This is a genomic window from Ornithinibacillus xuwenensis (assembly GCF_039614845.1).
Taxonomy (GTDB): Bacteria; Bacillota; Bacilli; order Bacillales; family Amphibacillaceae; genus Ornithinibacillus; species Ornithinibacillus xuwenensis.
In genome coordinates, this window is record NZ_JBDIML010000006.1 from 114,641 (window position 1) to 221,096 (window position 106,456).

The 106,456-nt window shown below is 36.5% G+C and carries 105 protein-coding genes and 3 riboswitches (1 of these 108 only partly in view); of the genes, 87 read left to right on the top strand and 18 right to left on the bottom strand.

The window, feature by feature from the left end:
- A protein-coding gene (locus ABC228_RS15780) for an acyl-CoA dehydrogenase family protein (protein WP_345826136.1) crosses the window boundary here: on the top strand, positions 1 to 429 show its end. The gene continues 1,233 nt to the left of window position 1, outside the view; only the last 429 of its 1,662 coding nucleotides appear in the window; its start codon lies beyond the left edge, outside the window; it ends in the stop codon at positions 427 to 429.
- Positions 430 to 481: 52 nt separating this feature from the next.
- On the opposite strand, the gene ABC228_RS15785 is transcribed toward ABC228_RS15780, so the two are convergent.
- Positions 482 to 1,483, bottom strand: a complete 1,002-nt coding sequence (locus tag ABC228_RS15785; RefSeq protein ID WP_345826137.1) for a tetratricopeptide repeat protein — start codon at positions 1,481 to 1,483, stop codon at positions 482 to 484.
- 342 nt (positions 1,484 to 1,825) lie between these two features.
- On the opposite strand from ABC228_RS15785, the gene ABC228_RS15790 reads away from it, so the two are divergent.
- Positions 1,826 to 3,322: a peptide MFS transporter gene (locus ABC228_RS15790; RefSeq protein ID WP_345826138.1), complete on the top strand. Its 1,497-nt coding sequence runs from the start codon at positions 1,826 to 1,828 to the stop codon at positions 3,320 to 3,322.
- 507 nt (positions 3,323 to 3,829) lie between these two features.
- Positions 3,830 to 5,371, top strand: coding sequence for an alpha-amylase family glycosyl hydrolase (locus tag ABC228_RS15795; RefSeq protein WP_345826139.1), 1,542 nt, complete (start codon positions 3,830 to 3,832; stop codon positions 5,369 to 5,371).
- A 64-nt stretch (positions 5,372 to 5,435) separates the two neighbouring features.
- On the opposite strand, the gene ABC228_RS15800 is transcribed toward ABC228_RS15795, so the two are convergent.
- On the bottom strand, positions 5,436 to 7,214 hold the full coding sequence (locus ABC228_RS15800) for a glycoside hydrolase family 13 protein (protein WP_345826140.1): 1,779 nt from the start codon (positions 7,212 to 7,214) through the stop codon (positions 5,436 to 5,438).
- Positions 7,215 to 7,479: 265 nt separating this feature from the next.
- Here ABC228_RS15800 and ABC228_RS15805 point away from each other — a divergent pair, with 265 nt between their 5' ends.
- The 8 genes from ABC228_RS15805 (at position 7,480) to ABC228_RS15840 (ending at position 19,424) form a co-directional block, all read left to right on the top strand.
- On the top strand, positions 7,480 to 8,766 hold the full coding sequence (locus ABC228_RS15805) for a sugar ABC transporter substrate-binding protein (RefSeq protein WP_345826141.1): 1,287 nt from the start codon (positions 7,480 to 7,482) through the stop codon (positions 8,764 to 8,766).
- 119 nt (positions 8,767 to 8,885) lie between these two features.
- Positions 8,886 to 10,184 (top strand): sugar ABC transporter permease, encoded by a 1,299-nt coding sequence (locus ABC228_RS15810; protein ID WP_345826142.1) that lies wholly within the window; start codon positions 8,886 to 8,888, stop codon positions 10,182 to 10,184.
- 5 nt (positions 10,185 to 10,189) lie between these two features.
- Positions 10,190 to 11,032: a sugar ABC transporter permease gene (locus ABC228_RS15815; RefSeq protein ID WP_345826244.1), complete on the top strand. Its 843-nt coding sequence runs from the start codon at positions 10,190 to 10,192 to the stop codon at positions 11,030 to 11,032.
- Between the two features lie 118 nt (positions 11,033 to 11,150).
- Positions 11,151 to 12,806: a glycoside hydrolase family 13 protein gene (locus tag ABC228_RS15820; RefSeq protein WP_345826143.1), complete on the top strand. Its 1,656-nt coding sequence runs from the start codon at positions 11,151 to 11,153 to the stop codon at positions 12,804 to 12,806.
- A gap of 83 nt (positions 12,807 to 12,889) precedes the next feature.
- On the top strand, positions 12,890 to 15,235 hold the full coding sequence (locus tag ABC228_RS15825) for a glycoside hydrolase family 31 protein (RefSeq protein ID WP_345826144.1): 2,346 nt from the start codon (positions 12,890 to 12,892) through the stop codon (positions 15,233 to 15,235).
- Between the two features lie 24 nt (positions 15,236 to 15,259).
- The gene (locus tag ABC228_RS15830) at positions 15,260 to 16,279 is read left to right on the top strand and encodes a LacI family DNA-binding transcriptional regulator (protein WP_345826145.1); all 1,020 of its coding nucleotides are present in this window, start codon (positions 15,260 to 15,262) and stop codon (positions 16,277 to 16,279) included.
- A gap of 817 nt (positions 16,280 to 17,096) precedes the next feature.
- Positions 17,097 to 18,245, top strand: coding sequence for an exo-beta-N-acetylmuramidase NamZ family protein (locus tag ABC228_RS15835; protein WP_345826146.1), 1,149 nt, complete (start codon positions 17,097 to 17,099; stop codon positions 18,243 to 18,245).
- Positions 18,246 to 18,422: 177 nt separating this feature from the next.
- Entirely contained in the window at positions 18,423 to 19,424 is a 1,002-nt protein-coding gene (locus tag ABC228_RS15840) for an N-acetylglucosamine kinase (protein ID WP_345826147.1), read from the top strand.
- 95 nt (positions 19,425 to 19,519) lie between these two features.
- On the opposite strand, the gene ABC228_RS15845 is transcribed toward ABC228_RS15840, so the two are convergent.
- Complete coding sequence (locus ABC228_RS15845) at positions 19,520 to 21,088, bottom strand: SpoIID/LytB domain-containing protein (RefSeq protein ID WP_345826148.1); 1,569 nt, start codon at positions 21,086 to 21,088, stop codon at positions 19,520 to 19,522.
- Between the two features lie 365 nt (positions 21,089 to 21,453).
- Between ABC228_RS15845 and ABC228_RS15850 the strand changes: the two genes are divergently transcribed.
- The 15 genes from ABC228_RS15850 (at position 21,454) to ABC228_RS15920 (ending at position 35,260) form a co-directional block, all read left to right on the top strand.
- Positions 21,454 to 22,170, top strand: coding sequence for a PIG-L deacetylase family protein (locus ABC228_RS15850; protein WP_345826150.1), 717 nt, complete (start codon positions 21,454 to 21,456; stop codon positions 22,168 to 22,170).
- A gap of 20 nt (positions 22,171 to 22,190) precedes the next feature.
- Complete coding sequence (gene nagZ, locus ABC228_RS15855) at positions 22,191 to 23,792, top strand: beta-N-acetylhexosaminidase (protein ID WP_345826151.1); 1,602 nt, start codon at positions 22,191 to 22,193, stop codon at positions 23,790 to 23,792.
- A gap of 5 nt (positions 23,793 to 23,797) precedes the next feature.
- Positions 23,798 to 25,003, top strand: a complete 1,206-nt coding sequence (locus ABC228_RS15860; protein ID WP_345826152.1) for an anhydro-N-acetylmuramic acid kinase — start codon at positions 23,798 to 23,800, stop codon at positions 25,001 to 25,003.
- A gap of 53 nt (positions 25,004 to 25,056) precedes the next feature.
- Positions 25,057 to 26,406 (top strand): ABC transporter substrate-binding protein, encoded by a 1,350-nt coding sequence (locus tag ABC228_RS15865; protein WP_345826153.1) that lies wholly within the window; start codon positions 25,057 to 25,059, stop codon positions 26,404 to 26,406.
- 94 nt (positions 26,407 to 26,500) lie between these two features.
- Positions 26,501 to 27,433, top strand: a complete 933-nt coding sequence (locus tag ABC228_RS15870) for a carbohydrate ABC transporter permease (RefSeq protein WP_345826154.1) — start codon at positions 26,501 to 26,503, stop codon at positions 27,431 to 27,433.
- A gap of 11 nt (positions 27,434 to 27,444) precedes the next feature.
- Complete coding sequence (locus tag ABC228_RS15875; protein ID WP_345826155.1) at positions 27,445 to 28,410, top strand: carbohydrate ABC transporter permease; 966 nt, start codon at positions 27,445 to 27,447, stop codon at positions 28,408 to 28,410.
- A 164-nt stretch (positions 28,411 to 28,574) separates the two neighbouring features.
- Entirely contained in the window at positions 28,575 to 29,480 is a 906-nt protein-coding gene (murQ, locus tag ABC228_RS15880; protein WP_345826156.1) for an N-acetylmuramic acid 6-phosphate etherase, read from the top strand.
- Positions 29,481 to 29,494: 14 nt separating this feature from the next.
- Complete coding sequence (locus tag ABC228_RS15885) at positions 29,495 to 30,451, top strand: GNAT family N-acetyltransferase (RefSeq protein WP_345826158.1); 957 nt, start codon at positions 29,495 to 29,497, stop codon at positions 30,449 to 30,451.
- Positions 30,452 to 30,467: 16 nt separating this feature from the next.
- Positions 30,468 to 31,346, top strand: coding sequence for a MurR/RpiR family transcriptional regulator (locus tag ABC228_RS15890; RefSeq protein ID WP_345826159.1), 879 nt, complete (start codon positions 30,468 to 30,470; stop codon positions 31,344 to 31,346).
- A 70-nt stretch (positions 31,347 to 31,416) separates the two neighbouring features.
- Positions 31,417 to 32,370: a GNAT family N-acetyltransferase gene (locus ABC228_RS15895; protein ID WP_345826160.1), complete on the top strand. Its 954-nt coding sequence runs from the start codon at positions 31,417 to 31,419 to the stop codon at positions 32,368 to 32,370.
- Positions 32,371 to 32,372: 2 nt separating this feature from the next.
- Complete coding sequence (locus tag ABC228_RS15900) at positions 32,373 to 33,419, top strand: serine hydrolase domain-containing protein (RefSeq protein WP_345826161.1); 1,047 nt, start codon at positions 32,373 to 32,375, stop codon at positions 33,417 to 33,419.
- A 19-nt stretch (positions 33,420 to 33,438) separates the two neighbouring features.
- Positions 33,439 to 33,888 (top strand): hypothetical protein, encoded by a 450-nt coding sequence (locus ABC228_RS15905; RefSeq protein WP_345826162.1) that lies wholly within the window; start codon positions 33,439 to 33,441, stop codon positions 33,886 to 33,888.
- A gap of 28 nt (positions 33,889 to 33,916) precedes the next feature.
- Positions 33,917 to 34,474, top strand: a complete 558-nt coding sequence (locus ABC228_RS15910; RefSeq protein WP_345826163.1) for a ribonuclease FAU-1 family protein — start codon at positions 33,917 to 33,919, stop codon at positions 34,472 to 34,474.
- A gap of 73 nt (positions 34,475 to 34,547) precedes the next feature.
- Positions 34,548 to 35,045, top strand: coding sequence for a YhfM domain-containing protein (locus ABC228_RS15915; RefSeq protein WP_345826164.1), 498 nt, complete (start codon positions 34,548 to 34,550; stop codon positions 35,043 to 35,045).
- A 35-nt stretch (positions 35,046 to 35,080) separates the two neighbouring features.
- Positions 35,081 to 35,260 (top strand): hypothetical protein, encoded by a 180-nt coding sequence (locus ABC228_RS15920; protein WP_345826165.1) that lies wholly within the window; start codon positions 35,081 to 35,083, stop codon positions 35,258 to 35,260.
- A 42-nt stretch (positions 35,261 to 35,302) separates the two neighbouring features.
- On the opposite strand, the gene ABC228_RS15925 is transcribed toward ABC228_RS15920, so the two are convergent.
- Complete coding sequence (locus ABC228_RS15925; RefSeq protein WP_345826166.1) at positions 35,303 to 36,115, bottom strand: alpha/beta fold hydrolase; 813 nt, start codon at positions 36,113 to 36,115, stop codon at positions 35,303 to 35,305.
- A 234-nt stretch (positions 36,116 to 36,349) separates the two neighbouring features.
- Here ABC228_RS15925 and ABC228_RS15930 point away from each other — a divergent pair, with 234 nt between their 5' ends.
- The 15 genes from ABC228_RS15930 (at position 36,350) to ABC228_RS16000 (ending at position 52,565) form a co-directional block, all read left to right on the top strand.
- Complete coding sequence (locus tag ABC228_RS15930; protein WP_345826167.1) at positions 36,350 to 37,972, top strand: zinc ribbon domain-containing protein; 1,623 nt, start codon at positions 36,350 to 36,352, stop codon at positions 37,970 to 37,972.
- A gap of 519 nt (positions 37,973 to 38,491) precedes the next feature.
- Positions 38,492 to 39,553, top strand: a complete 1,062-nt coding sequence (locus tag ABC228_RS15935; RefSeq protein ID WP_345826245.1) for an ABC transporter ATP-binding protein — start codon at positions 38,492 to 38,494, stop codon at positions 39,551 to 39,553.
- A 36-nt stretch (positions 39,554 to 39,589) separates the two neighbouring features.
- Positions 39,590 to 40,660, top strand: coding sequence for an ABC transporter substrate-binding protein (locus ABC228_RS15940; protein WP_345826168.1), 1,071 nt, complete (start codon positions 39,590 to 39,592; stop codon positions 40,658 to 40,660).
- Positions 40,661 to 40,735: 75 nt separating this feature from the next.
- Complete coding sequence (locus tag ABC228_RS15945; RefSeq protein ID WP_345826169.1) at positions 40,736 to 41,530, top strand: ABC transporter permease; 795 nt, start codon at positions 40,736 to 40,738, stop codon at positions 41,528 to 41,530.
- Entirely contained in the window at positions 41,527 to 42,378 is an 852-nt protein-coding gene (locus tag ABC228_RS15950; protein ID WP_345826170.1) for an ABC transporter permease, read from the top strand. The genes ABC228_RS15945 and ABC228_RS15950 overlap by 4 nt, the downstream gene beginning before the upstream one ends.
- A 193-nt stretch (positions 42,379 to 42,571) precedes the next feature.
- A riboswitch (cyclic di-GMP riboswitch) is annotated at positions 42,572 to 42,656 on the top strand.
- A gap of 161 nt (positions 42,657 to 42,817) precedes the next feature.
- Complete coding sequence (locus ABC228_RS15955; RefSeq protein ID WP_345826171.1) at positions 42,818 to 43,363, top strand: PilZ domain-containing protein; 546 nt, start codon at positions 42,818 to 42,820, stop codon at positions 43,361 to 43,363.
- Positions 43,364 to 43,708: 345 nt separating this feature from the next.
- Entirely contained in the window at positions 43,709 to 44,593 is an 885-nt protein-coding gene (gene hag, locus ABC228_RS15960; RefSeq protein WP_345826172.1) for a flagellin Hag, read from the top strand.
- A 232-nt stretch (positions 44,594 to 44,825) separates the two neighbouring features.
- Entirely contained in the window at positions 44,826 to 45,434 is a 609-nt protein-coding gene (locus ABC228_RS15965; RefSeq protein ID WP_345826173.1) for a hypothetical protein, read from the top strand.
- Complete coding sequence (locus tag ABC228_RS15970; RefSeq protein ID WP_345826174.1) at positions 45,424 to 47,244, top strand: motility associated factor glycosyltransferase family protein; 1,821 nt, start codon at positions 45,424 to 45,426, stop codon at positions 47,242 to 47,244. The genes ABC228_RS15965 and ABC228_RS15970 overlap by 11 nt, the downstream gene beginning before the upstream one ends.
- A gap of 54 nt (positions 47,245 to 47,298) precedes the next feature.
- Positions 47,299 to 48,258, top strand: a complete 960-nt coding sequence (locus ABC228_RS15975) for a Gfo/Idh/MocA family oxidoreductase (RefSeq protein ID WP_345826175.1) — start codon at positions 47,299 to 47,301, stop codon at positions 48,256 to 48,258.
- Positions 48,258 to 49,205, top strand: a complete 948-nt coding sequence (locus tag ABC228_RS15980) for a Gfo/Idh/MocA family protein (protein WP_345826176.1) — start codon at positions 48,258 to 48,260, stop codon at positions 49,203 to 49,205. Before ABC228_RS15975 ends, ABC228_RS15980 begins: the two co-directional genes overlap by 1 nt.
- Positions 49,206 to 50,084 (top strand): SGNH/GDSL hydrolase family protein, encoded by an 879-nt coding sequence (locus ABC228_RS15985; RefSeq protein ID WP_345826177.1) that lies wholly within the window; start codon positions 49,206 to 49,208, stop codon positions 50,082 to 50,084.
- 51 nt (positions 50,085 to 50,135) lie between these two features.
- The gene (locus ABC228_RS15990) at positions 50,136 to 51,047 is read left to right on the top strand and encodes a Gfo/Idh/MocA family protein (RefSeq protein WP_345826178.1); all 912 of its coding nucleotides are present in this window, start codon (positions 50,136 to 50,138) and stop codon (positions 51,045 to 51,047) included.
- Positions 51,040 to 51,744 carry an acylneuraminate cytidylyltransferase family protein gene (locus tag ABC228_RS15995; protein WP_345826179.1) on the top strand — a complete coding sequence of 235 codons (705 nt, stop codon included), beginning with the start codon at positions 51,040 to 51,042 and terminating at the stop codon, positions 51,742 to 51,744. The genes ABC228_RS15990 and ABC228_RS15995 overlap by 8 nt, the downstream gene beginning before the upstream one ends.
- Positions 51,744 to 52,565, top strand: coding sequence for an SDR family oxidoreductase (locus ABC228_RS16000; RefSeq protein ID WP_345826180.1), 822 nt, complete (start codon positions 51,744 to 51,746; stop codon positions 52,563 to 52,565). Before ABC228_RS15995 ends, ABC228_RS16000 begins: the two co-directional genes overlap by 1 nt.
- Positions 52,566 to 52,657: 92 nt before the next feature.
- Here ABC228_RS16000 and ABC228_RS16005 read toward each other — a convergent pair whose 3' ends face one another.
- Genes ABC228_RS16005 through ABC228_RS16045 form a run of 9 tightly spaced genes read right to left on the bottom strand, consistent with a single transcriptional unit; the run spans position 52,658 to position 61,284 of the window.
- The gene (locus ABC228_RS16005) at positions 52,658 to 53,509 is read right to left on the bottom strand and encodes a 3-hydroxyacyl-CoA dehydrogenase NAD-binding domain-containing protein (protein ID WP_345826181.1); all 852 of its coding nucleotides are present in this window, start codon (positions 53,507 to 53,509) and stop codon (positions 52,658 to 52,660) included.
- A gap of 34 nt (positions 53,510 to 53,543) precedes the next feature.
- Complete coding sequence (locus ABC228_RS16010) at positions 53,544 to 54,212, bottom strand: PIG-L deacetylase family protein (protein ID WP_345826182.1); 669 nt, start codon at positions 54,210 to 54,212, stop codon at positions 53,544 to 53,546.
- Positions 54,213 to 54,253: 41 nt separating this feature from the next.
- Entirely contained in the window at positions 54,254 to 55,414 is a 1,161-nt protein-coding gene (gene neuC / locus ABC228_RS16015; protein WP_345826183.1) for a UDP-N-acetylglucosamine 2-epimerase, read from the bottom strand.
- On the bottom strand, positions 55,404 to 56,372 hold the full coding sequence (locus ABC228_RS16020; RefSeq protein ID WP_345826184.1) for a GNAT family N-acetyltransferase: 969 nt from the start codon (positions 56,370 to 56,372) through the stop codon (positions 55,404 to 55,406). The genes neuC and ABC228_RS16020 overlap by 11 nt, the downstream gene beginning before the upstream one ends.
- 49 nt (positions 56,373 to 56,421) lie before the next feature.
- On the bottom strand, positions 56,422 to 57,420 hold the full coding sequence (neuB, locus tag ABC228_RS16025; RefSeq protein WP_345826185.1) for an N-acetylneuraminate synthase: 999 nt from the start codon (positions 57,418 to 57,420) through the stop codon (positions 56,422 to 56,424).
- Positions 57,417 to 58,058 (bottom strand): acetyltransferase, encoded by a 642-nt coding sequence (locus tag ABC228_RS16030; RefSeq protein ID WP_345826186.1) that lies wholly within the window; start codon positions 58,056 to 58,058, stop codon positions 57,417 to 57,419. Before ABC228_RS16030 ends, neuB begins: the two co-directional genes overlap by 4 nt.
- Entirely contained in the window at positions 58,059 to 59,111 is a 1,053-nt protein-coding gene (locus ABC228_RS16035) for a nucleotidyltransferase family protein (RefSeq protein ID WP_345826187.1), read from the bottom strand. It lies immediately after the preceding gene.
- Between the two features lie 17 nt (positions 59,112 to 59,128).
- Positions 59,129 to 60,289 (bottom strand): LegC family aminotransferase, encoded by a 1,161-nt coding sequence (locus tag ABC228_RS16040; RefSeq protein WP_345826188.1) that lies wholly within the window; start codon positions 60,287 to 60,289, stop codon positions 59,129 to 59,131.
- A 14-nt stretch (positions 60,290 to 60,303) separates the two neighbouring features.
- A complete protein-coding gene (locus ABC228_RS16045) occupies positions 60,304 to 61,284 on the bottom strand; it encodes an NAD-dependent 4,6-dehydratase LegB (RefSeq protein ID WP_345826189.1) in 981 nt (326 codons plus the stop codon).
- Between the two features lie 186 nt (positions 61,285 to 61,470).
- Here ABC228_RS16045 and ABC228_RS16050 point away from each other — a divergent pair, with 186 nt between their 5' ends.
- From ABC228_RS16050 to ABC228_RS16130, 17 genes are all read left to right on the top strand, one after another.
- Complete coding sequence (locus tag ABC228_RS16050) at positions 61,471 to 63,270, top strand: flagellinolysin (protein ID WP_345826190.1); 1,800 nt, start codon at positions 61,471 to 61,473, stop codon at positions 63,268 to 63,270.
- 326 nt (positions 63,271 to 63,596) lie between these two features.
- The gene (gene motA, locus ABC228_RS16055; RefSeq protein WP_345826191.1) at positions 63,597 to 64,391 is read left to right on the top strand and encodes a flagellar motor stator protein MotA; all 795 of its coding nucleotides are present in this window, start codon (positions 63,597 to 63,599) and stop codon (positions 64,389 to 64,391) included.
- Positions 64,378 to 65,190: a flagellar motor protein MotB gene (gene motB, locus ABC228_RS16060; protein WP_345826192.1), complete on the top strand. Its 813-nt coding sequence runs from the start codon at positions 64,378 to 64,380 to the stop codon at positions 65,188 to 65,190. The genes motA and motB overlap by 14 nt, the downstream gene beginning before the upstream one ends.
- A gap of 80 nt (positions 65,191 to 65,270) precedes the next feature.
- Positions 65,271 to 66,962: a methyl-accepting chemotaxis protein gene (locus tag ABC228_RS16065; protein WP_345826193.1), complete on the top strand. Its 1,692-nt coding sequence runs from the start codon at positions 65,271 to 65,273 to the stop codon at positions 66,960 to 66,962.
- Between the two features lie 143 nt (positions 66,963 to 67,105).
- Positions 67,106 to 67,189, top strand: a riboswitch (cyclic di-GMP riboswitch).
- 145 nt (positions 67,190 to 67,334) lie between these two features.
- The gene (locus ABC228_RS16070; RefSeq protein WP_345826194.1) at positions 67,335 to 67,970 is read left to right on the top strand and encodes a response regulator transcription factor; all 636 of its coding nucleotides are present in this window, start codon (positions 67,335 to 67,337) and stop codon (positions 67,968 to 67,970) included.
- Between the two features lie 170 nt (positions 67,971 to 68,140).
- Positions 68,141 to 68,644 (top strand): ferritin family protein, encoded by a 504-nt coding sequence (locus tag ABC228_RS16075; protein WP_345826195.1) that lies wholly within the window; start codon positions 68,141 to 68,143, stop codon positions 68,642 to 68,644.
- A 281-nt stretch (positions 68,645 to 68,925) separates the two neighbouring features.
- Positions 68,926 to 70,128: a CynX/NimT family MFS transporter gene (locus ABC228_RS16080; RefSeq protein ID WP_345826196.1), complete on the top strand. Its 1,203-nt coding sequence runs from the start codon at positions 68,926 to 68,928 to the stop codon at positions 70,126 to 70,128.
- Positions 70,129 to 70,144: 16 nt separating this feature from the next.
- Positions 70,145 to 70,864, top strand: a complete 720-nt coding sequence (gene pxpB / locus ABC228_RS16085) for a 5-oxoprolinase subunit PxpB (RefSeq protein ID WP_345826197.1) — start codon at positions 70,145 to 70,147, stop codon at positions 70,862 to 70,864.
- 17 nt (positions 70,865 to 70,881) lie between these two features.
- Positions 70,882 to 71,655, top strand: coding sequence for a LamB/YcsF family protein (locus ABC228_RS16090; protein ID WP_345826198.1), 774 nt, complete (start codon positions 70,882 to 70,884; stop codon positions 71,653 to 71,655).
- 7 nt (positions 71,656 to 71,662) lie between these two features.
- Positions 71,663 to 72,607, top strand: coding sequence for a 5-oxoprolinase subunit C family protein (locus ABC228_RS16095; protein ID WP_345826199.1), 945 nt, complete (start codon positions 71,663 to 71,665; stop codon positions 72,605 to 72,607).
- 13 nt (positions 72,608 to 72,620) lie between these two features.
- Positions 72,621 to 73,217: a pyroglutamyl-peptidase I gene (locus ABC228_RS16100; protein ID WP_345826200.1), complete on the top strand. Its 597-nt coding sequence runs from the start codon at positions 72,621 to 72,623 to the stop codon at positions 73,215 to 73,217.
- A gap of 142 nt (positions 73,218 to 73,359) precedes the next feature.
- Entirely contained in the window at positions 73,360 to 74,547 is a 1,188-nt protein-coding gene (locus ABC228_RS16105; protein WP_345826201.1) for an MDR family MFS transporter, read from the top strand.
- Positions 74,548 to 74,559: 12 nt separating this feature from the next.
- Positions 74,560 to 75,309: a Cof-type HAD-IIB family hydrolase gene (locus ABC228_RS16110; RefSeq protein ID WP_345826202.1), complete on the top strand. Its 750-nt coding sequence runs from the start codon at positions 74,560 to 74,562 to the stop codon at positions 75,307 to 75,309.
- 148 nt (positions 75,310 to 75,457) lie between these two features.
- Positions 75,458 to 75,640, top strand: coding sequence for a cold-shock protein (locus ABC228_RS16115; RefSeq protein WP_345826203.1), 183 nt, complete (start codon positions 75,458 to 75,460; stop codon positions 75,638 to 75,640).
- A 183-nt stretch (positions 75,641 to 75,823) separates the two neighbouring features.
- The gene (locus tag ABC228_RS16120) at positions 75,824 to 76,873 is read left to right on the top strand and encodes a hypothetical protein (protein ID WP_345826204.1); all 1,050 of its coding nucleotides are present in this window, start codon (positions 75,824 to 75,826) and stop codon (positions 76,871 to 76,873) included.
- A gap of 161 nt (positions 76,874 to 77,034) precedes the next feature.
- Positions 77,035 to 77,472, top strand: coding sequence for an IDEAL domain-containing protein (locus ABC228_RS16125; RefSeq protein WP_345826205.1), 438 nt, complete (start codon positions 77,035 to 77,037; stop codon positions 77,470 to 77,472).
- 149 nt (positions 77,473 to 77,621) lie between these two features.
- Complete coding sequence (locus ABC228_RS16130; protein WP_345826206.1) at positions 77,622 to 78,056, top strand: IDEAL domain-containing protein; 435 nt, start codon at positions 77,622 to 77,624, stop codon at positions 78,054 to 78,056.
- Positions 78,057 to 78,155: 99 nt separating this feature from the next.
- On the opposite strand, the gene ABC228_RS16135 is transcribed toward ABC228_RS16130, so the two are convergent.
- The 3 genes from ABC228_RS16135 to ABC228_RS16145 form a co-directional block, all read right to left on the bottom strand.
- Positions 78,156 to 80,174 (bottom strand): penicillin-binding transpeptidase domain-containing protein, encoded by a 2,019-nt coding sequence (locus ABC228_RS16135; protein WP_345826207.1) that lies wholly within the window; start codon positions 80,172 to 80,174, stop codon positions 78,156 to 78,158.
- A gap of 103 nt (positions 80,175 to 80,277) precedes the next feature.
- Positions 80,278 to 81,225, bottom strand: coding sequence for an LCP family glycopolymer transferase (locus ABC228_RS16140; protein ID WP_345826208.1), 948 nt, complete (start codon positions 81,223 to 81,225; stop codon positions 80,278 to 80,280).
- A 97-nt stretch (positions 81,226 to 81,322) separates the two neighbouring features.
- Positions 81,323 to 81,928, bottom strand: coding sequence for a class D sortase (locus ABC228_RS16145; RefSeq protein WP_345826209.1), 606 nt, complete (start codon positions 81,926 to 81,928; stop codon positions 81,323 to 81,325).
- 436 nt (positions 81,929 to 82,364) lie between these two features.
- Between ABC228_RS16145 and ABC228_RS16150 the strand changes: the two genes are divergently transcribed.
- The 8 genes from ABC228_RS16150 (at position 82,365) to ABC228_RS16185 (ending at position 86,771) form a co-directional block, all read left to right on the top strand.
- Positions 82,365 to 82,991: a TasA family protein gene (locus ABC228_RS16150; RefSeq protein WP_345826210.1), complete on the top strand. Its 627-nt coding sequence runs from the start codon at positions 82,365 to 82,367 to the stop codon at positions 82,989 to 82,991.
- A 133-nt stretch (positions 82,992 to 83,124) separates the two neighbouring features.
- Positions 83,125 to 83,928, top strand: coding sequence for an amyloid fiber anchoring/assembly protein TapA (gene tapA / locus ABC228_RS16155; protein WP_345826211.1), 804 nt, complete (start codon positions 83,125 to 83,127; stop codon positions 83,926 to 83,928).
- Positions 83,921 to 84,508, top strand: a complete 588-nt coding sequence (sipW, locus tag ABC228_RS16160; protein WP_345826212.1) for a signal peptidase I SipW — start codon at positions 83,921 to 83,923, stop codon at positions 84,506 to 84,508. The genes tapA and sipW overlap by 8 nt, the downstream gene beginning before the upstream one ends.
- A gap of 40 nt (positions 84,509 to 84,548) precedes the next feature.
- A complete protein-coding gene (locus ABC228_RS16165) occupies positions 84,549 to 85,235 on the top strand; it encodes a TasA family protein (protein ID WP_345826213.1) in 687 nt (228 codons plus the stop codon).
- Between the two features lie 97 nt (positions 85,236 to 85,332).
- A riboswitch (cyclic di-GMP riboswitch) is annotated at positions 85,333 to 85,418 on the top strand.
- Between the two features lie 23 nt (positions 85,419 to 85,441).
- Positions 85,442 to 85,570 carry an anti-repressor SinI family protein gene (locus tag ABC228_RS16170; protein WP_345826214.1) on the top strand — a complete coding sequence of 43 codons (129 nt, stop codon included), beginning with the start codon at positions 85,442 to 85,444 and terminating at the stop codon, positions 85,568 to 85,570.
- A gap of 80 nt (positions 85,571 to 85,650) precedes the next feature.
- The gene (locus ABC228_RS16175) at positions 85,651 to 85,977 is read left to right on the top strand and encodes a helix-turn-helix domain-containing protein (RefSeq protein ID WP_345826215.1); all 327 of its coding nucleotides are present in this window, start codon (positions 85,651 to 85,653) and stop codon (positions 85,975 to 85,977) included.
- 68 nt (positions 85,978 to 86,045) lie between these two features.
- Positions 86,046 to 86,531: a VanZ family protein gene (locus tag ABC228_RS16180; RefSeq protein ID WP_345826216.1), complete on the top strand. Its 486-nt coding sequence runs from the start codon at positions 86,046 to 86,048 to the stop codon at positions 86,529 to 86,531.
- 84 nt (positions 86,532 to 86,615) lie between these two features.
- Positions 86,616 to 86,771 carry a hypothetical protein gene (locus ABC228_RS16185; RefSeq protein WP_345826217.1) on the top strand — a complete coding sequence of 52 codons (156 nt, stop codon included), beginning with the start codon at positions 86,616 to 86,618 and terminating at the stop codon, positions 86,769 to 86,771.
- Positions 86,772 to 87,015: 244 nt separating this feature from the next.
- Here ABC228_RS16185 and ABC228_RS16190 read toward each other — a convergent pair whose 3' ends face one another.
- Positions 87,016 to 87,666: a YigZ family protein gene (locus ABC228_RS16190; RefSeq protein WP_345826218.1), complete on the bottom strand. Its 651-nt coding sequence runs from the start codon at positions 87,664 to 87,666 to the stop codon at positions 87,016 to 87,018.
- 200 nt (positions 87,667 to 87,866) lie between these two features.
- Here ABC228_RS16190 and ABC228_RS16195 point away from each other — a divergent pair, with 200 nt between their 5' ends.
- From ABC228_RS16195 to cccB, 21 genes are all read left to right on the top strand, one after another.
- Positions 87,867 to 89,012, top strand: a complete 1,146-nt coding sequence (locus tag ABC228_RS16195) for a sensor histidine kinase (protein ID WP_345826219.1) — start codon at positions 87,867 to 87,869, stop codon at positions 89,010 to 89,012.
- A gap of 87 nt (positions 89,013 to 89,099) precedes the next feature.
- Positions 89,100 to 89,792: a response regulator gene (locus ABC228_RS16200; RefSeq protein ID WP_345826220.1), complete on the top strand. Its 693-nt coding sequence runs from the start codon at positions 89,100 to 89,102 to the stop codon at positions 89,790 to 89,792.
- A gap of 188 nt (positions 89,793 to 89,980) precedes the next feature.
- Positions 89,981 to 90,823, top strand: a complete 843-nt coding sequence (locus ABC228_RS16205; RefSeq protein WP_345826221.1) for a DegV family protein — start codon at positions 89,981 to 89,983, stop codon at positions 90,821 to 90,823.
- Positions 90,824 to 91,193: 370 nt separating this feature from the next.
- Complete coding sequence (locus tag ABC228_RS16210; RefSeq protein ID WP_345826222.1) at positions 91,194 to 92,330, top strand: ATP-dependent helicase ComFA; 1,137 nt, start codon at positions 91,194 to 91,196, stop codon at positions 92,328 to 92,330.
- Entirely contained in the window at positions 92,327 to 93,007 is a 681-nt protein-coding gene (locus tag ABC228_RS16215; protein ID WP_345826223.1) for a ComF family protein, read from the top strand. Before ABC228_RS16210 ends, ABC228_RS16215 begins: the two co-directional genes overlap by 4 nt.
- A 38-nt stretch (positions 93,008 to 93,045) precedes the next feature.
- Positions 93,046 to 93,468, top strand: a complete 423-nt coding sequence (locus ABC228_RS16220) for a TIGR03826 family flagellar region protein (RefSeq protein ID WP_345826224.1) — start codon at positions 93,046 to 93,048, stop codon at positions 93,466 to 93,468.
- Positions 93,469 to 93,561: 93 nt separating this feature from the next.
- A complete protein-coding gene (flgM, locus tag ABC228_RS16225) occupies positions 93,562 to 93,825 on the top strand; it encodes a flagellar biosynthesis anti-sigma factor FlgM (RefSeq protein WP_345826225.1) in 264 nt (87 codons plus the stop codon).
- A 15-nt stretch (positions 93,826 to 93,840) separates the two neighbouring features.
- The gene (locus ABC228_RS16230) at positions 93,841 to 94,332 is read left to right on the top strand and encodes a flagellar protein FlgN (RefSeq protein WP_345826226.1); all 492 of its coding nucleotides are present in this window, start codon (positions 93,841 to 93,843) and stop codon (positions 94,330 to 94,332) included.
- 35 nt (positions 94,333 to 94,367) lie between these two features.
- Positions 94,368 to 95,873, top strand: coding sequence for a flagellar hook-associated protein FlgK (flgK, locus tag ABC228_RS16235; RefSeq protein ID WP_345826227.1), 1,506 nt, complete (start codon positions 94,368 to 94,370; stop codon positions 95,871 to 95,873).
- Between the two features lie 9 nt (positions 95,874 to 95,882).
- Positions 95,883 to 96,764 (top strand): flagellar hook-associated protein FlgL, encoded by an 882-nt coding sequence (gene flgL / locus ABC228_RS16240; RefSeq protein ID WP_345826228.1) that lies wholly within the window; start codon positions 95,883 to 95,885, stop codon positions 96,762 to 96,764.
- Positions 96,765 to 96,821: 57 nt separating this feature from the next.
- Positions 96,822 to 97,385, top strand: a complete 564-nt coding sequence (locus ABC228_RS16245) for a DUF6470 family protein (protein ID WP_345826229.1) — start codon at positions 96,822 to 96,824, stop codon at positions 97,383 to 97,385.
- 104 nt (positions 97,386 to 97,489) lie between these two features.
- Positions 97,490 to 97,930, top strand: a complete 441-nt coding sequence (fliW, locus tag ABC228_RS16250) for a flagellar assembly protein FliW (RefSeq protein WP_345826230.1) — start codon at positions 97,490 to 97,492, stop codon at positions 97,928 to 97,930.
- Between the two features lie 2 nt (positions 97,931 to 97,932).
- Positions 97,933 to 98,154: a carbon storage regulator CsrA gene (gene csrA, locus ABC228_RS16255; RefSeq protein WP_345826231.1), complete on the top strand. Its 222-nt coding sequence runs from the start codon at positions 97,933 to 97,935 to the stop codon at positions 98,152 to 98,154.
- A 78-nt stretch (positions 98,155 to 98,232) separates the two neighbouring features.
- On the top strand, positions 98,233 to 98,592 hold the full coding sequence (gene flaG, locus ABC228_RS16260; RefSeq protein WP_345826232.1) for a flagellar protein FlaG: 360 nt from the start codon (positions 98,233 to 98,235) through the stop codon (positions 98,590 to 98,592).
- 14 nt (positions 98,593 to 98,606) lie between these two features.
- On the top strand, positions 98,607 to 100,103 hold the full coding sequence (locus ABC228_RS16265; RefSeq protein WP_345826233.1) for a flagellar hook-associated protein 2: 1,497 nt from the start codon (positions 98,607 to 98,609) through the stop codon (positions 100,101 to 100,103).
- A 38-nt stretch (positions 100,104 to 100,141) separates the two neighbouring features.
- Entirely contained in the window at positions 100,142 to 100,543 is a 402-nt protein-coding gene (fliS, locus tag ABC228_RS16270; protein ID WP_345826234.1) for a flagellar export chaperone FliS, read from the top strand.
- The gene (fliT, locus tag ABC228_RS16275) at positions 100,543 to 100,896 is read left to right on the top strand and encodes a flagellar protein FliT (protein WP_345826235.1); all 354 of its coding nucleotides are present in this window, start codon (positions 100,543 to 100,545) and stop codon (positions 100,894 to 100,896) included. The genes fliS and fliT overlap by 1 nt, the downstream gene beginning before the upstream one ends.
- A gap of 244 nt (positions 100,897 to 101,140) precedes the next feature.
- Positions 101,141 to 101,692 (top strand): ribosome hibernation-promoting factor, HPF/YfiA family, encoded by a 552-nt coding sequence (gene hpf / locus ABC228_RS16280; RefSeq protein ID WP_345826236.1) that lies wholly within the window; start codon positions 101,141 to 101,143, stop codon positions 101,690 to 101,692.
- A 302-nt stretch (positions 101,693 to 101,994) separates the two neighbouring features.
- Positions 101,995 to 104,508: a preprotein translocase subunit SecA gene (gene secA / locus ABC228_RS16285; protein ID WP_345826237.1), complete on the top strand. Its 2,514-nt coding sequence runs from the start codon at positions 101,995 to 101,997 to the stop codon at positions 104,506 to 104,508.
- Positions 104,509 to 104,605: 97 nt separating this feature from the next.
- A protein-coding gene (prfB, locus tag ABC228_RS16290; RefSeq protein ID WP_345826238.1) for a peptide chain release factor 2 occupies positions 104,606 to 105,704 on the top strand; the annotation gives its coding sequence in 2 pieces (ribosomal slippage) (positions 104,606 to 104,668 and positions 104,670 to 105,704; 1,098 coding nt in all).
- A gap of 174 nt (positions 105,705 to 105,878) precedes the next feature.
- Positions 105,879 to 106,229: a cytochrome c551 gene (cccB, locus tag ABC228_RS16295; RefSeq protein WP_345826239.1), complete on the top strand. Its 351-nt coding sequence runs from the start codon at positions 105,879 to 105,881 to the stop codon at positions 106,227 to 106,229.
- Positions 106,230 to 106,270: 41 nt separating this feature from the next.
- On the opposite strand, the gene ABC228_RS16300 is transcribed toward cccB, so the two are convergent.
- A partial coding sequence (locus tag ABC228_RS16300; protein WP_345826240.1) for a hypothetical protein occupies positions 106,271 to 106,456 on the bottom strand: 186 nt, incomplete at its 5' end.

The window sequence follows — 106,456 nt, forward strand, 5'->3', positions numbered from 1 at the left end:
CGTGATGCGCAGGTTTTAACAGTATGGGAAGGGACAGCAAATATTCTTGGATTAGAGGTACTTCGCTTACTTCATAAATTCCAAGTTGATCAATTCTTTCTGGAAGAGATGAAGATTCGACTAGGTAAGGTGGCTAATCATTTTGCAAGCGATTTGGTTGTTCTTTTAGATGAAGAAATTACAAGTCTTTATGAGCGAATTCAAGCAGTAATAAAACTATCACCGGATTTACAATCCTATTATGCGAAGAAGATAGCTAAGCAAATGACCATCATATTTGAAAGTATTGTAGCAATGGAGGCTGGTATATCAGGTGATGATAGACAACAAGCAATTGCTACGGTTTACCTGCACTCGACTTGGAAGAAACAGGATTTTGAGGTTGAGCCGGTTGTGTTAAAGAATTTTGACTTAGTTGTTAATGGGTAAAGTAATAATCCCCGCTACAAGTTAAAGCAGTAGCGGGGATTGTGTACAAATCTTATAAGTGCTTTAACCGTTCCTTCGCTTGTTCATCCCCCTTTAATGCCGATTTCTGATACCAGTACTTCGCTTTTTTGAGATTAATAGGTGTACCGATACCATTTTCATAGCAAAGGCCGAGGTTAAATTCTCCATATGGATCATGCTTTTCAGCTGCCATTGTATACCAGTGAATGGCTTCTGTCCCCTCTCCTTTTTCAACGGCTTCATGCCCTAGTCGGTTTGCAGCGAATACATCACCAGAAAGTGCAGATTGAGTAAACCAATATCTTGATTCTTCAGAATCTACTTCTGTCCCAACTCCATTTTCATACATATACCCCAGTGTATACATAGCTTCTGGAACGCCTTTATCAGCAGCCATTTTAAATAGCTCTATTGCATGTTTAGTATTCTTTTCAACATATTCTCCGCGTAAGTACATATCCGCATAATTGTTGAGAGCATCAGGGTGCCCCATACTAGCTGCTTTTTTATAATAATGATAGGTTTTTTCTAAATCACGCTCAACTACAACCCCATCAAAATAATAATTTCCTAGCCAATAATACGCATCTGGATTACCAGCCTGAGCTGCTGCTTTATACCAAGGAAAAGCCCATTCGTCACGCTGAATGGACTTATAAAATTTTCCAAGCTCCAGCTGTGAATCTGATTCTCCTTTCATCGCTTCGGCATAGATTTGAACGACTTCCTTTGCTTCAGCATCGCTAAAATAAATTACGGATGTATCATCCGATGGAGAAATAACCTCTTTGAAAATGGTCTCTGTATCACGAAGTAAAATAGTCTTCCATTTTTTATGAAAGGTAGTAAGTGCGTTTAATTGTATATAGAGGATATGGATATCATCTGGTAATGTAGACTCTTTCACAAATTGATTAAGAATTGTCTGAATAGGCTTTAGAATATCCTTATTTCTCCCAATGTCATCAAATAGTTCGGATGCGTCACCATATCCTTTCTTAGTAAATGCTAGCTTCATTTGTTCAATGTTCATTTTTACCCTTCCTTTTACCGTACCGGTTCATGCCCTGAGTATCTCACAATTCTATCAAAGAATCACGTTTAACAGCATGGTTACGATTAAGTTCCATTCTTGCATGAATATTTCCACCTCGTTTTCCACTATTTTACATATCATGATACCCATCCTGTTGGAGATAATAAGCAATACATCGCTTACATATTGACCATTCGCTATATTATTATTTTTTAGAAGAATTCTATTTTTCCTGAACCCCTTTACGCTTTATAATTTTTGCCTTAGAATATTTTAGTCGACTCGATAAGAGTTTTCAGTTTATTTATGAAATTTAAAAAATCAGGAGGCTTTACATCTATGAATTCACATGATAAGGAGGCCATGTTAAAAACCATTCCACAGAAAGGTTTTTTTGGTCATCCAAAAGGTCTATCAACGCTATTTTTCACTGAGTTCTGGGAACGCTTTTCATACTATGGAATGCGTGCCATTCTATTATTCTATATGTATTATGAAGTGTCCGATGGTGGACTTGGTATTGATCAAACAACTGCTAATTCGATCATGGCGATTTATGGATCGCTTGTATATATGTCTGGTATTATCGGTGGTTGGATTGCTGACCGAATATTAGGTACTGCTAGAACTGTATTCCATGGTGGAGTACTAATTATGGTCGGTCATATCATTTTGGCATTACCACTAGGAGCACCAGGTTTATTTACCTCTATGTTCTTTATTATTCTAGGTACAGGATTACTTAAACCAAACGTTGGTGGAATGGTTGGGGATCTATATAGCATGAAAGACCCTCGCCGTGATTCTGGTTTTAGCATTTATTATATGGGTATTAACATGGGTGCATTTATTGCTCCGTATGTTGTTGGAACACTAGGTGAGGAAGTTGACTTTCATTTAGGATTTGGTGTTGCAGCAATTGGTATGTTTGTAGGATTAGTTGTGTATGTCATCACTCGTAAAAAGTTTCTTGGACTTGCCGGTGCTCATGTGCCAAATCCATTATCTAAACCTGAAAAGGGTCGTATTACGAAGATTATTCTTCTAGTGATTCTATTAATAGGAATTATTGGATGGGCTGGTGTATCTGGTGGTTGGTTAACCGTTGAACGCGTTATCTTTTCCATAAGTATTCTAGGAATTATTATTCCAACTGCGTATTTCATCTTTATGTACCGCAGTCCCAAAACATCAAATGATGAAAAATCTCGTCTGCTTGCTTATATTCCATTGTTTATCGCAGCGATGGTTTTCTGGGCAATCGCAGAACAACAATCAAGTATCCTTGCAACATTCGCCAATGAACGTACTGATTTAACTTTTATGGGAATTGAGTTAAAAGCATCATGGTTCCAATCGCTTAATCCATTATTCATTATTATGTTTGCACCATTATTTGCAGGATTGTGGACAAAATTAGGGGACAAGCAGCCATCTGTTTCACAAAAATTCTCATTCGGACTAATCTTTGCAGGTTTGGCTTTTATCGTAATGATGCTGCCAGCATATCTAAATGGTGGTACCGGTGCATTAGTAAGTCCATTATGGCTCGTGCTATGCTTCTTCCTTATCGTAATGGGTGAATTACTAATATCACCAGTAGGATTGTCTGCATCCACAAAACTTGCACCTGCTGCCTTCGCTGCACAAATGATGAGTTTATGGAACCTATCCAACTCATCTGCACAAGCGATAAATGCACAGGTTGTAAGATTTTATACACCAGATACAGAAATAATGTATTTCGGTGTAATTGGTGGAGTTGCAATCGTATTAGGTATCGTTTTATTCCTCTTTTCACCAAAGCTTAAGAAGTTTATGAGAGGCTTGAACTAAAAAATTTTTTAACTAACTCCTGAATTAGAACTGATTTCTGATTCAGGAGTTTTTTGATGGTGCGGATACAGTGGAACGCTGATATCGGAGGAGATTCGCTGATATACTGAACAATTCGCTGATAAATCAAGAAAACCGCTGATATCCAGACTAGACTTGCTGATAAATCGGAAAGAAGTGAATTACTTAAATGAAGCTCTGTCTGGGGATACCTTGAAGCTAAATTAGGATGTATCGACTGTTGTTAATAAATTTATTTATATTGAAGGTATCCGGCCTCTGATGAAAAAGTAGTATTTCGTTCGCAAGTAAAAATATAACAATAGCTGTTAAAGGATGGGAGCTGTTAGTGCTCTTTCATCCTTTTTCTATTTTATCCTGCATAGAAGTAAATCACGTACGAAAGGAAGTGCTTGCTATGCTATCAACATGAGGAGGGAAGTTATTTAGTACACAAAATGATAAATATAAGATAGAATGATTGGGAATGAAGCAGGGGGGCAGACAATGAGGAAAAAGTTAACCGTTTTCATCCTTGTGTTTTTGTTATGTAATCATATTTCTGTAGCATCAGCAGAAGAAAATAGCAATCATACATGGGAAGATGAAATGATTTATTTTATTATGGTAGACCGTTTTAATAATGGAGACACATCGAATGATTATGAGGTTGATATGAATGACCCTAATGCCTATCATGGTGGAGATTTTCAGGGGATTATGGATAAATTGGATTATATAAAAGAAATGGGCTTTACGGCAATTTGGTTAACACCAATTGTTCAAAATGAACCGGGTGGCTACCATGGCTACTGGACGGAGGATTTCTATAACGTTGAAGAGCATTTTGGTACGTTAGAGGAATTTAAACAACTTGTTGAAGAAGCACATAACCGAGATATTAAAGTCATCTTAGACCTGGTAGTAAATCACACTGGTTACCAGCATCCATGGCTAAACGATCCACAGAAGCAGGATTGGTTTCATGAGGATGAAGCTATTTTGGATTGGGATAATCAAGAAAATGTAGAAACTGGTAGATTAGCTGGATTACCTGATTTAGCACAGGAAAATCCAGAGGTGAGAAATTACTTGCTTGATATGGCTACATGGTGGATCGAAGAAACCGATATAGATGGCTATCGCCTGGATACCGTTAAGCACGTACCTAAAGATTTTTGGGAGGATTTCTCAGCTGAAGTAAAATCCGTTAAGGAGGATTTCTTTTTAATTGGTGAGGTTTGGCATAGTGATCCAACCTATGTTGCTGATTATGCAAATGCAGGTATTGACTCTTTTGTAGATTATCCCTTTTTTAATGATGCTACAAGAATCTTTAGTAGCGCTGATCAACGAATAGGTCGTTACTTGCATGGTGTATGGGAACGAAATAGTTCTTTATATGAAAATCCATACCTCCTAGGAAACTTTATCGATAATCATGATAATAAACGGTTTACTCGTCTAGCAATTGAAAACGAGGAAGATCCTGTAACAAGGTTAAAGTTAGCATTAACGTATATGTATACCGCACCCGGCATTCCAATAGTTTATTATGGAACAGAAATTGCTATGGATGGTGGAGATGATCCAGATAACCGCAGAATGATGGATTTTAAGGATCATGAATTAGTCTCCTATATTTCAAAGCTTGGAAAACTTAGACAGGAGAATCCGTCTTTAACAAAAGGAGATTTTCAATTATTAGTTGATAAAGTAGGCACATCGGTCTTCTTAAGAACTTACGAAAATGAAACGACATTAATTGCGTTTAATAATACAACTGAGGAGCAAAAAATAACGTTAACAGAGGACATGCTTCCGGAAAATAGTCAACTTCATGCAGCCTTTGGGGAAGTGACTATCAAAAAAGGGCAAGATGGTTATGTGCTTACTCTAGAAAAAGAAAGCACGGAAATATATTCCGTATCAGAGGCAAAGGTAGACTCTAAAGTAAGTAATAGCTGGTATTACGTTGTGATTGGACTATGTGTATTATTCATAATAGGATATTTCATCTATTCGTTTAAAAGAAAAAGAGCGAAATAAAGGGTAGTTAAAAAAGGATTAAAGTAGCAGGCTACATGAGCCACTACTTTAATCCTTTCTTCCTTTAAGATGACTTTTCTTGTTCAAATATCCTAAAACCAGTGCCTTGAACTTCTACGCGATTTTCTTCAAAGCTCTTTCTTTGCACAGAAGATTGCTCAATAATCCATTCCGTAATCGATGAATGGCTTGAAAGTATTTTATCCTTATCTAGGGATATCGGATTAGTACCGTTGTTTAGTACAAAAACGATTCTTTTTTCAGCATTATATTTTTCATACACCACATAGTTTTCTTGATCATCTGTATGGATAAAACGGAACTCTGCATGATTTCCGAATACTGGATCCTGGTTTCTAAGTGATATTAGTGTTTTCACAAAATGAAACATTTCTTGATCTTGTTTCTCTATAGCCCATTCCATGCATGCACGGCAGCCGGGATCTTGTCCCCCGTCCATTCCAATTTCGTCGCCATAGTAAATGCATGGTGAACCAATATAGCTTAATTGAAATAGATAGAGCAGCTTAACTCTGTCATGATTACCATTAGCTAATGATAGAATCCGTGGTGTGTCATGGCTATCAAGTAAATTAAACGCAACTTCATTTACGTTTTTCGGATACATATGCTGTACGTCTATAATGGAATCTTGAAAATCCTTGGCTTGGATTTCTTCTTTTGCGAAAAAGTTAATCGCACCATTTGTGAATGGGTAATTCATAACTGCATCAAATTGATCACCCTGTAGCCAAGGCATGGAATCATGCCATATTTCGCCCAATATATAAGCATCAGGCTTAACAGCTTTTACCGTTCTTCTAAAATCTCTCCAGAAGGCATGGTCAACCTCATTCGCTACATCTAAGCGCCAGCCGTCAATATCAAATTCCTCAACCCAGTAACGCGCAACATTCAATAAATATTCCCGTACTTCTGGATTTTCTGTATTTAGCTTTGGCATGGAAGCTACAAATGCAAACGTATCATAGTTCGGTTTAGGTTCGGTTACAACTGGAAATTCCCAAAGATGAAACCAATCACGGTACTTTGAGTGTTCTTGGTTATGTAACACATCCTGAAATGGTTGAAAATAGAAACCACTATGATTAAATACGGCATCCAGCATGACACGAATACCTCGCTTATGACATTCCTGTATCATACGACGGAAGGTTTCCTTATCGCCGAACTGAGGATCTATTTCCATATAATCAATCGTGTCATATTTATGATTCGAGTGTGCCTTAAAAATAGGTGTGAAATAGATTCCACTAATTCCTAAATCAACTAAATAATCCAAATGGTCAATGACACCTTGGAAATCTCCTCCGAAAAAATTACTCGGTGTAGGACTCGTGCTTCCCCATGGTAAGGTGTCTTTCGGATTAATACTCGGATCTCCATTACCAAATCGCTCTGGGAAAATTTGATACCATACTGTATCCTTTACCCATTCTGGAGATTGAAAGACGTCGACAGGATTTAAATACGGAAAGCAAAAGTAATTTGCAATATCGAGAGGCTTCGAAGCAAAGATACCTTTCTCGGTATAATAACAAACCTCCTCATGATCAGCTAAGCGGAAACCGTAGCGCATTCTTCTAAACTCAGGCTTAACAGCAACAAACCAGTAATCATAATGGGAGGTCGAACCTGTTCTTTCCATAGTAATTGTTTCAGTTTGCCAAGTGTCATTTTCCCATTGATAGGGGTCACCATAAATTAGTTCAACGGTTTTTACATCCTTGCTTTTCGTTTGCAAAAGGATATGTAGCGTTTCCTTATCATAAGCATACGCAAAATTATTCTTTGGACGGTGATAGATTGCTTCCTTTAACAAGTTATTCACTCCTTACTTGTACAATCGTTTGCATTAATATTGCACAAATTAACAATTAATTTAAAAGATTTCTTCTCACTAGTATAACAGAAAGTACTATGAATGAAAGCGTTAACTATATTGATTTAACAAAGATTTATTTTTCTATGAAAAGGGTTGCAAAAATATATAATAATTGTATAATAAAGAAGAAATGGTTGTGCAAACGTTTTCCTAAAATATAGTATGCACCCGTTATCATAAATCCTTTTGGGAGGTTAATTAGATGAAAAAATGGTTAGGACTATTAGTTGCTTTAGTACTATTTGTTGTACTTGCGGCTTGTGGACCAGATGAAGCAAAGGAGTCAGATAAAGGCGACTCTAATACAGATAATGGAGAAACTGCAAAAGGTGAAATGCCTGAAAAACCTGAAAGCTTAACAATTTGGGTGAATGCAGAGGAAAAACAAGAGCAAGCAGTAAAACAAATTACAGATAAATACACAGAGGAAACTGGTATTGAAGTTGAACTTGTTCCTATTAATATGCTTGATCAAGTAGAAAAATTAGATGTTGAAGGACCTAATGGTAACGGTCCAGATATTATTTTCCAACCACATGATCGTATCGGTGACCTTGCTTTAAAAGGTTTGGTTGATCCTGTAGATTTAAGTGATGTTGAATCAGAATACACTGACATTGCACTAGATGCAGTAACATATGATGGCCAATACTGGGGTGCGCCAGCAGTAATGGAAACGTATGCATTGTACTACAATAAATCTTTAGTAGATGCTCCAGAAACAATGGAAGACGTTATGGCTGTAGCTGAGGACTTCACGGATGCTAGTCAAGACAAGTATGGCTTCTTAATGGAAGCTGCTAACTTCTACTTTGTATATCCTTTCTTCTCAGGATATGGTGCTTATGTATTTGCTAATGATGGCTCAAACTATGACATTAGTGATGTAGGTCTAGCAAATGAAGGTGCTAAGCAAGGTGGAGAATTAGTTCAATCATGGTTTAACAATGGTTATATCCCACAAGACCTAACTCCGGATATTATGAATGGTTTATTTAAAGAAGGAAAAGTTGCTACGGTACTTAACGGTCCTTGGATGGTTCGTGAATACCAAGAAGCATTAGGTGAGGATTTAGGAGTAGTTCCTCTACCACTACTTGATAATGGTGAGCATCCGAAATCATTTGTAGGTGTGAAATCCTATATGCTTTCTTACTACTCTGAAAACAAAGAGTGGGCAACTGATTTAATGAAATATATTACGAACGCTGAGAATGCGATGGTTTATTATGCAGTAGCTGGGGAAATTCCTCCACGCCAAGATGCAATTGAAAACTCTATCATCGCAGACGATGAAATATATTCTGCATTCGCAGAGCAAACAACTTATGGTGAGCCTATGCCTAACGTTCCTGCTATGCAACAAGTATGGGATCCTATTAATAACGCGTTAAGCTTTATTTCTAAGGGTGAGCCTGTAGATGAGGTAATGGAAGAAGCAGCAGAAACGATCTTAAATAACATTGAGGCTTCTGGTGCTAATCAATAAATGATGATTCTAGTATATGGGGGCTTGTATGCTCCCATATACTATTTATCTTTAAAAGAACCCGTATTGAGCATGAGATGATGGAAGGCTTTTAAGGCATTAATTAGGAGGAAAGAAACATGGCAAACGACCAAAAAGAGAGGAAAACTGGATTGAGCCGTCCTCGAAATATCGCTACACTGCTATCTGTCATGGTTCCAGGTCTAGGGCAAATCTATAATCGTCGATTTTTAAAAGGAATTATTTTACTACTCGTAGCAATTTCCTTTTTGGTAACTACTTGGGACTATTTAGATATCGGTATTTGGGGATTGTTTACATTAGGTACAATTCCGCATGAGCACCATTCCATACAATTATTATTACAAGGACTAATATCTTTAATTGTATTATTCTTTGGAATTGCGATCTATATCTATAACATTCGTGATGCAAGAAAAGATGCAATTGCAAGAGAAGAAGGTAGAATAAATCCAACTTTATTAAAAGGAATGCTAGATTTTTATAATGGTGGATTCCCATATTTTATGATAATACCTGGTTTAATCATGCTAGTATTCATCGTAGTACTTCCATTACTATTTATGCTTTCACTAGCTTTCACCGATTATAACCAATATAATGCGCCACCACGCAATCTCTTAAGCTGGGTAGGCATCGATAACTTTGTAGATTTGCTGAAAATGGATATTTGGAAGGATACATTCTTTAGTGTATTTACCTGGACAATCGTATGGACAGTAGTAGCAACCACTTTACAAATTGTCCTCGGATTTTTCTTAGCTTTGTTAGTAAATGACAAGCGTGTTAAGTTCAAACGAACGATTCGTACGGTGCTTATCTTACCTTGGGCTGTACCGGCGTTTGTTTCAATCTTAATATTCTCCGCATTGTTTAACCCTACTTTTGGTGCGATTAACCGTGATATCTTAAGTCAATTTGAAATTATGATTCCATGGTTGTCAGATCCTTTCTGGGCAAAAGTAGCATTAATAACGATCCAAACTTGGCTAGGTTTTCCATTTGTGTTTGCGTTGTTTACGGGAGTACTCCAAAGTGTACCGGCTGATATGTATGAAGCGGCGGACGTGGATGGTGGATCTCGCTGGCAAAAATTACGACATATTACACTTCCACATGTGCTTTATGCTACAGCACCATTGTTAATCATGCAATACGCTGGGAATTTTAATAACTTTAATATTATTTATCTGTTTAATGAAGGAAATCCGGCCGTCCGGGGTCAAAATGCGGGTGGAACCGATATCCTCATTTCATGGGTTTATAAACTGACATTTGAAACGAATAATTACAACATGGCAGCAGCTATCACCATTATTATGGGTATTATTGTAATGGGATTTGCCTTCTTCCAGTTCAGGAAAACAGCTGCATTTAAAGAGGAGGGACGTTACTAATGGCAATGAAACGCAAAACAAAATCAAAGGTTGAAGTAACGTTCATTTATATCTTTTTCTTGATTATGTTTGTGATTATCGGCTATCCATTATTCTGGGCAATCATGATGAGTATCAATCCTGGTACGAATATGCTAGTAACTGATTTATTCCCAGATAGTCCAACATTAGAACACTATAAATGGTTATTCACGGATCCGAATAGTGACTATTTAGTTTGGTATAAGAATAGTTTATTTGTGGCTGTGCTGAATGCAGTTGGTTCCGTTGTCATTACATCGTTAATTGCGTACGCATTTTCGCGATATAAATTTGTTGGACGTAAATACGGATTATATATGTTCTTATTACTACAGATGTTCCCTGCATTAATGGGAATGGTTGCGTTATATATCTTGTTAAACACAATAGGTTTAACAGATTCCTTATGGGGATTATTAATCATCTATTTAGGTGGACAAATTCCGTTTAATGCATGGCTAGTAAAAGGTTATTTCGATACGATTCCAAAGGAACTAGATGAAGCAGCAAAAATTGATGGTGCAGGTCACCTTCGTATATTTTGGACGATTATGCTTCCGTTAGCGAAGCCTATCTTAGCGGTTGTAGCGTTATTTAATTTCATGGCTCCGTTCATGGACTTCCTGCTTCCGCGTATCGTTCTAACAAGTCCAGAGAATTATACACTGGCACTAGGATTATACAACTTTATCAATGATCAGTTCTCAACAAACTTTACACGATTTGCAGCTGGTGCAATTCTAATAGCATTGCCAATTGCACTTGTATTCTTACTGCTACAGCGTTATCTAATCTCTGGTCTAACATCTGGAGCAACCAAAGGTTAATTGGAGAGGTGTACTAGAGAACAGGAACGATACACCAAAACGATATTTGGCTAGAGTACCTGTTCCTCTGTCCCTTTACCATGCAACAACACGAATATGATTAGCAAGGAGAATTTTCATGAAAAAAATATGGTGGAAGGAAGCAGTGGCTTACCAAGTATATCCTCGCAGTTTTATGGATTCAAACGGGGATGGCATTGGCGATATTCAAGGTGTTATTTCAAAGCTTGATTATCTAAAGGATCTTGGGATCGATGTTATTTGGATAAGTCCAGTCTATAAATCGCCAAATGATGATAATGGCTATGATATAAGCGATTATCAGGATATTATGGATGAATTCGGTTCAATGGAAGACTTTGATATGCTTCTTGCAGAAGTACATCGTCGTGACATGAAATTGATTATGGATTTAGTCATTAATCATACATCAGATGAGCATCCTTGGTTCATTGAATCACGTTCATCCAAAGACAATCCTTATAGGGATTATTATATATGGCATTCTGGAAAAAACGGAAAAGCACCTAATAATTGGGAGTCCATTTTTGGTGGGTCGGCATGGAAGTATGATGAGAAAACGAATGAATATTTCCTTCATGTGTTTTCTACAAAACAACCGGATCTAAACTGGGAAAATTCAGCAGTTCGAAATGATTTATACAGCATGGTTAATTGGTGGCTGGATAAAGGAATTGATGGTTTTCGAGTTGATGCGATTTCCCATATAAAAAAGGTCCCTGGATTACCAGACTTGCCAAACCCTGAAAATCGGAAGTTTGTTCCTTCTTTTGAGGGACATATGAATCGAGAAGGCATTCAAGTTTTCTTAGAGGAGTTAAAGCAAGAGACCTTTGCAAAATATGACATCATGACAGTCGGAGAGGCGAATGGTGTTCGAATCGAGCAAGCAGAGGAATGGGTAGGAGAGAAAAACGGAAAGTTTGATATGATTTTTCAATTCGAGCATTTGGATCTCTGGGGGAAAAACACAGACACCGGCTTAGATATTCATGGATTGAAGAAGACGATGACAAAATGGCAAAAAGGTCTTGAAGGAATCGGGTGGAATGCATTATTCCTAGAGAATCATGACCAGCCTCGCTCCGTCTCAACCTGGGGAAATAGCGAGCACTATCGAGTAGAATCTGCCAAATGCTTGGCTACTATGTATTTCTTAATGCAAGGAACACCATTTATTTATCAGGGCCAGGAAATTGGTATGACAAATGTACAATTTGCTTCTATTGATGATTATGATGATGTTGGTATGAGAAATTATCATGATAGTGAACTTGAAAAAGGAACACCACTAGAAGAAATTATGGAAGTAATTTGGAAGACTGGAAGAGATAATTCTAGGACGCCGATGCAGTGGTCGGAAGAGAAGAATGCAGGGTTCTCAGACGTGAATCCATGGATGAAAGTGAATCCGAATTATCTAGACATTAATGTCGAAAAGGAAATGCAGAATCCGCATTCTATCTATCATTATTATAAAAAGTTAATTCAAATACGAAAAGAACTAGATGTTCTGATATATGGTAGCTATGATATTGTGATGGAGGATCATGATCAAATTTATGCCTATAAACGAACTTTAGGTGAGGAAACCGTGATCATCATTACAAATTTATTTGCGGAGGAAGTCGGGTTAACCTTACCTTCTGAAATAGAAGGCAGTGCAAAGGAATTATTGCTAAGTAATTATGATGACAATGAAGAAAAATTGCTTCAACCATTTGAGGCAAGAGTTTACAAAATAGTCAATTAGATTTTAGGAGGGGACAGAAATTATTTTGTCCCCTTTCCTAAAGGATTAATAGTAAGACCTTGAATCTACAGGAGGTACTTCTGATGCTTGAAGATACAAGCTTTGCAATCCACCCCGGAAAAGAAAAACAATCTGGAGCAGTGAATTACCAGGATATAGGTAAGCTACTAGATTATCGAGTAGAAGATAATACGTTTTGGTTTCGTTGTGAGAACGGGGAAGTTGGAATCCAATTCTATACAGATTCTATTATTCGAATAGTCATGAATCAGGAGGGACAGCCAGAATTAGTTAGTTCAAAAGCAGTAGTGGCTTCCCCAAAAATAATTAACGTAGAAGTTGAAGAAAGCAAAGAGATGCTTGTTATCCAAACAGCTAGTGTACAGCTCACTATCACAAAAGGACCATTTCGTCTATCTATTTTTGATTTACAAGGTAGTGTTATAGTGGCGGAAGGCGAACACGGTATGGCATACCGTGAAAATGGTGAGGTCATTGCTTTTAAGCAAATGCATTCAAACGATCACTTCTATGGATTTGGTGAAAAATCAGGTCACCTGGATAAGCGTGGAGAGAAGTTAGAGATGTGGAATACTGACGTTTACGCACCTCATAATCCAGAAACCAATGCACTATATGAGTCCATTCCTTATTTTATGACGTTACGTGATGGAAAGGCACATGGCATTTTCTTTGATAATACTTTTCGCTCCTGCTTTGATATGAAAACCTCAGAAGAATATTATTCATTTTCAGCAGAAGGTGGTCAGCTGGATTATTATGTCATGGCAGGACCATCTCCCAAGAAGGTATTAGAGCAATATACATACCTTACTGGAAAAATGCCTCTACCACCAAAATGGTCTTTAGGTTATCATCAATCTAGGTACAGTTATGAAACGGAAGGCGAAGTAAGAGAATTAGCGAGGAACTTTATTGAGAAGGATATCCCAATTGATGTGATTCACTTAGATATCCATTATATGAATGGCTATCGTGTTTTTACCTTTGATAAAGAAAGGTTCCCCAATCCTGAAAAGCTCATTACTGATTTGCGTGAAATGGGAATCCGTGTTGTACCAATTGTAGACCCCGGTGTGAAAAAGGATGCCGAATATCCAATTTATCAAGAAGGTGTACGAGAAGATAACTTCTGTACATATATTGAAGGGGATCTGTACTTTGGAGAAGTGTGGCCTGGTATAAGTGCCTTCCCAGACTTTACAGAGGAAAGGGTACGTAAATGGTGGGGAGATAAGCACGAATTTTATACTTCCCTTGGTATCGAAGGAATATGGAATGACATGAATGAACCAGCTGTGTTTAATGAAACCAAAACGATGGATTTAGAAGTTATGCATCGTAATGATGGTAAGCCTACGACACATCGTGAGCTTCATAATGTTTATGGTTTATTAATGGGGAAAGCAACCTATGAAGGAATGAAGAGCAACCTTCAAGGTAAACGTCCATTCCTATTAACTCGTGCTGGCTATGCAGGTGTTCAACGCTATGGATCTGTATGGACAGGGGATAATCGTAGCTTCTGGGAGCATTTACAAATGTCTCTACCAATGGTGATGAATTTAGGAGTATCGGGTGTTGCATTCGCTGGACCGGATGTCGGTGGTTTTGCACACGATACCAATGCAGAGCTCCTAACCCGCTGGACACAGGTTGGTGCATTTACACCATTTTTCAGAAATCACTCTGCAATAGGCTTCCGCTACCAGGAACCTTGGCAATTCGGTGAAAAATACGAAGAAATCATGAAGAAATATATTCAAATGCGATATCAATGGATGCCACAGCTGTATTCATTATTTTACCAAGCAAGTAGGAACGGGTTGCCAGTTATGCGTCCATTACTAATGGAGTATCCTGACGATGCGAAAACCTATAATCTAAATGATCAGTTCATGGTAGGTGATAACGTAATATTGGCACCAATTCTTGTTCCTTCCATTACTGATCGTGCGGTATATCTACCGATGGGTGAATGGGTGGAATATTCAACTGGTGAATCCTATGATGGAGAAAAGGTTCATCTCATTCATGCAGAGCTTGATGAGCTGCCAATCTTTATTCGAAAAGGTTCTGCTATTATGCAGGGTGAGTGGAATTCGAATCAGGACAAGATGACCAAAACACTGTCGATGAAGGTTTATGCAACCACTTCTGATGAAAGCTATCGTTTCACCTTTTATGATGATGATGGTGAAACATTTGCATATGAGCATGGTGAGTTTCTAAGATTAGATTTAGAAATTATTACATCTGCCGATAAAGTAAATGTGAATGTGTTAAATCAAACAGGTAGCTATCTGCCTACCTACAACGAAATAAATGTTGAAGTGATTGGACTTAACGAACATCAGCAGGTAACGATTAATGGTGAAAGCGTTAACGTAATACGTATTCGAAAATAATTAACCTTAGTAGAGGGTGATAATATGGTAACAATTAAAGATGTGGCAAAAGCAAGTGGAGTTTCACCCTCTACTGTTTCGCGTGTCATTGCCAATAATTCAAGAATTAGTGAAGAAACAAAGAAAAAAGTTCGTAAAGCAATGAAGGAATTAGGCTACCATCCAAATATTAATGCTAGAAATCTAGTAGCAAAATCTACAAAAGCAATAGGCGTAATCATGCCTTCATCTGCAGATAAGGCACTGCAAAACCCGTTCTTTCCTGAGATTTTGCGTGGAATTGGTTCGGTAATCCATGATGTTGAATATTCGATGTCATTATCAACAGGTGAAACGGAAGAAGAGATTTTTAGTGAAGTTCAACGAATGGTGTACGGAAGTTACGTTGACGGTGTTATCTTACTTTACTCTCGTATTAATGATAAAGTAACCAACTTCTTAAGAGAACAAGATTTTCCATTTGTCATTGTCGGAAAGCCTTCCGATTTTGAATCTGAAATTACACATGTCGATAATGATAACTTTCGAGCAGGAAAAGAAATTACAAACCACTTAATAGAAATGGGACATAAACGTATAGGCTTTATAGGTGGTTCAAGAGATTTATTTGTGACCCGTGATCGTGAGGATGGCTATGAAGCTGCATTGCAGGAGGCCGGAATTGAAGAATGCGACTCCTATAAAATTCACACAGAATTCTTAAAGGCTGGTGGTAGTGAAGCGGTAGAACATCTACTATCCTTGCAAACACCACCTACTGGATTAGTAGTAAGTGATGATTTAATTAGTTTAGGAATGCTTAGTATGCTAGAAAAATATGGCGTTCGAGTGCCACAGGATGTTTCCATGGTCAGCTTTAATAATGTGTACTTATCAGAAATTACCAGACCAGCATTAACAACAGTTGACATTAATATTTATGAATTAGGCGCACAATCTGCTAAGGCACTTATTGAAAAAGCCATTAATAAACTAGAACCTGCTAAACGCATTATCATTCCTCATCGAATCGTTTATCGAGATTCTGTGAGCAAAGAGGGATAAGGATAGGAGGGGTAATGAGATAGTTACCTTTTCTAATAGATCTGCTACCACAGTGCAAGGCATGAACTGCACCCCAATTGTTAGACACATCTAACAATTGGAGGTGTATTTTTTATGGCTAGATTTACAGCTGAAGAAAAAGACAAGCATGAGTGTGGCTGTCATGCACTTTTTGAGAGCGAAAGAGGGAAAAAACAAGCATGATAGCTGTTCTCATGTACTTTTTGAGAGCGAAAAAGGGAAAAAACAAGCATGATAGCTGTTCTCATGTACCTTTTGAACGATAAAAAGGGCTAAAACAAGCATGATAGCTGCTCTCATGTACTTTTTGAGAACGAAAGAGGGAAAAAACAAGCATGACAAGCGTTCTCATGTACTTTTTGAGAACGAAAGTGGGCTAAACCAAGCATGACAAGCAGTCTCATGCACTTTTTGAATGAGAAAACGTGCTAAAACAAGTACGAGAGCCCTCCTATTCTCCTTATGCACAATAAAATGGAAAGTGAAAAACCATACACACTTCCTAGCGCTTATCTTAGTAAAATGAAAGCCTACCTATAATACAAGTCCTTTATCATGTCAGATGCTTCTCTACATTAATCCTAGTCCTCCCTACTCTAAAAACTGTTTTCCATACAATAGTAAAATATCATTTTAAAAAATATATTTTACTATTGTAATAATATTTAATATACTTGGCATGTGAAAGAAGAAATAATTTTTTGAATATAATACGTATTACGTGAGTTGTGTACATATTACTTCCTTGTTATTACAGCGGTTTCTCATTACTGGAGCAATGGAAGGATGGATGTTTATGAAGCTAGGCCTAGAAGTTTTTTTAGAAAAGCATACGAGACAATATACGGATAAAAAAATAGGATTATTGACGAATCTTACTGGTGTTAATCATGAATTAAAATCCACCATTGATTTGTTTCATGAGCATGAGCATATTTCATTGACCGCTTTATTTGGACCTGAGCATGGAATTCGTGGTGAAGTTCAAGAGGGGAAATTGATAGAATCTACTGTTGATTCTTTCACAGGAGTTCCTGTATATAGCTTATACAACAAGAAGAAGCAACCAAACCATGAAATGTTAGATGAAGTGGATGTTGTTTTTTGTGATTTACAGGATATTGGGTCAAGATATTATACCTTTATTTATTCTTTAGCAAATATGATGAAGATTTGTGGGGAGAAGGAAAAGAAGGTGGTTGTATTAGATCGGCCCAATCCTATTAATGGATTAATGGTGGAGGGAAATATAATTGAAGATGGGTTCCAATCATTTGTTGGACAGTTTCCACTACCAGTTCGTCATGGAATGACTATAGGAGAATTAGCCCTTTTATTTACAAATAAATTTAATATCGATTGTTCATTAGAGGTCATCCCGATGGAAGGGTGGACACGAGATATGTATTTTGAACAGACAAATCTATTATGGGTATCTCCAACACCAAATACGACAACGATGGATATGTGCATTCTGTATCCTGGTACTTGTTTAATAGAAGGAACAAACCTCTCAGAAGGAAGAGGGACTACGAAGCCATTTGAAGTAATTGGGGCACCATTTATTAATGGTAGGAAATTAGCAGATGAAATGAATGCTCTTTCCATTCCTGGTGTATTATTCCGGCCAACAGTATTTATGCCGATGTATCAGAAATACGAGGGAGAGGTTTGTGAAGGCGTTCAAGTTCATGTTACTGATCGAAATGTATTGCAAGCGTTCGAGCTCGGGATTCTATTACTGGAAAAAGTGTATCAATTATACCCAAAGCATATTGAATTTATTAGAGGTGGAAAAGAAAATAGATACTTTATCGACCTGTTAGCAGGTACTGATAAGCTACGGAAGCAAGTGATAGAAGGAAATACGAGAACATTTCGGAATCAATTAACCAAGTATGTTGAACAGTTTAAACAGGTTCGAAATTCTTATTTGCTCTATTAGTATGATACGTGCGAAAAGGAATGTTTTTAAACAGACAGTGCTACCTCCTAGAAATCGTAAAGGAAGCTCTAAATGCACCTTTAGTAAAAAGTGTTTCTACTAAAAGTCTTAGGTATTAAAGGTTACGAAGATTATACAAGAAAGCAGTCAGTAAAAAAACGGTAGTATAGTAGGGTGATGATGAAAAAAATGTGCTATGTTATGGGGATTGATGGTGGTGGTACCAAGACACAAGTAGTATTAGCCGATTTGTACGGAAATGTCATAACTGATCGTGTCTATGGTTCAACGAATCCAAATACAATGACGGAGAAGGAATTATCCGATACATTTCGAATCATGTTTGAGGATATACATAGAGACTTCATAGGTATTGAGAACATTAAGTGTATATTCGCAGGTATATCCGGTGCTGGAAGTCAGGCTTCTAAGCAGCTAATAAAAAAAATAATAAGGGGTCATATTCATTCTCCTACAAAACTACAAATTGAGGCGGATACAGTAAATGCACTTTATTCCGGAACACTTGGTAAGCCAGGAATAGTTCAAATTGCAGGGACAGGTTCCATTACTTTTGGAATTAATGAGAAGCTACAGCAGGATCGAGTAGGAGGATGGGGTTATTTATTAGGGGATGAAGGAAGTGGATTTGATATTGGGCAACAGGGTATAAAAGGAGCACTCAGATGTGAGGATGGTCGAGGTCAGCGAACCATATTAATGGATTATATTTATGCCCATTTTCAGGTGAAATCTGGTCGAGAATTAATTGATAAAATCTATCATTCATCAAGTCCAAAACACCTTATATCTCATGTTTCAAAGCTAGTTTTTCAGGCTGCTATAGAGAATGATGCTGTTGCAAATCGGATTCTTCAACGAACTACAAAGGAATTGGCACACAGTATTCAATCATTATCCGATAAATTATTTCCTGAAGAGGAGCTAATTCAAGTTATATTATGCGGAGGGATATTTACCAATCAATCGCTCATGCTGCAATTGTTAGAAGCGGAATTCAAGCATCGTAAACAGAGGGTAAACCTCATTATTCCAAAAATACCTCCGGCAGCAGGAGCTATCATAGGCGCCTATCTAACGGAAGATATGAAAGAAATCACCCCTAATATTATAGAAAATTTACTAGCGCATTGGAAAAAACGCCATAGGGAAGCATAATGTTCTAACGAATGGAATGTATTTAATAATCATAGGTAAGCAAAAAGGGTGTCTCACATTTGAGACACCCTTTTCACCCCTAAAAAACAACAAGATTAATAGCGTTCTTCTAATTCAATACCAGTATAGTAGTGTTTTAATATTTGGTCATAGCTATAGCCCTGTACGGACAAAGCAACTGCGCCAACTTGGGACATTCCAACTCCATGACCCCAGCCACCGCCTTTGACCTGATAGCCATTCACTTCAGATGTTTCCTCATCGATTATTGGTTCGATAAAGAAGAATGTACTTAACAATACAGCTTGATTGCCAGAGCTATTAATATATTTTAATGCCCAACGAATTCTGTCTTTATATTCATAGAAAACACCATTTTCTGTTACGAATTCTATTTCCAGTGCTCTTCCTGCTTTGGAGCGTTCAAGCACATTTATTTCAAGTACTTCGCCGACATCCTGATTAAAGTAAGTACTTACGACATCACTAATTTCTTCTTTTGTCCATTCAAATTCCCAGCTATAATATCTAGACCAATCAGCCTCTGTCTGGCCATCTTCCATTGTAATGCTTCTTAATGAGAGTGGGTCCTGTTCAACTGGATTATTTGGAACACTTGCTCTTGGGATACCTCTTCGTGCACTTGGAACCCCTCTTAGATACGGAACAGGTGCTGAATCCCATACATCCTCATTATTTGCAGTAAAGCCACCGCTTGTTGAATGGTATACGGCACTGATTAATTCACCATTATAGGTTGCAACAACTCCTGTAGTTTCTTGGACGGCTTGTGTTGAAATTGGATGCTCTGCCTCATACCCGCCATATACTTGATCTGATGTTGTTGGAAGTAAATCATAGCCATCAGCATTTCGTTTTCCTAGACCTGCATAGGCATATGTTCTCGCAGCAACTGCTTGTGCCTTCTGTGCCTCTAATTCTCCATATGGGTTAGGTGGTAGTTCAAGCGGTACGACGCCATATAAGTATTCTTCCATTGGTAATTCATTAATTCCGGCAAGGGTTCCACCACTATTGAAACCAACTTCACCAAAACCGCGATATTGTTTACCGTTAATCATAACCAAACCATTTTCTGAGTGAATTTGCACGGCATTCGGTACGATTACTTCAAAATCATCTGCAACTACTCTTAACTCTGTTTCACCAGAAGTAACTGTAATAACTCGCCAATAGGAATCACTTCCAGCAAACCCCTCGGCAATCATTTGCTGGCGAAAGGCTTCCCGTTCACTCCATCCAGCATTAGCAGGGAACTTGCCGATTAACAATCGCCATCCATCATTGTAAGGTTCAACATATGTTTCATAACCTGCATTTTCAGCTCTGCTTAACCAATCTTGCATATATGGAACACTAGTTGTCCATGCAGTTTGAAGCCGATAGTTTGTTTCAATTGAGGAAGTAGATGACAGTTCAACATATACTTCCCCACCTGTTCCACTATAGAGAGCTTCTCCTGTCTCCTTATCAATAATGGTGAAATCCTCGTAACTTCCTAGACTGATAGATTCAGCCGAGGGAACAACACCAATGCGGATCATTTGGGTATCTGTATCCGCGAAGCTTCGTTCTGTGCTAATAAAAAGCGTTGTTAGAGCCAACAAGCTAATAATGAATAACACAGCTGTTTTCTTTAACATTACCTACACCTCCCATGATATTAAAGCGCTTACAAAAATAATATTCTACAAGCTTCTAATCTATCCTTTTAAAAATTTATAGGTATAATGAACCTTTTTCTAGGAATAGAAGCTGCAGAAATAGGCTGCCTTTGTTCTATATATATGATATAAGTGAAATTTAAGTCCAGTTTTTATAAAAAAATATTGAATTAGTATTTTAATTTTAAATTTTTGTTGTATAATATTAATGATTAAAGTTTTCAGAAAATAAAATATTATTTAGGTGAATAGGTTTAATAATGGGAATAAAATTTTTTTACCCTTTAATGTAAGCGATACCAATAATGTGAAAGTTCGAAAATACTTTGATAGAGGTGTTACTAATGAAGGAAAAGCATCATCTTATGGTTGTAGGGGCACATTGTGGAGATGCAGAAATCCAAGCAGGTGCTATTGCACATAAATACGCCAAAGCGGGTCATGACGTAACATTTTTGCATCTAACTGCTGGTGAAAAAGGAAATCCTGCACATATATCTGTTTCTGATTATCGTCATCAGAAAATAAAGGAATCTGAAAAAGCAGCAAAAATACTGGGTGGTAAAAGCCTTACATTAGATTATAAAGATGCTGAACTTAAGGAGAATGAGGAGACTATAACAGCTGTAGCTAAGTTATTCCGAGAGCTAAAGCCAACAGTAGTTATTACACATTGGATAAATAGTATGCACCCTGACCATGCGCTTTGCCCAAAAATATTGCAGGCAGCATGGTTAAAAGCAGCATTACCTGGTTTTGAAATAGAAGGCTTACCTCCACATTCCCTAACAAGAATGTTTCATAGTGAAAATTGGGAGGATATGGAAGAATATACACCCGATATATTTGTTGATGTGAGTGAGGAATTTGAAACCTATTTAGAAGCGTTATCACAATATTGGTTTATTATGAATTCTACATCGTTTCGCTACTTTGATTACTATAAAGCATTAGGGATGATGAGAGGCTGTTTAACAAGAACTACATATGCCCAAACCTTGAAGTTCCCTGTTGGAACAAACATACGAAAAGGGAATTGTATTCCGGGATTTGACCTTTAATGGGAATTGGAGTGATAACAATGAGAGATGAATTAAAAAAGCAAATTGGTCAATTGATGATAGTTGGATTTAAGGGAAAAAAAGTAACTCCTGAAATAAAGAAATTAATAAGCGAACATCATGTTGGAGGAGTAATTCTCTTTGGACGAAATATTGGAACGACGGAAGAGGTTTTAGCACTTACGACAGAATTACAACAAGTAGCTAAAGATGCTGGACATGAGAAGCCGTTACTAATCTGTATTGATCAGGAAAATGGTGTGGTACGTCGCCTTGGTGAAGGTGCAACGATCTTTCCGGGCTCGATGCTATTAGGGGCTACTGGTAGAAGTGAAAATGCTTATATTACTGGACTATTAACAGGGCGAGAGTTAAAGGCACTAGGCATTAATTGGAACCTGGCTCCAGTATTGGATGTCAACAATAATCCTGAAAATCCTGTCATTGGTGTTCGCTCCTATGGGGAAACACCAGAAATGGTTTCAGCATTTGGAAAACAAGCAGTAAAAGGAATGCAGGATGCTGGTATTATTACCACTTTAAAGCATTTTCCTGGCCATGGTGATACGGATGTTGATTCACACCTTGATTTACCGACGATTGCCCATGATTTGGATCGATTGAAGGAAATTGAGTTAAAGCCGTTTATCGACGTGATTAAACAAGGCGCAGATACCATTATGACTGCACATGTTTATTTTCCAGCAATTGAAAAACATGAGAATGTGCCCGCAACACTTTCTCGTAAGGTCATAACGGAATTACTCCGGGAACAGCTTGGCTTTCATGGTGTTGTTACAACAGATTGCATGGAGATGAATGCGATATCAGAAGGAATTGGGACTGCAGAAGGTGCTGTTGAAGCTTTAAAGGCTGGTGTAGATCTCATAATGGTTTCACACCTCCAATCAAGACAATACGAGACATTAAGCTTACTAGAAAAAGCTGTGCAAGCGGGAGAAATAGCTAAAGAAATCTTACAGGATGCCTATAATCGCGTCATGGAATTAAAGGATAAATATTTATCATGGGAGGATATCCTATTAGATAGAGAAGATATCCCGAAGGAAGTCGGAAGTAAACTGCATGAAGTTGAAGCTTATGAAATCTATAAGCAAGGAACGACTATTGTAAAAAATGAACGAGATTTAATACCACTAGAGGTGAAAGACAATGATCGTATCTTAGTGGTTTATCCAAAAAATAGCTATGCGATGCAAGTAGAGGATAAGCGTTATTCTACTTTTTTCCTTGGAGAAACGGTAAAAAAACTGCACAAAAACACAGAGATAGCAGAATTATCAAATCCTCTTACAGAAAAAGAAGTGGAGTCACTAACTAAAATAGCTGGGAACTTTAAAGCAATTATTATTGGAACGCTTTCAGTGAGGCCAGGTGATGAACAAGTAAACCTAGTGCAAGCATTAAATCAAGTAAACTCTTCGATTATTGTCATCGCTACTAGGAGTCCATATGACATTTCCTACTTACCGGATATTCCAGCATATATTGCAACCTATGAATTTACAGCACCTGCACTTCGGACAGCAGTGGAAGCAATTTTTGGCAACGTGAAGGTAAAAGGAAATTTGCCAGTAACACTTCCGAAAGTGGAGGGATGATTACTATGCATCTCAACCGAGATTTTTGCTACGCTGTTGGAATTATGTCTGGAACCTCCCTAGATGGGATAGATGTCGCTTTGGTCAAGATCTCAGAATCAAACGGTAGCATTCAACTTGATTTAGAGCACTTCGACTCCATACCATATGAGCGTGCGGTTGAACAAGAAATTCTAAAGCTCTGTCAACCAAGTAGCGCAAACATACAGATGATATCCAGTATGAATATGCTTCTGGGCGAACTGTTTGCAAATGCAGCATTAAAGGTCATTCAAGACGCTGGAATTCAAAGGAAAGACATTGCATTCATTAGTTCTCATGGTCAGACCATTTTTCATCAGCCTGATGAGATTGACATTGCTGGATACACAGTCACATCCACGTTACAAATCGGAGATATAAGTATGATAGCGGAGAAAACAGGGATTACAACAGTCGGAGACTTTCGGCCTCGTGATATGGCAGCAGGCGGACAGGGAGCACCACTTGTTCCATATGCGGACTTTCTGTTATTTCAGCGTGAAGGAATTGGTAGCGTGTTAGTCAACATTGGTGGAATATCCAATATGACAGTACTACCGAAGAATGGTGAAGCTTCTCGAGTAATCGCCTATGATACGGGACCGGGAAATATGATCATAGATTACTTTGCTAAACGTATCACGCAAGGAAAACAAGCCTATGATCAGGACGGAGCTTTAGCTGCAGCTGGAAATGTAAATCAAGGGTGGTTAAATGAACTATTACAGGAGCCTTATTATACTAAAAAACCACCTAAATCTACCGGTCGGGAGCTTTTTGGTGAAGCTTATGCTACTAATCTATGGAACCAAGCAGAAGAACATTCGATTAATCTAGCAGATAGAATTGCCACGGTAACAGAATTAACTGCTGTTACCTTGACAAAGGAAATAAAGCGCCATATCACATCTAGTTCAATTAGTGAGGCGTTTATTAGTGGAGGAGGCAGCTATAATCCAACATTAATGAATGCTATAAAAGCTAAATTGCCGAAGGATGTGCAACTACGAAAAATGGAAGATATTGGAATCAGAGCAGATGCTAAAGAGGCAATGGTCTTCGCCTTACTTGGCTATCAGTTTTTGAAGAAAAGACCGAACAACTTTCCATCGGCCACCGGGGCAACTCATGAGGTGATAATGGGAAAAGTAGCATGGGGTAGAGCTGCTAAGGAGGTGAATAGTTTCTAGCATTCATCCATTGATAATACTTATTTGAAAAAATGATTAGGGGGAAGTAACCAATGAAAGGAAAAATGAAGCTAACTTTAATGCTGTTACTTGCATTTGTTTTGCTACTGAGTGCTTGTAAAGATGATTCATCTGGTGAGACAGATGAGGATGGCAACTGGACTGGAACTATTACCATTTGGGATGGTCCACGTTGGGCACAAGAAGGTGACACATCTGGTGAAGATGGAGAAGGAAATAAGTATTTTTGGTTAGAGGGTAAAATAGAGGAATTTGAAAAAGAACATCCTGGTGTGAAAATTGACCTTGTTCAAGTTCCATGGGCAGAATTACCTGATAAGCTTGGGGTTAATATTGCAGGTCAATCTTGGCCAGATATTGCACCAGTAGATATTAGTGGAAGTGCAGTTAGTATAGATCATATTGAGCAAGGTGTTATTGAGCCATTGAGTGATTTCTTTACGGAGGAAGAGCTAGGCGACTTTTATGAAAATGCTTTAGATGCATATACGTTTGATGGAAAGCTATATGGTATTCCAAACTCATTAACCGTACACGCGATGCTGTTAAATCTAGATTTATTTGAAGAAGCTGGGGTTGAACCACCTGCTAACGGTGAATGGACTTGGGATGAATTCGTTGAAACAGCAGAGAAACTAACATTTGATCGAGATGGTGATGGAGAAATTGATGTCTACGGATTTTCTACGTATATCCTACCTGGGTATTATGAAGCTTGGCCATTTTTCTATATGAATGGCGGTCAGCCATTAAGTGATGACCTGTCTGAATTTACATTTAATTCTCCTGAAGCTGTAGAGGCAATTCAAGCTCTAGCGGATCTCAAGCTTGAACAGGAGGTATCACCTGTCTCTATGGGTGGTGCAGACGTAGGTGGTACATTCCAAGCGTGGGCAAGTGAAGAACAACGTACCGTTGCAATGGAGCCGTGGGCAACATGGGCAATAACTTCCGCTCAAACTGCTTACCCAACAAATTTCATGGTTGCGAACTATCCAACTGGTTCATCAGGTGAACCCGTAACAATCGGTGGTGTTGGTGGTTGGACGATGTTTAAGCAAGAAAGCGATGCGAAAAAAGAAGTTGTTGCTGAATTCATGAAGTTCATTTCAGATACGGATGAGCAATTCTTAATGGCGCAGGAGTATGGTATTTTCCCTGCTCGAATCAGTGCTGCAGATCAAAACCCATATGCGGATAATCCAGAAATGGCTCGTGCGCAAGAAATGTCTTCCCAGGTTGCGATGCTTCCACGTCATCCAGAGTGGAAGAAGATTGACGAGATTATTCAACGTGAACTTCAACTTGTCTTCAATGGTGAAAAAACAGCTGAGGAAGCTATGGCTACTGCCAAGCCAGAGGTTGAGGCATTACTAGAGTAGAAGAAAAAGATAGGTAGACTTTGGAATTCCAGAGTCTACCAGCTTTTCTTCATTTTGAATTTACATATGAAATGACAGCAGGGAGGGAAAAATAATGGAATTATCAACTACAGCTATAAAAAATTCGATGAAGAATGCTGGAAAGCGTTTAAAAAGAACTGGCTATTTAATGCGAAAAAATTATGCGGCATACCTCTTTTTACTCCCAAAATTAATTTTATTTACAGTTTTTATTGTCATACCAGTTATTTGGGCTTTCATTTTATCTTTTCAGGAATATCGAGTTATGGACTCCAATATATTTACAGGGCTCGATAATTATAAACAGGTCTTTGAAAGTAAAGCATTTAAGGAAGCTCTCTTGAACACTTCTATTTATACGGTAATAACCGTACCATTTAATGTTATTACAGCATTAATCGCTGCGTCTTTAATCCATTCATTAGGTCGGTTCGCCCAAAGCTTTTTCCGAGCTGCTTTTTATTTGCCGACCGTTACATCCATGGTTATAATCGCGATGGTTTGGCACTGGATGTATAACTACGAGTTTGGATTATTTAATCATGTCATCGGGTGGTTTGGTATGGAGCCGGTTAACTGGTTGGGCCAAACGAATTCAGCATTAGCGGCAATTATTATCATGCAAATGCTAATTCCATTCGGTGTTGGCATAATTTTATATTTAGCTTCGATGAGCTCGATTTCTGAGTCATTATATGAAGCGGCAACGATTGATGGTGCAAATGCTTTTCAGAAATGGGTCCGTATTACCATTCCGATGCTGAAACCATCGACCGTTTATTTAACATTATTAAGTACGATTGGTTCCTTCCAAGTGTTTACCCAGATAATTTTAATGACACGTGGGGGACCTGGGTATGCAACCGAAACCCTCGTGCATTTAATCTATAAAACTGGTTTCCGAGATTTTGAGTTTGGATTAGCAGCAGCGCAGTCTGTCGTGCTATTCTTTATCATCCTAGTTGTTTCTATACTTCAATATAGGGCGTTACGACATGATGAATAGGAGGGAAATACATGAATAAACGCTTTAGTCTTAAAAAATCTATTGTCTACCTTCTACTAATTTCAGCAGCAGTTATTTCCCTCTTGCCATTATACTGGGTGTTTAGTACTTCTGTTCAATTAAGTAGTTATCAAGATGAAGAGCTAAATAACCCAACTTCATATGTTAATGCAAATCCTCCAAAAATGTTCCCAGTTGGGATTACGGAGTATTTTGAGCATTGGGGAAAAGCTAGAGATGCTGAAAAAGCAGGAGATGTAGAATTAGAAGCTTATCACCGTGACATCATGGATCAAATTGTGACCGATATGTTTTCAGGTTTTAAGCGATTGTTTCAGCAAAATAATATGGGAATGTGGTTCATCAATAGTTTATACATTGGTGTGGTCGTCACGATAGGGGTTTTACTATTTGATTCGATGGCAGGATATGTATTAGCCAAGAAAAAATTCCCTGGTCGAAACTTTATCTTCTGGTTAATTATTTCCACGATGATGATTCCATCACAGGTTACGCTTGTACCTATGTTTATTATGGTACGTGATTTAGGGCTAATGGATACACATTGGGCACTTATACTTCCAGACTTATCCATGGTTTTTGGCGTGTTTTTAATGCGACAGTTTATGTTTTCCATTCCAGATGAATTACTTGAAGCAGCAAAGATTGATGGGGCAAGTGAATGGAAGACGTACTGGCGAATTGTACTACCACTGGCAAGACCTGGTCTTGCTGCACTCGGTATCTTTACATTCATGAATGTGTGGAATTCATTCCTATGGCCAATTATTGTATTAAATAGTGCAGAGCTTTATACATTGCCGGTCGGTTTGAAAACATTACAGGATGCAAATCTAGCAGATTTTAAGCTTCTAATGAGTGGTGCAGCCATTGCTGCGATACCAATGATAATCGTATTTATTCTGTTCCAACGTCATTTTGTAAAAGGATTAACCTTAGGAGGCGTAAAGGAATAGTCAACATACTTCTTGTAAGGATATGTGGTGAGAAAAATTACCTTTTTAGAACAACAACCTTTCTGAGAGGATAGCCAATACCAATCATTTACATTCGGGATGGATTCTCTATCAAATGTGTTTATACAGCAACTGAAATGAAGCAAAATAGGGATGGTATAGAAATGAATAATTTATCAGCTTTGGTTACGGAAATGAGAAATAAGCAATCGACGGCGATTGATAACATGACAACCTCAGAAATGTTATCCGTTATTAGTAATGAGGATTTAATGGTTGCCTTAGCAGTTCAGGCTGTTTTACCACAGGTAGAACAGGCAGTAGAGGCAATTTATCAAGCATTGAAAAACGGTGGACGATTATTTTATGTTGGTGCTGGTACTAGTGGTAGACTAGGAATTTTAGATGCAGTGGAATGTCCACCAACCTACAGTACGCCGCCAGACTTAATCCAAGGCGTGATAGCCGGTGGATCGACGGCAATTGAACAGGCGGTTGAAGGTGCAGAGGATAGTGAGGAGCTAGGGGCAAGGGATCTTGAAAAAAGAGGATTAACTGAAATAGATGTTGTAGTAGGAATAGCAGCTAGTGGGCGAACTCCCTATGTTGTCGGGGCATTAAAGTATGCAGGGGAAATTGGTGCAGCGACCATTAGTCTTACTAGCAATAAACATTCAATTATTAGTCAGTTTGCAACTGTGAATATTGAGGTTGAAACAGGACCAGAAGTAATCACAGGTTCTACCAGAATGAAAGCAGCTACTGCCCACAAAATGGTATTAAATATGCTCTCAACTGCATCCATGATTAAGATTGGTAAGGTTTATGAAAATTTGATGGTCGATGTAAAAGTTAGTAATCATAAACTAAAGGAGCGAGCAATTAATATCGTTTCGACTATTACAGATGTAACGTATGAACAAGCAAAGGAAACGTTAGCTCAGACTAACTATGAAGTAAAACCAGCTATCGTTGTGTTAAAGACGGAGGTAACAACAGAAGCTGCAAAAAATGCCTTAGAATTAGCAAATGGATTTGTACGAAAAGCAATAGAAATTGCTTCTAAATAAAGGGGGAGTTTGACATGATTACGTTCCGTACCTATCAATCGGGTGATGAAGAACAAATTATACAGCTCTGGAACAAGTGTCTCCCAATGGACCCAATTACTCCTAATAGGTTTAGAAACTTAATACTGCTCGATGCCAATTTTGACCCAAACGGCTTATGGCTGGCTAATGACAATGAAAAGATTATTGGATGTATGTATGGGGTACGTAGACTTCTCCCGATGATTGGAACAGAATTAGAAGAGGAAAATGCGTGGATTACGTTTTTCTATGTTGAAAAAGAATATCAAGGTCAAGGAATTGCAACACAATTAATGGAATATATGGTAAAATTTTTAACGGAAAATGGTAGAAAGCATATATTCTTTGCTTCTTATGCTCCTAACTATATATTGCCTGGAGTAGATGAGAAAATCTATCCAGATGGTTTTCAATTTCTTCAAAGAATTGGATTTGAAAAGCTGTACTCTCCTGTTGCAATGGATCGAAATTTAATTGACTTCTCCTTAACAGAAGAGATTCTTACGTTAAAAGAGCAGCGTGAGTCGGAAGGGTATACAATATCTATAGCAAAAGATAAAGATTTATATGAAGTTATCCAATTTGCTAATCGTGAATTTAACCCAGACTGGGGAAGAGCGATTCGTGAAGGACTTTTACAGGTTGTTCCCCTGGAAAGAATATTAATTGCCAGACATCATCAAGAATTAGTAGGATTTTGTTTATATGGTGGCTATGAAGGTGTAGCAGAACGCTTTGGTCCGTTTGGTGTTGATCCTAATCAGCAGGGGAAAGGAATTGGCAAATTACTACTACATGAATGTTTATATCAAATGAAAGCAGAAGGACTTCATAATGCTTGGTTTTTATGGACAGGAGAGAAGAGCTCTGCAGGGCATCTATATAGCAAGAGTGGTTTTCAAATAACGCGTAAATTTCATGTGATGAAAAAGGATATTGGAATGAAGTAGAAAGAGAGATGATCGCATGTCCTATATGACTGGAGGATTAACCATGCTAGCGGAAATGCTCCCAACATTACCGCCCTCCGAAAAAAAGATAGCAACCTATATTCTTGAGCACCCAGAAGAGGCGATCAAGCTTACAGCACTTGAACTGGGCAAAAGAAGTGATACCAGTGGAGCAGCAGTAATTCGTCTTTGTAAATCATTAGATTTAAAGGGCTTTCAGGATTTAAAGTTTCGAATTGCTGGGGATCTCCAAAAAACAACGGATGAAGGTTTTCGGGATATTAAACCAAATGAACCATTACAAGCAATTATTGAAAAAATGACCAATAATAGTATCCAAACGATTCGTGAAACGTCAGAGCTACTTAATATTGATGAATTAGAAAAGGCAGTTCAACTACTCTTACATGCCAAAAAAATTCACTTCATTGGTGTAGGTGCTTCTGGAATAATTGCGCAGGATGCCCAACAGAAATTTTTGCGTATTAATAAAACAGTGTACGCTTTTTCAGACATTCATATGGCTGCTACGTTAGTGGCAAATGGTGATGAGGACGATGTCGTTGTTGGTATTTCCTTTTCAGGAGAAACCCAAGAAGTGGCAAAAGTATTGGAGCTTGCGAAGCAGAATAATATGAAGACCATCAGTCTCACAAAATATGGAAGCTCAAAGGTAACGGAACATGCGGATATTCGACTATATACATCAGCAACTAAAGAGCCTACCTTTCGTAGTGGTGCAACTTCTTCCCGAATAGGCCAATTGCAAGTAATTGATATTCTGTTTATGCGGGTTGCAACATTAAGATACGATGAAACGGTTCAGTACATTGATATAACAAGAGATGCAATAGACTTCCTTGCGCAAAATGGCAGGAAAAATAGGAGTAAGTGAGCTAACTCTTCAGGAGTTGGCTTGATTCATTTCATTATAATATATGTTAATTCTTAGTTGAGGTGATTGAATGAATTTGATTCCATTACATTCGAATAGACTAATAGAGCTAGTTGATTTATGGAATAAAGAGCTTAAAAATGTATTTCCAATGCGACAGGAGCTATTTAATCAGAATAGCTTTTTAGATGAGAATATTTGTCATAAAGGCTCCAGATTAGCTATTAATAAAGAAGGAAATGTAATCGGATTCATTACGGTGAAATACTATCAAGAACAGTTAGAGGTAGGTATACCGCGAAGTATTGGTTGGATACAATCGCTCCTAGTTGATTCCAATTATCGCAATAATGGCGTTGGTACTCAGCTACTTCATCATGCAGAGGCAATTTTAAAGGAAAAGAATATAAAGCATGTAATACTTGGAAGAGACCCTTGGCATTACTTTCCTGGGATCCCGTCGTATGATTCGGCTACCTGTAAGTGGTTTGAAAAAAGAGGCTACCATTCCGAGGGTACAGAGCATGATATGATTTGTTCATATGCCAATAGTGAAATAGTTCAATTCCCGAATAAGGAAGATGTTACATTCTCTATCTTACATAAATCGGAAAAAATAGAACTTATTGCGTTCCTTCATCGATGTTTTCCAGGGAGATGGGAATATGAGGCCAGGCATTATTTTCGCAAAGGCGGTACGGGCAGAGAATTTGTTGTACTAAAAAAAGGCAACCAAATTATTGGATTTTGTCGAATTAACGATGAGCAATCGCCATTGATTGCCCAAAATGTTTATTGGTCTCCCTTGTTTGCAGAATCATTAGGTGGAATCGGACCACTTGGAGTAGATGCCAGTCAACGGAAAAATGGATATGGATTGGCTATTGTGCAGGCTGCAATCGCATTTTTACGCAAGCGAGGCATTCAACGGATTGTTATTGATTGGACTGGTTTAGTATCGTTTTACAATAAATTAGGGTATACCATTTGGAAAAGCTATGAATCTTATAAAAAGGAGTTATAACCATGCGTGAAAAAGTACGTGAATTTTTACAGCTTGAAATAGCGTTAAATCATATTCCAGGTGCAATCGTTCATGTATCACATCAAGGTAAAGTAATATTAGAGGAGGTGCTTGGTAATCGAGTTGTATATCCCAATCAGGAACCAATGAAGCCAGATACTGTATTTGACCTTGCCTCTCTTTCAAAGGTTGTCGCAACATTACCTGTCATGCTTAAATTATTGGATGACGGTGAGTTTAGACTTGATGATCGCGTGTCTTTCTTTATTCCTGAATTTGCAGCGAATGGAAAAGAAGCTATTCTTATTAGGCATTTACTTACGCATACCTCAGGTCTCCCTGCTCATAAACCATATTTTATGAATAATTTGCGAACAGAAGAGGTGTTAACAAGCATTTATAACGAAATACCTGAATACCAACCTGGTGAAAAGGTTGTTTATAGTGACCTTGGATTTATTGTTTTATACCAAGTCATTGAAAAGATTACCGGGCAACGATTTGAAGAAGTGGTACAACGGGAAATTTTAGCCCCGTTAGAGATGCATGATACGGGTTTTAATCCTTCCTTTCAAAAAGAACGATTTGCTGTCACGGAGTATAATGAAAAACTACAAGACTATAAAGCTGGCATCGTACATGATGATAATACGGAATCCATGGGTGGGATTAGTGGTCACGCAGGACTTTTCTCGACGATTGACGACTTGCAAAAGTTTTGTGTCATGATTGAAAATAATGGTATGTATCATGGAAAGCGAATCTTATCAGAAGCATCACTCAGACTATCGAGGAAAAATTATACCTCATTTGATGCGGAGTACCGGGGGCTAGGCTGGATGTTAAGAAGTCCGACATATGCATCATGTGGGGATTATTACGCTGAGGAATCCTATGGACACACTGGATTTACTGGTACGAGTATTTGGTTTGACCCAGAGGTTGCTTTGCATGTGATTTTACTTACAAATCGTGTGCATTTTGGAAGAAAGCCACCTATCTTAAGACTTAGACCGAGATTGCATAATATTATTCGTTCTTATTTTTAGATTGATAGAAGGTGATGAGATGGAGTATTGGACATTATTAGAGAATCCAACTGGTTCGACCTATCGCAATTTAATGCAGGTGCTTTGTGAACATTCGGAAGTGTTCTATTTTATTACGAGAAAGGAACTAACATACGATTGGAATACCATGAAGCAATTCACCCCCTATATTATGGAAACATATAAAACTAAAAAATGGGCAAACACCATTACGAAAGGCCCGGCAGCAACGGTATATGTCGTTGAAGCGAATGTAGAGACCTGTTCTTTATTGCAGCATGTTGCTCACTCACTCTATGATTGGGTTGCACCTAATCTCCCGGAGGATTTAACCTTTATGAAAAATAAGTTTGAATGGTTTTCCTGTACGACACATGAAGAATTTGGTGGATTTACCATTCGTTCCGACTATTATCGAAACATACTTGGACAAATCAATGGTCTGAAAGTAATCAAGGAAGATTACTAGAGACATTCAAAAAGTAAGGGGGGTACACATGCTGAAGCGAAAATATGGTGACAGATCGGATTGGAAGCGAATTACCAAACGTAAATATGTACAGTCGTATCTGGATACGACTGACTTTAAGGGATATATCACACTATTACATACAATAAAAGTCAGAGAACCACTTTTTGTAACCTATGGAAATAAACAGGTTTGCATCGTTGATGATGGCTATTTTTGGTTGCAGCAATTTCCCTTTAACAAAAATCACTCGATAACAGCCATGTACGATGCTAATGGCAATATTATTCAATGGTATATTGATATTTGTTCAGAGATAGGGATAGAAAACGGCATCCCTTGGATGGATGATCTATTTTTAGACATTATCGTACTGCCTACAGGTGAAAGCCTTGTATTAGATGCAGATGAGCTTGAACAAGCATTGAACCATGGAACGATTAATCAGACACAGTTTGAATTTGCTTGGAATGAAGCAAATCGCTTAACGGAAATAATCGAGAACAAGGAGTTTAAGCTACTGGAAATGGCGCATGTTCATAAGGAAATATTATTAGGATTAGTAGGCAACTATGAAAAAGGTTAGATAACATAACAGCCATTTCCAAATGGATGTGATAAATCAAGGGATTGTGAATAAAGTTAAGAGGTGAGATGCTATGAAGAGGTTATGTTGGCTTATTCTAATAACCACCCTACTACTTTCACTAAGTGGCTGCCATCATATTAAGCTAGGTAATGTTAAGGAAATTAGTTTATACCACAATGATGAGCACCATTATACGTTTACAAAAGAAAAAAATAAAGATGAAATAAAGGTTTTCATAAATGCTGTTCAGGATGTGAAAAAACAAAGAGGCATAATCGACATGCCTGCAGACTATTATCGTATTATGATAAAAACGGAAGATGATGTAACATATGGCTATTCTGTTTGGACGAATCCAGATTCGTCACTTATACTGGAAAATTCTACTTCAAAATATGCACAGATATCAAACACCCTATCGAAAAAGCTACATCAAGTCGTGACACAATATAATGTAAGTAGTTCATCAAGCTTTAATTTCATATCGGTAGGCATCGCGTTACCAATTTTTATTCTTCTTATTATTTTATTTGATTGTGGCAGTATCAAGAAGGTTAAGCGTAGATAGAAGGATAACAATGTCTAGAAGGGAGTGTGAAAGAGATGTCTAGTATTGGGATATCAGGGGTCTTATTATCGTTACTATTTCTAGTAATTCCAATTGTCCTATTCATTCTGTTATTAATTTGGATATACCAGATAAAATCAAATAGTGATGTGCAATTAAAGCAAAATCAGCGAATAATTGAATTGCTAGAGGAATGGAATAGAAAATCATCATAGTTTCCGGTCCTTTACGTCATTGCCGAAGGACCGGAAACTTCGTTAATTTTCCAGAATGAATTTTTGTAAAAGCGCATTAAATTCTTCATCATGTTCCCAAAACATCATATGCCCTCCAAGGACCTCAACATAGGAGTTTGGTGATAAGATTGTTAAAAATTTTTTTGCTGTGTCTGCCCAGTGCTCTGCAACAATGGTCATGGTAGGAAGGGAATCATAGGCTGTTTTTGCTTCTGAAAGGTAGTCAGCAAACATACCGGATGCAAACAAGTTTCCAGCTACGTAATAGGGAGTTTTCATCGATTGCTCAACTAGCCATATTAACTCCTGATCCGTTAATTCCCGTTGAACCATTACTTGAGTTATATAGCTCGTAATAAATTCTCGCTGACCGTGTGGAGTTCTGAGAGAAGTGTTATATATGCCAGCTATATCATCGAGCTTACCTTCCACCCAATCGACGGAATTTGTTGATAATGACTTCGGTGGCATATCAACTAGAATTAAGGATTTAACATCACGGATTCCATACTGCTTTACGTATTCCCATGCTGTTAGACAGCCAAAGGACCAACCAGCAAGAACAAAATTCGTAATTTGTAGCTGCTCCAATACAGTAGCTAAATCAGAACCATGTGTGACATAATCATTTCCATGAACCGTAATGGTGGACCTCCCGTGACTTCTTGGATCGATTACAATGACTCGGTTCGTCTTTGAAAAATACGCTACTTGTTTTTCAAAGACTTCTGTTGTAAATGTAAAACCAGGAATAAATACTATAGGATCGCCCTCTCCTACGTCCTGGACGAATAGCTCTATTCCAGGATTAACCTCTATATATTTTCCTTTCATTATGAGTCCTCCTCCACATCATTTATATAAAATATATTTTCTTAGAACAGCAATAGAACATTTATCTCTGTTAGGCAAAAGTTAAACTGGCTAATTTCATTCCATTATTTGAAGGAGGTATTTGGCAATGGAACACAATTTTTTCATTATTCGACAAAAATTTTCTCGCAATCTTCTAGATACATAGTATAATGTTACTATATTTGCTAATTTATTTAGAAAGAAGGGGAGAAAGTGAATTACTGTAATCAATGTGGGGAAGAACTAGTTGAGGGTGCAAAATTTTGTAAGCATTGTGGCACACCAGTGGTAGAAAAAGAACAATCACCAGAACTAGAGCAACCTGTCGAACAAGCGTCAAATGTAGAAGGGCAAGAAACTGTTGAGCCAGTTGAAGCTGAAGAGACTACTGTTAAAGAAGAACAAGTTACAGCGGCTCAAGAGGAACCTGTAAATCCAGAACCAGGTACGCAAGAAAAAGGTGGACTTGCTGCTGCATCGAAAAAATCTGGTCAAGGATTTAAGTTATCGAAGCCTGCAATTCTATCAATATCAATAGTAGGAGCACTAATACTTATTTTATTTGTTGGATTTTTTGTAGCTTCTTCAATGGCTTCTCCAAACAAAATTGTTGAGAAATTTGAAGAAGCAATGCATGAAAAAGATACGGATACAGTTGCAGATTTATTATCATCTAAAAGCTTAAGTCTAGAAATCGATAAAAAATCGGTTGAAGGTTTTGTAGAGTATTTCAATGAAAATCCGAGTGAAATGGATTTGTTAATTGATCACCTTAAGGATCAAGTGAAGCAATATAAAGAAAACCCTGACTTCAAAGTAGACGATTGGTATGCAGTTAACTTAGAGAAAGATGGAAAGTTTCTTGTATTTGACAACTATGATATAACGGTTAGTCCTGTATACTTCAATGTATATACAAATTATAATGAAACTGAAATTTATCTTGGTGATGAAGTAGTTGCTACTGCGGATTCGGATGAATATTATAAAGAAATCGGACCATTTTTACCGGGTCTATATTCATTTAAAGCAGTTTACAAATCGGAGTATGTTGAATTAACAAGTGAAGTTGAGAGCACGAACTTTGATCCTGGTTATACACAAGAGGTTGATTTATATCTAGACGGAACGGATGTATTATTCGAATTACCGTACTATGAAAACCTTGAAAATGTGAAGCTTTACCTAAATGGTGAGGATATAGGGGTTAACCTTGTCGAGGATAATGAGGTTGGGCCATTATTAACGGATGGTTCGATGACGTTTGCATATGAAGCAGAGTTTCCGTTTGGTACTGTGAAATCGGAAGAATTACCAATTGATTCTGGATATATGTATGCAGATTTTAAAGCTGGTGACGAATTAAAGCAATCGCTTCAGGATGTCATCGTCCAATTTAATAAAGAATATTTAGCTGCGTTAACTACTGCAGATGGATCACAGCTAACAGTAGCAAATGAAACGGTTATCGATGATGTCGTTTCTGGAGCTGAGGATGATAGAGAATGGGGATATAACTATACTGGGAAATTCATTGGTATTGACTTCTACGACAACTCCTTTGAATTCTTTAATTATGGTGATGCTTGGACTGTAGATGTTGCAACGAATACATTGACTGAAGAAGCAATTTTCTACGATGATGAAGAGGCTCCGGCATTAGAGCCAACAGAAAATGAAATTACGTATGAATTAACATACGATGAAGCTTCTAGTGCATGGTTAGTATCCTATGTGAGCTGGGGAGCTTATTATGATAGTGACAGTGTAACGGAGTATCGTGAAGAAAATCCAGAAACCTATACTAGTAAATGGGCAAACTCACAAAAAGAGTAAGAGTAATACTATTACGCTTGAAACCAATTTGGTTTCAAGCGTTTTTATATATTGAGATGTGCTTGTTTTATTATCAGTATAACTTTTTTGGTAAATGCATTGAACAATCCTACAAAAAATGCTAAAATTTGTTACACAAAAAGATTTTTTGTAGTAAAATAGTATTTGTTAAATTTGCACTGTATATCAGTGATATGCACAAGTTAGCATACATACATTAGTCTTGAAAGGACAGAAAGCCTTTATTTTTATTTGTTATCGTTGTTGAATCAAGTAATACTATATCGTTTTATCTAACAGTACGCACCCAACGGGGGAGGACATCTACATATCGTGAGATCCTTTACCTGGTAGAGAAGGGTGTATTTTTAATGCCTAAAAATATGACTGATTGTCATTCTTTTCATAGAATAGTTATACATCAGAGGGAAAAAGTAAAGGTTATGCAGTCTTAAAAATACATAGTTTACGATAGAGAATTACAACTAGGAATTGGAGGGATGTTAGTTGGGTGTTCAAATGGTGCAATTAGAACATGTGACGAAGGAATTCGATGATACGAATGTTGTGGATGATCTGAATTTAGATATAAAAGCTGGGGAATTTCTAACATTACTAGGTCCATCAGGGTGTGGAAAGACGACTACTCTTCGGATGATTGCGGGCTTTGAAAAACCGACTTCTGGAAAAATCCTATTAAATGGTAATCAAGTCGATGATACAGAGCCATATAAACGTGAAGTGAATACGGTGTTCCAGAGCTACTCTCTCTTTCCGCATATGAATGTTTTTGATAACGTTGCTTTTGGTTTGAAAATGAAAAAAGTTAATAAAGAAGAAATGAAAGAGCGAGTTATACAAGCATTAAAGCTTGTACAGCTTGAGGAATATGGAAATCGCAAGCCAAAACAATTAAGTGGTGGGCAGCAACAGCGTATAGCAATTGCTCGTGCTATTGTTAATAATCCAAAGGTGCTCCTCTTGGATGAACCACTTGGAGCATTAGACTTGAAATTACGTAAGCAAATGCAGCTTGAATTAAAGCATTTACAACAAACATTAAATATTACATTTATATATGTCACACACGATCAGGAAGAAGCACTAACAATGTCTGATCGTATTGTTGTCATGAATAAAGGAAAAATTGAACAAATAGGTTTACCTTATGAAATTTACGAAAAACCTCAAACTCGTTTTGTAGCGGATTTTATTGGCCAGACCAATATTTTAGAAGGTACGGTATCCGTGATAAACGGTGAGGTTGCAATGATGGACATAGGTGGGCAAATCATCGAAATACCTAATAATGGCAGTCTAGTAAAAGATGAGGAAGCTTATATTTCTGTGCGGCCTGAAAAGATGAAAGCTGGAAATACTCCTTTTGATGGCTCAGTAAATCTTAAAGGCAAATTTAAAGAAAAAATATATGTTGGCTCTGTAACAAAAATCGTGATTAGTCTTTCAGATGGAACTGAAATTACGGTTAATGAATCCCATGATAAAATCGAGGCATTAACCAATACTAATGATGTCTATGTTAGTTGGAGCCCTGAAAACTCGGTTATTCTTAAAAAATAACATATAAGATAATGTATAGATTGGAGATGGGAAGGATTGAAAAAGTTTTTTGTATTTGCACTATTAAGTATGATGATTGTATTTCTTGCAGCTTGCGGAAATGACGATAAAGATGCCGATAATGCTGGTGGAGAAAAAGAATTAAGTGATGAGCTTATCGTGTTTAACTGGAGTGAATATATTCCGCAAGAGGTAATTGAAGGCTTTGAAGAAGAATATGGTGTAGATGTTGTTTATTCTACATATAATTCAAACCACGAAATGCTTACGAAAGTACAAAGTGGGACAGTGGCTTATGATCTTGTGTTTCCTTCAGATTATTATGTGAAGCAAATGGTGGAAAACGATTTGTTGCAAGAAATCAATTTTGATAATATTCCTAATTACGAAAATATCGCAAATGCATGGCGAAATATGCCATTTGATCCCGATAATAAATTTTCCGTGCCATTCATGTATGGCTATGACGGAATTGCCTATAACAAAGAATTTATAAAAGAAGCCCCAACTAGCTGGGAAGATTTATGGAATCCTGATTATGCTGGTAAAGTCCTTTTATTAGAAGAATCGAAAGAAGTATCCAATATGGTACAACAGCTATTAGGTAATGATATGAACAATCCAACTGAGGAGCAATTAGAAGAGGGCTTTGAAAAAGTAAAGGAGCTAATACCTAATGTATTAGCATTTGATTCTACGGCCTCAGATCGCCTTGTAAGTGGCGAAACTTGGATTGCACATGCTTATTCTGGTGCAGCAGCAACAGCGTGGTTAGAGAATCCTAATATTGATTTTGTTCTTCCAGAAGAAGGCGGTATTGTTTGGTTAGATGCAATGGTTATTCCGAAAACTGCTAAAAATAAATATACTGCAGAAGTATTTATTAACTATTTACTTCGCCCTGAAGTAAGCAAGCAGCTATCCGAATTTATACCTTATGGAAATCCGAATGAAAAAGCTGTAGAAATCTTGGATGAGAATATTAAAAACAGCCCTGGTATTAACTTCCCTGAAGAAGTGATTAAGCGTGCCGAATGGAACCTACCGCTAGATGCAGATCGTACACAATTGATGAACCGCTTATTCCAGGAATCAAAGGTTGAGTAACATAGAATTGTATAAAGGAGACAATCATTTGAATGTCTCCTTTAATGATGTTTTCTAGTATAAACGGGAAAGTAGGTGGAAAGTTTGAGAGATAGAACGAAGAAGATTTTGTTTTCTTTTTCCCTACTCGTCTTTTTATTTTTTTATATCCCGATATTATTCGTGATTATTTTTTCCTTTAACGATTCAAAGTTGGGTACCGTTTGGACTGGGTTTACGCTGGAATGGTACACCTCAATATTTGAAAATAGTCAGCTGATTGGGGCTACCATAAATAGCCTGTACATCGCAATTATTGCAACGCTTATCTCTACAGTTCTAGGGACATTAGCAGCTTTAGCCTTACATCGATACACTTTTATTGGAAAGAAAGCTGTAGAATTTCTCTTTTATATCCCGGTCGTTATTCCTGATATCGTTGTAGCGGTAGCGCTTCTTGCGATATATGGAATATTAAACATGTCTCTAGGTCTAAATACAGCCATCCCTGGACATGTGGCCATCACTATTTCTTATGTCATGCTAGTTGTATTAGCTAGATTATCATCATTTGACAATGCACTTGAAGAAGCGGCTAGCGATTTGGGAGCAAATGGATGGCAAACCTTCTGGAAGGTTACCTTTCCATTAATTTTTCCAGGTGTTCTAGCAGGAGGATTATTAGCATTTACGATTTCACTTGATGAATTTGTAATTTCATTCTTTACATTAGGACCAGGAGATAATACATTACCTGTCCTTGTGTATTCGATGGTTCGATTGGGTGTATCTCCTGAGGTAAATGTCCTGTCTACCTTTATCATTGTGATTATGGTAATTGCCGTATTGATTATTGGCTTGAGAATGCGTAAGGGAGGAGAAGCTAAATGAGAAGAAGTCTGAAGCAAGCCTATTTACTTTTATCTCCCAGTCTCCTTTGGTTAACGCTATTTTTAGTTGTACCAGTTATCTTTATCGCAGTCATTAGCTTCACCACGAATGGCGATTTTGGTGCCATTATTTATGAGTTTAGTACAGAGGCCTATCAAGCAGCATTTAGTTCCTTGTATGCAAAGGTAATATGGCAGTCCCTGTGGTGGTCATTTATTGCAACAGTTATTTGCTTGTTTATTGCATACCCGTTTGCATACTTTATTGCGAATGCTGGAAAATGGAAGAATTTATTGCTGTTATTGGTAATGGTGCCGTTTTGGACGAACTTATTAGTTCGTCTGTATGCTTGGATTATCCTCATGAATAATAATGGTGTGATTAATAATTTTCTAATGAAAATCGGTTTTATTGACGAGCCACTAGCCTTGATGTATTCTCCAGGTGGCGTCATTATTGGGTTGGTATACGGATTCTTACCATTTATGATTTTACCGATTTATTCATCCATTGAGCAACTCGATAAAACATACCTAGAAGCATCAGAAGACCTTGGAGCGGGACCAATTAAGACATTTTTACATGTAACCTTGCCGTTAACTTTTCCAGGGATTTTGGCAGGATTCATTATCACGTTTGTTCCATCCATTAGCGTATTTGTTGTGACAGACTTGTTTACAGGTGGAAAATTATTGATGGTAGGAAATGTAATTCGGGATGCTTTCTTAGTGGAAATGAACTGGCAGCTCGGTGCAGCACTCTCCTTGCTATTAATGATATTGGTATTACTATCTTTATTAATATTTATGCGTTTTACCAATCGGAAAGATCGTAAGCTATTGGTTTAGCATTAAAAAGTATACAATGACTTACCCTTGAAAAGCATGCTTAGGCATGCTTTTTTTTATGGTTTAATAGGTCAAGGGTAATAGGTCTAAGCATACATAAAGTTAATAATATAATACTTTTTTAGGATAAATGGTGAAAATATGTCGAATTATGGAAATCTTTCTAGTATAATGGCACTAGAACATTCAGGCTTTTCGAAAAAGGCAAACTTATTGAAAGATAAGGACGCAAAGCACAGGGCCTAAAGCAGTAGTGCAATGGCAGCCTAGCTACCGAAGAAAACTGGGACTTTAATGGGGAACCGGTATCTTAGGTTCTCCTCTTTCTTGTATGTTAAAGGGTAATCTACCTCCGCTGTTTGGAGGTATACCAGAATGTATAGTTCCTTTAGGGTGAAATTTCGAAAAACCAATCAGGAAAGGAAGTGGAGTGATTTAGATGGAATATGCGGAATACATTCTTATTGCAGTTGCCTTTATTTTAGTACTCATTTTGGTTACATATTTAATTTATTCTTATAAAAAAGAAGCAGCTGAAGTAAATAAGGAGACCGAAATTCCTAAAACAACTAAAGAAAATCATCATGAAATAGGCTTTCAAGGTCGAAATCTACGTAAAAACTTTAGGGTTCCATTGGACCATGTATCTTGTTTTGTTGAATTTATGGATGTCGATAATGAAGACTTAAATCCAAAGCATTTCAACGCTATATTAAGAAATATTAGTATTGGCGGCGCGAAATTTGTTTGTGAGTATGAATTTCCAATATTGGACGAGCTAAACATTAAATTACGCTTTAGCCTCCGAGAAAGTATCTTCATGGTAAAAGGAAGAATCGTGAGAAAAGAATTATATCCGGAAAGAGATATATTCGGTTATGGGGTACAGTTTACAAACTTGTTTGATGAGGATCGCGAGTTATTGTATCAAATCTTAAATCGTGTTGTGATCGAAAGACGGCGAAACCGGGTTGTAGGAGAGTGATTACGACTAATAGTCTGTGATGTTATAACATAGACTCTATTATTTTTTTGTTGAGAAAAGCCTGATGTTTCAAGGCTTCTACAATTTTCTTCAAATATATTTAAATTTTTTTCTAAAAAAGATTAAACATCTGATAAGTATGCCGATATAAATAGTACATCATCATGATGAATGAAATGTTATGGCCAAACATTTAAAAACTGGAGGTAACACTCCAAGCATTTAGTAGTTTCGATTAGAGACTACATTCAACCTAGATAATAACTCATAGAGTTGTTATAAATGCGAGGCATAAGGATGTGACTCGCAAAATAAAAAAACTACTTACATGGAGGTAAGGAAAACATGATTATCAATCACAATATTTCTGCATTAAACGCACACCGTCAATTAGGTGCTAACACTGGTGCAACTCAAAACTCTTTAGAAAAACTATCTTCTGGTCTTCGTATCAACAAAGCTGGAGATGACGCTGCAGGTCTAGCAATCTCTGAAAAAATGCGTGGACAAATCCGCGGTTTAGAAATGGCTTCTAAAAACGCTCAAGATGGTATTTCTTTAATCCAAACTGCTGAAGGTGCTTTGAATGAAACTCATTCAATCCTTCAACGTATGCGTGAACTTACTGTTCAAGCTGGTAACACTGGTACTCAAGAAACTGAAGATCTTCAAGCTATCCAAAGTGAAATCGATGCTCTAATCGAAGAACTTGGTGGAGAATCAGGATCTAAAGGTATTTCTGACCGTACACAATTCAACGGAAAGACTCTATTAGATGGTTCTTTCGCTTCTGGTAGCGGAAGTCTTACTTTCCAAATTGGTGCTAATACTACTCAACAATTAAGTGTAAACATTGAAAGTATGGCAGCAAAAGATTTAGGTACTTCAGGACTAAAAATCAATGCTATCGATGTAACTGACTTTGAAACAATCTCAGGCGCTGGATCTGGTGGTTTCGATGATCAACTAGCATCAATTGATGAAGCTATCAACCAAGTATCTACTCAACGTTCTGCACTAGGTGCGGTACAAAACCGTCTAGAGCACACTATCAACAACTTAGGTGCTTCTCAAGAAAACCTAACTGCTGCGGAATCTCGTATCCGTGACGTTGATATGGCGAAAGAAATGATGGAATTCACTAAGAATAACATCCTTACTCAAGCTGCTCAAAGCATGTTAGCACAAGCTAACCAACAACCACAAGGTGTTCTACAATTATTACGTTAATCGTAATTAAAATGAAAGCTCTCTTTTAGAGAGCTTTTTTTTGTGGTAACATCCACCATTAGCTGCTACAACTATTTCTCCACTCCAGTACATATATTTTCAAACTTTTATAAAAAATAGTAATAAGGTAATTAGAATATCTTATTGGGATACTCCCTTTATAAATAAGCAAACAAACCGATATAATAGAAGAATACTGTTACAGAATAATGGAAACTATTTGGAGGTAATTATGAATTTACTATATAAAGATGATCAAATAATTTTAGAGAATAATGAAGAGGCAATGACAAAAATCTTTGAAAGAATTAGTGAGATTATTAACAAGCAAGATGTTGTATTTAGTCATTTAGTAATTGATGATGTAGAAGTATATGAAAATCATGAAGCCTATATTATGAGTCATTTAAGTGATATTGATAAGATTGAAATTGTTACGACTAGTACAAGAAGAATGGTATGGGAGACCATGACCTCCATACATGCATACTTAGAAAGAGGAATTCCAACCTTAAAGGAATTAATTACGGAGAGCTATGACAAATATACCGAGAAAACATGGGATGGGATTAATAAATTGGCTGAGTCTATGCAGTTGATCTTACAATTTGTCGAGTTTACAAATAATACAAACGAGTATCCTGCTAATTGGAGTACTATTGAAGAAAGTGTTAAAGCTTGTCAGGAAAGCTTTCGTAAATTAATGGAAGGAATTGAAATGAAAGATACGATACTAATCTCGGATATCCTTAGCTATGAAGTAGTCCCAGCTTATGAGGACCTTTATAAGCAGTTAAGTGTATCGCTTGATGACAAGGAGTTCTTACAAAATGTTAATTGATAATACATTATTCCTACGTGAGAGATTTCCTAGCCTCCGGAAGAAGTATAGTGAGTATGAGGATAGTTTAGATACAGAAAAATTGGAGGTCCTCGACTCCAAATCTGGTGCGAAAACCATTAAATATGATCAAAAGCTGATGGTTCATAGTCTGTATGATCCAATTCGAGAAGCCGAAAGAATTATTGCTTCCCATGAGGATAAAATATCCGCTGATACGCATGTATTCTTTTATGGGGGTGGACTTGGATATCATATTGAGAAGTTCGTAGAAAAGTATCCAAATAATCCGTTTTCTATTTATGAGCCGATACCAGAAATCTTTAAGGTAATGTCCGAGCAGCGAATACTAAGCTCTGTTATGACGAAAAATACGGCTAACGTATATATCGATTATCGTCAAAATGAATCGCTAGAGCTAATGGACGAATTTAGTTCAAGTAATAAAAATATCCATATTATTGTTTTACCTAGCTACGAGAATATTGCGAATCAGCAAGTTCGATTTTTTCAGGAGACTGTAAAAAGTATCATTATTGGCCGTAGAAGTAACCTACGAACAAATGCAAGGTTTCAAAAGCTTTGGGTAATGAACAGTCTATTTAATATAAAAGAGGTGCTAAGTACTCCGAATGTCATGAAGCATGTGGATCACAATGAATTTAAAGACAAACCGGCCTTAATCGTATCTGCAGGTCCTTCATTATCTCAGGATATCGAATATATCAAATATATTAAGGAAAATAATTTGGCGTATATCTTCTCTGCGGGATCAGCAATTAATAGCTTAGTCGCCCATGATATACTACCAGATGTCATTTGTACGTATGATCCACTTCAGACTAATGACAAGGTTTTTAAAGATTTAATTGATAAGAATATCAGTCATTTACCTATGCTATTTGGTTCCAGTGTTGGCTATGAGACGTTAAACAAATACAAAGGACCGAAAGTTCATTTTATTACCACACAAGATAGAGCTTCCACATATTTTTTGCGAGAGCAATTAGATACGAAACGAGATTATATCTTGGATTCTCCATCTATAGCTATCATGATTTTTCAAGTTTTAAATCGTTTGGGAGTTAATCCAATTATTTTTGCTGGACAAAATCTAGGGTTTTTATATGATCGATATTATTCGGAAGAAATAGACTATGAGGTTATTAAGGATAAGAAGCAGTTAGAGAATGCAATTATGATAGAAGATGTTTATGGAAATGAAATTAAAACTAGCATCGGCTTAAATAACATGCGTGAGATTTTGGAACAATTTGCTGGCCATTTTAATGGAACCTTTATCAATACAACAAAGGGTGGCGCAAAAATTAAAGGGATTCCATTCCAACCTATTGAAGAAATACTGGAGAAGCTTTTAACAAAACCAATCACTAAATCAGAATGGTGGATGGATACACCGCTATATGACCAAAAAGAAATGGAAAAGAAAATAAAGAATTTATATGATAGCATTGGGAAATTCTTTGGTCTGCTTCGTGAGGGCGAGCGATTAATGGATGCGATTAAAGCAAACATTAAGGTAAGAAATAAGCAGATAATGCAACGGTTATTGTCGCAGTTCGATCATCTATATACACAAATGCGACAGAATGAATACTATGCTAACTTTTTATCCTTCTATATCCGTGTTGATACCCAATTTTTGGCGAATGAGATTAAACGGTTAAACGGTTTTAAGGACTCTTTTGACAAAGGAGAAGGGTTATTACGCGTGTTTTCAAATTATATAAATCAATGTAGAGCAGGTAGCTCGGAGTTAGAGGGAATTATCGAACAAGCATTGAAATAACTATAGACATAAATAATTGTATGCAGAAAGTCATAAAAGAAGAGGGTAATAAAAATGAAAAGTGTCGCCATAATAGGTGCTGGACAACTAGGAAGTAGACATCTTCAAGCACTGGCATTATATGAAGACCCCTTAACTATATATTTGGTCGATCCTGTTGAAGCGTCCCGTAATCTGAGTAAGGAAAGATTTTCAGAAGTGGATCAATTACACAACAAGAATATTGTTGAGGCATCTAACATGGAGAATATGCCTAGCATAATTGATTTTGCAGTCATTGCAACGACATCCACACATCGTCTACTAGCATTAGAGGAGTTGTTAACAAGGTCAGAAGTAAAATATTTGCTGCTTGAGAAATTTTTATTTCCACAAGAAGCAGAATATAGCACTGCATTAGAATTGATATCTCACTATGATGTTGAAGTCTATGTAAATTGCCCAAGAAGGCTATGGCCAATTTACAATAAGATTAAAATGGATATGTCTCATGATACAAATATTAATTTGACAGTTACAGGGAGTAATTGGAATTTAGCAAGTAATGCCATTCACTTTATTGATTTATTTGCATTTATAACTGGTGAAAGTGAATTATGTATCCAAACGGATCATCTTAATTCTGAATTACTATCGAATAAGAGAAAGGGATTCATAGAGTTCTCTGGTACCTTAGAAGGCAATACAAGCAATAATAATCATTTTAGCCTTACCTCTACTATTGATAGTGTATCTACATTAACTGTCCAATTCGAATCGGATCAGCATAAATATTCCTTACATGAGGGGAATGGTCAGATTAAGATTTATAATTTGGCGAAAGATGAGTGGTTCATGGAAGAATTTGCTGTGCCAAAACAAAGCGAACTAACTAATCTTGTCTTCAAGGAACTGTTTGAAACAAATTATTGTAATTTGGTTCCGTATAGGGAATCTGCTAAGCTCCATTTATCTTATCTGAAATCAGTCAATATATTCCTTAATAAAAATAATAAGGAAGGAGTGATTACGTAATGCATGTAGTACTTGTTGGTGCAGGTTTGATGGCAAAAGAATATGGAAAAGTATTAAATGCTTTAGGAGTCCCCTACACCGTTATTAGTAGAGGGCCAGATAGCGCGAAAACCTTTGAAGCGGAAGTTGGTAAGGAAGTTCGAATAGGGGGACTAGAAAGCAACTATGGTTCTCTTAATGAAGTGCCTACACACGTAATCATTGCTACACCATTAGAAAATTTAGAAGAAAATACTTTATTTATTTTGGACCAGGGAGTAAAAAATGTATTAATTGAAAAACCTGGCGCTGTCAGTGTTGAAGGATTGAAGCGAATCCATGAAAAAGCAGAATACAGGAATGCAAAAGTATTTATTGCTTACAATAGAAGATTCTATTCCTCTGTAATAGAAGCGGAAAAGCTAATTGCAAAGGATGGAGGACTACAATCTTTTGTTTTTGAATTTACGGAGTGGGGACATAAGATAAAGAATTTAGACAAGTCGACGTTCCAATTGGAAAATTGGTTTATTGGTAACTCAACTCATGTTATTGATTTGGCCTTCTTTTTTGGCGGAAAGCCAAAGGAGTTAAGTAGTTATATAATGGGTGGATCGGATTGGCATCCTACAGGAACTATTTTTTCAGGAGCTGGGATAACTGAAACAGGAAAAGTATTTTCTTATCATGCAAATTGGGAAGCACCTGGAAGCTGGAAGTTAGAGCTCTTAACCAAGCTTAACCGGTATATATTCAGGCCGCTAGAAGAGTTAAAGGTACAAGCGCTTGGGTCTATAGAAGTATCAAAGATTACAATTGATGATTCATATGACATAACATTCAAACCGGGCTTATACCAGCAAGTTAATTCCTTTCTGTACGAAACACCATATTCTAATAGGCTATTAGGAGTAGAAGAAGGATTATTAATGATGGAGAATTACTTTAGAATGAGATGTGATAAGTAGATGCGAGTATTATTTATTGGGGATTCTCTAGGATTACCTCGACCACATAGAATAAATAAGTATGCACCGAATGAGAAGGAACTTGCAGTAGCCTATGAAGAAACTTATTCCTCAATAATTAATATGGAATTAGTAAGAAAATATAATTTAAACCCATATGTAGAGGTAATAAATCGTTGTAAACGATTTTATACCATTAAGAATGTATATGAGGAATTCTCAGATCACCTATTCTTTTTTGAACCAGATGTGATTGTCATGCAAGTAGGGATAGTGGACTGTTGGTTCCGAGAAGAGTTAAAAGGGAAACAACTCGTAAGTAAAGACAACTATGAGATATACTTAAAAAATATACTTACACTGTTAGAACATAGACCTAATTGTCGATTAATTATTATTGGCATAGCACCTACCTCTACTAAGATGGAAGATAGATTCAATGGAATTAATCAGGAGATAGCCACTTACAACACTATATTAAAGTCTAAAATCAATAACAAAAATGTGTTTTATGTTGATATGGAAAAGTACATTAAACCGGATTCTGTCCATGAATATCTATTGCCTGATGACCATCATTTAAATAAATATGGAAATAAACTATTAGCAGAACTAATTCAAGACATACTAATTGCATTTATAGAATCTGATAAAGGCGTAGGTTTTTTCAATCAAGAACAATATAAAAATGCCTTAGATAGTTTTCAAGTATCCTTACAACGTTATCCTTATTACTTAGATAACGTGTACAATACTTTAGTGCTAGCTTACCAACTGAAGGAACAGGATATTTTAGAGAAAATCGTTAGCTATATAAAAGAATTTCAGCTAAAGGACGAGAGAATTTTAGAATTTTTAAATATGGTTAGAGGAAGATAAAAGAACGAAGAAAATACGTTTCAAAATAAGATAAGGTGAGTTGTAAATGTTATGAATGTAGTAGTTATTGGATATGGTTCTATTGGAAGAAGACATTGTCGAATACTTAATGAAATGGGTTATCATGTTTCAATCGTTAGTAAGAGGGATATTAATTATCCATTAAAATATAATACGCTTCGTGACGCTATACACACTGAAAAACCAGAATATGTTGTGATTGCAAATGAGACTAGCGCTCACTTGGAGACTTTAGAGTCCCTAGATAACCTGCGTTATCATCATAAAATTCTTGTTGAAAAACCTTTATATCACCAGAATGTAAAGACAATGTTTCATTTTTCCGATTTGTATATTGGGTATAATTTACGATTTCATCCCATCATACAAGCATTGTATAAACACTTGCAAGGGCAAAAGGTGCTGTCTGTCCAGGCGTATGCCGGTCAGTATCTTCCTAATTGGAGACCATCTACTGATTACACAAGTTCATACTCCTCTGATAGAAATAAAGGAGGAGGAGTCATTAGGGATTTAAGTCATGAATTAGATTATTTGCAATTCTTATTTGGAGAATGGAATGCCTTGTTTGCGTTAGGTGGAAAATGGAGTGATTTAGCTATTACTTCTGACGACACATTTGCAATAGTCTACCAAAGTAAAGACTGTCCTACTATTAATTTGCAGATAAATTATTTAGATCACATTGCTCAACGTACAATTACGATAAATACAGTAAATCATACGTATAAAGCGGATTTAATTAACAATACTTTACAAATTAACGACCAAATCCATACGTATTCATTAGATGCAGATGAAACTTACAAAAAGCAGCATTTAGCGATTATACATGATGAAAAAGAATTTTTATGTACATATGATCAGGGACTAGCAATTGTCAATATGATCGAATCAGCTGAAAACTCCTCAACAGAAAGGGCCTGGATATTAAATGAGTAGAATATGTACCATTTGTGCTAGAGGTGGATCAAAGGGAGTAAAAAATAAAAATGTGAAGTTACTATTAAATATGCCACTTATCGCTCATAGTATTAATCAAGCAAAAAAAAGTGAATTGTTTGATGTAGTCGCGGTAAGCAGTGATAATGAAGAAATCTTAAACATATCGAAGCAATATGGAGCTGATATTGTTGTTGAGAGACCGAAAGAAATGGCTACAGATAATGCGGCCAAGCTACCGGTTATCCAACACTGTGTCGAGAGCGCTGAAAAAATAGTCGGTTATCGTTTTGATACGATTGTTGATTTGGATGCTACATCACCCTTGCGTTCTTTAGAGGATATAAAAAATGCTACCGCTATGCTGGAAAACTCAGGTGCAAGTAATCTAATAACGGGAGCTAAATCTCGAAGAAGCCCATATTTTAATTTAGTTGAAATCAATAAACAAGGTTATGTAGGGCTTTCAAAACAACTTGATACGGCAATTACACGCAGACAAGATGCGCCAATATGCTACGATATGAATGCTTCCATATATGCTTGGACTAGGCAATCCCTATTAACTTCTGATTCTGTTTTCCAGTCGGAGACCATATTATTTGAAATGCCAGAGGAAAGATCGATCGATATTGATTCAGCACTAGATTTTGAGATTGTTTCAATGCTAGCAAATAAAAGAGGAGAATTAATATAATGAATTCTTATCTAGAACGATTTCATCTTAACGGAAAAACAGCCATTATTACAGGTGGTGCAGGATTACTGGGGCAGCATTTTTCGTCGGGTTTAGCAGATGCCGGTGCATATGTAGCTATTGCGGATGTTAATCTTCATGAAGCAGAGCGGGTCATGGAGGATATTAACAAGAAGTATCCAGGACGTGCTATGGCAGTTCAATGTGATGTAACCTCAGAGGACTCCATTAACGATATGATTCATAAAGTAAAATCTCAATACGGAGAGATCAATATATTACATAATAATGCCGCAGGAAAGTCCAGCGATTTAGATGCTTTTTTTGCAGATTTCGAGGCATATTCATTGGATCAATGGAAGGAAATAATGGCGATAAATCTCGATGGAATGTTTTTAGTGGCAAAAGCTGTCGGTAAATTTATGAAGGAACAGGGGAAAGGTGGCTCTATTATCCAGACATCTTCAATATATGGTGTAATGGGACCAGATCAACGAATTTATGAAGGCTCCTATTACCTTGAAAGACAGATAAACAGTCCTGCAGTATATTCAGCATCTAAGGCAGGGGTCATCGGGTTAACGAAATATTTAGCGACTTATTGGGCCAAGGATGGTATACGTGTGAATGCAATTACACCAGGTGGTGTAGAAAGTGGGCAAAATGATACGTTTAAGGAGAACTATAGTAATCGAATTCCTTTAGGGAGGATGGCTCAGCCAGAAGAAATGGTTGGTGCACTGATTTATTTAGCCTCGAATGCCTCAAGTTATGTTACAGGGCACAACATCATAATTGATGGAGGATTGAATGCTTGGTAACATTTCTATTATTATCATAACCAAAAAGAAAACGAAGCAATTTTATTGTTAAATTACTTCGTTTTCCTATCTATTTCCTATTGGTTTTCACACTATTTGTAGTGAAAGAATCCTTCGCCAGTTTTTCTGCCAAGTTTTCCGCTCCTAACATACTTTCTTAGTAACGGACAGGGTCTATATTTGTCATCCCCTAGTTCTTCATGTAATGTCTCCATAATAGCAAGACAAGTATCAAGTCCAATAAAATCTGCTAAAGAAATTGGCCCCATTGGATGATTAGCCCCAAGTTTCATGATTGTATCTACTGATTTAAAATCTGCCACACCCTCATGTACAGCAAAAACGGCTTCATTGATCATCGGTATTAATATTCTATTAAGAACAAAGCCGGGAGAATCGTTTACATAAAATGGCGATTTCTCTAATTTTTTTCCTAATTCAAAAACAAAATTCGAAACCTGTTCGGAAGTATGTACACCTTTTACTACTTCTATTAAATCCATTACTGGAACAGGATTAAAGAAATGCATCCCAATAAATCTTTCGGGATTTATCACATACGTACTTAATTCCGTTATGGAAAAAGAGGAAGTATTCGAAGCAATAATCGCATCTTCTTTTACTAGATTCCCTAAATCAGAAAGTAATTTGAACTTTTTAGTAGCATTTTCAGAAATAGCCTCGATAATAAAATCCATCTCTGATGCAACTTGTAGATCAATGCTCGAATTTAAATTTACTAACAACTGTTCCATTTCATTTGTAGTCAATCGCTCTTTTAATACAAGCTTATTTAAATTCTCCTGAATATGTTCAGTTGCACGATGAATATTCTCTTGTTTATGATCTGTTAAGGTAACGTTAAAACCTTGTTGTAAAAAGACTTGTGCGATACCAGTACCCATTTGTCCGGCACCAATAATCATTAGTTTAATATCTTGCATAGGATCCTCCAGAAGAATTTAATATAATGTACTGTTATCGTATTTCTTTAAGCAGCATAAAGGCTTCTGCATACTTAACACCAGCTGTTACTCCTCTATATTTAGCCAGTGCATCCATGGCATCTATACTTCGAGGGAAAGGAAATTCACCTAGCTCACTTTTATAGGTTTTCATGATTTCTACTTTCTTATTAAAATAATTTTCGATATTTACATATACATTCGGTCGGAAATTGTTATTATCAGGGTTAATTCCAAATTCAGTCTCTGACAGGGTTTCATAAACTAGGATTTTCTTAATTGATTCGTATCGAAACCACTTGGTACATGAAATTACGGCATCAAAAACGTATTTGTGATCTGTATGAATATCGCCACGGTATGGCAAATAAATAATAGTTGGTTTTATCTGATTGACGACTTCTCCAATCGACGCCACTAATTTCCCCATTGGTATCTCATCTAATCTTGTAGTAGGGAAGTTTAACTTAGTGGTGGAATCAAAGTTATAATAGTTGCTAACGTTATCAATTTCGATGTCACGAGTCGTTATTCTTTCTTTCGTAAATCCATCTTCTTCGGATATACCAGTAACGATTAGCCAGTGTATTTCGTCTTTTTCTTGTTTATGTCGTAATACAGTACCTCCACATCCTAGAGTTTCATCATCGGGGTGGGGAGCGATTACTAATACTTTGTTCATCGATAACTACCTTCTTTCATCAATAGAAGCATAACATACGCTTATAGATTAAGTGGATCCTCAGGCTTGTACAGATATTCGGTAAAATCTATTTCATTTAATAGACTGTATATTTTTTCTACTGAATTTCCATTTCCATAAGGAGATTCAACCTCTTTAAGCTTCTCATGAAATAACTTACTTGTAACCGTGTCAATTGCTTGGTTAATCTGTACGAGGTCCTGGTCAACAAATATTACGTTTTCAGCTGCCAATCTACCTCGTTGTCTTAATCCTACATTAATAACTCCAAGGGGAACAATCGGAGCTTCTAGTAATCCCGAGCTTGAATTACCGATTAAAAATGCTGCATTCCGCATTAAATTAATAAATAATTCTCTATCTAAATTTTTATAAAAACAAAAGTTAGGATTATTTTTGTATTCATTTATTACCTCAATAATATGATAATTTCCACCATCTGTATTAGGATAACTTACAAATGCATTGATATTTTTCTTTTCAAGCGAAGAAAGAATTTGCTTCATATATTCTCCAGCATTCTCCTCTTCACTAAGAATTGGATGGAAGATAACCATTGCATAGTTGTTCCAAGCGTTTCTATTTAGTTTATCTAGTAATGCATCCTTTTGAATGTATTTCATCGATTTAAACTTATCTAGAGCAGGGTTTCCAACTACAAACACTCTATTCTCATCTTCTCCAATTGCTTTAAGACGCTTTTTATGTTCAAGATGCGTAACAAAATGGAGGGAAGATAACTTGGAACATGCATGACGAATTGGATTATCGACATTTCCATCACTAGCATGATCCCCTCCGAATAAATGGATGGTTGGAATTTTTAAGTAGCTCCCAACTAAGGCTGCCACCATAGCATCCTCTCTATCTCCTGCAAAAAGAATGACATCGGGATTGTAGCCTTCAACTGTATGAAGACAATTTTGCATTAATAGGGAAGCGGTTTTAACCCGTGCTGAGTTACTATCGGAACTAATTAACGTTTCTATTTTTGCTAAGATTGGTATACGATCCTTTTCTATTTGCTTATAGGTCTCGCCGTATAGGGGAGAGAGATGAGCACCTGAAACAATAAGACCAATTTCCATGTCTGATGATTGATGAATCTTTTTATATAAATCACTTAACAGATCATAATCCGAACGAATACTGGTAAATGCTACGATTCGCTTAATAGACATCGGAATCACCCATTTGAATATCCCATTCCCTGAAATTAGTAAAGATACCGTTCTTTAGTTCGTTTTGGTTAAATAGTCTACCACCAAAATATGTGACAGGAGTACTATTAAGAAATCCATTTCTTTCAAATATAGAGCGATATGGTGAGTGTATCGATACCCAAGTATTGACTGTTTGAATTCCAGCTTTTTTTGCTTGTAACAGTATAGAATGAAGAAGTGAAGTAGCATTTTCTTGAGAATTGGCATGAAATTCTACGATATCTAAATTATTTTCTCCATAATATTTCACAATACAATACGCATCAACATGATCCTTTTCATTTGAAATCACATGATTGTGATAGTCATGTAATGGGTTCGCCTGATATCTCCAGGATAAATAGTTCGCTGTTTTGTTTAGCTTTATTTTCGAATTTGTATTGGTCAAATTTGTATAGTTTAACTTGAAATTATTGTCCTCTTGAATAGTTACGTGATGATTCTCTTCATGAAGGTGAATAAGACTTAAATCTAGCTTCATCGTCGGTATTTCGTAAATATCCTCCCACTGTAATTTCTTTATAAAGCCATAGTGGGAATTAAGATTTGGAAATCCATAAATATTTAAATAGTTTTTTTCTTCCATATGTGAATATAATGTGTTTGCCAGCTTAGTAAATAAACCACGTCCTGCGTAATCAGTGTGTGTCATCGTTGTCATCGAGATGGCAGTCTTATAGTAATTATTGTTGTATACTAATTCACATGGAGAAGCAGAATAATTTGCAATAATCTCATCGTTCTCATTCATAGCAACACATACCAATAAATCATGATATGGGTTATCTAAATATCGCCACTTTAGAAATTCCTTTGAAATATCTCGCTTAAATGCATTTTTAAATAAGTCCATTAATTGTGGAATTCTTTCTTCAAACTCAGCCTTATTTAACTGCTTTATTGTTATTTTTTCCAACATTCATCACCTAGTCTGTACTATCAGATTTATAATTATATTCCTATGTCTAAATTTCAATTAACTCGTCCTCTTGAAAATCTCTTTTTGCTACTTTTCCAATAATCTCATCCCATCGCATAGGGGATATTCCGTTACCAGGTCGTTTTATTTCAAGATTTTCTTCACTAAAAACTTGTCCGATTTTAATAAACTGGCTTGCTACAATACTTTTTCTGGCTATCATCTTGTTCTTTACTTCTGATGCTGAAGGCTTCTTCATACCATCTCCAAGCGCAATTTCGATATTACGAATAGCATCAATCATTTGTTTTAGTTCCATTGGTTCTAGGCTCGCCCTATGGTCAGGACCTTCAAGATTTTTATCTAATGTAAAATGTTTCTCGATAACCGTAGCTCCCAAAGCAACAGCGGCGATAGGTACTTCGATTCCTAAAGTATGGTCAGAATAGCCAACAGGTATCTTGAATGCCTCTTTAATCGTATTCATAGCGGTTAGATTGACATCCTCCATAGGGGTTGGATATTCTGTGTTACAATGTAATATCGTAATATCTGTTGAACCATTTTCTCTTAGAATTTCAATGGCAGCTTCAATCTCAGCGAGGGTTGCCATACCAGTTGAAAGAATAACCTGCTTTTTGGTTTGACCAATCTTCCTTAAATAAGGAAGATTATTGATTTCTCCTGAAGGAATTTTATATATCTCTATCCCAATATTATTTAGTAATTCAATGCTTTCTAAATCAAAAGGGGAGGATAGAAACAGGATACCTTTTTCATTGCTATACTGCATTAGCTCTTGATGTTTTTCATAATCTAACTCAAGTCTTTTAATCATATTATATTGTGACTCATTTGATCCGGTAGTTTCCTTCTGGTATGCTGCTTTCGTTGCTTGCTTGGTTACGAGCTTTTCTGCTTTAAAGCTTTGAAATTTAACAGCATCAGCACCAGCATTAGAAGCTTCATCTATTAATTTCTTGGCTAGTTCGATACTTCCATTATGATTAACGCCTGCTTCAGCAATTACAAATACATTGCTCAATGACTGTCCACCACCTTACATGGATTTCCGTATGCTTTCTTATGATTTTCTATATTATTGATAACAACACTACCAGCACCTATTAAGGAGTTATGACCGATATTAATATTTTGGATAATAGTAGAATTTGTCCCGATATGAGTATGATGACCAACTTGCACAGAACCGCTTAAGGTACTTCCTGGTGCAATATGACAAAACTCACCTATAGTACAATCATGCTCTATGATAGTGCCAGTGTTAATGATAGAATTGATCCCTATGGATACATTTGTGTTAAGGATAGCTCCCTTACCAATAAAGCACCCCTCATGAAGTTCAGTGTTGCTAGAAATAATAGCACTTTTATCGATTATGGTAGGGAAACGATATCCGATCGTTTTGGCATATTCATACAATGATTTTCTGAAGGAAACATTTCCTACACTACCTATCGTAATAAAAGCATATTGAACCCCTTGTTCAAAATAGCTCGGTAAATCTTCATCAATTCCAATAATCTCAATTCCATTAACCTTCGATCCAATCTTTTCTGGTTGATCGAGTATACCAATTATATTAAACTCATCTGCATTTTCTAAGGTATCTATAACACTTTTACAATGACCGCCGCCGCCAATTAATAAGATATCGTTCACTTATTTAACACCTAGTTTCTCAATCATATTCTCCATTTCTTTAAACTGCCCCATGTCTAGCCAAGCGTTCTCACTAATTGGATACACTCCAATTTTTTCACCTGTTTCGATATACTGATTAATTAACTCCGTAATATGAAAGAATGTATTTGGAGGTATGTCCTCTAAACATTCTGGTTCAAGTATATACATGCCTGTATTTACTAAATATGCATACTCAGGTTTCTCAATCATTTGCTTTACATTACTTGTCTCATTTAGTTTTATTACTCCATATGGAATGGTGTAATGTTTAAGGGATGAAACAAGCGTGATTTTATTACCGTTTTCGATATGATACTTTAACATATCAGAGTAATTGCCATCTATTAAGATATCGCAATTACTAACAAAAAAAGTTGAATCCAGCTTATTCTTTAATAGATGCAAGCTTCCTGCAGTTCCTAGTGGCTCTTCTTCATCGATATAGCTCACGGAGTAATCCTTCTGCAAATCGTTAAAGTAAGCTTTTATCATATTTTTCTTATAGTTAACAGTCATGTGGAAATTATGACAGCCGTATTCCTTAAACCGATTTATAATTCTTTCAACGATAGGGGTATCACCTATTGGAATTAATGGCTTTGGGATAATTTTCGTATAAGGTTCTAATCTAGTACCCTTACCACCAGCCATGATAACCACGGGGTTGTCCAGCTTTTGATAGTGGTTAAGCTTTTCATTAAACCTCTCATTCCAAAACACAATATCCGTAACCTCATGCTCCATATTAAGGACAGGTATTGCCTCTATCATTTCTTGCTTTAAAATATCTTTAGCTTTTGGCTTATCATATTCGTATATAAACTTCGGTGACTTATTCATAATACTGCCTACATTTTCAGTAAGATCGCCCCTTTTTAGGATCCATCTTCTTATGTCACCATCCGTAATAATTCCTTGTAACTTATTTTCTTCTGTCACAAGCAGTATCTTTTTTGCGGTAATGTCTAATTTTTTTATGGCTTCATTGATTGTTACCTCGGAACTTATAAAAAGATCCTGTAAGATCATAACAATTCCTCTTTTCATCAAGTCTCAAGTTTCGTTAATAAATCAGTGACTTTTCTAACATCCTGTTGCGTAAGATTTGAGCTGCAAGGAATGTTCAATATTATTTCTACGAATTTTAATGCCTTTTCTATCTTATAGGCTTGATTATTGCTATATGGTTTTTGTTGATGGATAAGTCCCCATATTGGCCGGGTTTGTACACCGTTATTTTGTAAGAAACGTAATAGGTTATCACGATTTATATTGACGAAATCGCGTTCAATTATTAGTGAGTAAAACCAATAATTAGGTCTTATCGTATTGCTGAACGCTAATAACGAAAGTCCAGCAATTGATTCGATTTGTTCTTTATAGGTAAAATAATTATTTTTTTTAACTTCTATAAACTCTTCTAACTGTTCTAGCTGTGCTACACCCAAAGCAGCCTGTAAATTTGTCATGCGGTAATTATACCCAATTTCATGGTGAATGTAGTGAAGTTCATCGTCTTTAGCTTGTGTGGAGAGATATCTTGCTTGTTTAGCTAAAGTACGATCCTTCGCAACAAGCATGCCACCTCCACCGGTTGTAATTATTTTATTGCCATTAAACGAGAAAACTCCAAAATCTCCAATTGTACCAGCGAATTTTCCATTGTATTCTCCTGAAACAAAGTGAGTTCCAAGTGCCTCTGTAGCATCTTCGATTACGATTAGCTTATATTTTGAAGCCAGTTTCATCAGCTTTTCCATATTAGCCATGTTACCAAAAACATGGACAACTACGATTGCTTTAATAACCTTATTGGTTGATTTATTGACAAGACCATTATCTGTTAGTGTACATTCTTTCTCGCAAAATGCTTCTACTTTATCTACATCAATACAAAGGCTATCATCACTGTCCATAAATATTGGATTTGCACCTAGGTATTTTACTGGATTTACAGCTGCAATAAAAGTAAGTGTTGGTACAATAACTTCTGTATTAAGCGTTACTCCAGCAAGTTGTAAAGCAAGATGTAAACCGGCAGTTCCGCTCTGGCATGCTACTGCCTGTTCAACATTTAAATATTCAGCAATTTCTTGTTCAAATCGATCGATAAAGCTACCACCAGTGGAAACCCATTCAGATTCAATTGCTTCAGTTACATATTTTAATTCATTACCTTTTAAGTTTGGAACGGATAAAGGAATCATTACGCTATTCACCCTTAAATGTTATAGATGTCAGTTTTGTATTTGTCTAAATTAACTCGAAGCCACTCAATCGTCTCTGCAAGACCATCCTTTAACGTATAGGATGGCATCCAATTTGTTAATTGCTTAATCTTTTCATTAGATCCTAAGAGTCGATTAACCTCACTATTTTCTGGACGTAATCTCTCCTCTTCGGTGATAATTTTTGCATTCGGATTAATTTGGCTAATAAGTTCATTCGCCAATTCACCAATGGAAATTTCTTGTTGGGTTGCAATATTAATTTCTTCCCCAATTGTGTTTTCAGACTTCGCAATTTCTATGAATCCTTGTACGGTATCTTTTACATAATTAAAATCCCTAGTAGGTGTTAAGGAACCTAATTCGATTTCTTCTTTTCCTGATAAAAGCTGTGTAATGATAGTTGGTATTACTGCTCTTGCAGATTGTCTAGGTCCATACGTATTAAACGGTCTCACAATGGATAATGGTGTATTAAAACTTCTATAAAAGGATTCTGCAATACGATCTGCACCTATTTTTGTTGCGGAGTATGGTGATTGTCCTTGAAATGGATGATTTTCATCAATTGGTACATATTTCGCAGTACCATAAACTTCTGATGTAGAAGTTATTAAAAGTCTATTCGTATCCAAATCACGAGCAGCTTGTAATACATTTAATGTACCTTTTATATTGGTATCCACGTAAGAATCTGGTGAGTGATAACTGAAAGGGATAGCAATTAATGCTGCTAAATGATAGACTTCGTCAATCCCTTTCATGGCCTCTTTCACCCCATTTGGATCACGTATATCTCCCGAAAATACCTCAATTTGGTTAAGGATTTCTTTCGGTAATGTGTCTAACCATCCCCAAGAATTAAAAGAATTATAATAAACAAATGCTTTTACATCATGACCATCTTGAACGAGTTTTTCAGTAAGGTGAGAGCCAATAAATCCGTCAGCTCCGGTAATTAGTTTTTTTGCCATTTCTATCTATTTCCTTCCAATTAGTATACTTGTGTAATAGTTCTAATATCGGCTAATTATCGCAGTTCTTAAGATTAGTGTGGATATTTTTGAGTTTTGTATCAATAAAAATTTTTCACTAAAAAAGAGACTACTTTAACCGATAATACTGAATATAAGACTTTTACTATATTCAGGAGAAATATCATGAGAATTAATCATAACATATTCGCTATTAGTGCTAATAGAAACCTATCAATTACCAACAACTCACTTACTAAAACATTAGAAAAACTCTCTTCGGGATTAAAGGTTAACCAAGCTGCAGACGACGCGGCTGGATTGGCAATCTCAGAAAAAATGAGAGCGCAGATTCATGGTTTGCAGCAGACGAGTAGAAATATTCAGGATGCTGTTTCTTTAGTACAGACAGCTGAGGGTGGGTTGAACGAAATACACTCCCTTTTACAAAGAGGCAGGGAGCTTGCTGTTCAGGCAGCAAACGGAACATTAAGTGAAGAAAATCGAGGACATATCCAAAAAGAAACCAAGCAAATATTGGAGGAAATTAACAACATAGCAACACATACAGCTTTTAATGGAAAAAAATTACTTAGCAACGGTAGTGGTTTTATTGCAGTTCCTCCTTCTGGTGGAACAGGTACAGTAACGGGACCAATTGCACCTTCTACTCCTGATACAGTGGCAGATTCGGATGAACAAGCAATTATAGAGGCAATTAAGACCTCCATGCTTTCTGAATCAGAGCAGTTAATTCAACAATACTTCGGAATTAATGCTGATGGTGCAGATATTGGGATATATGTTGACGATAATATGGCTAGCTCTACGCTTGCATTTGTTAGTTATTATGTAGGAGCAGATGGGAAAGGGTTTAATGTGGAGCTTCACTTAAATAAATCCTCCTTTCTTGACCCGTCACCTTCAATTGGTAATGATCGTGTAATCGCTCATGAAATGACACATGCCATCATGGCGAGAAGTATGAATTATGGTGTATTACCGAAGTGGTTTAAAGAGGGAGCGGCAGAGTTTATTCATGGTGCAGATGAAAGACTCTATGCAGATTTATATTATAATGGTACTTCTAACGTTGTTAATGCTATTGGGGAAGGAACCGATGCTTATTGGACTAACAATAGTTTGCATTATTCTTCTGGTTATGCAGCTGTCCGTTATTTACATGAACAAATCAAGGACGCAGGTGGAAGTGGTATAAAGGATATTATGGTTTATTTAAGTAATCATCAATCCGCCTCACTTGATGATGCTCTAAAGAATATAAGTAGTGGTTCTTATAGTAATGGGTTAACAGGGTTTATGGATGATTTTCAAGCAAATGGTGCTGCTTTTATAAATACACTTAACTTATCCAACGCGGACACAGGGGCTATTGGAGGATTGGATGCTGATGGAGGAGAGATAAGGGATGCTGAATCTGTAATACCTGATACAGGTATATATTCTGATGATCCATTAACTCACTTTAATGAAATTTGGCCAATGTCAGAGTCAAGTACAGGAGGCTCAACTGCATCTCCATATATCCATTATTATGAAAAGGTAATTTATAACCTGAATTCAGTTCAGTCTTCAGAAGAACCTTTAACGATGCAGATAGGACCAAGTCAAGGGCAATCCTTTCAAATAAATCGTAGTAATGTAACGACAGAAAGCTTAGGAATCAACGGAATTAATATGGTTACATCTGCTAGTGATTCAATTACTTTATTTGATCATGCGATTACTTTAGTTTCTAGTGAACGTTCGCGTTATGGAGCAATTCAGAATCGTTTAGAACATTCAATGAAAATAACGGATATGATGGCAGAAAATTTAGTAGCCACTGAGTCTAAGATTAGAGATGCGAATATAGCGAATGAAATGTTGCATTTTACCAAAAGTAATATTATTGCTCAAGCAGCGCAAAGTATGCTGTCTCAATCAAATCAAATTACGCAAGGAGTCTTACAGCTACTTCGTTAAATTACAAATTTCATGTTTTCTATCATGGCGATTACTCAAGAAAATTTCAATTTCTAATAAATTTTCTTATAAAAACTATTTAACCATCCTAATAATTGTACGATATATAAAGTAGGTGAAAAGTTTCACACCTGTAAATAATATATTCTGCGAAAAAGGCAAATCTATTGTAATTATAACTAATATTTCATAGTGAAGGGCCGATAGCTCTGCCTGAAAATAAGATAGATTTCGTTAGAATCTCTGAAGGCTATTCTGATAGTTTGAAGGATAGCTTTTTTAATTTAATTCTATTAAGCATAAAACATTAAAATGGAGGTCCACAAATGGATAAATCATCACTATTAGGATTAATATTAGGAATCATCGCAGTTGGGGTTGGGATGGTTTTAAAAGGCGTAGGCCCGGAAGCATTGATAAATCCTGCTGCTATCTTAATTATATTAGTAGGTACAGCAGCTTCTGTTATGATCGCTTTCCCAATGAGTACTTTAAAGAAAGTACCAGCACTATTTAAGGTTCTTTTTACCGAAAAGCAGGAAAAGAGTGTGGAAGAACTTATCCTTACTTTTTCAGACATGGCAGATCAGGCAAGAAAAGAAGGAATTCTATCGCTTGAAAGCAAACTAGATGAAATTGATGATTCATTTCTTGCGTCAGGTCTTCAACTAGCGATAGATGGACAAACACCGGAATTTATTCGAGATGTATTGCTCGAAAAAATAGATGCAATGGAAAAGAGACATCATGAGGGAGCGGCAATATTCTCCCAAGCTGGTACGTACGCACCTACTCTAGGGGTTCTTGGAGCAGTTGTTGGGTTAATCGCAGCGCTAGCCGATATGTCTGATATTGAAAAGCTGGGGCATGCAATTTCTGCTGCCTTTATTGCAACCTTATTAGGTATTTTTACTGGTTATGTGCTTTGGCATCCATTCTCAAACAAGCTTAAGTCTAAATCTAAGCATGAGGTTGAGATTAAAGAAATTATGATAGAAGGAATCATTTCCATCACAACAGGGGAGTCAGCAAAAGTTGTGAAAGATAAACTAGGGTCTTACTTAACTTCGAAAGAATACGAACGTTTAACAACAATGGAGTCTCCTAGTGAAGAAGAATAAGAAAAAAGAAGAACATCATGTTGATGAGTCGTGGTTACTCCCCTACTCCGATTTATTAACACTTCTAGTAGCTTTATTTATTGTTCTATTTGCGATGAGTGAAATTGATACTAAGAAATATGAAGAACTAGCCGCTGTTTTTAAAAACGAATTTTCAAGTGGTGACGAAGGAATCATGGAGAATGAAGCTCCAACACCTCAAAATCAAACACCTGAAGAGCAAGAAAATGAGAAGCTAGAGGAAGAGATAGAGAAAGAAACCGAGCAAGAGAAAGAGCAACAGGAAGAAGAAGGTAAAACAGAATTATTGAATTTACAGGAGCTTCAGAAAAAAATCAATCAATACATTTTAACGAATAATTTATCAGAGTCCTTGGAGACTCAATTGTCTGATGAAGGTCTCATGATTTCAATCAAGAATGACATTTCCTTTGATTCGGGTAGTGCAGAGGTTAACCGAGCTGGTAAAGAGATTGCTGATGAAATATCAGAGCTTTTATATACAGACCCACCACATCAAATTGTGATAAGTGGTCATACGGATGATGTACCAATGAATAATGAGCAATTTGGGTCGAACTGGGAGTTAAGTGTAATGCGTGCTGTTAACTTTATGAGCTTAGTACTGGAGAATGAAAAGCTTGATCCTACCAAATTTAGTGCAAAAGGTTTTGGAGAATTTAAGCCTGTTGCTCCAAATAATACTGCTGAAAATAGAGCGAAGAATCGTCGGGTTGAAGTACTGATTTTACCGAACTATAGTATTAGTGGACAAATTGATGAGACGAAAAGTGAGTAATAACAGAATTTCTTGTTGTGTCACTTCCGCTAAGAACTTTGTCACCAAATGAATACAAACAACATGGGAGTGTGAAAAAAATGAAAAAAAATAAATTAAATAGTGTTCGAGCAAAAATAATGATGGGCTTCTCATTAGTATTGGTATTTGTTATTTTGCTAGGAGCTTATAATTTTTATGAGGTAAACAATATTAATAAAGATACAGAGGAAATTGCTAGTGAACAGATGCCATTACTTATTGCAGATGAGAAAATGGCGTATAACATGGTCAATCGTAATGGTTTAGTACGTGCTTATCTGTTATATGAGGATGAAAAATACCGAAAACTCTTTGAAGAGGGTATTGAAGAAAGTATCCAGCTAGAGAATGATGTTCTAGCAATTAGTGATTCAGATGAAATAAAAGCACTTATAGAGAAGAAAATTCAATGGGGCGAATCAGTTAACGAAGTTCTCGCTGCCTATGATAGTGGAAATAAAGAAGAAGCATTACGAATTATGGAAACAAAGGTATCACCGCTTGTAACGGAATTAGTAGAAGGTTTTGAAACAGCAGCAAGAGAGCGAGAAAGCGTTATTTATGATAAAACAGATGCTGCGATAAAGAGTAGTAAAACAATTGGTATTGCTAGTGCAGTTGTAACTTTATTAGTTGTATTAATTGGAATTCTTGTTTCGATTTACACGGCTAGACTAATTGCAAAACCAATCACTACGGTTATGAATCGCATGAAATCAGTAGCGTCTGGAGAGTTAAACCATGAGCCGTTACAATCGAAATCGAATGATGAAATTGGTCAGCTTGTCCAAGCAACGAATGAAATGAATGCTAATATGCGTGATATCATTCAGAAAATAAATGAGGTTTCCGAAACGGTTACAAGTCAAAGTAAAGGGCTAACACAATCAGCAAATGAAGTGAAAGTTGGCGCAGAACAAATTGCTACGACGATGGAAGAACTAGCAACAGGTACAGAAACACAAGCAAATAGTGCAAGTGATTTATCAGCTGGGATGAGTTCATTTACAACAGAAGTTCAAGAAGCAAATGAAAATGGTGCACAAATTGACCATTATTCAAAAGATGTACTTTCACTTACGAATGAAGGTTCTGACTTGATGAAATCCTCTACATTACAAATGCAACGTATTGATGAGATTGTGCAGGATGCTGTGAAAAAAGTAGAAGGCTTAGATGCACATTCACAAAAAATATCAAACTTAGTACTAGTAATAAAGGACATTGCAGAGCAAACAAACTTACTAGCTTTAAATGCGGCGATTGAGGCAGCAAGAGCTGGGGAACATGGTAAAGGCTTTGCGGTTGTTGCAGATGAGGTAAGAAAGCTTGCAGAGCAAGTATCTGTATCGGTTACAGATATCACTGGAATTGTCGAGAACATTCAACATGAATCTAGTACAGTGTCACAGTCGCTACAAAATGGTTATCGAGAGGTTGAACAAGGAACAACTACGATTGATACGACTGGGCAAACCTTTGCCAAAATTACGGACGCTGTTACAAATATGGTCGCTAGTATTTCAACAGTTACAACGAACTTATCGAATATGGCTACGAATAGCCAGGAGATGAGCAGTAACATAGAAGAAATTGCAGCAATTTCTGAGGAATCTGCTGCTGGTGTTGAACAAACATCTGCATCTGCACAACAGGTAAGTGGTTCCATGGAGGAAATCGCTGGGAACTCTGAGCAATTGTCCAGACTTGCTGAAGAGTTAAATGCATTAATCGGTAAATTTAAAATATAATTGTAAAAAAAAGAAACTCTACTTGGTAGGGTTTCTTTTTTTTTACATCTACCATAAATTACATGAGCATATTTTTTGAAATTTTTGTTGCTATTTGTGTAGAATTTAGTTTACTATAGTCTTTGTGATTAAAATTGTATCTAGATAGAAAAAGGCAAACTATTTGAAAGAATAGGACGCAAAGCTAAGGGTCTAAGGTCCATGACTATGATCGCCTGGTTGCCAACATGGATGTAACTATCATGTATTTTCTTTGGCTATTTTTAATTTCTTGGAATAGCTTTTATTATTGCAACTGATTCATATTGGCAAATGTATTAATCCTACCATTTAGTAATAGGGTAAACGTGATAATGATGGGAGAAGAGGCTATTGGGTGAGATTACAATAATCAAAGAAAAAGACTTAGTAAGAGATATCATAATTGAAAAATTAGAAGAAAAGCTTCCAGAATATGGATGGAAAGCAATCGATTCAACTGAGTATAATAATCTTGATTATTCATTAAGTCAGAGTGATTTAGTCATTATTGATCTAAGTACAAAAATAAATATCACTATTGTGATAGAGAATTTAATTAGTCACAATATTCGAGTTGCTGTTTGGACTTCAGATATAGACACGAATTTACTTTGCGAGTTATTCCGTTATGGTCTTCATGGCTATTTTTTCAATGGCATGGAATTAAGTGAACTAGTCTTTGCTACCAAAACGATGCTAAATGACCAGCAATATATTCATCCAAAACTATCTGCAGTTCTATTAAATGATTACGTAAAGGTGACTCGTAAGCAACCAGTTCGACCAAAAGGAATTTTAACGGAGCAAGAATGGAAGGTCTTAGAGGAGCTTGGTAAGGGATTAAATAATGGGAGTATTGCCGAGCAGTTATTTATTTCAACTAGAACGGTGAATAACCACGTAAGCTCAATTCTAAAAAAATTACATGTATCCGACAGGACGAATGCAGTAATTGTCGCAATTAAAAACAATTGGATAACAATCTAGAGAAAATGATGGGCTATTTATTTGTCCATCATTTTTTTGTTTATTCGACAAAAAAAGATTATTTCCGAGGAAATATTCAAAATCTCATCTTCCTATTTGATTGGGATAATAACCCATTCTGTTCTCATGCATATAGTGAATACTGAGAATAGATAAAAGGAGAGGAAGCGATGTATTATTATACTTATCCTTATTGGCCGCAGCTACAATATACAACTAGTTACGCTCCCACTAATGTGGAAAGAAGCATTGATTTAAATCGGGCTATGGGTATTCAAGAAAAGGTTCTCGATGCATTAATCGAAGGGATGGAAGGTGAAAGTGAAGCAATTGATTTTTATACAAGATTGTCAGCAATGGCACCAAATAATGAAGCGAAAGAAGCAGTTATCCATGCTCTAGAAGATGAGAAAAGACACTTAGACTCCTTTATGAACCTTTATAAGAGGTTAGCTGGAAATAATCCATCCTATAAAAAACGACGCAAACGTTTTTCGACCTTTAAAGAAGGAATTAAATTAGCGTATCAGGATGAACTTGAGGCGTACGAGAAATATCGGGATGATTATCTGTTAACAAGTGATGCAAGCGTACGTGATGTGTTTTTCCTAGCAATGACAGATGAAATAGAGCATGCAACTCGATTTGCCTTTGTCTATCAAAATTTAGTATAAATAGTTGTAGATTTCCTACAAGAGATTAGTGGGAAATCTTTTTTATTAACTAGTTGCTATTAATTACTACGAGGGAAAAATGAACCAATGAGTAAAATAAGATACGACATACTTATAACCCCTTCTAAGTTAACATATATTTTTGTATTTTCGTTTCATCTAACATAATGGGTGAATATAGAGTTTACCCCAGTTCATCCTAAGAACAATTGCATCACTTTTCACTCTATATGTTCAATATGCTATATTAAAAGAAGTAATTAGCGGAAGGAGAAACAGCTTTGGATATTCAGCAACATAGCCAAACAGATAGTCAGCTTTATCGATTTTTAGTAATAGCAGGTATTATTATCGTTTCATTTAATTTACGACCTGCGATCACTTCTGTAGGACCACTTATTAGTACGATTCGCGATGATGTTGGGTTATCAAATTGGAGTGCTGGTTTGCTGACAAGCTTACCATTAATTGCTTTTGCGATCATGTCTCCGATAGCTGCAAGGTTAGGCAATCGCTACAGCAATGAGCGCGCTATCCTATGGGGACTAATATTCTTATTAATAGGAATTGGAGTTCGTTCAGTATCCATCATGTTTTGGTTATTTACAGGTACCCTATTAATAGGAATTGGTATTGCAATTTGTAATGTTTTGTTACCGGGTGTTGTAAAGGATAAATTTCCACTAAAAGTTGGTTTGATGACAAGTGTTTACTCAACTGCAATGGGGATATTTGCTGCAGCTGCTTCAGGTGTTAGTGTTCCTTTGGCTGATGGGATGAATCTGGGCTGGCAATTTGCGCTACTTGTATGGGGATTGCCCGCAGTTATTGGTATTATGATATGGTTTTATCTTTCTTCCAAGCAGAAAATTCAACAGCAACAAACAACGGATAATATGGTTGGAGCAAACCATAACATATGGCACTCCCCTCTAGCTTGGCAGGTTGCTGCCTATATGGGACTGCAGTCTTTCTTGTTTTATGTGACAATATCTTGGCTACCTGAAATCCTACATCATTCAGGTGTTAGTATGGAAACAGCTGGTTGGATGTTATCATTTACTCAATTTATAGGTCTTCCAGCTAGTTTTTTAGTACCGGTATTAGCAGAAAAGTTTTCCTCGCAACGCATAATTGTTTTTATAATGGGTATTATATCCGTTTTGGGATACGGTGGATTGCTAGTGGCTAATTCCTATATAGCGTTGATAATTAGTATTATATTCATTGGGTTATCGCTAAGTGGGACATTTGCTTTAGCGTTGGCGCTACTAGGGCTACGTGCTAGAGATGCCAAAAGGGCTGCAGAATTATCAGGGATGGCACAAGCCTTAGGCTATGTATTAGCGGCTATCGGACCAATGTTTATTGGTTTCTTGTATGATGTGACACATGTTTGGACAGTTCCATTAACTACATTAATGATTATTTCTGTACTAGTTGTAATCTTTGGGTTAGGAGCTGGTCGCAACAGCTATGTTTGAGTAGGGGGAAATACAATTGAGGATTCAACAAAATGGGGATCAGGCGATAATTGTTTTCTTTTCTGGTGACGTATCACTTCCGTTAAATAGACAAATACAAAGCTTTTGTAATTTGATTGAGGAAGCATCTATATCCGGAATTGTAGAGTGGGTGCCTGCCTATAAGTCTGTTACAATATACTATAATCCTGGTGAGATTTTGTATCACGAATTGAGAGATGCTGTATACGAACTAGGAAATGAACCTAAAAATATAGAGATTCATCCTAATCGGGTTGTTCATGTACCGGTGCTGTATGGAGGAGAGGAAGGCCCCGATTTAGAAAGGCTTGCCAAACATGCAAATCTAGAGAAAAATGACGTCATTACACTACATAAAGAACCACTTTATTTCGTTAATATGCTTGGGTTTCTGCCAGGATTTCCATATTTAAGTGGACTAAACCCAAAATTAGTCATTCCACGACTGAAAAATCCGCGTGGAAGGATACCAGCTGGATCGATTGGTATTGCACATGAGCAAACAGGTATCTATCCAACTGAATCACCAGGTGGTTGGAATATTATAGGACGGACACCATTAACGTTATTCGCACCATTGAAACAGGTGGATGTTTTTTTATTTCAACCAGGCGATTCAGTGAAGTTCTATGAAATTACCAAGCAAGAATTTCATGATATAGAATTACAGCTAGAAAAGGAAGAATTCCAGGTTCGAGTAGACTATCTTAAATAGTGGGGAGTGGTCTGATAATGACGGAGAAGCGGATAGATCTTAATTGTGACATGGGTGAAAGCTATGGAGTTTATACATTTGGTGGGGATCAGGAGCTAATGAATCATATTACCTCAGCAAATATTGCTTGTGGTGCACATGCTGGTGATCCGAATGTGATGCATCAAACCGTTGCTCTTGCAAAGAAAAATGGGGTTTCTATAGGTGCTCATCCAGGTTTTCCGGATATAGTGGGATTTGGTAGACGAAAGATAGAAATGTCACCAGAGGAAATTTATCGTTGGACAATCTTCCAAATTGGAAGTCTACAAGCGTTTTGCAAAGCTCATCATGTAGCATTACATCATGTAAAGCCTCATGGAGCATTATATCATGTAGCAGCTCGTAATAAGGAAGCTGCAAAGGCAATTGCTCAGGCAGTGTATGATGTAGATAATTCTTTAATTCTTTATGGTTTAGCTGGTAGTGAACTTCTTACAGAAGGGCGAAAACACGGGTTAACCGTTGCTTCGGAGGTATTTGCAGATCGGACCTATCAGAAAGATGGGACGTTAACACCACGTACGGAGCAAAATGCCCTCATTCATGATCCACACAAAGCAATAGAACAAGTCAAGCGTATGATCGTTCACGGAAAGGTAGAAGCTGTTGACGGTTCTCAGCTAACTATTGAAGCAGATACAATTTGTATTCATGGGGATAATCCACAAGCAATTTCTTTTGCAGAACGATTACAAAAAGAATTGATTAAACTAGGAATAGACGTAATGGCAATAGGGGAAAGGTGTTGAACTCCTAGTGAAGACGAGAGAAATCTTCCGGGTAATTAAACCAGGACTACTAACAACGATTCAAGATATGGGACGAATTGGTTATCAGCGATATGGTGTACCGGTGTCTGGAGCAATGGATACCTATGCTTTTCAATTGGCTAATATTCTGGTTGGAAATCCTAGGGGAGAGGCATGTCTCGAAGTTACCCTAACCGGTCCAGAATTAGAAGCAAAAACTTCTATAACTATTGCTATAACCGGTGCTAATATTGAACCAATGGTAAATGGTAAAAGGAAGCCCATGTGGACTTCCTTTCGGATGAAAACTGGAGATAGACTAAGGTTTGGAAAATATCAAGCTGGAGTATTTGCTTATATAGCTATAGCGGGCGGTTTTAGTTCTCCTTCATTTTTCGATAGTCGTTCTACAGATATTCAAAGTGGACTTGGAAAAGCATTAGAAGCTAATGCACATCTTAGAGGTAATCCGATGGAAGGAAAGCACGGGATTTCAATGAATAACTATTTGATTCCCACCTATCAAAAGAAAGCAGAGGTTGCTGTTATTGAAGGACCACACACAGAATCCATCCCAAGTGCATATCGTAGCATGTTTTTTGAAAAGGAATTTACCTTACAAGCCAATTCAAATCGAATGGGATATCGTTTACAGGCTGAGGATTTGTCTCTAGAAGAGATAGATAGTATTTGGTCGGATGCAGTGCCGTTTGGAGGAGTTCAAATATTACCAAATGGACAACCAATAATCTTGATGGCTGATCGGCAAACGACGGGAGGTTATCCAAGAATTGGAACCATTATAGCAACCGATATACCAAAGGTTGCACAGCTTGTCCCTAGTAGTAAGATTTCATTTTATCCAGTTTCTATTGAGGAAGCACAATCTCGTTATAATAGAAGAGAAATGCTTTTAACCAACTTATCAACATTCCGTAACAATATTAAATAGAAGAGGTGCCAATATGAGAAAATTATTATTAACAGGATTTGAACCATTTTTAGAGTTTCCAATTAATCCAACATCTGACATTGTAACGATGTTAAATGGGGAACTAATTCAGGATTATCAAATTATAGGTGAAGTATTAACAGTAGACTTTCATAAATCTGGTAGTCAGCTTGTCGAATTAATTGAAAAGCATAACCCAGATGCAGTGATTTCACTGGGACTTGCTGGAGGAAGAAATTGCATAACACCTGAAAGAATTGCGATTAATTGTAATGATGGTCCAGTTGATAATAAAGGTCATAAACCAAATGGTGAGGCTATTTTCGAGGATGGACCAGACGGATATTTTTCTAAGCTTCCAATCTATGAAATTGTAGAAAAACTAAAGGATGCTGGTTATCCTGCTAAGATATCGAATACTGCGGGAGCATATTTATGTAATAATGTAATGTATCATGGTTTACATTACTTTAAAGAAAATGGACTTGATCGACCATCCGGGTTTATTCATATACCAGCTTCACATGCACTAGCAGTTAAGAAAAATATGCCAAGCTGGTCACAGGCTGATTTGTTAGAAGCCATAAAAATAGCAATTTCTTGTTTGTAATCATAAAGTTATTTAGAGTCAACTATACACTTGGCATAGTTAGAAAAAACTTCAACACTATTTATTTCATCTCCATTGCTTTAACTTCATGAATGTATTAAAATTGTCTGGTTGATGAAAATAGGAATGCGAGATGATAACGATGCCGAGGTATATTTGGCTTTTAGTAATAGCTACTACCATTAGTGTAACTGGTGGTTCTTTTTTATGGCCACTAAATACGATTTACATGCATAATGAATTAGGTAAAAGCTTAGCGTTTGCTGGTTTTATACTAATGTTTAATCAGGGTGCTAGTATTGCAGGTAATCTGATAGGAGGTATCCTGTTTGATCGTTTTAGTGCTTATAAGACGATGTTGCTTGGTACGGTTCTCTCAATGAGTGCTTCATTAATCCTTTCGTTTAACCACGATATTGTTTCGTATTCAATCATGTTAGTTCTAATTGGTTTTGGCTCAGGGATTACATGGCCAGTAATGTTTGCAATGGCTGGTTCGGTCTGGCCTGAAGGTGGACGACGTGCTTTTAATGCGATTTATGTAGCCCAGAATTTAGGTGTTGCTTTAGGGGCGACGATTGGTGGATTTGTAGCAAGTATTTCATTTGATTATATTTTTATTGCAAATGCATCATTGTTTGCTGTCTTTTTTATCATTGTACTCATTGCATTTCGAGGCATGGATGAAGAAAAAAACCGAAATATGCATACCTCTGTTATTGAACAAAGTGGAAAAATACAGGATAAATCAGCTTTTATAGCATTAATCATATTAAGTGCAGGATTCTTGGTGACATGGTTTGCCTACAGTCAGTGGCAATCTACAATCGCATCGTATACCCAGGATATAGGAGTGCCTCTAGAACAATATAGCTCACTATGGGCAATTAATGGATTTTTAATTGTATTAGGTCAGCCATTGTTACGACTGTTTACAAAAAGAGTTACGACTACCAAGAGTCATATATATATCGGAATGACAATTTTCATATTCTCTTATGTAATTGCAATGTATGCAGAAGCATTTACCATGTTTGCAGTAGCAATGGTTATTTTAACAATAGGTGAAATGCTTGTATGGCCAGCAATTCCAACACTTGCAAATGCGTTAGCGCCTCATGGTCGTGCCGGTTTTTATCAAGGGTTTGTTAATAGTGTCGCGGCTGCAGGTAGAATGCTAGGACCATTTTTGGGTGGAGTTGTAGTAGATTTGTATAATATTAAGCTACTATTCTTTCTATTAATTGCTTTATTGTTTATCCCATTTATCACAACGAAACTTTTTGATCGAGGAATTCAAAAAGACGAGGTATCTAAACAACAAATATAAAGGAGTTTTTTGATGTCTGAAATCAAATTAATCGCACTGGATATGGATGGTACATTGTTAACGAAGGAGCATCAGGTATCGGATCGTACGAAGGAAGCGATAGCCAAAGCACTTGCAAAAGGAGTTCATGTTGTACTGAGTACAGGTAGGTCGTTAAGCACCTGTTATCCATATGCACAGGAATTAAATCTAGCTTCCTATTTGGTGACTTGTAATGGTGGCGAGATTTGGACGATGGAAAAGGAATTACTGGAGCAGCACTTATTGGATACTGAAATTGTTGAAAAGATCTGGCATCTTGGTCTGGAGCTTGGAGTTGAGATGTGGATGATATCAACTGAAGGATTTCTTCGTGGAGAGCGACCTGATAATTTTTATGATTATGACTGGTTGAAATTTGGCTGTGACTCAGAAGATACTGATAAATTAGCTAGATTAGTTAAAGAGCTTTCCTACTTTGCTGAATTAGAAATTACAAATTCACTCCCCACTAATATTGAAATTAATCCGAAGGGTGTTAGTAAAGCGAAAGCATTGGAGCGTGTTTGTCAGAAACTAGACATTACGATGGACAATGTCATGTCTGTAGGTGATAGCTTGAATGATATAAAAATGATTCAAGAGGCTGGTATTGGTGTTGCAATGGGAAATGCACAGGAAGCAATTAAAAAAGTGGCCAACCATATTACAGATACGAACGATGAAGATGGAGTTGCAAAAGCAATTGAACATTTTGTCATAGAGTCTAATCGAAACGGGTAGTAATATCATTACTTCTCAAGTTACAGGATAACTACCGGAAATGAAAATCCGATTAAATATGTTTCACTTCAGATGTAAATCGATGGTCCCTTTCTTTGTGTGTTAAAAAAGAGTATAATAAAGATACAACAATGAAAGGGGTGCTGTCATGTCTTTTTCAAGAGGACCAAAAGAGCCAGTCCCGGAAGTTGAAACAAATATTTGGGTATGCTCAAGTGGTGATTGTAAAGGCTGGATGAGAGAATCTTTTAGTTTTGAACAGGAGCCGGAATGCCCATTGTGTAAATCTGTCATGACACAAGAAGTTCGTGTACTGCCAGAAGTGAAGTAAAGCTTAATAAAACTATAATTCACCGTATATAAGCAAAACATATGGTGCCTGATATGATGGAACACTCCCATTTATATGGGAGTGTTTAATTATAGCTGAAAAAACTATTCGAATATTCACCAAGTTTTCTGCCTATACATAATGTAACATAGAGTAAATTCCATTAAAAAAGGATGTGTCATTTTGCCAAGCAAAATTGGTTATTACGTCAGTGGAAATACGGCAGAAGGCTTTGTAAATTTTTTACCAACAAATACCACCAACTTTTTTCATCATATTATTTTAAAACATCCATCACATACCCTCAAATCAGCCATTATCCAAGAAATTATACATGAGTACGAACCTACAAATGATATCGAAGTCTTATACAGTTCAATTGGTAAGGAATTTTTAGATGGTGTCATTATTAGAGATAAGAAAGTAGCTATTATTGATGAAAGAATCGCTACAGCGGCCTTAAACGGTGCATTTGAAATAAATTTATCCTTATTTACAAAAGATGAAATTCTAAGCTTTGAATCAACAGATGCTATTACAAACATAGAAAATTATACACAACAAGCCTATGAAGATTTTTGGAAGGGGTTAAAAGTGCATGATGATCTGGAGGAAATCTATATAAAGGAAATGGACTTTGATCGTGCTAATGAAATGGCAGATGAATATATTCAAAAGGTACTAAAAGATACTCCGAATGGAAAGCAAGACCCAGCAGTTTTTCACCGGTTCTTTGGAACGAATACCAAAGATGGTGTCGTAAATGTAGTTCCAACGCTATTAAACGGTTTAACCTCGAAGTATTTCATTAAGGGACGTGCGGGAACTGGAAAATCTACCTTTATGAAAAAAATTATGGCTGCTTGTAATGAGCACGGATATGATGTAGAGCTATATCACTGTAGCTTTGATCCAAATAGTATCGACATGGTTTTAGTTCGGGATCTAGATTTTTGTGTTTTCGATAGTACCGATCCACATGAGTACTTCCCTGAAAAGCCTGGTGAAGAAATAATCGATATGTATAAAGAAGCAGTGACTTCCGGTACTGATGAGAAATACGCAACAGATATTAAACGGTTAAATTTAGACTACAAATCCTTTATGAAAAAGGGCGTGCAGCAACTACAGTTAGCAGGAGAAGCGCTGATTGCTTTAGAACAGCAGGTTCTAATTGATCCAAAGGAAGTGGAAAAAATAAAATCATTTATTCTGAATAAAATTATTGAGTGAACAGTTGTTTCTACTGCCTATTACAGGACTATCTGCTTATAGCAGGACGTTTTTACTGATTTTTAATTGTAGGTGAACTTTCACTTGTGTTTCATTTCAAGATAATGTAAAATTAATTAACTGAATATTATGAGATTAATATACATTGGGAGGTGGACTGTGTGATATCTGTAAAGATGCTAAAGCCATACTATATAAAAGCTGATGATCATTATGTAAGAATAATATTAGCGTATCAATATTTTTCTGTAATCATTAATAAAAGAGTCTATCAATTTATTCCAATAGAAGGCAAAGAAATTCGCATCAACCGCAGAACACGTAAGGTCGAAAATGTTGGAAGTCGTTTTGCTTTCCAAAAAGGTAAAGATATCGTTTATATGACGATGACCGAATTAATTTCACTTCCCGATTTCCTAACGCAATTACACAATATTGTAAAACCGTATTATGAAGGCTATGAAGAAGTTGATCAACATCAGTTTGAAAATAAACTGGTTATAGAAGAATTAGAAAAATTAAATATTAAACGTCTAATCGATCAAGCATTAGATGAAAAAAACGAAGAAAAATTTCGTGAACTAGTGAGGTTGTTATGAATCAAAAGGAGTATGCTTAAATACCTAATGGTATAAAAAGTATGCTCCTTTTGATTTGTTTTTTATAAAAATATGTTTTGTACACAGAAGTAAAGGGTAACCAATAATAACTATCTTAGTTTCTAAATTGAACACTGGGGGGAGAAGCAATGGTAACGGTAAAACTACTAAAGCCCTATTGTATAAAAACAGATTTAGATTATATTCATGTATTTTTGGAGCAAGAACATTTTACTATTTCAATTGAGAATGAAACATACCATTTTGTACCAACGAAAGCAAAGGAATTTGTTATAAATCGTAGGACGAAAAAAATTGAAAATTTAGATGCAATTTTTGCATTTAGAAAGGATAATAAAATCTTTTCTTTATCCATGAATGAATTAATTGGACTTCCAGATTTTTTGATTAAATTATACTTCATTGCAAAACCACATCTTGCTAACGATAAGGCAAAAGCGATGGATGATAAAATTGATATTATTATGGATGAGTTAGAGCAACAGAATGTAAAGCGCTTAATTGATAAAGCATTGGATGAACGAAATGAAGAAGCTTTTTATGACTTGATTGCACTATTATAAATTTGAAAAGGCGAATCCATAGGATTCGCCACTTTTTTGTATCAATAATTGAATTCATCGTACAAGCTCATCTTATGTTGAATACAGTCTACTGAACGTTTATTTTATGTTTTCAAGCGCATCCGTGACTTTTTGAACAACTAATCCACTAGCGCCAATTTCCTTAACATTCTCCATCATCATCGCAACCAGAATATCCTGTTCTTCTGTAGGATATCCAACGAACCAGCCATTTTCCTCACCATTTTCATCATCTAGCGTAAGCTTTAATTCTGCCGTTCCAGTTTTTCCAGACATCGGAAAGGATGCCTTTTTTGCATAGCTTGCCGTTCCTTCTAAAACAACGTTTCGCATTGCATCTTTAATAATGCTTGCTTGTTCTGTTGTAACTAGATTTTCTTTCCAAATTTGCCCTTTTTCTTCTGACATAAGAATGGTTGGCTTAAGCATTTTTCCATCATTTAAAAACGGTGTATACATGGTTGCCATGTGCAGCACATTTGTTTCAATTTCTCCTTGACCATAACTTGTATTGGCTAAGAGTACTTCGTCATCTAGTGTCCCTGTGGTGGAAATACTTGATGTCGTAATCGCTAAATCTATTGGTAGTTCTTCACCAAATCCAAATTGTTGTAACCCACTAGTAAGTGCTTCACCGCCCATTTCTACCCCTTTCATAGCAAAATAAATATTATCAGATAGTGTTAGTGCGGTTAATAAGTTGACAGGATTTGCTTGAGCAACTCTTGTAACTTCATAATTTCCCCATTCTTCTCCTTTACCCCAGGTTAAACCTTCAATTTCAATTTCCTCTTCAGGTTGAATGGTATCATTTTGTAATCCAATAGCCGTCGTAATCGGTTTGATAACGGAACCAGGTGCATAGGTTGCACTAAATCGATTGAACATTGGCCGGTTAGGATCATTTTGTAGCTCATCCCATTCCGTTTGGGAAATACCATAGACCATCTTATTTGGATCAAAGGAAGGACTGCTGACAAGGGCAAGAGTCTCTCCCGTTTTCGGGTTAATAGCACTAGCTGTTCCTGGAGCCTCTTCTAATGATTGATAAAGCTCGTCTTGAACTGTGCTGTCGATGGTTGTTTGAATGTTTTCTCCATTTTTCACTTCTGTTTCTGTTAGTGTAATCTCGGAGCCATCCTCTTTTGTAACATAAATCTTAGCACCCTTTTCTCCTTTCAGACGCTCTTCATATAATAGCTCAAGACCAGTTTGCCCAATCATATCGTTAGCTGTATATCTTTCAGGGTCCTTTTCTTCTAATTGCTCAGCGGTAATTTTTCCTACATAGCCAACTAGATGTGCAGCAGCTTCACCTAATGGGTAAACGCGACCTAATGTTTCCTGACCTGCCACCCCTTCAATTTCCCATAGTTGATTTAATAGATCTTGATTAGAATCGGGGACTTGCTTATTTATAGGTACAAAATATTCTGGCTTTACCCAGCTTGCGCTTAAGGCAGTATTAATAGAATCAACAGAAATATTTAATAAACCTGCTAGTTTTTCAATATTAGCTTCTGGATTATCACCTAGTTTTTCTGGGACAATCCCGATATCCAATACGTTTCCATTTAAAGCTAAAGGGAGTAGGTTTCGATCAAGGATTTCACCACGAGTGGGCTCAGTCGTGCTAATACGAATCTCACCACCATCCTTTATTTCAGGAAAGATAAACCCTGGATCCCAGGTGAGATACCAGTTCTTTTCTTCCTCTTCACCTTGTTGAACCAAGCTAGCTTCATATTCAAATGAAATCGGACCCGCCATGGTATCCATTTTGACTGTGAATGGTATCGTTGCATTACCTTCCTCCATCGCATTGTCTAATTGTTCATCTGATAGCTTTGAATAGGTAATTTCAAGGTTCTTAATCTCTAAATCTTCATATATTTTTTGATAGCGATCGATATATTGGTCAGTTGGATACTTTTCCTTTGAATCTGATGTTAACATATCATACATACTTGTAAAATCTTGTTTATTCCAAAGATCAACATATGCATCAAAACGTTCGTGTGGAGTTACCTCATCTTCAGAGCAACCTGCAATAAAGATTACTAGAATAATCGAACAAATTTGTAATAAACGTCTCATTTTAATCCCCCTGAATAACTGATATGCTGCCTAAAAGTAATTATAACATTTTTTCATCTATTTATATGAATAAAGCCACGCTGAATGAACAGGTGGCTTGGTGTTAGTTCGCTTCCATATGAGCTGTAATTTCGTTTGTAATACGATTAAATTCTGTATCTGGTACGATGTAATACCAGGTGCCCCCAATTATCTGACCACTACCTGATATTTCCATTGTCTCAACATTTGCTCTAGTACCGAGATAATTTGTAAATAAATTTTGTATATTATCCATGTTTAAATCTGTGTTCACGTTGTTACCGAGTATACCAAGTATTTCGCCAACCTTTGTAATACTGGTAAAGCTTGCGGCTTCATCGATAGCTGCCGTAATCACCTCACGTTGCCTTTCGTTACGTCCCATGTCGCCTCTAGGATCGTTCTTACGCATCCTTATATAAGAAAGTGCTTCCTCACCGTTTAAATGAATTTCTCCAGTTGGGAAATACACACCATCTTGTGTAAACTCCATATTATTAGTAATCGTGACGCCTCCTAAGGAATCGACACCTTGTTCAAACCCTTCCATATTAACTTTTCCGTAAAAATGGACTGGAACATCGAAGGCCTCTTCTACTGTTTGGATGGATAACTCCACACCTCCAAAAGCATAGGAGTGATTGATTTTATCCATTCCGTGACCAGGGATAATAACATAAGTATCTCTTGGAATGCTTAACATTTTCATCGAGTCGGTGTTGGGATTTAATGACATTAAAATCATCGTATCGGAACGCCCTTTATCACCTTCTCGTTCATCAACCCCGAGTAACAATACATTTAATGACTTTTTATCATTGAATATACCTTTTATTTCTTCCTGACGCTCTGGATCTTCATCTCTTGCTAATGGATTATGCATATCTTCAACCGTGTCATGAAGCTTATCCCAAACGTACCATAGATAACCTCCACCAATTATTAGAATTGTTATTAATATTCCACCAACCCAATATAGCCATTTTCTCTTTTTATTACTATTTTTTCGTTCAGATCTAGACTCTGTCACGTTTTATTCTCCTTAAATTACCTTGTTGAAAAATTGTTAACGATTGGAAATTATTATATCGAATCCTTTAAGCTTAGTCTAATACAAACTACATGATTTACTCATCTGAATTTTGGGTAGTTGGAATCGCGGTAATAATGTATCGATCCGGAGCATTCCCAATAAATGTAAATGGGTAACAGGTTGTCAGCGTTAATACTTCATCTGGTGCTGTTGAACGAATTACAGTTTTATCATCAGCAGATACAATTTCAGTCTGTATAATTTCATATTTAAACTCACCATATGGTAGCTCCACGACCAAGGTATCACCGAGTTCTAATTCCCCCATACGACGGAATACAGTATCACGGTGACCAGATAAAACAATTTGATCGTTCTCAGTGGGAAATGCAGAATCCTTATAATGCCCAACACCTACTGCAAGTTCATCTTCATCCGTACCTTCTACAATAGGGAGATCTTCAGATAGCTTAGGAATATGTAAAATACCGACCTTCTCACCTATTTCAGGATTAAAGTCAGTTATATCATATTGATTGGATTGTGCGTCGGAGGGATATTGCTTTTCTGAGCTTTCCAGCAGAGCTTGGGCCTCTTGTAAGCTCTGATTTTGGGCTTTCTTGGTATTGATTAATTGAACGCCTCCTATTGAAACAAGAACAATTCCGAAAAACAATAAGATGATTGCAATCTTTTTCATGGGACATTCTCCTTATAGGATATTTTTTTTGAACGTCATACTATTCATAAATTGTATCAATTTTTAAAAACCTTGTCATTTCAATATATAGACGTTCTTTGTAAAGAATAAAATATTTTAAAAAAATAGTAAAATTAAGGAAATTAAAGAAAAACTGCAATAATTAAAGTAATACGTTCTTTATAACGAAATTTTGGGGGTTTTTGGAATTTTTCTTTCTATGAGAAATGTCCTATACTTCAACTAGGTTGTTCTTTATAAGAAACAAAAACGACTTATTAAAGAACGATTGTATTTAACTGGTTAGATACATATGAGAGGAGGAGATGGATTTCTAGAGTTTGTCTTCTCGCACTTTTGAAAATGCGAAAGTTCAAAAGTGTATATATGAAGTAGTTTTTTTAAATAAACAATTATTTTAGGGAGGAATTAAGAGATGAACATTAAGAAAAAATTAGGAATGGGTTTAGCGACAGCTGCATTAGGTATTGCTTTAATTGGTGGAGGTACATTTGCATACTTCAATGATGTTGAAGAAACAAATAACACTTTTGCTGCAGGTACATTAGATTTAAGTGTTGATCCATCTGTAATCATTGATGTTGATAACTTAAAGCCTGGTGATACAATGGTTCGTGATTTTTACTTAGTTAATGAAGGTTCTCTAGATATTTCTGCAGTAGAATTATCTACTTCTTATACAGTTGATGACGCTCAAGGTGATAATGTGGATGACTTTGGTAAGCATATCATCGTTCACTTCTTAGAGAACGTTGATAAAACTGGTTTTGATCCAATTGAATGGGATTGGGATTATAACGATGTAATCTCATCCACGACATTATATGATCTACAAAGCATGACTCCAGATGCAGTTGAAAGTTTACAAAATTGGTATAACTTCTTCGGAGAAGATAGTGGCCTTCCAGCTGGAACTTCTGACTACATGTATGTAGCATTTGAATTTGTTGATAATGGTCAAGATCAAAATGAATTCCAAGGTGATGCATTAAACCTTACTTGGACATTTGATGCGAAACAAACTGAAGGTGAAGAAAGATAAGTTGTTTATCGGAGGGGAAGTCACCACTTCTCCTCCCAATCTTATATGTATTCCCAAGAATAAAACATGAGGGTTTATTTTTGTGAATACATATAAATAACGTGTTCTCAATCAAGAAAGGTGGCGTTGTACGTTGAGAAGTAAACGAATAAAAAAATATCGAATGAAAAACCGTGTGTTTTTTATTGTTTCAAAGGGAGTCTTAGCTTGTTACTTGATTATTTTTTCCATGAGCTATTTGACAGACAATACATCTGCTTACTTCATTACGAATAATCAAGTTAATGGTGTTCTTACTGCTGGAGAATGGGAATTGGATATCAATTTAGAATTTCAACAACAAGGAAATCAAAACATTAAAAACTGCCCATCTACTATAACGGTTGTCATACAAAACATCGGTCAAGATAATATGCAAGAAGAAGGCTTGTATGAAGTGTATTATGCCGAAAAAGGTAACCCTAAAAATGGTGTCAAGCTTGATCTATCTGATAGCGAGGGGGTTATACCGGCCCTAGCATCGGGAGAAACGGTGGAGCTTACTTTTTCTGCTAATCAGGAAGGGTTCTATATGTTCAAAGCCTTTTCAAATCAAGAAAAGTTAGATGAGGAATCTACTTGGAGCGAAAAAATAAAGTGTAAGAGTCATAAACAAACAGAAGAACAGTCAGAACCAGTAGAGAATGTAGAAGATTCACAAGAGGAACAACCAACGACCACTCCGACCGAATCAACTGAGGAAAATGTGAAGAAAGAGAATGAGGAAACAAAAACAAGTGAGCAAGAGTCACCTGCTGATGACGCGGAAGCGCCAGATGAACAGGGAGAATCAGAAGCGGATGAAGATGCTGACAAGGCTGAGGAAAACACAGATACAGATAATCCTGTGAACGTAGACGAACCGACTAACCCAGAGGACGGTGAAGGTAATGAATAAAAAAAGAGTCATGAAATGGCTAAATTCAATTGTAACAACGGTTCTATTTTTGTTATTAATCACAGTAGCTACAATGGTGATAACTACAAAAATATCTGGAGGAGATCCAGAGGTTTTTGGGTATCAACTGAAAACAGTTCTTTCAGGATCAATGGAACCAGGGATTAAAACAGGATCTATCATTGCAGTAAAGCCTGGTGGAGATATGACACGATTTGGAAAAGGTGATGTTATTACCTTTAAGGAAGAAGATGATAAATTAATTACACACAGAATAACAGAAGTAATTAATAATGGAAAAGAAACCATGTATCGAACAAAGGGCGATAACAATAATGCAGAGGATCTAAATCCGGTACTATCAGATAATGTAGTGGCTGAATATACTGGTTTCACAATTCCATTTGTTGGATATTTTGTAAACTTTGCTCAGTCCCAAAACGGTGCTTTCCTATTATTAATACCGGGTATTATCGTTCTGATTTATTCTGGCATTACGATTTGGAAAACCGTTATGGCACTAGATTCGTCAAACAAAAAAGAAAGTAAGGAATCCCAAGATAATCGTGTAACCTCATAGTTTATACATGAGAAGCTTGCCTTAAAAGGGGGGAATCGGCTTGAGAAAAGCTCTTCTGTTTAGTATCGCCTTCATATTAACAGCTTTTATTTCCTATCCTTCTGTTTCTGCCGAATCTGATAATAGTATGCTTGCAGAGATTGATATAGGAATACAACCGGATGATGTTCTGTTTGACATTGATAATATGAAACCCGGTGATTGGGCACCTAGAACCATTACAGTTCAAAACATTGGCAAAATGAATCTAGACTACAGTATGCATGTGAAAAATAATGGAAGTACTAAGTTGTTTAATGAATTAATGTTAGAAATTACGGATAGCAGCCAAACAATCTATAGTGGAAAAATTGCTGATTTTGATAACCTTCCCTTACGAAGCTTAAAATCAAGTACTGAAGAAGATTTAGAGATAACCGTACGCTTTCCGGAGCATCTTGGAAATGAATATCAGGGGTTAGATTCGAGTTTCACGTTTATATTTACAGCAGAGGGTACAGAGGATCCGGGTGGTGATAATCCTGGAGAGGAAGACCCAGATGATGGATCTGATACGGATGATAAAGACTATGAGGGTGTGGATGGATCAGTAGACAGTGGTGATGGTGGTTCTGAACTACCGGATACTGCAACAAATATGTTTAACTTTCTATTTATTGGTGGAATCTTAATCATCTCTGGCGGTCTTATTGCTTTATTAGCTCGGAGAAATAAGCTCGAAATTTAGTTCCTATCGCCTACAAAACTAGTTAGTATTTGACAAAACAAGACACCCAAAATTTGTTTATTATTTAGTATAATGGACTTACAAATAATTCTATCATCTATTTAAAAGGCAAACCCATTGAAAAGTGGGGACGCAAAGTCACAGGTCTAAAGCGCGCTAGGCTATGATGGCTGGATTGCATGTGGATGCCAATGGGGGACGGGAATTTGAATAAAACTGTTACGGAAGTGAATCTAGATTATGAATGGGTAGCATTAATCAGAGAAGCAAAGGCACAAGGGATGTCGGTAGAGGAGATAAGAATTTTCTTATCAGAGGCAATCAAGAATACATAATTCTTTTGCAGAAAAAAATGTACTTTATATAGAACTACTCACCTGTTTGTGATATAATTCGCCTTAAGAGGTGAGATAACTTGATCGGTGAAAAAATAAAGCAATTACGTAATGAAAAAAAGATGTCCATATCTGAATTAGCTGAAAAAGCCAATGTAGCAAAATCTTATTTAAGTTCAATTGAACGTAACCTCCAGTCAAATCCATCGATCCAGTTTATTGAAAAGATTAGTTCTGTATTAGGTGTTTCTGTAAATGAATTAATTAATGAAAATAAACCAGGTGATTTACAAGATTTAGATGGCGAATGGCTTCAAATCGTCAAAGAAGCAATGGATTCAGGTGTATCCAAGCAGCAATTTAAAGAATATCTTGAATTTAATAGATGGAGAAATAAGCAACACTAAGCCGTAGTTATCCTGCGGTTTTTTTGTTTTGAATAAAAGTAATAAGAAGGGACAAGCAGGGTGGAGTAATGAACAAATATATGTATTGGTTATTACCGATTAGTTGGATGGGAATCATTTTCTTTTTTTCATCACAACCTTATGAAAACCAAGATATAAAACCTTTATTAAGCAATGTTTCTGATTTAGCTTTTTTAGAACCGTATGTACGATCAATTCATTTTACGTATCATCATACTGTGATAAGTACAGAGGCTTTAGGAATAAATGGGTTTGTAGAATTCTTTATACGAAAAGGTGCACATTTCGCTGCTTTTTTCATACTAATGCTATTAATTACGATTGCGATTCGTAATACAACTAGTTGGAAAATGCGGATGCGATGGATGGTTTCCTTTTTGATAACCGCAGCATATGCTATTAGTGATGAATTGCATCAAGGTCTAACGCCGAATCGTACGCCTTATTTTGGGGATGTATTAATTGATGTTTTGGGGGCTTTAATAGCTTGCTTAGTTTTTATTATTCGGGCAAGAGGATCCAAGGCGACGTGAGATAACATTTTTTCATACAAATGAAAAATTTTGTGGTATGATATTCATATTGTACAAACATAAACTACTAAGGCGGGTAATTTAATGGTGGAGCGTGAGCTATTTAAAAATATGATGAAAAAAGTAATTGATGACACGGAAAAGAATAAAATCCAATCTTCCGAAGAATTAATTCAAACATTGATTAGAGAAATTAACGGTAAAGGTATTGTAGCGAAAAATAAACAAATCGTAAACTAGCACACTACTATTGCAAATACTAGTTGCTTGGGGGCTATTTCTTTAAACAGAATTAGTCCTTTTTGTATGGATGTTTCTTGTCAGATTGTATGCACAAGAAACATCGTTTAAAGCATCTCTGGCAGAAAAATTTGATAGATTGAATACACTTCCTTTAAAAGATAAACTACGCTCTACAGAAAAGCGTCATTGATTTGAAAAGAAAAGCTTCTATAACTAAAAGGAAGTTTCGTTGGTTTAGGTGTTAGGGTTTTGGATCGGAAGCATCAATTTCTACGTATTTAGCTTCTATTTCTTGTGTTTCAGCTTGATCATTCGTTAAGTCTACTATCCAATCCTGAAATGCTTGCTCATATCCATCTTCTACATAGACAATAAATACGACTTTCTCTAAGTACTGAATGGTTTCAAGGATATGCTCGGAATTACGTAGCATGTTTTCTAGCTTTCCTAAAAGGGTGTAGTCAACGGTTATGGAAAATCCTTTCATTAATTGTCTTTTTACAACACCTATTTCTTGTAATGTTTGGGATGTTGTTCCGCCATAAGCACGTATAAGTCCACCTGCACCAAGTTTGATTCCTCCAAAATATCTTGTGACAACAACAACGGTATCCTTTAGCTGTTGTTTTTTCAGCACCTCTAATATTGGAACACCTGCTGTGCCACTAGGTTCACCATCATCATTTGCTTTTTGAATTTGGTCATGTTCTCCAATAATATACGCAGAACAGTTATGTGTTGCATCCTGATATTTTTTCTTAATTTCTTGTATGAATGCTTGTGCTTCTTCCTCTGTTTCTACACGCTTAATAGTACCAATGAACCTCGACTTTTGAATGACGATTTCATGGTCGCCTCCATCTTTTTTAACTGTGAAATAACTAGAAATCAATGGAAAAAATCCCCCTTTATGTTCGTTATAGTGTATAATGAGTAAAAAGAATGTTTTATTCTATTATATAGTGGGTATTAATAGCTATTGTTCTAAAAAAAAGATAACATTCCTAGGAAATTTTCTTAAATAATTTCCGAATAACCCTATAAAAAGTAAACTGAACCACGTATAATTATACCATAGGTTGGTGAGTGCCGATGGCAGTGAAAACTAGGGAAAAAGATTTAGATTTTATAGTTGATGAAATGGTTGACGTTGTAGAGAATAGTAAGGATGAGATTTTTCATATTAGTGAGGAAGCTCGTTCAGAGCATGAACAATTGTTAAAGGAGCTTGATTATACCAAGCAGAAGGTCTTACAGTACATAGATGATGGAGACAAGCTCGAACAAAATGTTCGTTATTCTCGTAGGCGTTTATCAGAAGTGAGTAAGTATTTCGATCGCTACACGGAAGATGAAATACGCGAGGTTTATGAAACAACTCATGAACTTCAAACAAAGCTTGCAATGCTTCGACAAGAAGAAAGAGCTTTACGAACAAAGCGCGATGAAATTGAGAGAAGACTTCAAAATTTGGATCAGACGATTAAACGTGCAGAGAATCTAGCAAATAAAATATCGGTTATTCTCACATATCTTACAGATGATTTTAGGCAAGTAAATGAAATGCTTGAAGAAGCAAAAGAAAAGCAGGAATTCGGTCTTCAAATTATTGAAGCACAAGAAGAAGAGCGTAAACGAATTTCGAGGGAAATACACGATGGACCTGCACAAATGCTTGCTAATATTTTATTGCGATCTGAATTAGTAGACCGGACCTTTCGAGAAGGAAGTCCTGAAGATGCTCTGAATGAGATCAAGAATGTGCGTAAAATGGTAAGAACTTCTTTATATGAAGTGCGCAGAATCATTTACGATCTTCGACCAATGGCCCTTGATGACTTAGGGCTTATACCGACAATCAAGAAATATATTGCGACGATAGCTGATTATAACAATATCAAAATAGAATTTCTTTCTATCGGTGAAGTAAAGCGGATTAATCAGAAATATGAAATAGCGTTTTTTAGGTTAGTACAAGAAGCAATTCAAAACGCTGTGAAACATTCAGAGGCTACATTGATTACTGTGAAAATTGAAATTTGTACAAAAAATCTAAACCTTATTATTACCGATAATGGGAAAGGGTTTGATCCGGATATTAAACGCGATAAGTCCTTTGGCTTAATGGGAATGAAAGAGCGGGTCGAAATGTTTGATGGTACAATAGAAATTAATTCTGCAATTGGAGCAGGAACAAAAATAATTATACGAGTACCCTATGAAAGGGCTCTTGTCTAATAATAATATAGATAGAAAAATATAGACAATGTCTATCATGTAAACGTAATAGGTATAACGATATTACGTATTGGGGAGGAAGAGGCAATGAGTTTTGAAAAGACTGTTAACATTGTTTTAATTGATGATCATAAGTTATTTCGAGAAGGGGTTAAACGTATTTTAGAGTTTGAACCATCTTTTAATGTAGTAGCTGAGGGCGATGATGGCATCATGGCATCAAAGCTTGTGAAGGAACATAATCCAGATGTGGTATTAATGGATATTAATATGCCGAACATGAATGGTGTACAAGCTACAGCAGAATTAGTTCGTAATCACCCTAAATCAAAAGTAATCATATTGTCAATCCATGATGATGAAAGTTATGTTACCCATGCTTTAAAGACGGGAGCACAGGGGTATTTATTGAAAGAAATGGATTCAAATTCACTTATTGAAGCAATTAAAGTTGTTAGTGAAGGAGGATCTTATCTACATCCGAAGGTAACACATAATCTTGTACAAGAATATCGCCGTCTAGCGAAGGAAACGGTTACCGTTGGTGTAGGAAGTCGAGTGGAATACCATCGTCCTTTACATTTATTGACGAAGCGTGAATGTGAGGTACTACAATTACTAGCAGATGGGAAAAGCAATAGAGCTGTTGCAGAGGCGCTATATATTAGTGAGAAAACAGTTAAAAACCATGTTAGTAACATCTTACAGAAAATGAATGTAAATGACCGTACACAGGCTGTAGTTTCTGCTATCCGAAAAGGCTGGGTAGAGGTGCTCTAAGAACTGACGAATAATTAATAAAGTCTTGATACAAATATTGTATCAAGGCTTTATTAATTTCTCAGGAAGTATGGTCTTCAAAGCGCGACATATCATGATGCATTTTTTGGGACATTCATGTAAAATATAATAAGCATACGCGAGAAAGTAACTGGAAGTTAATAATTTGGGGAGGAAGGTAAAAAAATATGAAGGTTGCTGTAATGACTGACAGCACAGCTTATATTCCGAAGGATATGCGTGAAGCATATGGAATACATATGGTGCCGCTTAGTGTAAACTTTGGGGAAGAAACTTTCCAAGAAGAAGTTGATTTGACAACGACATTCTTTTATCAAAAGCTAAAAGAAGAAAAAGAACTACCTACTACTTCACAACCTGCAATCGGATTGATAACCGAAAAATTAGAAGAACTAAGTAAAGACTATGATGCAGTAATCTCCGTTCATTTATCGAGTGGTATTAGTGGAACATATCAAGCAGTTGTAAGTGCTGGTGATATGGTTGAAGGAATTGAAATGTTTGCTTTTGATTCAGAGATTAGCTGTATGGCACAAGGCTTCTATGCTTTAGAGGCAGCAGAAATGGCAAAAGAAAATAAAACAGCAGAAGAAATTATGGAGCGCCTTAATGAAATGAAGAAAACCATGCACGGTTATTTTATGGTGGATGAATTAACCAATCTACACCGTGGAGGTAGACTAAATGGTGCACAAGCACTAGTTGGTAGCTTACTACAGGTGAAGCCTGTTCTGCATTTTGTAGATAAAGTAATTGTACCATTTGAAAAGATTCGTACTCGTAAAAAAGCACTAAATCGAATATTAGGTATGCTAGAAGATGATGCGAAAGAAGACAAAGTAGCAAAAGTAGTATTTATACATGCAAATGATGAACAAGCAGCAATTGACATTAGAGATAGTTTTCAAGAAAAGTACCCAAATACAGAAGCATTAATTAGCTATTTTGGTCCGGTTATCGGAACCCATGTGGGGGAAGGTGCAATCGGAGTTTGTTGGTATTATAAATAAAGCAATCATTTTTATATTATATTTGTGGACTGCTAGACGAGAGGTATTGGCAGTCCATTATGCTTATCGAAATGAAAAGAAAGTGAGTGAAGCAATGTCCACTAACAATTTCCCCATAATTTCCTCTTCAGAAGAAGACTACTACGCAAAAAAATACGATGGAAAAATCTTGCTTAAACAAGAACTCCCTCTTGAATATGACTCCGATAGTGATATATTCATACCACTCCCTTCTATTAAAAAATCGTTATTTCATTTTAAGTGTCAACGCTGTGGAAATAAGAAGCAATCATTATTTGGTATCATTCCATGTACTTCCTGTAACAAGACTCATGTATATTGCAGAAACTGCATTGAAATGGGAAGAGTAATGGCGTGTGAATCATTATATATTTGGCAAGGGTCTACGGCGAAATTTCCGGTATGGGATTCTCCATTAACATGGGATGGTACTCTTTCAAGAGCACAAGGAAATGCTTCTAACCGTATTGTACGAGCGATTAGGGCCAAGGAAAAGGAGCTTCTTGTTTGGGCAGTATGTGGCGCTGGGAAAACAGAAATGCTGTTTACTGGAATTGAAGCTGCATTACAACTTGGCTTACGTATATGTATAGCAACTCCACGTGCAGATGTTGTGCGAGAATTAAAGCCAAGAGTGCAGCAAGCATTTCAAAGCGTTGCAATCCAAGCCCTATATGGTGGGAGTGAAGAGAAGGAAGGAACGGCACAGATTATTATTTCCACCACCCATCAACTGCTTCGTTATTATAAAACATTTGATGTCATGATCATTGATGAAGTTGATGCATTTCCTTATCATAATGATTCTGCATTACCTTTTGCTGTTCGGAGAGCTGGTAAGGATGGGCACACTACCATATATTTAACCGCAACACCGCGTAACAATCTACGTTATCGTATCGCAATAAATAAACTTCCACATATATTTGTTCCAACACGCTTTCATGGATACCCTCTTCCTGTACCTACGTTACAAATATTGTACTCCCTAAAAAAGAAATTAAAACAGCAAGTTATCCCCACCCCCTTAATCTCATGGATAAATGAAAGGAAAAACCCTAGCCGTCAGGTCCTTATTTTTGTTCCGACTATATCGCTTGCGAGTGAGCTCGTCAAAAGCTTATACGATCGATTGAAAAGTGATCCAATGTATGTGAAAAATACTTGTATTGAATCCGTTCATTCTGAAGACGAAAAAAGAATCGAAAAGATTACCAGGTTTCGAAATAACGAAATTAAAATATTGATTACAACATCGATTCTGGAACGTGGTGTGACCTTCCCTTCAGTAGATGTGATGGTGCTACACGCTAACCATTCTGTTTTTGATGAGGCAGCCTTAGTACAAATTGCAGGTAGAGCTGGAAGAAGTGCAGATGATCCTGACGGTGAAGTAGTGTTTTTTCATGATGGGAAATCAATGGCTATGGTTAAAGCCGTCCGCTCAATTAAGAGGATGAATAGACGAGGGGGATTTAAGTCATGAATTGTTTGTGGTGTCATGATGAAATGATAATAGAGATTGATTGGAAAAACCTATTTATCCCACCGCAGCCTTCTGCTTTATGTGTAAGATGTGCGAAGGGTCTCGATGAGCTTACTGGTAATCGCTGTCAAAAATGTAGTAGAATAACGGATGATAAGGTATGTAAAGATTGTCTGTGGTGGGAAGAATATTCTAGACAAGATGATCCTATTGATTTTAATTATTCTGTCTTTACTTATAATAATATGATGAAAGCTATCATTGCAAAATGGAAATACCGTGGAGATTATCAATTAGGATATGTGTTTCAGAAGCCTTTTACAGAGCATTTTCGAAAAGTTTTCACAACGAAAAAGGGAGCTATTGTAGTTCCGATTCCTTTAAGTGAAGAAAGAATTAACGAAAGATGCTTTAATCAGGCGATGATGTTAGCGAGTTTTTTACCTTTTGAAATGGTGGAGCTCTTATCGCGAATCCATGGTGAAAAACAGTCGAAAAAGTCCCGGTATGAAAGACTTTCTACTCAAAATCCATTTATCATCAAGGAAAGTGTAAACAAACCTGTAATTCTTGTCGATGATATATATACAACTGGTACTACGTTACGTCATGCAGCCGAACTTTTGAAGAAAAACGGCTGTCCCATTATATATACCTATACCTTAGTTCGGGGTTAACTTAGTATGCTATAATAGAGAATCGAGGAGAATGAGTTATGTCAGATTTAGCGAATTGCGTCCGTTGCGGCAAGATAATCGTAAAAAATTTACGTGATGTATGTCGAGATTGTTATAAAGAGGAAGAAGCGGACTTTCAAGTGGTGTATAGTTTTTTAAAGCAACAAAAAAATAGGGAGGCTACATTAACCCAGGTTGTAGAGGCAACTGGAGTAGAAGAATCCCTTATTACGAAGTTTATTAAAGAGAAGCGTTTGCGAACTTCAATGTTTCCTAAACTAGGCTATCCATGTGAAAAATGTGGTTCGAGTATTGTTACTGGTAAATTATGTTCATCTTGTGCAAAAACGTTAAAAAGTGATTTAGACAAGGTTGAACAAATTGAAAAGGTGGCCGAACGCAATCATGAGTCAGAGCAAAAGAAAAGTGTATACTATACACTAGATAAACATCGTAGATAATGATTAAATATTTTTTAAAATATGCCGATACTATAAATATAACTATGTTCGTCTTATTAGACTGCAATATTTCATCACAAACGAGGTGATTAAATGAAAGTTAATGGACCAAATCAAACTAATTTTAATCCATATAAGAATCAGATTCAAAAACAAACGGATTATAAAAAGAATGTACAGCAACAAGATCAATTAGAGATTTCTACACAGGCAATGCAACTACAGGAAAATACGAAAGTGAATGCAAAGCGTGAAGCTTATGTACAAGAAATTAAGAATCTTGTTGAATCTGGACAATATGAGATTGACTTTGAAAAAACTGCTAAGAAAATGATCGACTTTTGGTCGAAGCAATAAGAGGAGGACAGTCTTGTGTCCCTAAACGTGATTATTGAGAAACTAGAAAAGCTAACAAGTATACATCAACAGCTTTTAGAGCTCTCATTTGAGAAAACAACAGTAGTTAAAGAAGGTGCTGTTGATAAGCTGCAGGCCATATTAATCAAAGAACGGAAATTTGTTCAACAATTGGAACAAGCAGAGGATAATCGTAAAAAAGAAGTTGACGCATGGTTTTTAGAGCATAATCTAAAACTTGATGAAGCAACAATTACCAATATGATTAATCATCTTGATGCTTCTGAGAAAAAGGAATTAGAAGAAAGTGCTGTACGGTTATCTGAAGTTATTCTCAAATTGAAGCAGCAAGAACAATTGAATATGGCTTTAATTCAACAATCAATGCAATTTGTGCAACTTTCAATTGATTTGATGAGCCCTTCCTTGAAAAATATGAACTATGGAAATAAGGCAGATAAAGACCAATCCACTATAAATCGATCCGTTTTTGATTCAAAAGCGTAAAAGATAGATAAAAAGTTTCGAGAAGGAGAAAAACTATGAGTACATTTCATGGGATCGAAATGGCGAAAAGAGCGCTATCGACTCAACAATCGGCGTTATATACCACAAGTCACAATATTTCAAATGCGAATACAGAAGGTTATTCAAGACAACGTGTAAACTTTGAAACTTCAACGGCATATCCTGCTGGCTCTCGTAATCGTCCACAGATTCCTGGGCAACTTGGAACTGGTGTACAAGCTGGCTCTGTAGAACGTATTCGTGATAGTTTTCTAGATTTACAGTATCGTTCCGAAAACAGTAAAACAACTTATTGGGAAACAACATCAAAATCCTTGTATCGTATGGAAAGTTTATTAAATGAACCATCTGAAGGTGGTCTAGCTAATACAATGGATAAGTTTTGGCAGTCGCTACAGGATTTAGCAGTAAACCCAGAAGACACGGGTGCTAGATCAGTTGTTGTTCAACGAGGAATTGCTGTTGCAGATTCATTTAATTATTTAACTGGTTCACTAGAATCAATGCAATCTGATATTCGTAAGGAAATCGATGTTACGATAGATGACGCAAACTCCATCATACGTCAGATTGATCGAATTAATAATCAAATTAAAGAGCTTGAGCCCCATGGCTACTTAACCAATGATTTATATGATGAGCGTGATCGACTAATTGATGAGTTATCTGGTGTTGCTAACATTAAGGTTCATCGTGTTGAAAGTGCGGAGAGTTCTCCTGATATAGCAGCTGGATTAACAAAAATTGAATTGGTAGATGACACTGGAAAGTCATATCCGACACCTGTGTATTTAGTAAATCCGAGTTCTACTAACGGCTCTACGTATCAAGAATTTTCATTAGATCCAAGTGCAGAAGTAAATGAAATTGCTATTGGTGGAACGGTTACAACGCTTTCGTCTGGTTCACTGAAGTCGTTGGTGGAAGTTCATGGCTACGGTACACCTGTTGACCCAACGGCTGCAAATGCTCAATCTATTACGTTTAATAACATGATTTATAACCTACAACAAATGGCTAATGAGTTTACAGAAAAGTTTAACGAAGTTCATGCAGTGGGTACTGATTTAGCTGGTAATGCTGGACAAGCATTTTTTGACTTTACGAATAATGTTATGTCCGTATCACAAGCAGTTATCGATGATCCGTCATTAATAGCAGCAAGTAGTAATGGTTCAAATGGAAATGGAGAAAATGCGTTGGATTTAGCAAAGGTAATGGATACTCCTTTAGCAGATAATGCTTTAGGAGAGGATACTTCTATTAAAGGCTTCTATGAAGGAATCATTGGTAGATTAGGAGTTGCAGCCCAAGAGGCAAATCGAATGGCTGAAAATACGAATGTACTTCGTTCTCAGGTAGAGGAACAACGTGCTTCTGTAAGCTCCGTATCACTTGATGAAGAAATGTCCAATATGATTAAATTCCAGCATGCTTATAATGCGGCAGCAAGAAGCCTAACGGCGATGGATGAAATATTAGATCGTATTATCAATAATATGGGATTAGTAGGAAGGTAGGGATTTTAAGTGCGCGTAACGCAATCAATGCTATCAAATAATATGCTACGCAATTTATCCAATAGCTATTCTAATTTGGGAACATATATGGATCAATTGACAACGGGTAAAAAAATTAACCGTCCTTCTGATGATCCTGTAGTTGCAGTAAAAGGAATGGATTTCCGTAGTCAATTAATGCAAGTTGAACAGTATCAACGTAATACAAATGAAGTCCATAATTGGATGGATAATTCAGATGAGTCTTTGGACCAAGCAACACAAGCATTACAGCGTCTTCGGGAACTAGCTGTTCAAGCGAGTAATGATACGTATGATGATGAGGAAAGAATAAATATTAAAAAAGAAGCTGAGCAATTGAAGCAGCACCTAGTAGATATTGCAAATACGAATGTAAATGGGAAATATCTATTTAATGGAACAAAGACTGATGTAGCACCTGTTCCCAATCCTTTAGTAGATACGAATACGATAGCAATCGATACGAATTCTGTGAATATTGAAGTATCTAGTGGAATTCAAATAAACGCTAATGTGAAAGCAGATACTATATTCGGTAAGGACGCATTTGATCGAATTGATTCCTTTATTACTGCATTGGACAGTGGGTCTCAAGCTGATATTCAAAGTAGTATTGATGCAATCGACGAGAATATCACGAATGTTATTAATGCTCGTGCAGATCTTGGTGCAAGAATGAACCGTATTGACTTAATTGATAATCGATTAGGATCACAAGAAATATCTGCAACACAGATGATGTCAGAAAATGAAGATATTGACTATGAAGAGGTAATTACAAAGTTAATGACACAAGAAAGTGTTCATCGTGCAGCACTTTCAGCAGGATCTCGAATTATTCAACCTACTTTACTTGATTTCCTAAGATAATAGCCCTGGCCCGAAAAGGGTTCAGGGTTTTTTATCTTTATTTAGGGGAGGATATAGATGGAAATACCACAAATTCGTATACAGTCACAGATGGCCAAGATAAATATTTCAACCCAATCGGGAAAGCAAGAAATACGCCAGCCCAAGGCAGATTTATCTATTCAACAGCCTCGTGCCGAAATAACGATGAAAACAACACCATCGAAATTATCAATTGATCAAACGCAAGCTTGGGAAGATATGAATATTCGATCAATTGAACGATTTAATGAAAAAGTGGCTCAGGAAGCTAAGCAAGCAGCATTGGAAGGAATGGGCAGAAGAGCATCTCAAGGAACGGAACTTATGAAAATCGAAAACAAGGGAAATCCTTTAATAAGTCAGGCGTTTACGAATGCGCATGATCCGATGCGCGCATTAGGGATTAAATTTATTCCATCTGTGTTTGCTGTAAAAATAAATTATCAACCATCAGATGTTCAGATTGACGTGAAAGCAAATAAACCAATCATTGATGCTACCGTGAATAAGCCTGAAGTTAATTACATACCAGGTTCTGTTGATATTAGCATGGCTCAATATCAAGATCTGGAAATAGATTTTGTAACGGAAAAATTGTAAGGTTCTCTGAATTAGAAGGACTGTTTAGTTGGCAGTGCAGCAATAGATTCACCAGATTTTAAGTACTGCTCGAAAAGTCTGTTAATGAAGGAAGGATGAGTCATATGAAGATACAAACAAAATACCTAGGTGAAGTAGACATAGAGGATTCAACCATCGTTAATTTTCCATCCGGAATACCAGGTTTTGTGGAAGAGACTGAATTCGTGCTGTTAGATATTCCGGGAAATCCTGTATTTCAGTTTATGCAATCCGTCCATACATCACAATTAGCTTTTGTTATTACAAATCCGTACCATTTTTATAAAGACTATCAAATTGAATTAGATGATGTGACGTTAGAATTGTTGGATATTAAACAAGAGAATGAAGTACTGGTACTAACAATTGTAACGTTAAAGGACCCTTTTCTCACCAGTACTATAAATTTAAAAGCGCCAATAATCATTAACCAGAAAAAAATGATCGGTAAACAATATATACTGAACTCGGATGAATATCCTAGTAAGGCTTCTATTCAATCGACCGCTGAGAAAGGAGTGTAGTGATGCTCGTTCTAACACGAAAGCTTAATGAAGCAATTCAAATCAGTGATGATATTGAAATTAAAGTTTTAGCAATCGAAGGCGATCAGATAAAACTGGGTATCGCAGCACCTAAATCGATAGAAATATACCGGAAAGAGATATATGTAGATATACAAAACCAAAATAGTGAAGCCGCAAATGTTTCGGCAGATCTACTAAAATTATTAAATGAGAAATCATAAACTCGATTGCTTCTTGCACTAAACTTTTTTAATGATTAATCCGATATAAAAATAAACATGTAAGGAGATGCTTGGGGGATGCGAGTAGATTCATTTATAACTGGAACACAACCCTTGCAGAACAGTAACAACAATAGTGTCACATCAGAGATACAAACTGTCGTGCAGGACAATCAACAAGGGGATATTGTAAATCCATACGAAGGAAAGCCTTCTAAAAATGATGTAAAAATGGCCGTGGATAAACTAAATGATTTCGTTGAGCCGTTAAGAACTAATCTGAAATTTGAATTACATGATGAACTCAATGAGTATTATGTGACCATAGTTAACCCAGATACCAACGAGGTAATAAAGGAAATCCCATCAAAGAAGGTATTAGATATGTATGCTGCTATGGCGGATTACATGGGATTTTTAATAGACAAGAAGATATAGAGAGGTGTTTATAAATGGTAATGCGTATCGGAGGATTAGCATCTGGAATTAATACAGATGAAATTATAAGTAAACTTATGCAAGCAGAGCGTGCTCCATTGGATCGTATGGAGCAAGACCGTACGCTTCTAGAATGGAAACGAGACGGTTTTAGAGAAATCTATCAAAAGCTGTATGACATGGATCATAATTTGATGCTAGACATGAAAAAGAAAAGCACGTATACGTCCAAGTCGGTTAGTTCTTCAAATGAAGCAGCGGTTACAGCAACTGCGAATTCAAATGCACAAAATGGTGCGTACACAATAAAAGTCGGTTCATTAGCGACTTCAGCCATTAATGTTGGGGGATCATTAGATGATCTTGGGGCAGATTTTGATCCAAATAAGACATTAAGTGAACAAGGAATAAATCCTGGTACTATTTCTTTCAAGACATTTGATAAAGCAACGAATGCGATGAAGCAACATGATATTGTTGTCGAAGCGGATGATTCTCTAAATGACGTATTGAAGAAAATTACAGATGGCGATAATAATGCACGTGCATTTCTCGATCAAACATCGAATAAAGTTATTATTGAAAGTACCAGAACAGGTAATTATAATACTGCTGGCTATGAAATTGATTTTTCTGGCGATACCTTCTTTACAGATACATTAAATTTGACACAATCAAATGAAACGAATGGAACAGATGCTACATTCACCTATAATGGCGTTGAGTTTACTTCCAAGAACAATTCATATACGTTAAATGGCGTAACGTTTGAATTTAAAAATGTTACAGGTGATCAAAATGTTAGTTTAACTGTCGATAATAACGTTGACGCAGCATTTGATTCTATTATGAACTTCGTTGATAAATATAACGAGATTGTCGAAATGGTTACTACCTCTCAACAAGAGGATAAATATTATGATTACAAGCCTCTAACGGAAGAGCAAAAAGAGGGAATGGAAGAGAAAGAAATAGAGCTTTGGGAAGAAAAAGCGAAGAGCGGGATACTTCGCGGAGAAACCATTTTAACCTCTGGACTATTTGATATGAGACAGTCTTGGTATTCCAATGTGGATACTGGCGGAGAGATTACGAACTTAACACAGGTTGGAATCAAAACTTCTGCTAACTATATGAACGGTGGTAAGCTAGAGGTCGATGAGGAAAAATTAAAAGATGCACTTCGGGATAATCCTGAAGATGTGTATAAGCTATTTTCCAATTCAACAACTGATCCAAATGATCCAAGTCGGGGATTGATAAATAGACTAGAAGACTCAGTAGAATCTACGATGAAGAGTCTTGAGGAACGTGCTGGTAATTCGACTAGTACCTTAGAGAATTACACATTAGGGAAGCGAATAAAAGACTTAAATACCAGGATTTCAGATTTTGAAGATCGTCTCTTGACAGTCGAGAATCGATATTGGAGCCAATTCAATGCGATGGAGCAAGCAATATCACGTCTAAACAATCAGTCAACACAATTACTGTCACAGTTTGGTGGATAGTCCAACCATGACAATTTTCAATAAAGGAGTTTTACCAAATGGCCTTAAATAAACCATATCAAGCATATCAAGATAATGCTGTTAACACTGCTACTGGTGGCGAGTTAACATTAATGCTATATAATGGATGCATCAAGTTTATCAAACAAGCAATGAAAGACATACAGGAAAAGAATATAGAGGCAAAAAACACCAACATTCAAAAAGCACAACGCATTATCCAAGAATTGATGGTTACCCTCGATCAAGATGTCGCAATATCAAAACAAATCATGCCTTTATATGACTATATGCATCATCGCTTGTTAGAAGCCAATTTGAATAATGACAATAGTGCTCTTGAAGAAGTTTTAGGATTTGTAACAGACTTCAGAGATACTTGGAAACAAGTAATCTTACAAACCAGACAGAAACAATATGCACAAGGTGAGCATGTCTAATGAATCGTGTAGAGCCTATTTATGCCATCACTATGAGGATACAAGAATTATTAGATGATAAGATTTCTTCTAATCACCGACAAGAGGTATTAGATGAGATTAATCAACTTCTTATACAAAGAGGTACGTATATGGAAGAAATTTCAGAACCATATACAAGTGAAGAACTAAATCTTGGTAAACAAATTGTAACGCTTAATAAAAGCATTCAAGAGAAAATGGATAAATTATTCAAGACGTTAAAAATAGAGATGAAACAATTAAAGCAACAAAAGAATTCGAATCGAAAGTATATAAATCCTTATGAAAATGTACAGACTGTTGACGGGATGTTCATGGATAAAAAGAAATAGAAATGAGGCCTCTAGATTTTTGTCTAGAGGCTTTTTTATGTGTTTTTTGTCAGTTTTCTTTCAAAAAATATAAGCTTTACTTTGTGAAGTACAGGTAAATAAATTGTAAATCCGGTAACTTTACTGTTTAGTAGGTTTTTAAGAAGGTCAAGCCTAGGAAATTTACAAAATGTACATGTTTATGCAGGATTTTTAATGGGAAACATAGTATAATATATATAAAGATAGAAAAGGAGGACACTTTATGAAATTCAACATTCGCGGAGAAAATCTTGAGGTTACTGAGGCAATTAGAGAATACGTAGAAAAGAAGATTAGTAAACTGGAAAGATATTTTGAAAGCACGCCAACTTCTGAGGTACATGTGAATTTAAGTGTCTATAATGAAAAACAGCGTATTGAGGTTACAATACCGATGACAAGTCTTTTACTTCGAGCTGAAGTAGAACACACGGATTTATACGCAGCAGTCGATTTAGTACTCGATAAACTAGAAAGACAAATTAGAAAATATAAGACGAAGGTCAATCGAAAAGTTCGCCAAAATGGTATACCAAAACCATCCATGACGAGCTTGGCAGAAGAGCTAGAAGATGATATAGAAGAATCAAATGATATTGAGATTGTAAGAACAAAACGTTTTAACCTGAAGCCAATGGATTCAGAGGAAGCAATTCTACAAATGGATATGTTGGGACACGCATTCTTTGTTTTTGAAAATGCAGTGTCAGGCGATACAAACGTTGTATACCGACGTAAAGATGGTAAATATGGTTTAATTGAACCAAATAGTTAATCCTACAAACATGGCGATCTCTAAAAAGGGATCGCCTTTGTATTGGATGAATGTTAAAGATTGAATGGTAGATTAATTGGTAAATACATACCAACGATGTTATTGGCATATAGAATTAAGTAGTGTTATTATTTAATATATAAAAGTAGAATTTATATTATTTACGGTTATAAGAATATTTATAGTGGCCTTTTGATTCCTTTTCCTTTTTTTGGAGAAGGAGGCTTCAGGGAATGTGGGTTTATATTAATGAGACTCCAATCCACAAATAAAGATTCACTATAGGACTGAGGAGCGTATGTATGGCAAGTTTTCTTAAAAAATTATTTGACGGTAATAAAAAGCAGTTAGGTCGACTCCAAGGAATTGTTGATCAGATTGAGTCAATGGAGTCAGATATCGAAAAGCTTTCAGATGAACAATTAAAACAGAAGACAGAAGAATTTAAGAATCGTTATTCGAATGGTGAAAGTCTTGATGACTTACTAGTCGAAGCCTATGCGGTTGTCCGTGAAGCATCTCGACGTGTATTGGACATGCGTCCGTTTCCAGTGCAGTTGATGGGTGCAATCGTACTTCATGAAGGTAATATTGCGGAAATGAAAACCGGTGAAGGTAAAACCCTAGCTTCTACAATGCCTGCCTATTTAAACGCTCTGTCAGGCAATGGGGTACATGTCATTACAGTCAATGATTATTTGGCTGAACGTGACTCAAAGCAAATGGGGCAGTTATTTGAATTCTTAGGGTTAACAGTCGGACTTAATTCTAATGGCTTATCGAAGGAAGAAAAACGAGAAGCATATCAAGCCGATATTACATATGGAACGAATAATGAATACGGCTTTGATTACTTACGCGATAATATGGTTTTATACAAAGAACAAATGGTACAACGTCCATTGAACTTTGCGATTATTGATGAGGTTGACTCCATTCTAATTGATGAGGCGAGAACACCTTTAATTATTTCGGGCTCCGCTCAGAAGTCTGCGTCCTTATATACACAGGCCAACGCTTTTGTAGCAACGTTAAACCGTGAGACGGATTATTCCTATGATGAAAAGACGAAAGGTGTCCAGCTTACTGAAGAAGGTATTAATAAAGCAGAGCGTTATTTCGCTGTTGAAAATCTGTTTGATTTAAATCACGTTTCCATAACACATCATATTGGTCAGGCACTACGTGCACACGTATCCATGCATCGAGATACGGATTATGTGGTAGAAGAGGGAGAAGTAGTTATTGTTGACCAATTCACAGGTCGTCTAATGAAGGGCCGTCGTTATAGTGATGGTCTTCACCAAGCTATTGAAGCAAAAGAAGGCTTGAAAATCCAGAATGAAAGCATGACACTTGCTTCCATTACATTCCAGAATTTCTTCCGTATGTATAATAAACTAGCTGGAATGACTGGTACAGCCAAAACAGAAGAAGAAGAATTTAGAAGCATCTATAACATGAATGTAGTTGCAATTCCTACTAATAAACCAGTAGAAAGAAATGATCGACCTGATAAGATTTACAAAACAATTGAAGGTAAGTTTAAATCAGTTGTCGAGGATATAAAAGCTCGTAATCAGGAAGGACAGCCAGTATTGGTTGGTACTGTAGCAGTAGAAACATCTGAAGTAATCTCACAGCTGTTGAAAAAAGCTGGCGTTAAGCACAATGTTTTAAATGCGAAAAATCACTTCCGAGAAGCAGAAATTATTGAACAGGCTGGTCAAAAAGGAGCAGTAACAATTGCAACGAATATGGCTGGACGTGGTACAGATATTAAACTAGGTGAAGGTGTAATAGAGCTTGGTGGCTTGGCGGTAATTGGTACTGAGCGTCATGAATCAAGACGTATTGATAATCAGTTACGTGGTCGTTCAGGACGTCAAGGTGATCCAGGTATGTCTCAATTCTACCTATCCATGGAAGATGAATTGATGCGTCGATTTGGCTCCGATAATCTTCGGAATATGATGGATAAAATGGGAATGGATGATTCACAGCCAATAGAAAATAAATTTTTATCGCGTGCGGTTGAATCAGCTCAAAAACGTGTGGAAGGAAACAACTATGATGCACGTAAAAATGTTCTATCCTATGATGATGTATTAAGGGAACAACGTGAGATAATCTATAAACAACGCTTCGATGTAATTGATTCAGAAGGAAATGAACTACGCGAAATTATTGAAAAAATGATTCATGCTTCATTAGAACGTGTTATTAATACACATACACAGGATGATGATGAAGATAAATGGGACCTTCAAGCGATTGTAGAATATGTTCATGGAAACCTACTAAATCAAGAAGATTTATCTGTGGAAGCATTACGCGGTAAAGAAGCTGATGAAATAGTTGAGCTTATCATGGATAAAGTTCGTTCACGTTATGATGAAAAAGAAGAAGAAATTTCAGAAGAACAAATGCGTGAATTTGAGAAGGTTATTCTTCTTAGAACAGTTGATACAAAATGGATGGACCATATCGACCAAATGGATCAGCTTCGTCAAGGTATTCACTTACGGGCTTACGGCCAAAATGATCCACTTCGTGAATATCAGTTTGAAGGCTTCGCAATGTTTGAAGGCATGGTAGAAAACATTGAAGATGAAGTGGCGCGGTATATTATGAAGGCACAGGTTCGTGATAATCTTAAACGTCAAGCAGTCGTTAAAAATACGCAAGCTGTTTCAGGTGGCGGTGAAGAAAAGAAAAAGACCCGAAAGCCATTTGTGAAAAAAGAAGATGTAGGTAGAAATGATCCATGTCCTTGCGGTAGTGGAAAGAAATATAAAAATTGTCATGGGCAATAACAGATATTGAACTATCTTGAAACACTCCCGGTTAGCTGGGAGTGTTTTCATGAGTTGCTTTCAGAAATTGAACATAATAAATTTAGAGGTGAATTAAATGGAGTTTGCAGAAATTAGAAATGAATTAGATAAGATGAATAACCGTATTGCGGAATTTAGGGGGTCTCTTTGACTTAGACGCAAAGAAGGCGCGGATTCAAGAATTAGAGCATGATATGACAGCACCAGGCTTTTGGGATGATCAAAATGCTGCACAAACAGTTATCAATGAAGCAAATGTGCTAAAAGGCTTTGTTAATTCTTTTGAAGATATTCAAAGTCGACATGAAGATCTAGAAGTAACCTTTGAGCTTGCAAAGGAAGAAAATGATGAAGAATTATTTGCAGAACTTGAATCAGAGCTCACAAGACTTAGAAAAGACATAAATGATTTTGAATTACAAATGCTATTGAGTGAACCTTATGATGCGAATAACGCAATATTGGAATTGCATCCAGGTGCTGGTGGGACGGAATCTCAAGATTGGGCTAGTATGTTATTACGAATGTATCAACGTTTTGCAGAGCAGAATAACTTCTCTGTCGAAACGCTTGATTATCTACCTGGTGAAGAGGCAGGCGTAAAGAGTGTAACACTTTTAATAAAAGGTCATAACGCCTATGGGTATTTAAAGGCTGAAAAAGGTGTGCATCGACTAGTTCGAATTTCACCTTTTGACTCTTCAGGTCGTCGCCATACTTCCTTTGTATCTTGTGATGTAACACCAGAAATGTCTGATGATGTGGATATTGAAATTCGTACTGAGGATATTAAGGTAGATACGTACCGAGCTAGTGGTGCAGGTGGACAGCATATTAATACGACAGATTCTGCCGTTCGGATTACACATATCCCAACCAATACGGTTGTTACCTGTCAAAATGAACGATCTCAGATTAAAAACCGTGAAGCGGCAATGAAGATGTTAAAATCGAAGCTATATCAGCTAGAAATTGAAAAACAGCAGCAGGAATTAGCGGAAATACGGGGAGATCAGAAGGAAATAGGCTGGGGAAGTCAAATTCGTTCGTACGTGTTCCATCCATATTCAATGGTTAAAGACCATCGTACAAATGTAGAAGTAGGTAATACGCAAGCAGTTATGGATGGCGAATTAGGGCAATTTATTGATGCTTACCTACGCTCGCAGCTGTAAATGTGAATGGTTTGTTCAAATTTTATTCCTAAATTTGTCAAAAATTCCAGTGAAGGCCGATAGTGCCTCACTTCTACCCATTTATTGGATAATTTGTGACTAGTATATTTTAATAATATGGTTATACTAGGAAGTGATAGAACTAACTTCATAATGATTGGGGAGCGTTTTAACATGAAAAAATGGTTATTTACAATTCTATTCGGCTCTGCACTAGTACTTGGTGCATGTGGTGGCGAAGATGAAGCAGATGATAATGGCGCAACAAATGATGCAGGAAATACAGATGGTGATGAAACAGTAGCTGCTGCAGAAGAACTATTTGAAGCAAACTGTGCAGCATGCCACGGACAAGATCTATCTGGTCTAGGTGGACCAAACCTACAAAAGGTTGGCTCGGAGTACTCTGCCGATGAAATTAAGGATATTATTCTGAATGGTAAAGGCGGTATGCCAGCGCAGGATAATCGTGTAAATGAAACAGAGGCACAAGAAATTGCTGATTGGTTAGCAGAAAAAAAATAAGCAGTTTTCGGACAATCCCCCTCTCACTATAACCTTTATGGCTAAAACATAGAAGGGATAAAGGAGGGGGCTTGCTTGTTGGCAAGCATTAGTGTTAAACAAGAGGCTGGGACATAACTAGCCAAAAATAAATGAAAAGTGGTTCCAAACATCAAAAAATGATGATTGGAACCATTTTTCGTTGGTTTATTTTCAATATCCATTGGTAAATTAAATGTTTGGGCGGC

Coding starts and splice junctions, on each gene's coding strand:
- ABC228_RS15785 (WP_345826137.1), bottom strand. CDS start 1,483: ATGAACATTGAACAAATGAAGCTAGCATTTACTAAGAAAGGATATGGT.
- ABC228_RS15790 (WP_345826138.1), top strand. CDS start 1,826: ATGAATTCACATGATAAGGAGGCCATGTTAAAAACCATTCCACAGAAA.
- ABC228_RS15795 (WP_345826139.1), top strand. CDS start 3,830: ATGAGGAAAAAGTTAACCGTTTTCATCCTTGTGTTTTTGTTATGTAAT.
- ABC228_RS15805 (WP_345826141.1), top strand. CDS start 7,480: ATGAAAAAATGGTTAGGACTATTAGTTGCTTTAGTACTATTTGTTGTA.
- ABC228_RS15810 (WP_345826142.1), top strand. CDS start 8,886: ATGGCAAACGACCAAAAAGAGAGGAAAACTGGATTGAGCCGTCCTCGA.
- ABC228_RS15815 (WP_345826244.1), top strand. CDS start 10,190: ATGAAACGCAAAACAAAATCAAAGGTTGAAGTAACGTTCATTTATATC.
- ABC228_RS15820 (WP_345826143.1), top strand. CDS start 11,151: ATGAAAAAAATATGGTGGAAGGAAGCAGTGGCTTACCAAGTATATCCT.
- ABC228_RS15825 (WP_345826144.1), top strand. CDS start 12,890: ATGCTTGAAGATACAAGCTTTGCAATCCACCCCGGAAAAGAAAAACAA.
- ABC228_RS15830 (WP_345826145.1), top strand. CDS start 15,260: ATGGTAACAATTAAAGATGTGGCAAAAGCAAGTGGAGTTTCACCCTCT.
- ABC228_RS15835 (WP_345826146.1), top strand. CDS start 17,097: ATGAAGCTAGGCCTAGAAGTTTTTTTAGAAAAGCATACGAGACAATAT.
- ABC228_RS15840 (WP_345826147.1), top strand. CDS start 18,423: ATGATGAAAAAAATGTGCTATGTTATGGGGATTGATGGTGGTGGTACC.
- ABC228_RS15845 (WP_345826148.1), bottom strand. CDS start 21,088: ATGTTAAAGAAAACAGCTGTGTTATTCATTATTAGCTTGTTGGCTCTA.
- ABC228_RS15850 (WP_345826150.1), top strand. CDS start 21,454: ATGAAGGAAAAGCATCATCTTATGGTTGTAGGGGCACATTGTGGAGAT.
- nagZ (WP_345826151.1), top strand. CDS start 22,191: ATGAGAGATGAATTAAAAAAGCAAATTGGTCAATTGATGATAGTTGGA.
- ABC228_RS15860 (WP_345826152.1), top strand. CDS start 23,798: ATGCATCTCAACCGAGATTTTTGCTACGCTGTTGGAATTATGTCTGGA.
- ABC228_RS15865 (WP_345826153.1), top strand. CDS start 25,057: ATGAAAGGAAAAATGAAGCTAACTTTAATGCTGTTACTTGCATTTGTT.
- ABC228_RS15870 (WP_345826154.1), top strand. CDS start 26,501: ATGGAATTATCAACTACAGCTATAAAAAATTCGATGAAGAATGCTGGA.
- ABC228_RS15875 (WP_345826155.1), top strand. CDS start 27,445: ATGAATAAACGCTTTAGTCTTAAAAAATCTATTGTCTACCTTCTACTA.
- murQ (WP_345826156.1), top strand. CDS start 28,575: ATGAATAATTTATCAGCTTTGGTTACGGAAATGAGAAATAAGCAATCG.
- ABC228_RS15885 (WP_345826158.1), top strand. CDS start 29,495: ATGATTACGTTCCGTACCTATCAATCGGGTGATGAAGAACAAATTATA.
- ABC228_RS15890 (WP_345826159.1), top strand. CDS start 30,468: ATGTCCTATATGACTGGAGGATTAACCATGCTAGCGGAAATGCTCCCA.
- ABC228_RS15895 (WP_345826160.1), top strand. CDS start 31,417: ATGAATTTGATTCCATTACATTCGAATAGACTAATAGAGCTAGTTGAT.
- ABC228_RS15900 (WP_345826161.1), top strand. CDS start 32,373: ATGCGTGAAAAAGTACGTGAATTTTTACAGCTTGAAATAGCGTTAAAT.
- ABC228_RS15905 (WP_345826162.1), top strand. CDS start 33,439: ATGGAGTATTGGACATTATTAGAGAATCCAACTGGTTCGACCTATCGC.
- ABC228_RS15910 (WP_345826163.1), top strand. CDS start 33,917: ATGCTGAAGCGAAAATATGGTGACAGATCGGATTGGAAGCGAATTACC.
- ABC228_RS15915 (WP_345826164.1), top strand. CDS start 34,548: ATGAAGAGGTTATGTTGGCTTATTCTAATAACCACCCTACTACTTTCA.
- ABC228_RS15920 (WP_345826165.1), top strand. CDS start 35,081: ATGTCTAGTATTGGGATATCAGGGGTCTTATTATCGTTACTATTTCTA.
- ABC228_RS15925 (WP_345826166.1), bottom strand. CDS start 36,115: ATGAAAGGAAAATATATAGAGGTTAATCCTGGAATAGAGCTATTCGTC.
- ABC228_RS15935 (WP_345826245.1), top strand. CDS start 38,492: ATGGTGCAATTAGAACATGTGACGAAGGAATTCGATGATACGAATGTT.
- ABC228_RS15950 (WP_345826170.1), top strand. CDS start 41,527: ATGAGAAGAAGTCTGAAGCAAGCCTATTTACTTTTATCTCCCAGTCTC.
- ABC228_RS15955 (WP_345826171.1), top strand. CDS start 42,818: ATGGAATATGCGGAATACATTCTTATTGCAGTTGCCTTTATTTTAGTA.
- hag (WP_345826172.1), top strand. CDS start 43,709: ATGATTATCAATCACAATATTTCTGCATTAAACGCACACCGTCAATTA.
- ABC228_RS15965 (WP_345826173.1), top strand. CDS start 44,826: ATGAATTTACTATATAAAGATGATCAAATAATTTTAGAGAATAATGAA.
- ABC228_RS15970 (WP_345826174.1), top strand. CDS start 45,424: ATGTTAATTGATAATACATTATTCCTACGTGAGAGATTTCCTAGCCTC.
- ABC228_RS15975 (WP_345826175.1), top strand. CDS start 47,299: ATGAAAAGTGTCGCCATAATAGGTGCTGGACAACTAGGAAGTAGACAT.
- ABC228_RS15980 (WP_345826176.1), top strand. CDS start 48,258: ATGCATGTAGTACTTGTTGGTGCAGGTTTGATGGCAAAAGAATATGGA.
- ABC228_RS15985 (WP_345826177.1), top strand. CDS start 49,206: ATGCGAGTATTATTTATTGGGGATTCTCTAGGATTACCTCGACCACAT.
- ABC228_RS15990 (WP_345826178.1), top strand. CDS start 50,136: ATGAATGTAGTAGTTATTGGATATGGTTCTATTGGAAGAAGACATTGT.
- ABC228_RS15995 (WP_345826179.1), top strand. CDS start 51,040: ATGAGTAGAATATGTACCATTTGTGCTAGAGGTGGATCAAAGGGAGTA.
- ABC228_RS16000 (WP_345826180.1), top strand. CDS start 51,744: ATGAATTCTTATCTAGAACGATTTCATCTTAACGGAAAAACAGCCATT.
- ABC228_RS16005 (WP_345826181.1), bottom strand. CDS start 53,509: ATGCAAGATATTAAACTAATGATTATTGGTGCCGGACAAATGGGTACT.
- ABC228_RS16010 (WP_345826182.1), bottom strand. CDS start 54,212: ATGAACAAAGTATTAGTAATCGCTCCCCACCCCGATGATGAAACTCTA.
- neuC (WP_345826183.1), bottom strand. CDS start 55,414: ATGTCTATTAAGCGAATCGTAGCATTTACCAGTATTCGTTCGGATTAT.
- ABC228_RS16035 (WP_345826187.1), bottom strand. CDS start 59,111: ATGATCTTACAGGATCTTTTTATAAGTTCCGAGGTAACAATCAATGAA.
- ABC228_RS16040 (WP_345826188.1), bottom strand. CDS start 60,289: ATGATTCCTTTATCCGTTCCAAACTTAAAAGGTAATGAATTAAAATAT.
- ABC228_RS16045 (WP_345826189.1), bottom strand. CDS start 61,284: ATGGCAAAAAAACTAATTACCGGAGCTGACGGATTTATTGGCTCTCAC.
- ABC228_RS16050 (WP_345826190.1), top strand. CDS start 61,471: ATGAGAATTAATCATAACATATTCGCTATTAGTGCTAATAGAAACCTA.
- motA (WP_345826191.1), top strand. CDS start 63,597: ATGGATAAATCATCACTATTAGGATTAATATTAGGAATCATCGCAGTT.
- ABC228_RS16065 (WP_345826193.1), top strand. CDS start 65,271: ATGAAAAAAAATAAATTAAATAGTGTTCGAGCAAAAATAATGATGGGC.
- ABC228_RS16075 (WP_345826195.1), top strand. CDS start 68,141: ATGTATTATTATACTTATCCTTATTGGCCGCAGCTACAATATACAACT.
- ABC228_RS16090 (WP_345826198.1), top strand. CDS start 70,882: ATGACGGAGAAGCGGATAGATCTTAATTGTGACATGGGTGAAAGCTAT.
- ABC228_RS16100 (WP_345826200.1), top strand. CDS start 72,621: ATGAGAAAATTATTATTAACAGGATTTGAACCATTTTTAGAGTTTCCA.
- ABC228_RS16105 (WP_345826201.1), top strand. CDS start 73,360: ATGCCGAGGTATATTTGGCTTTTAGTAATAGCTACTACCATTAGTGTA.
- ABC228_RS16110 (WP_345826202.1), top strand. CDS start 74,560: ATGTCTGAAATCAAATTAATCGCACTGGATATGGATGGTACATTGTTA.
- ABC228_RS16115 (WP_345826203.1), top strand. CDS start 75,458: ATGTCTTTTTCAAGAGGACCAAAAGAGCCAGTCCCGGAAGTTGAAACA.
- ABC228_RS16130 (WP_345826206.1), top strand. CDS start 77,622: ATGGTAACGGTAAAACTACTAAAGCCCTATTGTATAAAAACAGATTTA.
- ABC228_RS16135 (WP_345826207.1), bottom strand. CDS start 80,174: ATGAGACGTTTATTACAAATTTGTTCGATTATTCTAGTAATCTTTATT.
- ABC228_RS16145 (WP_345826209.1), bottom strand. CDS start 81,928: ATGAAAAAGATTGCAATCATCTTATTGTTTTTCGGAATTGTTCTTGTT.
- ABC228_RS16150 (WP_345826210.1), top strand. CDS start 82,365: ATGAACATTAAGAAAAAATTAGGAATGGGTTTAGCGACAGCTGCATTA.
- sipW (WP_345826212.1), top strand. CDS start 83,921: ATGAATAAAAAAAGAGTCATGAAATGGCTAAATTCAATTGTAACAACG.
- ABC228_RS16180 (WP_345826216.1), top strand. CDS start 86,046: ATGAACAAATATATGTATTGGTTATTACCGATTAGTTGGATGGGAATC.
- ABC228_RS16185 (WP_345826217.1), top strand. CDS start 86,616: ATGGTGGAGCGTGAGCTATTTAAAAATATGATGAAAAAAGTAATTGAT.
- ABC228_RS16195 (WP_345826219.1), top strand. CDS start 87,867: ATGGCAGTGAAAACTAGGGAAAAAGATTTAGATTTTATAGTTGATGAA.
- ABC228_RS16200 (WP_345826220.1), top strand. CDS start 89,100: ATGAGTTTTGAAAAGACTGTTAACATTGTTTTAATTGATGATCATAAG.
- ABC228_RS16205 (WP_345826221.1), top strand. CDS start 89,981: ATGAAGGTTGCTGTAATGACTGACAGCACAGCTTATATTCCGAAGGAT.
- ABC228_RS16210 (WP_345826222.1), top strand. CDS start 91,194: ATGGCGTGTGAATCATTATATATTTGGCAAGGGTCTACGGCGAAATTT.
- ABC228_RS16215 (WP_345826223.1), top strand. CDS start 92,327: ATGAATTGTTTGTGGTGTCATGATGAAATGATAATAGAGATTGATTGG.
- ABC228_RS16220 (WP_345826224.1), top strand. CDS start 93,046: ATGTCAGATTTAGCGAATTGCGTCCGTTGCGGCAAGATAATCGTAAAA.
- flgM (WP_345826225.1), top strand. CDS start 93,562: ATGAAAGTTAATGGACCAAATCAAACTAATTTTAATCCATATAAGAAT.
- flgK (WP_345826227.1), top strand. CDS start 94,368: ATGAGTACATTTCATGGGATCGAAATGGCGAAAAGAGCGCTATCGACT.
- ABC228_RS16245 (WP_345826229.1), top strand. CDS start 96,822: ATGGAAATACCACAAATTCGTATACAGTCACAGATGGCCAAGATAAAT.
- fliW (WP_345826230.1), top strand. CDS start 97,490: ATGAAGATACAAACAAAATACCTAGGTGAAGTAGACATAGAGGATTCA.
- csrA (WP_345826231.1), top strand. CDS start 97,933: ATGCTCGTTCTAACACGAAAGCTTAATGAAGCAATTCAAATCAGTGAT.
- flaG (WP_345826232.1), top strand. CDS start 98,233: ATGCGAGTAGATTCATTTATAACTGGAACACAACCCTTGCAGAACAGT.
- ABC228_RS16265 (WP_345826233.1), top strand. CDS start 98,607: ATGGTAATGCGTATCGGAGGATTAGCATCTGGAATTAATACAGATGAA.
- fliS (WP_345826234.1), top strand. CDS start 100,142: ATGGCCTTAAATAAACCATATCAAGCATATCAAGATAATGCTGTTAAC.
- fliT (WP_345826235.1), top strand. CDS start 100,543: ATGAATCGTGTAGAGCCTATTTATGCCATCACTATGAGGATACAAGAA.
- hpf (WP_345826236.1), top strand. CDS start 101,141: ATGAAATTCAACATTCGCGGAGAAAATCTTGAGGTTACTGAGGCAATT.
- secA (WP_345826237.1), top strand. CDS start 101,995: ATGGCAAGTTTTCTTAAAAAATTATTTGACGGTAATAAAAAGCAGTTA.
- cccB (WP_345826239.1), top strand. CDS start 105,879: ATGAAAAAATGGTTATTTACAATTCTATTCGGCTCTGCACTAGTACTT.